Source organism: Bradyrhizobium sp. OK095 (assembly GCF_900109945.1).
In the GTDB taxonomy this organism is placed as follows: Bacteria; Pseudomonadota; Alphaproteobacteria; order Rhizobiales; family Xanthobacteraceae; genus Bradyrhizobium.
Genome location: NZ_FOBX01000014.1, coordinates 57,672 through 170,377, shown reverse-complemented (window position 1 = coordinate 170,377; position 112,706 = coordinate 57,672). Strand labels below are relative to the sequence as shown.

Below are 112,706 nucleotides of genomic sequence, written 5' to 3'. Positions count from 1 at the left end.
GCTATCGTCGCCGAACTCGACAAACTTTTGAGTATCCGATGCCCATTGCGGCCACGGTGTCGCGGGCGTGGCCGGATTTCCCGTGCGTGCAAAGGCGACGAGCGTGTCCATCATGCGCTCGGACAGCGCGCGGTCGAACTCGGTCCAGTTGCGTGTGGTGCGGAATTTGTTGAAGGCGTCCTGCGTTCCGAACCAGTAAGGCACATCAGAAGTGTGATAGGCGCCGATCTTCTGAGGGCTGTCGAAGAACTGCACGTCTTTCGCAAACGGGTGCACGCGCGAGAACATATACATGTAGAACGGGGCCTTGCCGTTCCTGGCTTGCGCGACGGCCCAGTTGCGCGTGCCGATCTCGACCAGCCCTTCGCGCGCGGCGAGCAGGCCCATCGCCTTCGCCTCGTCGTCGGTCTTGGCGGGATAAAGCGCGAGGAAGCGCTCGGCCTGGTCGCCATAGAGTTTTTTCGCAGCGGAAACATAGGCATCGAGCGTTCCCGCGGTACGCAGGTCGTTCGAGCTTTCGTCGCTGGTGAAGCCTGCGACGGTCGCGACATCGTTCTGCTTGCCGGTGGCAAAAATGTTCGGAACGGTGTCGGGCAGGACGTAGCCGTCGATATCGGGCGTCACCGCGATCGTCCCGGCGCAGCCGAGCTGGCAGTCCTTCTGAATGGCGAGAATCTTGTCCGACTGGATCAACCGCATCTCGGCGAGCGAGGACGCGCCGAGCGCCGCCTGCACCTCGAGGCCGATCTTTTCGGCCGCCGGCAGCGCCGGGAATTTGAAACGGTTGTCGAACATGCTCAGGCTCATCGCAAAACCGCGATGGAACAGGCCCTTCGCCAGCGGGCTCGCCTCCAGCGCGGATACCGACATGGCGCCGGCCGACTGCCCGGTGATGGTGACGTTGTCGGGGTCGCCGCCAAACACTGCGATGTTGCGCTTGACCCATTGCAGGGCCGCGACCTGGTCCATCAGGCCGTAATTGCCGGAGGCATGATGCGGCGATTCCGCGGTCAGCTCGGGATGGGCGAGATTGCCTAAAATGCCGACGCGGTAGTTGAAGCTGACGAAGATCGTGCCCTTCTTCGCAACGTTCTCGCCGTCATACATCGCCATGCCGCTGGAGCCGAGCGTAAAACCGCCGCCATAGATCCAGACCACCACCGGCAGCTTCGCCTCGGGTCTCGCATCGGAGCTGGCCCAGATGTTCAGATAGAGGCAGTTCTCGCTGGTCGCCTCTTCGCCAAAATAGTGATTGAGATTGTGCCGGCGCAGCACCTGGATGCACTCCGGTGCCAGCCGGTCGGCGTGATAGGTGCCCTTCCACGCCTCGACCCTCTCGGGCGCGCGCCAGCGGAGATCGCCGAGCGGCGGCGCGGCATAGGGGATGCCGAAATAGGCCTTCACGCCCGACGGCAGCACCTTGCCCGAGACGGCGCCGACGTCGATGCTGACGGGATCGCCGGGAACGGGTGTCGCGACGATCTGCGCCGGCGCGGGCAAGGCAGCCAGCAAAGAGAAGATTGAGGCTATCGCAAGAACCGCGCGCGAGAGCACGCGCCCACTATCTGAAACGCTCATCCGATCTCCCCTTTTTCTTTTCTTGTCAGGCGACGACTTCGGAACGGAACTGTTCGATCAACTCCGCCCACACGCGGAAGCGCGCGCCTTCATTGAGAGGCACAATATGGAACGGCTGGCCGAAGATTGCGAGCGGCTCCTTAACCAGCTCGAACCGCGGCCAGGCTTCCGCAATATCGGGAGCGCCTGTCGTGACGAACCGCAGCAAATTATCCTGAAACCGCGCGGCGACATCGATGTCGGCAGGCGTCATCGGCCCGCCCTTGCGCTTGAGGATCGGGCGATCGATGAAATTTGGCAGATGCGCCCAGAGGCACGCATTGTCGGCACCGTGCGTCGGCCCCTGCGACAGGAATGGTTCCAACGCAGGGCGATGGTCGAACCGGCTCAGCCACACCGCACCGCCGGCCGCAGCGTGTAGCCGCGCGAGATCAGCCATCGGGCGGTGCCAGAACGCATCCGACAGCAGCGCCTCGTAAGCGTCTTCGTCGGTGCGCGCCGTCGTGCGGTAGGACGCCAGCAGGCGTTCCCAGCCGGCATCACCGAATGCAGCGCGCACCTGCCGCTCGGTGGTGCGGATCATCGCGGCCGGCGGCGTGCTCCTCAGGAACATCGCCATCTCGTCGCGGCAGGAGCCGAGCCAGAGCGGAATGTCGCGCAAGCTTCCGTCGGCAAAGACATCGCGCGGCTCGCGCGGGATCACGGTACCGTCGAGCACCGGGCCGAACACGGTGCCTGATGCGGTCTCATCCGCGAGCTTGCGGCCGACCCGCTCCACCGCCGCAAAGAGTTTTGGCAGCGGCACCATTGCGATCGCGCTTGGCTCGTGTTCGCGTTCGAGTTCGCCCAGCACGCGGCGCGCGACATGGTCCGCATGGTCGGCGCTCATGATGTTGCGCCCGGGTGCACTCAGCGCCAGCGCGCGGGCGAACTTGCCCTTCGCCTGCGGCAAGGTTGCGAGTGCGATCACCATCGAAGCGCCGGCGGACTGGCCCGAGAGCGTCACCTGGTCCGGGTCACCGCCGAAATTGGCGATGTTGGCGTGCACCCAGTCGAGCGCGGCGAGCGTATCCTGGAGCGCGAGGTTGTTGGCCTCGCCCAATCCATGGCGATGCAATTGCAGGAATCCGAGCGGCCCAAGCCGGTAGTTGATGGTGACGATCACCGCCGGACCTTGTGCGGCGAGGAACGAGCCGTCGTAATCGGCGCCGCCGCCAGTGACGAAGGCGCCGCCATGGATGAAGAACTTGACCGGCAGCGGGCGATCGGCGCCGACCGGCGCCGAGATGTTCAGGCTGAGGCACGCCTCCTCCGCCTGATCGAGATGCCCGGGCTGTGGCGCATAAGCGCCGTAGTCCGTGCATTGGCGGGGTTCAGTCCATGCGGGCGGGAGCGTCGCTTTGGCAAACCGCCGCGCGGTCGCGAACGGCACGCCCTTGAAGGCACGGACGTGCCCTTGCTCGGCCCCAATGATCGGGCCGTGCGTGGTCGGAACAGCGTTGGTCAGCATGCGATCAGGTCCCGTCTTTCAATCACGCGCGCCGCTTGCCGAGATCGGCAATGTCGACCTTGTGGGTTTCGCGCGCGGTCGATGCGGCCAAGGCCGAGGCGACACAGCAACCGGCGACGAAGATCGCAACCGGGATCCAGCCGTTCGGTCCTTCGCCGACGAGGCTCGCGCTGATCAGCGGCGTGAAGCCGGCGGCCAGGAAGCCGAGCTGGGTGCCGATGGCGGTGCCGGAATAGCGCACGCGCGCCTCGAACATCTCCGCATAGAACGACGGCCAGATCGCGTTCGGCGCAGAGTAGATAAGGTAGAGCATCGCCGCGGCGGCGAAGATCGCGGTGGTGCTGCCCGACGTCACCAGCATGAAATAGGGGAACAGCAGCACGGCACAGCCGAGCACGCCGCCGATGAACACCGGCTTGCGGCCGATCTTGTCGGCGAGCAAGGCCCAGAGCGGCTGCGCGATCAGCGCGGTGACGTTACCGAGCACGCCGGCCCACAACATGGTCGGGCGCGCGACGCCGAATTTGCTCGTGGCATAGCCGAGTGCAAACACCGCGGTCAGCGTGCTCACCGTCGCAATCAGCGCACAGGCGATGACGCGCAGCACGTCCGGCCAATAGTCGCGCAGCAACGCGACGACGGGGAAGCGCGCCACCTGATCCTTGTTCTTGATGTCGGCGAAGACGGGCGTTTCCGGCATGGTCCGCCGCACCAGATAGGCAACCAGCAGCACCAGCGCGGAGAGCAGGAACGGAATGCGCCAGCCCCAGCTCAACAGCTGGTCCTCCGGCAGGCTCGACACCGGAATGAACACCAATGTCGCCAGGATCGCGCCGGCCTGGGTGCCGCTCAAGGTCCAGCTCGTGAAGAACGCACGGTTGGAATTGGCGGAATGCTCCAGCGTCAGCGAGTTCGCGCCGCTCTGCTCGCCGGCAGCCGACAGACCTTGCAACAGCCGCAAGAGCGTCAGGATGACAGGCGCGGCATTGCCGATCGCCTTGGCATCCGGCAACAAGCCGATCGCGAGCGTCGAGCAACCCATCAGGACCAGCGTGAACAGCAGCACCGTCTTGCGCCCGATGCGGTCGCCGAAATGGCCGAGGATGACAGCGCCGACGGGCCGGGCGATGTAACCGATGCCGAAGGAGAGCAGCGCGAGCAACGTCCCGGTCGCCGGGTCGACATTGGCGAAGAACACTTTTGGAAAGATCAGCGCGGCCGCCGTGCCGTAGATGAAGAAGTCGTAGTATTCCAGCATGCTGCCGACGAAGCTGACGAGCGCGGCGCGCTTGGGCAGCTTGTTTTGCGTAGCTTCCGCACTGGATGACGCGTGCAGTGATGCAGTTGACGTCAACGTCATTGAATTCTCCCCCCTGTGTCCGTCGCGGCTCGCGTCGGGCGATCGCGCCTTGCGAGCGTTTTCTGGTTTTTATTGCCGCAAACTTGGTTTGGATTTATAATGTACGAACTAGTACGTTTATGCAATACGCATTGGATCAGCGCCTGAACGTGCGAAATTTGCCTTCACCTTCAAGGCCATCCGTGGAAACTGGCGGGAGAAACAGCAATGCTCGAGCGCATGCCGCCCCCATTGAAGCGCACCAACGACCCCGAGCGCACCAAGCGCGACATCCTCGAAGTGGCGATGGCCGAATTCGCCTCGGAAGGCTATTCCGGCGCGCGTGTCGATGCGATCGCGGCGCGGACGCGCACGTCGAAGCGGATGATCTATTATTATTTCGGCGGCAAGGAGCAGCTCTACCTCGCGGTGCTGGAGGAGGCCTATCGCAGCATCCGCGCGCTGGAGGACCAGCTCGACATTGCAAGCTGCGACGCCCGCGAGGGACTGCGCCGGCTGATCGAGGCGACCTTCGACCATGACGAGCGCAATCCGAACTTCATCCGCCTCGTCTCGATCGAGAACATCCACCACGGCAAGCACCTGAAGCAGAATCTACAACTGCGTCAGCTGAACGCCAGCGTAATCGCAACCCTCGACGGCATCCTTACACGCGGCCGCGCCGAAGGCGTCTTCCGCGACGACGTCGACGCCATCGATTTGCATCTTGCCATCAGTTCCTACTGCTTCTTCCGCGTCGCCAACCGCCATACGTTCGGAGCGCTGTTCGATCGCGACCTCAGCGAAGCGAAAGTGCTGGCGAAGAGTCGAAGGCAGATCGTGGAGATGATTTTGGCGTGGTTGGCGGCGAAGCGGTGAACCGGAACGAACTACTTTAGGTTGGATTCGAGACCCCGGGGTCGCTAGGATGCCCTCGCAAATTCAGGCAAAGTCGTCTCGGGGCAAGCAACGTGCCGCAATTCGATCGACGTGCCACGTACGTCCTGGCGCTGTTGGGCGATACCTCCCACACGCCTTATCACGTGGGCGCGTACGAAGCCCTTGCCCAGACTCCGGCCCCACTCGAGCTGATGCCAGACTGGCTCTGCGGAAGTTCGGCCGGAGCCATCACCGCAGCGATTATTGCCGGCAATAAGCCCGACCGGCGCGGGCCAGCGCTGCACGAGTATCTCGAATTCTGTACGAGCGGGCCGCTGGCCGACGTCCCGTCACGGCGCTCACCATTCGACCGGGTGCGCCGGCAGCTTGGCCTCGCAAGCCAAATCGAACGCCGCCGATTCGAAACAACCAAGATGCTGCTGCGTCTGGTGGATTTCGACTTGATAAACCACGGACCAATGCGGTTGACGATGGTGGCGACCAACGCCGTGTCGGGACATTGGAGGATATTCGATAACCGACACGGCTGGATCTCTCCGGAACATGTGCTGGCAAGCGGTCTGGCTTCGCCTGAGAACGAGGGCGTCAGCATCGACGGCGAGCTCTACTGGAACGATGATCATCTGCCGTTCACCGCGCTCGAGACCCTGTTGCGCGGCGAGCCGGACGAACTAGTCGCCTTCGTCGTCGACCCCTGGAGCAGGGCGGCGCCGTCTCCCGTGACCCTCACTGAAAAGCGCTCACGTGCGAAGGAAGTCGCGAACGCAACGCGCCTGGTCAAGAACATCGATTCCGTCGCCAATCAGTTCTCGTTGCAAAATGCCGCGCGAGTCAGCGCGTTCCGGCCGCTCTCCGCTGCGACGGCCGAACCAGGCCGGCTTGATATCGTTCACGCCCTGATGGCACGCGACGTTTCGGCAGCACCGGATCCAGTTACACCTCACAAAGCCCGTCAAACAGCTTACGAGATGGTCAGCCGCGCAACACATGCCGCTCCCTGGAACCGGCCGAGGGACGCTTCCACGGCCGTGCACAAGATCGCCGCCGAGGGAGGAATTTCGACGAAGACCTATGAGACGATCGCTGCAGCGCCTGTCGCATCGCATCAGTCGCGAGTTGCCGAGGCACTTTCCAGTGAGGAATCGGATATCCTCAAGAAGCTGAGAAGCACATTGATTGCGGGCACGACCGCGTCGTACCTCGATGCTCTCTCCCCAGAGCCGCCGCGCTCCGACCGGAAACCGTCGCCGTTGCAGAGACCGAGCCTGAACTTCGCGCTGGAGGGAGCGCAGGCGTGGCAGGACGAGGTCGTCTGGGGAAGCCAGTTCGATCTGGTGGTCAACTATGGATTGGCTGGAGAGGCCGACCTCGGAGGCGTCCGCAGCCAACTCCTTGACACGCTGATCGACCGGCCTGCGCTCACGCTCGGCATCACGATCGTGCCGAAAGGACTGCTTCTGGTCGACGGCATCGCTGCACGCGACGCGCGGTTCGAGAATGGAGCGCTGACCGGAGACCGGCCGCGTTTCAAGCTTGCGGCCCCGCCTCGTGCCGAAACGTCCGATGAGGAGTCAGAGCCTCATGGCATTCATGTCGTTATCTCGGTCGGCGGCGCACTGATACACTCGTTCTTTCTGGAGATCCATCCCGTGGATGCTCTGGGGTCGGCGGCACACGCTCCCATCATGATCGACCTGGACCTTCAGGCCATAGCCGCCGCCAAGCCCGAAGAGCGGATCGCCGAGCTTTTCATCACCAGCAAGGGAGATTCGTGGCTGGTCTATTGGAACATCGACGGTGTACGCGGCGAGCCCGAGGTCACCTCGGTGGTAACGCCCTCGAAGCTGAAGGCCGCCTATGACTCGCTGATCGTCGATGACATCAGGAAGATCGCGAACAACGCGCTGTGGAAGACCATCGACGAGAAGCTGACCTTGCCTTCCGACGACACCGCGCGCGCGTTGGCGCAGGAGGCGATGCAGGCCGCCGTCACCGTGGGCTCGAAACTGTACCATCTGCTGTCGGAGGATCCCGTCTTTCAGAAAATGTTCGAGCGGATCGAGGAACTACCGTTCGGCGCCAGGATCGCCGTGATCACGGATTCCGTCGTCTTCCCCTGGGAGATGCTCTACCCACTCACCTACATCGACGGCTATCCGCCCGAAAATTACCAGCCGCCACGATTTTGGGGCAACCGCTTCGTCATCGAATCGCTGCTCATCGTGACGTCGACCGCGGAGAAACTGCCGTCGAACCGCCAGCAGGCCGGCCAGTTTCACGTGACCATGGGCTTGAACGACAGCATCGATCAGGAAAAGACGTGGCAAGGCCGCAACCTGCTTCCGGTGAAATTGCAGAAGGACTTTTTCGACCAGTCGCTTGCGCCCCGCGGCAAATATGCGGTCGGCTACGATCAGGTGGTCGCCGCGTTTCGCGACCAGGCAGCCAACCCGAGCCTGATCTATTTCTTCTGTCACGGCACCGCCGACATCCTCGAGTTCGAGAAGTCCAAGCAGTTCACGGCCTTCCACGTCACCGGCCCTCCATTTGCGAATTGGCCGTTGGTATTCGTCAACGCCTGCGACGCCGGAAACATCTCGCCCGTCTCCTTCCTTTCGTTCCGAAAGGAATTCCGCAAGCGACGATCCGCGGGTCTCGTGGCGCCGTCGTTTCCCGTGCCGACCTTGTTCGCTGCGGTGTTTGCGAGGACATTCATCGAACGCTACGCAGATCGGAAACCCGTCGGGCAGATCCTGTTCGATCTACGTCGCGACTTGCTCGCCGATAACAACCCGCTGGGCCTATGGTACTCACTGCAATGTCCGCTCGACCTGAAGGCACCGGTCTGATGGCGCAGAAACCCGTCACACTGATCGTGAGCGACCTCCACATGGGCGATGGAGGGCGCGGCGACGATTTTGTCGACGACAACAATCAGTTTGCGACTTTCGTCCGGCAGCAGGCGCAGACCGATCGAGGCCGGCGCGGCGAGATCGAGCTGATCATCAACGGCGATTTCCTCGAGTTCGTTCAGGTCCTCCCCGAACGATATACGCTGAACTCTCCCGACTACTGGTGCTCGGAAGAGGAATCGCTGGACAAGCTGGACTGCATCCTCGCCGGCCATCCGGAGGCGTTCAAGGCGCTGGTGGAGTTCCAGGCGCCCGGCAACATCGTGACGATCTTTCCCGGAAATCACGACATCGACCTGCATTGGACGGCGGTGCAAGACCGCCTCCGCAGCGTTGCCGGCAACGTCAACATCGAGCTCGGCGAGCACACCTACACGCGCTACGGCGGCAAGCTCCACATCAGCCACGGCCACCTGTTCCCGTCGATCGATCCCGTCAACGGCTTCAAGAACTGGCGCCATCCGATCCTGCGCCTACCGGACGACAACGCGCCGCCACGGCTGGAAATGTGCACCGGTACCCTGTTCGTGGTCCGCTTCGTGAACCCGCTCGAAGAGAAATATCCCTTCGTCGACAATGTGCATCCCCAGACCGAGCTGGTCCGGATCCTGCTGCGGGAAGACCGCTGGGGACTGCGGACGGTGGGATGGCTCGGCGCCAGGTTCATCCTCCAGCATTTCGGCGCATCGCTGTCGGCCGGGAGCAGAGACGACATCGGACCGGAGCTTCTGGGCGCCATACAAGGCGATCCATTTTTTCGCGAGAAGATCGCCGAACTCTGCCGCGACCTGCTTGGCCGGCCGGACATGACGGAAGCCAGCGTCAGCAAGCAGTTCGGCAGCGAAGAGCAGCTCGCCGAGCTTCTCGAAATGCTGCTGAAAGCCGACGGCAGCTTGACCCGATGGACCGACATCATTGAGATTGCCAAACCCGCGGTCAACGCGGCCGGAGGCGGCAGCGGGTCGACGCTGTCGTTACATGACGCCTCCCGGATCGACGTCCGGGCCGAATGCCTGACCATCGCCCGAAACATATGGAAGGTGCACGCCGACATCGTCGTGCTGGGCCACACCCACCTACACCAGGAGATCGAGGAGAACGGATGCCGATATTACAATCCGGGCTCGTGGACCCGTTACATCGAGGAGCCGTCAGATCTTACGCTGGCGGATCTCGAAGACGACAACAGCTATCCCTACGAGCTCAACTACGTCCAGATCGAGGATGACGGTGGCACGATTCGCAGCAAACTCGTCTGCTTCGATCGTCAGACGACGAGCGCAGCCGGCGCGGCGTGACGGACAACCCGGCCGCCTTGATGACCCGAGAGCCGAGCGACACCGCCCTCACCCGCTCCCCTTCTGCCGCGTGCTCGCCAGCAGCACCAGCATGAAGGACGCTGCCGTCATCAGCGTCGAGATCGCGGCAATCGTCGGGTCGATCTCGTCGCGCAGCGCGGTGAACATGCGCTTGGTGAGCGGCTGATACTGGCCGCCTGAGATGAACAGCGCGACAATGGTTTCGTCCATCGCCGAGATGAAGGCAAAGATGCCGCCCGCAATCACGCTGGACTTGATCTGCGGCAGCGTCACCGCGAAGAAGCTGCGCAGGCGATTCATGCCGAGGCTGCGCGCCACCATCTCCTGCGCGGGGTCGAAGCTCTGCATGCCCGCCAGCACCGAAATAACGACGTAAGGCAATCCCAGCATCACGTTCGCCAGCACGAGGCCGGGCATGGTCGCGACCAGTCCAACTTTTGCATAGACGAAGAAGATGCCGATCGCGGTAATGATGATCGGCACGACCAGCGGCAGCAGCAGCGCTATGTGGATCACCCGCATGATGCGCAGCTTCGACTGGCTGATGGCATAGGCGGCGGCGACGCCAAGCGGCGTTGCGATCACGACGGTCAGTAACGCGACCGTCAGCGTCACCCGCGTCGCCTGCATCCAGGCGGAGTTGGAGAAATACTGCTGATACCAGCGCGTGGAAAATGACGGCGGTGGGAAGGTCAGGAAGCGCGCGCTGGAGAACGAGATCGGCGCGATGATCAGCACCGGCAGGATCAGATAGACCAGCACCAGTGCGCTGATCACGTAGAGGGCAATCCGTGCGGGTGACAATCGCGTCATTTCTGCCCCAGGATGCGATCGAGCGAGATGACGCGGCTGACGACAAAGAAGATCAACAGCACGCTGGCCAGCAGCACCACCGCCACCGCGCTCGCGGCACCAAACTGGTTGTAGAGCTCGACATTGCGGCTCACCAGCATCGACACCATCACGGTGCGACCGCCGCCGAGCAGCTCCGGCGTGATGTAGAAGCCGAGGCAGAGCACGAACACCATGGTACAGCCGGCGAGCACGCCCGGCAGCGACAGCGGCAGGAAGACACGAACAAAGGTCAGCGACGGGCTCGCGCCCAGGCTGGCGCCGGCCAGCATGAGGTCGCCGGGGATCTTTTGCATGGTGGCGTAGAGCGGCAGCACCATGAACGGCAGCAGGATGTGCACGGTCGCCACCACCGTGCCGAAGGTGTTGTGGACCAGCGCGAGCGGCTCGCTGATCACGTCAAGATAGCGCAGGAATTGATTGATCACGCCGGTGCGCTGGAGCAGCGCCAGCCAGGCATAGGCACGCACCAGCACGCTGGTCCAGAACGGCAGCACCACCAGTGAGAGGATGAGGATGCTCCAGCCTTTCGGCAACGAATTGGCGAGATAAGCCACGGGATAACCGAGCAGCAGCGCAATGATTGTCACCGCGAGGCTGATCTCGAAGGTCAGCGCAAAGCTGCGCCAGTAGATGTCTTCGGTGAAGACCCGGCGATAATTCTCCAGCGTAAAACCGTCATGGTAGATCGACTGCCAGGCCAGCCAGCCGACCGGCAGCACGATCAGCAGGAGAATCACGAGCAGCGCCGGCGACACCAATGCCAGCATCAGGCCGTGCTCGCGGCGCTGATGCTTTTGCGATGGATCGGACATTGATGTCGTCAACGCTGCCTCGCTCACTTCTGCATGAAGGACGCCCAACGCTTCTCGGCGGCTTCGCCCGCGGGCGAGGACCACCAGGCGTAGGACATCAGCGCCTGCTTCGATGCGTTCGCGGGCTCGCTCGGCAATTGCGCGGCGCGCTCGGGCTTGATCACGCTGGTCTCGAACGCCTTGGGATTGCCCGGGCCGTAATCGATGTTGAGCGGCAGATTGGCCTGGTGCACGGGATCAACGGCCTCGTTGAGGAATTTCACGGCGGCGTCGAGATTCGGCGCGCCCTTGAGGATGCAGAGCGAGGTGCTCTGCAAGATGCCCTGGTTGTAGGTGAAGGCAACCTTGGCGCCTTCCTTGGCGACCGCGCTGACGCGGCCGTTCCAGGCCATCTCCATGTCAACCTCGCCGTCATTCAATAGCTGCGCCGACTGCGCGCCTGATGTCCACCACACCGTAATGCTCGGCTTGATCTCTTCCAGTTTCTTGAAGGCGCGGTCGACGTCGAGCGGATAGAGCTTGTCGGGCGCGACGCCGTCGGCCATCAATGCGGCCTCGAGCGTGGCGAACGGGTGGTTGCGCAGGGCGCGGCGGCCGGGGAATTTCTTCACGTCCCAGAAATCCGCCCAGCTGTTCGGCGCATCCTTCGGGAACGTCTTCTGGCTGTAGGACAGCACGCTGGAATAGAACTCGTAGGATACCGAATAGGGACTGCGATAGGCCTCCGGCATCGCCGCGCCGTTTGGAATCTTCGAGAAGTCGAGCTTCTCCATCAGCCCCTGCTCGCCGCCCCGCAGGCAGTTGCCGGTGGGCGTATCGACGACATCCCAGATCGGCTTGCCGCTGCCGACCTGGGTCTTGATCGCGGGCCAGGCGTCGGGAATGGAGTCCTGGTTGATGGTGATGCCGAGCTTCTTGGCGGAAGGATCGAGGATCGCCACCGTCTGCGCCGCCTGATAGGCGCCGCCTTGCGAGACGAAGGTGATCTGCTCGGCGGCGCCGGCCGCGGTGGTAAAACCGATTGCGCCCAGCAGCGCGCAGCCCAATCCAAAGTGCTGTCTCATCGTCATCCTCGCCTCCTCCAAGTAAATCACTGACCGATCGCATCGAGAAACTGGTACCAGCCGGCGACCATGCGCACGGCCGGCTCGCGCAGCGGATAGAATGGGATCGCCTTCATGCGCCTGATATCGAGCAGCCCGACATCGGGCATCTCGCCGCGCACGAAGGCGGCGAGATAGCGGCCCATCAGGCTCGACATCGCAACGCCGGCGCCGTTGTAGCCCATCGAGACTAGCGTGCGGTCGTCGAGCCGACCGATATGTGGTACCGAATCCAGCGTCATGCCGACCAGGCCCGACCATTTGTAGGCGAGCGGGACATCAGCGAGGTCCGGAAAGATGCCGACCATCGCCTTGCGCAACGCATCGAAGGCGGCTTGCGAATCCTGCTTGCCGAACGCGCCACGGCCGCCAAAGATCACGCGGTTGTCGACCATGCGGAACCAGCGCATCATGCGCTTGGTCTCGGTGTAGCTACGCCCCGTCGGCATCAGCTGTCCCGCGAGATTGCGCGGCAGCTGGTCGGTGGCGATGATGGCGCTGCGGAACGGGATCAGCGTGCGCTGCATCTGCGCGGTCGCATCGGTCAGATCGGAATAGCTGTTGGTAGCGATGATCGCCTGCTTGGCGCGCACCGCGCCTTGCGGCGTCTCCGCGACGATGCCGTCCTTTTCGCGCCGCAGCCTCACCACCGGCGACTCCTGAAAAATCGGAACGCCGCGGCGCGCCACGCCGTCGGCGAGGCCGCGCAGATAGTTGAGCGGATGGATGCCGCCCGAGCCGGGATTGAGCACGCCGCCGACGAAGATGTCGGAGCCGGTCTCGTCACGCACTTGCCCCTTGTCGAGGATGCGGACCTCCGCATCGCCCATCTCACGCTTCATCCAGCTCGCTTCGTCGATCGCGGCCTTCAGCGTCGTCTCGTTATGCGCGGCCTTGACCTGGCCGACGCGGGTCAACGCGGCGCTGGTGATGCCGAATTCGGAGACCAGTTCCTCGACGATGTCGGTCGATTCATGCGCGATCTCGTACATGCGCCGCGCCATGGCGCGGCCATGCGTAGCGTCGATCTCGCGAAACGAGAGGCGAAATTTTGCGGTGATCACGCCGCCATTGCGGCCGCTCGCGCCCCAGCCTGGGCGGTTGGCTTCGAGCACGATTGGCGCGAGCCCGCTCTTGGCGATGTGGTGCGCCGCGGACAGGCCCGTATAGCCCGCACCGATGATCACCACATCCGCCTGTTGCTCGCCCGACAGCACGGGAAAGTCGCGCGCCGGCTCGGCTGTGGCTTCCCACAGCGAGTTGGCCGATGGCAGCGCGCTCCAGTCCCGTGTCATACCGCCGCTCACAAACTTACGCCGCCGGGCCGATGGCCGCGTCGGCGAGCGCCTTCAGCGTCGGGAAATGGAAGTCCGGTTTTGTCAGCGTCTCGACCATCGGCGTGCCGCCAAAACCGGCGATGCCCTGGCGGCGCTCGATCCAGCACACCTTGTAGCCGAGTTTTCGTGCGATCCCGATGTCGTGGTACTGGCTCTGCGCGACGTGCAGGATGTCGGACTGCTTGTAGCCGAAGGCCGACTGGCGGCCCTTGTTGTAGGCGAAGAATTCCGGATTGGGTTTTGCCACGCCAGTATCGTCGGCGCAGACGGTGTCGTCGAAGGGATTGCCGAGCGCATGCGCATAGCAAGACAGCGCGACGCGATCGGCATTGGTCATCGCAACCAGGCGAAACTTCGTGCGCAGCCGCTTCAGCGCCTCGACAGAATCCGCAAAGGGCCCCCAGCGCAGCACGGCGAGCTGGAATACGTCGCAGGATGCATCGTCAGACGCCAGTCCGAGCTCCTTGGCGAGATAGCGATAGACGTGGAACATCACCTCGCTCGAGCGCTCGTAATGCGCGTCGCGGCCACGCTTGTAGGATTCAAAAATCTTGTCGTCGCTGAGCTCGGCCGGCGTCTTGCCCGAGATCCTGCGCACCGCGGAGAGCACGCCGGTCTCGAAATCGATCAAGGTGCCGACGACGTCGAAGGTGAGAACCTTGAAATTGCTGAACGAGGCTGCTGACGACATTTTTTCTTCTCTCGGTTTGGACAAGGCTGGAGGCTAGTCGCTGCCCCTGGGCACGACGATGGTGTCCTCGGGGTGAAGGGTGACGGTGAGGCTGCCGCCGAGCGGCGGGATACGCTGGTACGCCTGGTGATAGGCCGGCTGGCGCAGGCTGAGCGCGATGCCATCCGCAAGCGCCAGGAAAATGCGAAGGCTCTCGCCCTGATAGACGATGTCGGTGACCGTCCCGGTCAGCCGGTTGCAGGCGGCATCCTGCGCGCCGTCGTCGATCAAGAGTTTTTCGCTGTGCACGGCGAGCATCAGCGCATCGCCATCGGGAATGGCGCGGGCGCTGCGCAACAGGGCATTGCCAAGCGCGACGCTGGAGGCATCGACGCGGCGGACCGGCAACATCGTGGCTTCGCCAATAAAACTGGCGACAAAGGAGTCCGCGGGATGATCGTGCAGGCGCTCGGGCGCGTCGATCTGGATCAGGCGGCCGTCCTTCATCACGGCGACGCGGTCGCTCATGGTCAGCGCCTCGCGCTGGTCATGGGTGACGTAGATGATGGTGGCGCCGATGCGCCGGTGCAGCGCCCGCAGCTCGATCTGCATGGATTCGCGCAGCTGCTTGTCGAGCGCGGAGAGCGGCTCGTCCATCAGGATCAGGCGCGGCTCGAAGATCATGGCGCGCGCAAGAGCCACGCGCTGGCGCTGGCCGCCGGAGAGTTGCGCGATGCCGCGTTCCTCATAGCCGGCAAGCCCGACCATCGCCAGCGCGGCCCGCACCTTGTCGGGCCAGACAGCTTTCGGCAGGCGGCGCGCGCGCAAGGGAAAGGCAACGTTCTCGCCGACGCTCATATGCGGGAACAGCGCGTAGTTCTGGAACACGACGCCGATGTCGCGCTTGTGCGGCGGCATGTAAGTGACGTCGCGGCCGCCGAAGAGAATTGTGCCTGACGTCGGCAGAATGAAGCCGCCCAATATTCCGAGCAACGTGGTCTTGCCGGAGCCGGAGGGACCGAGCAGCGAGACGAACTCGCCGGCGCCGACATTGAGGGACACGTCGTCGAGGGCGCGAACGGCGCCGTAGGCCTTGCTGGCCGACCTGATCTCGACGCTTTCCGCTCGTTTGTCCAACGATCGACCCCGCCATGTCCTGGCGTGCCTCACTGCGCGCCATAAGCCTGCTTTATAGACAGGGTATTGAAGCATTCAGAGGTGCAGCGTGCGCCGCACCAAATCTTCGCTCGCAAGCCCTGCATTTAGGCTGTCATGCCAATGACACCAGACTTGGCAAAATCCGGCAATTGCCAAATTCTCACCGCGCCCATAACATGGCGTTATGCCTGAGCTGCGCCGGATGCTGCCCTCCAGTAACGCCCTGTTCGTCTTTGACGCAGCGGCGCGCAATGGCAGCTTCACCGCGGCCGCCGCCGAACTGAACGTCACGCAGCCGGCAGTGAGCCGGATGCTCGGCCAGTTCGAGGAGCATCTCGGCGTCCGCCTGTTCGATCGCAAGGCAGGCCGCGCGGTGCTCACCGAGGAAGGCGAATTGCTTTATCGCCGCGTGCTCGAAGGCTTTCGCAGCATCGAGAGTGGGCTCGTCGAGATCGAGCGGCGGCGCAAGGGCACCGAAACGGTGACGCTGTCGGTCTCCTCCGCCTTCACCACGCATTGGCTGATGCCGCGCATCGACAAGCTGCAGAAACAATTTCCGCAAGTCGATTTGCGCTTCCAGCTGATCTCCGGCGCGTTGCGCGGGCCGGTGGAGAATGTCGATCTCGGCATGCGTTTTCGCGATCGCGACGAGCCGTCGTCCGGCGGCACGCTGGTGATGAGGGAAGTGATGCTGCCGATGTGCAGCCCCGGCTATCTCGGCGCGACCGATCCCACTGAGAGCAACACCATCATCCGCCTGGCCGAGACGCCCGGCGACTGGGCCGCGGATTACGCATCGCTGCTCACCGGCCGCCGCGGCGCGGCAAAGGCGCTGAGCTTCACCGATTATGCCGTCGTGATGCAGGCAGCACTCCTCGGCCAGGGCATCGCGCTCGGCTGGCTGACGGTCGCCTCGCACTGGTTGCTGACAGGCGCGCTGGTGCCGGCCTCCGATACGTTCACCACCACGCGCCGCATCTGCGAATTCCTGCCGCCGCGCAACCGGCCGATGCGCCCGATCGCCACCGAGATCCGCGACTGGATCATCGCGCAGATGCGAAGCGAGATCGCCGCGATCGACAAGCTCTATCCGAAACTCGGCGCGATGGCCGCCTGCTATTGAGCGGGCGTCAGCGCGGCGCAGTAACGATCGGGCAGATGATCGCCGATCCCCGGCGGCAGGGCCACGGTAAGCGCGCCGAGCGTATCCTTCCGCGCATTCTGTGAGAAGCCGACGAAGAGGCCGCGGAGCTGCTCTCCCAATCCGGCCTCCGCCATCGGCTCGTCTGAACCGGGGGCCGGCGGTGTCGCGCCGAATTTCGCACCTGAAGCGCAGCCGAGATAGCCGCCGACATGATGAAATCCGAGCAGTGGCGGCGGCACCGTGGGGACGATGTCGGCACCGTGCACCAAACGATAGGTGGTCGCTCCGAACGTGATGTTGTAAGGCGCGACGAAGTCGGCCCGGCCGACGCGCGGGCAGCCGAACAGATAGATCTGCGCGTTGCCCAGTTTAAGCTCCTGGCGCGCGAGATCCGCGATAACCACCGCGATGGCTGCGCCCAAACTGTGCCCGGTGATGAAGATCGGCGAGCCGTTGTCCCGCGCGGCCGCGAGCGCCACCTTCACGTCATTCCACACCGCCGCCGCCGCGTCGCGGAATCCTTGGTGCACGGCTTCCTGCGGCCGGCCGAGCGTGAAGTCGCTGACCCAGTTCAGAAGATGAAGCGGATCTGTGCCCGCGAAGGCGACAATGGTCGCATCATCCCGTTTGGCGATGACGCCTCGGGTGTCCGTCATCGGCAGCGACGATTTGGCGGGCTTGCTCAACACTGTTACGCCGGAGAGCTGCAAGAGCTTGGAAACAGCGTCGATGGTCGCGGGGACGTGCGTCTCGTAGGCGAGCTGCGACATCCACATCATCGCGCGCGCGGTACCGAGGTTGAAAGTGCTGGATGTATTGAAACCGGAGAAGGCGGCCCGATCATATTGCTCGGGCGGACGTTCGACCAGGAAGCTCATGTTCGGCTCCTATAAATGGCCTGTGGCTGCAATGCGTCAGTCAAAATGCAATGCAGCCACTCTGGCACACACAGGAACCCAAGACAATCTCTGCGAGCAACGGCCAGGGCCCTCGCAGCTTTAGGGAGGCCCTGCTGCCCTATCGATGCTCGATCGCCCTGATCGCACCTCGCAGCTCGGCGAGACCGCGGAGGCGGCCGATCGCGGTGTAGCCGGGATTGGTGCGCTTGGTGGCGGCGAGATCGTCCAGCATGCGGTGGCCGTGGTCGGGGCGGAACACGATCTGCTTGTCGGGCGAGCGCCGCGCGTTCTCCTTGAGCAGCGCCTTGAGCACCGCGATCATGTCGACGTCGCCATCGAGATGATCGGACTCGTAGAACGACAAGCTGCCCGCCTCGCGCTTGGTCGCGCGCAGATGGGCAAACCCAATGCGCGGGCCGAAGCGCTCGGCCATCTCGGGCAGATTGTTCTCCGCGCGTGCGCCGAGCGAACCTGTGCACAGGCAGATACCGTTGGCCTTTGACGGCACCGCATCGAACAGCGCCTGATAGTCGTCGGCGGTCGAGGCAATGCGCGGCAGGCCGAACAGCGCGCGCGGCGGATCGTCCGGATGCAGCGTCAGCGAGACGCCGAGCTGCTCGGCGATCGGCGCGACGCGGCCCAGAAATTCGGCGAGATGCTGCCGCAGGATTTTTGGCGTGATATCGCGATAGGTCTCCAACCGGTCCCGGAATTGCGGGATCGTCATCGGCTCGGTGGTCGAGCCCGGCAACGCGCTGGCGATCACCATGATGAGATAGTCGATGTCCGCCTGGCTCATCTGATCGAACAGCTTTTTCGCGTGCGCCTGCTGCTCGGGTGAATATTCCTGCACGGCGGCGGGGCGCTTCAGGATGTGCAGCTCGAACGCCGCAAAGCGATCCTGGTCGAAGCGCATCGCGCGGGCGCCGTTCGGCAACTCCCATTCGAGATCGGTGCGGCACCAGTCCACCACCGGCATGAAATTGTAGCAGATGATCTTGATGCCGGAAGCCGCGACCGCCTCCAGGCTCGCGATCCAGGCATCGATGGACTTCGTCGCCTTGCCCCCGAGACGCTTGACGTCGTCGGGGATCGGAATCGATTCCACCACCGACCAGGTCAGTTGCGAACGGCCGGGCTGGCCGTTCTCGATGAAATTCTTGCGCTCCTCGACGTCCTTGCGCGTCCAGGCTTCGCCGATCGGCACCTGATGTAGCGCCGAGACGATATCGGTCGCGCCGGCCTGCCTGACATCGTCGAGCGAGACCGGATCATCCGGCCCGTACCAGCGCCATCCTTCCAGCATCATGGGCATTCTCTCCAATCAGTTCGCGGTCAACACGACCTTGACGCTCTGCGAGCGGTCGAGCGCCAGCCGCAATGCGTCCGGCGCGGTCGAGAGCGGCCGCTCCGCCGTGACCAAAGACAGCACGTCGATGCTGCCGTTACCGATCAGCTCCACCGCGGTCATGAACTCGAAGCCGAAGCGGAACGAGCCACGCAGGTCGATCTCCTTGGCCATCACCGCATTCGCCGGTGTCGGAATCTGGCCTCCCGGCAAATTGCCGATCTGCACCACCACGCCACCGCGCCTGACGATGCCGATGGCGCTCGCAAGGCCCGCGGCCGTGCCCGAAACCTCGAATGCGACGTCATAGGGCCGCGCAGCCGCCTGCGCTTTCAAGCCTTCCTCACCGCCCACGACGTTCTCGACATGCGAGGCGCCGAGCCGGGTCGCAAAAGCGAGCGGAGCCGATGCGATGTCGGCTACCGTGACATCAGCCATGCCGGCGCGGCGCGCGGCGAGCATGGTCAGCAGGCCGATCGGGCCGGCGCCGAAGATGATGCCGCGCTTGCCTTCGATATTACCGGCGCGCGCGACCGCGTGCAGGCAGACGGAGAGCGGCTCGGCCAGCGCCGCGGCCTGATAAGATACGTGGTCCGGAATCTTCACGCATTGTGCCAGGATCGCGTCGAAATAATTGGCGAAGCCGCCCTGCATGTGCGGTGTCTTCGACGCCGATCCCATGAAGTAGATGTTTTCACAGAGGTTCGGCCGGCCCTCGCGGCAGGCGACGCAATGGCCACACCAGCGCGAGGGATTGACGGCGACGCGATCACCGACCTTCAGATTCGCTGCCGAGCCCGCGATCTCCACGACCTCGCCCGAGATCTCGTGGCCGAGCACCAGCGGCGACTTCACCACGAAATCGCCGGTGCGGGCATGACGGAAGTAGTGCATGTCCGAGCCGCAGATGCCGCCGGCGCCGAAGCGGATGCGCACCATGCCGGAGGCCAACTTCTCGAGCGGATGCTCGACCATGCGGAGATCTTCGGGGCCGAACAGGGTTGCGGCGAGAGCAGTGGAGGTCATTTGGAAAGTCCCATGTATTTTGGCAGCCAGAGGGTGAGTTCGGGAATGTAAGTGATCGCGATCAGCGCCAGCATCAGCGGCACCAGCCAGGGCAGGATCGCGACCGTCGTGCGCTCGACCGAAAGTTTTGCCACGCGGGCGAGTACGAACAGCACCATACCGAGCGGCGGATGCAACAGGCCGATCATCAGGTTCAGGGTCATGATCAGACCGAAATGGATCGGATCTATGCCGAGCTTGAGCACGATCGGCAGCAGGATCGGCACCAGAATGGTAATCGCCGCGGTGGTGTCGATGAAGCAGCCGACGAACAGGATCAGAACGTTGGCGAGCGCCAAAAACACCCATTTGTTGTGGGTTATGCTGAGCATCCAGTCCGAGAGCAGCTGGGCTGCCTGCGACACCGTGAGGAGCCAGGCGAAGATCGAGGCCGCGGTGACGATGAACAGCACCGAGGCCGTGGTCTCGATGGTGTCGAAGGTCGCCTTCGCCACCGTCTTCAGCGTCATGGTGCGGTAGCGGACGAGACCGAGGAACAGCGACCAGATCACGGCTGCGACGGCCGCTTCCGTCGGCGTGAACCAGCCGAGCGTCATGCCGCCGATCAGGATCACCGGCGCCATCAGCGCCATCACCGCCGAGAAGTCGAAATACCAGTCGATCGCGAGCAGCGCACTGAGCCCGATGACCACAGCCATGTTGGTCGACATGCCCGCAAGCGTCATCAGCCAGATCGCGAGCGGGAACGAGAGCACGACGGCGATCTCGAGTCCGGCCGAGCCGAGCTGCGGCCAGGAGAACGGCGTATCGCTGCCCCATTTGTTCTTGTAGGCGAAGTAGGTGACCGTCGCCATCATCAGCAGCGTCAGGACCACGCCGGGAATGACGCCTCCGAGGAACAGCGCGCCGATCGAGACGTTCGCCATCATGCCGTAGATCACGAAGGGCAGCGACGGCGGAATGATCGGGCCGAGCGTGGCCGAGGCCGCGGTGACGCCGACCGAAAACTCGGTGGAGTAGCCGTGGTCCTTCATCGCCTTGATCTCGATGGTGCCGAGGCCGGCCGCATCCGCGATCGCGGTGCCGGACATGCCGGAGAAGATCACCGAGCCGATGATGTTGACGTGGCCGAGGCCACCGCGCATCCAGCCAACCAGCGCGACGGCGAATTTGTAGATGCGGCCGGTGACGCCGGCGATGTTCATCAGATTGCCGGCCAGGATGAAGAACGGCACCGCAAGCAGCGGAAAGCTCTCGACGCCGGCGATCATGCGCTGCGCCAGCGTGACGTCGGGCGTCACGCCGCTGACCAGGATGTAGAGCAGCGACGACGACGCCATGGCAATCGCCACGGGAACGCCGAGCAGCATCAGGATGAGAAAGCCTCCAAGCAACAGCAGCATGATCTTATCCTTCAAAACCGTCGTAGGCGCCGGGACGTTCGAGGATCGAGTAGCCCTGTCGCAAATGTTGCACCGCTACCTGCACCGAGCGCACGAACATCAGCACGAAGCCGAGCAGCACGGCGTAGTAGACGTAGTCCTTAGGCAAATTGATCGTCGTCATCGACTCGTCGCCGATGATCCGGATGTAGACCCAGACCAGCTTGACGGCGTAACCGAAGAAGGCGATCCGGATCAGGTCGATCACCGTCGACAGCACGCGTGCCACGCGATGCGGCAAATAACGGTAGATGAGGTCGACCTGGATATGCCGCGACAGCCGCACGCACATCGACGAACCGATGAAGACCACGCCGATCAGGCAGTAGGTCGCGATCTCCTCGGTCCAGGCGTAGCTGTCGTTGAGCACGTAGCGGGTGAAGAACTGGAGGAAGACGGCGAGCGCCATCACCCAGAAGATCGCCAGTGCGACCCAGTCCTCGAAAGCGTAGACGCCGAGATCGACCTTCGGTGTCGCCTCCTCCTCGAAGGTATGGGCGATCTCGTCCCCGGTGATCTGCCGGTGCACTTCGGCGGTCGACATATGGTTACTCCCCAAACGACTTGAACGTCTTTCCGGGGCGGCTCGAAGAGCCGAACCCGGAATCTCGAATTGGTTTTACTGCCTTGGACTCGCTCCGCTCCTCATCCTGAGGAGCTTGCGAAGCAAGCGTCTCGAAGGATGGCCCGGGCGACACCTAAGCGACACCCGGGCCTTCATGGTTCGAGACGCGCTTCGCGCTCCTCACCATGAGGGTCGTGCAGCAAGGTTGGCGCCGTTTATTTCACCGCCTGAATCCGTTCCCAGTCGGCCTTGCGATAACCAAAGGTCTCGAACGGAACGTTCTTCAACACGGTGTCGCGGAACTCGTTCTTGTCGACCTCGGTCACGGTCAGGCCCTTCTCCTTGAAGAAGGCAACCAGCTTGGCTTCGTTCTGCTTGATCTCGTCGGTCGCCTTTGCGGCGGCTTCCTGCGCGACGTCGGTGAAGATCTTCTTGTCTTCGTCGCTGAGCTTCTTCCAGAGCGCGCCCGCCACCACCGTATTGAGGTGGTCGACGATGTGGCCGGTCAGCACGATGTGCTTCTGCACTTCGTAGAACTTCTTGGCCTCGATCGTGGTCAGCGGGTTCTCCTGCGCCTCAACCGTGCCGTTCTGGAGCGCGAGATAGACTTCGGCGAAGGCGATCGGCGCTGTGTTGGCGCCGCAGGCACGCGGCATCGCCAGATAGGCCGGAACGTCGGGCACGCGCATCTTCAGGCCCTTCAGGTCCGCACAGGTCTTGATCGGCTTGTTCGACGAAGTCTGGCGCACGCCGTAATAGGTCACCGCGACGATGTGGTGGCCGCTCTTGTCCTCATAGCCCTTGGCGAGCTCCTTGAAGATATCGCTCTTGGTGTAGGCGAGCAGATGATCGGCGTCGCGGAAGGTGTACGGATAATAGGTCACGCCGATCGGCGGAAAACTCTTGGCCGCGAAGCTCGAGCCGGAGATGATGATGTCGACCGAGCCGAGCGAGAGGCCCTGATTGATGTCGGCTTCCTTGCCGAGCTGCGAGGCCGGATAGACGTCGACCGTATAGCGCCCGTTGGTGCGCTTGCCGATCTCCTGCGCAGCCCACACCGAGGCGGTGTGGAACGGCTCCGAGGTTTCGTAGACGTGGGCCCATTTGAGCTTGGTCTGCGCCATGCCGACCTGGGTCGTGGCAATCATTGCTGCGGCCGAGACCGCCAGCACCATTGTCATTTTCTTCAACACTGACTTTTCCTCCATCTTCTAAGTCTGCTTCTTGTTCGCCCACCCCTAAGCGGAGGCGGGCCGCCCAAACTCATCGTCGCCGTGCGCTGCCGCTTTTGGCCGGCTTCTTCGGCGCTCTCTTTGGTTTTGCCGGCTTGGCCGCGGCTCGCGCGGGCCGAGCTCGCCCGGCAGGTGCCCCCGCCACGCCCTCGGCGCCGAAATTCTGCGCAAAGCGCTCCTGAGAGCGCGCCAGATGTTTTCGCATGGCATCGCGAGCGGCATCGGGATCATGTGCCGCAATCGCATCACGCACGGCACGGTGCTCGTCGAGCGCGGTGCGCCAGGTGCCCGGGCTCTCGAAATAATGTGCAAGCTGCGCGAAATAGGGATTGAGGCGCTGATCGAACAGCTCGCCGACCACGCGCACCAGAACGGCATTGCCGAGGCTGCCGGCGATCGCGACGTGGAAGGCGCGGTCGTGCACCATCGAGGCTTCGCCGGGATGTTCGACATTCTCCATCGCGACGAGCGACGCGTCGATGCGAGCGATATCGTCCTTGGTCGCCACGCGCGCGGCTTGCTCGGCGATGGCACCTTCGAGGAATTCGCGGGCGCGCAGCAGCTCGAACGGGCCCTCGATGCCGGCAGCCGGCAGCGCGGGCGCAGCATCCGCGGGCTCGGTCACATAGATGCCTGAACCGACGCGGATGCGGACGCGGCCCTCGACCTCGAGCGCGATCAGGGCTTCGCGCACCGTCGGCCTGGAGATCTTCAGCTGCTCGGCAAGCTCACGCTCGGTCGGCAAGCGGCTGCCGACCGCGTACTCGCCGCTGTCGATCAGGCTTCGCAATTGATCGGCGACCTGGCGATAAAGCCGTCTCGCCTCCACAGCTTCCAGCGGCACGCTGGTCCTCCCGAAGGGGTCGCACGGGTGGTTCACACCCGCGGCCCGCCAATTTTGGATAATTGGCCTTACCAATTGACCGGAGCATTGACCTGATACGGGCGCCATGTCAAGCAGCGGCAAAGCAAAGGGGAGACGTCCATGCGCCTTGGCCGCGCCAATCTCGACCGGCTGGCACCGTCCATCCGCCGCCCGGCCTATGACCGTTCGCGCGTCACGCCCGGTATCGTGCATCTTGGTCTCGGCGCCTTTCATCGCGCCCATCAAGCCGTCGTCATCGACGATTGCCTTGCCACTGGGGCCACATCGTGGGGCATCATCGGCGCAAGCCTGCGCAGCCCGGATACGCGCGACGCCCTCGCCCCGCAGGATCATCTCTACACTGTCGCCGTGCGCGCCGCCGAAGGCACCGAGCATCGCGTGATCGGCGCGCTGCTCGACAGCGTCGTCGCGCGCGAGAAGCCGGCAGCGCTGATCGAGCGGATGGCCGATCCCGCCATTCGCATCGTCTCGCTCACCGTCACGGAAAAAGGCTATTGCCACACGCCGCAGACCGGCGATCTCGACGAACGGCATCCTGATGTCGTGCACGATCTCAACAATTTTGATGCGCCGCGCTCGGCCCCGGGCTTCATCGTGGCGGCTCTTGCGCGCCGGCGCGCGCAGGGGCTTGCACCCTTCACCGTGCTGTGTTGCGACAATCTCGCCGCCAATGGTCACACCGTGCAGCGGATCGTGACACAGTTCGCCGCGCTACGGTCGAAGGACCTCGGCAAGTGGATTGCGGATGCGGCCGCGTTCCCCTGCACCATGGTCGATCGCATCGTGCCGGAAACGACTGATGCTGACCGCGATGCGGTCGCCTCGGCGCTCGGCATGCGCGACGCCTGGCCGGTCATGACCGAGCCATTCACGCAATGGGTGGTCGAGGATCGCTTTGCCGCAGGCCGGCCCGATCTTGCCGCAGCCGGCGTCGAGCTCGTCACCGACGTCAAGCCGTTCGAGCTGATGAAGCTGCGCCTTCTCAACGCCAGCCATTCGGCGCTGGCCTATCTCGGCTATCTCGCGGGTTACGAGACCATTGCCGACACCATGCAGGATCCGCATTTCGCGCGCCTTGCCGCGCAGGTGATGGAAGAAGCCGCGGTGACGCTGACGATGCCTGTTGGCACGGATCTCACCGCCTATCGCGCTTCGCTGCTGAAGCGCTTCGCCAATCCGGCGCTGCATCACCGCACCTGGCAGATCGCGATGGACGGCTCGCAGAAGCTGCCGCAGCGCCTGCTGAGCGCGATGCGGGATCGCCTCGCCAAGAACCTGCCGATCGCAACGCATGCACTCGCGGTCGCCGGCTGGATGCGCTACGTCACCGCGCTTGACGAGCAGGGCCGCGCCATCGACGTGCGCGATCCGCTTGCCGCCGAATTCGCCGCGCTGGCGCGTGAGGCGGGTCTCGTGGCTGACAAGCTCGCACCCGCATTGCTCGGCGTTGGAAAAGTGTTCGGGGCGCTGGGTGCCGAGCCGCGCCTGCGCGAGGCCGTGACCTCAGCGCTCGGCCGTCTTTATCAGGACGGTGCGCGGCGGGCGGTGGAGACGTTAGTCTCGGCGTGATCACAAAGCGGGCAATGCTGCACTGCGGTCAAAATCGAACGCAAAATCGAACGGAAGTCGCGCTTGATTTTTGCCTGCCATTGCCGCACCCGAGAGGCATGGCAAAGGACAGCAAGATCATCGCCGCCAACGCGGCCTTCTACGACGCCTTCTCAACCGGCGATTTCGACGGAATGGAGCGGATGTGGGCGGATGACGACGCCATTTCCTGCATCCATCCGGGCTGGCCGGCGATCGTCGGACGCGCCACTGTAATCGGAAGCTGGCGCGACATCCTGCAAAATCCTGAACGGCCGCAGATCGTCTGCGCCGAACCGCAGGCGATTGTCGATGGCGACAGTGCGCGCGTGCTCTGCATCGAGATCGTCGACGGCACTGCTTTGGCCGCGGCCAACCATTTTCGTCGTGTCGGCGACGGCTGGCGCCTGGTCCACCATCAGTCGAGCCCCATTGCGCAAATTGTCGAGCAGGCCGAAGACGATAGAGCGAGCCACCGGGTGCACTGACGATGGCCCTCACGCCGGCGTGATCTGCTGTGCATGGGGTTGTTTTTCACATTTTTTATTTTGAGCCCCCGAGTTCCGACAAATCGTCCAGCACAGCTCGCGCTTCGCTGAAATCATCGTCTCCAAAAAACATGCTTTTGGTGATGAGGACGGGGATGCCGGCACGCGAAGCCGCGATCAATCCATTGCCGGAATCCTCGATCGCAACGCACTCGGAGCCGTGCAGTCCCAGTCGGGCCAGAACTTCGAGATAGACATCCGGCGCGGGCTTCTTGTGCCTGACGTCATCGCCGGCAACGACCGCATCAAAATCCGCCGCCCAGCGTGTGCCCAGCGCCTGCGACAGCAGCGCATCGATATTGCCATGTGACGTGGTGGTCGCGATCGCAAGCCGCTGCCCGCGCATCCCGGCCGCAACAAGCAGCTCCGCCACGCCGGGCCTTAAGGGACAGCAGCCGGTTTCGATCAGGCCGGCATAATGCGCGGTCTTGATGCGGTGAAGCTCGGCGATATCAGCGTCCGACAATGGCGGAGCGATCTCCAACTGCGCGTGGTAAGCGCGCATGCGCTCCTTGCCGCCCGTCACCCGCAGCAGGTCCTTGTAGACGGCACGGTCCCATTGCCAGTCGAGACCGGCCCGAGCGAAGGCATGGTTGAAGGCCTGCCGGTGCAGTTCCTCGGTCTCGGCCAGGGTGCCGTCGACATCGAAGATCAGCGCCGCCGCGTGGCGGATCAGCTCTGCCGCGCCGGATGGCGCTATGGTGCCCGCTTCTGCCTGCATGCGCGACCATCGCCCGCACTTGCAGGCGAGTAAAATCGCAATATCTTTTACCGGACCCAAAAATCTCTTATGAGCGGGGTGCGCACTGGCGCGAACGGGAACTCCGGCCTGCACGGGAGATTCATGCGGCTCTTCATCCTTGGCCTCGGCTACAGTGCTGGGCATTTCGTCCGCCAATACGGCGGCAGCTTCTCGCATATCGCCGGCACCGTGCGCGATCCCGGAAAGCGGGACGACCTCGCTGGCATCGAGGTGCACGCATTTTCCGGTAACAGTCCCGCGCGCAAAACCGTCGAGCTGGTCCGCGATGCCGATGTCCTTCTCGTATCGATCCCGCCCGGCAGCGCCGGCGATCCCGCACTCGCGGCCTTCGGCGATGTGCTGGCGGTGGGCCACCGCCGGAAGGTGATCTATCTCGCCACCATCGGCGTGTATGGCGACCACGGCGGCGCATGGGTCGATGAGAGCACACCGCCAATCGCCACCTTCGATCGCACCCGGCAGCGGCTCGCGGCGGAGCAGGCCTGGACGGAAACCGCACATGGCGATGTCGTAATCCTGCGACTTGCAGGCATCTACGGCCCCGGCCGCAACGCGCTGGTGACACTGCGCGCGGGCACCGCTCGACGCATCATTAAGCCCGGACAGGTCTTCAACCGCATCCACGTCGACGATATCGCAAGTGCGATCATGGCCGCGCTTCGTCATCAGGGAGGCGGCATCTTTAACGTCTGCGACGACGAGCCCGCGCCGCCGCAGGACGTGATTGCCTATGCCGCGGAACTCATGGGCGTGGCACCGCCGCCGGAAGAACCGTTCGCGACGGCCGAGATGTCGGCGATGGCGCGCAGCTTCTATGCCAGCAGCGCCCGTGTCTCCAATGCGAAACTGAAGCGCGAGCTCGGCATCACGCTGGCGTATCCGACCTACCGCCACGCCCTGGATGCTTTGTGGCGCGCGGGGGAAGGACGATAGGATTCCCGCGCCTCCCTGACATGCCCGGCCCGCGCTTGACTTCGACCCGGTGCGGTCGTGATCTAGGCGCTCGGCGAGCCACTGCATAACGAGCTCGCCTTGGGAGGATATAATGAAAAAGACGATCGCCATGATCGCGGCGGCCGCTGCCGTCATTACGTTCGGTGCCGCGCGCGCCGCACCGCTGCCCGAAGCCAACCCTGATGACACCGGTTTCTCGAAGCAGGGGCTTGCGCGGCTCGACAGTTTCTTCGCCCGCGAGATCGCCGCCAAGCGCGTACCCGGCGCAGTCGTGGCGGTGGCACGGGACGGCAAGCTCGTGCACTACAAGGCCTACGGCATGCTCGACCCGGACAAGGGCACGCCGATGCCGGTCGATGCGATCTTCGCGCTGGCCTCGATGACCAAGCCGATGGCGGCGGTCGCAGGCCTGACGCTGATGGAGAAAGGCCAGTTGCCGCTCCAGGCCAAGCTGTCCGATTACTATCCCGGCTTTGCCGACATGAAGGTCGGCGCGACCGAGGCCAACGGCTCGCTCAAGCTCGAGCCGCAGGCGTCGCCGATCTTCATCCACGATCTCTACCGGCATACGTCCGGATTGATGTATGGCGGCCGCCCGGACAGTTCGAGCGCGGTGGCACGGCTTTACCCTGACGGCGTCGCGCCGGCGATCGAGGGCGACACCCAGGCCTTCATCGATCGCATCACGAAACTGCCGCTGGCGCATCAGCCATCGACCGAGTTCGAATACGGCTTTTCGATCGATGTGCTCGGCGCCGTCGTCGAGAAGGTGAGCGAGCAGAAGCTCGGCGATTATCTCGCCACCAATGTCTGGCAGCCGCTCGGCATGAAGGACGCGACCTTCCACCCGACCGACGCACAGCGCCCGCGCCTCGCCCGCCCGTTTGCCAACGATCCGCTGACCGGCAAGCCGCAGACCATCAAGCTTCTGGACACGCCGACCCAGTTCGATTGCGGCGGCGCCTGCTCGTTCGCGACGGTCGGCGACTACATCCGCTTCGGGCAGATGCTGCTCAACGGCGGCGAGCTCGACGGCCAGCGCATCCTCTCCCCGAAAACCGTGCACCACATGACGACCAACCACCTCGGCCCCGAGATCAAGAACAACGTGGCGAATATCGAGCCGCATCGCGCCGGCTTCGGCTTTGGCCTCGCGGTCGCGGTCCGCACCAGCGAAGGCCTGTCGTCGGTCCCCGGCAATCCCGGCGAGTTCACCTGGAATGGTGCGTTCGGGACGCAGTTCTTCTGCGATCCGAAGGAGCGTCTCGTCGTGGTGGTGGGAACCGCGGCGCCGGGCGAGCTGCGCAAATACTATCGCGAGCAGGTCCAGGACATCGTCTATGGCGCGATGACGAAGTGAGACTGCGCCTTGATACAAGGAGGGCGGCCGATTGGGCCGCCCTCCACAAGTCCGCTATCAGCTCAACACGCCGTATTTCTTGAACCAGGCCTCAGCCTGCTTCCAGGCATCCTCCGCCGCATCCTTGCGGTAGCTGCCGCGGTAATCGGCATGAAAGCCGTGCGGCGCTTCGGGATAGATCTTGAATTCGGCCGTCTTCTTGTTCTCCGCGAGCGCGGCCTTCATCTGCTCGACCTGGGCGACGGAGATGCCGGTATCGGCGCCGCCATAGAGGCCAAGCACCGGCGCCTTCATCTCCGGGGCGAGCTGCATCGGGCTCTTCGGCCACAGCGGATTGGCGGGATCGACCACCGTGCCGTAGAAGGCAACGCCGGCCTTGAGGCTGCCGCTGTGGGCCGCATATTCCCAGACCGTGCGCCCGCCGCGGCAGAAGCCGATGATGCCGAGCTTGGCGATGTCGCCGCCCTGCGATCCCGCCCATGCCACCACCGCGTCGAGGTCGGACAGCAGTTCGGCGTCCGGCTTGGAATTGACGACCGGCAGCAGGTCCTTGATCTCGGCGATCTTGGTCAGATCAGTGCCCTTACGGAAGTAATAGTCGGGCGCGATGGCGAAGGCACCGAGCTTGGCGAGGCGCCGCGTCACGTCCTTGATGTATTCGTGCAGGCCGAAGATCTCCATTGCCACGATGATCACCGGCGCCTTGGTGTTGCCGGCGGGGCGGGCGAAATAGGCAGGCATCTCCTCGGAACCGACCTTGATCTTGGCCTCGCCGGCCTGAAGGCCGCCGGTGTCGGTCGTGATGGCCTCGGCACGGACTGGACCGGCCGCGAGCGTATAGCCGGCAGCGACGGCCGCGGTGGCGCTCATGAATCCGCGGCGCGAGACCGGGGCGACCTTGGTCAGCCCGACGACATCGGATGTCATGGTGGTTTCGAAGCTCATCGGCCTATCCCTTCCGGCTGCCTATAATGATACCCCCCAGGGGCGACGCATTCGCCAATAGTTGCCGGGGAAACGCAAATCACCAGCCTGCGAGCATGGTGCCGTCAGTCTCATCCCTTCGTCGGCACGAACGGACCAGCCGCGCCAGTTGCCCGGATTTGAACATGTGCTGGATTTAACCGCGTAGCCGCGCTGCGACGCAACATCCATTAACTGAAAATTGCAGTTCTCCCGCCGCCCCAATCCGGTCAGAAGTTGCAGACACGCCGCCTCTTCGCGCAATTCGAAACGCTCCGCCGCAACAAATAGGCTGCGCAGTGGCCGCAACGACACATCATGTTGCACGGATGCTTCGCGCTATCGGAATCCGGCACGCGAACCGCAGTCATTTGACTGAAATTTTCGGAAGAGTTGAGCCGTGCAGTTTACTCGAACTTTCTTTGTGACGCTCTAGTTGCACGGCCAGAAGTTCCATCTCCGGAAACGGAGAGACATCTTCCCTCCGTCGCGCGCTCCGCCGTCAATCTCGGACGAAGGATCGCTCGAGAGCTCATTGTCGTCCACCAGATTGCGCTACCCAAGGCTCAATTGAATAAAGCTTTATCCGACCTGGAATTAAAATGAGTTTGCCCCGCGAATCGATTGAACTGATGGAGCAGGTTGCGCGAATCCTGTGGTTCGAAGGCACCAAGCACGGCTTGCGCGACCGCGAGTGGATGGCGCTGCGTTTTCTCTCTCGCGCCAACCGGTTTTCCCGCACGCCCTCGGCGCTCGCGAGTTACGTCGGCACCACGCGCGGCACCGCCTCGTTCATCATCAGCGAGCTCGAGCGGCTCGGCTATATCGAGCGAAAGCGGTCGGCCAAGGACAAACGGTCGGTAATGCTCACCGTCACGCAGCAGGGCAAGAAGTTCCTGGCGCGCGATCCCGTCAACGTTCTCGTCGAGGCGATTGCCGTTCTCGACGACGAGGCCAAGATTCATTTCCGCGACGCGCTCCGCCACGTGCTCGATCAGTCGGATGCCGCCGAGCAGCGTCACCATACCGACGTCTGCAAGCGCTGCATCTTCCTCCGGGAGGACCGCACCACCGCGGACGGCAAGACCACGGTCGAGTTCAGCTGCCGCCTGTTCCGCGCACCGATCGCAGAGCCGGAAATCGAGCTGCTATGCACCAGCTTCGAGCATCACCGTCAATAGAAGGCGTCGTCGATCAGGGCGTCGCCTTGCGTGACGAATAGATGACGCCGCCGCTGGACTCCACCACCAAGCGCCCGTTCTCGTTCCTGATCTCCTCGATACGACCCAGGCCGGGCACCTGCTGTCCCAACACCGCCTCGATGACACCGTTCGGGCTCTGCAGGATCGCGATCCCCTCATAGGCCTGGCGGACCGACCAGCCCTTGACCACTTTTCGCGGTGCTGACGGAGGTACCGAGCCCGTGATCTCGGGCGATGCGAGCGACGCCATCATCGGTGCAGCCTGTGTCGGCTGCGATTGCACCGCTGCCGGCGCCGGAACCTGCGCGAGGGCGAGCTTGTCGAGCTTCGCGGTCGAGGACGAGCTGACCCGCTCGATTCGGTCGAGATTCTCGCCGAACCTGCCGAAACGATCATTGGTCGCCTTGCTCGATTGATCGACCGCGGTGCGCAGGCCGTCGAGATTTTCGGACACGCCAGACACCTGCTTGCGCAGCTGCGCGACGGTCTCGCGCAGATTCCTGATCTCCGTATTGGCCGCAACGCTGTTCTGGGCGGGCTGCGTGGTGGTGAGATATGCGATCACGCCGGTGCAGGCGCAGACCACCAAGACGGCGGCGACCGCCAATGTCGCGAGCGGCGCCACCCATGTCGGGCGTGGCGGCGGCGGCTTGGCCACGATCACGGCCGGCTTCATCACGACCGGCGCGGGCTTGGGTATCGCCATCTTGTCGAGGCGCGCCTTGGCGCGAATGCGCTTCAACCCCTCGAGCGCTTCTTTCGCGAGAGTTTCGTCGCTCGACGCAGCCGACATACGTTTTGCACTTGCCGCGGGCTGTGCCGCCTGCGTCGTGTTTGTATTGCGCGCTTCGGGAGCCGGCTTCGCCGCCGCGGAAATATCGGCGGTCGCGCCGGGACGAGCTTGTCCATCGGACAACATGTGAAAATGCTCCGTTCGCTTCGATCTTTCGAACGATGAATTTATTCGTCGAAGCTTGTCTGAAACGTGCGCATCGAAAACTTTTCATCGCGCGCGATGCGACGTCAAATGAGTCAAACGCGTCACGCACGTGGCGAGAGTGCGACTCGAAAGACACACCCTCGCCAAGATTTCGCCAAGCTGGAGTCTCCTCGCCATACATGAGTCGAATTGTCGCATGTGGAAACACGGTGGACAGAGTCAATCCGGGGTTGAAAACCCTCCCCTGCGCGTGCCTCGCAGCACTACCCAAAATAGCTGTGATTATACGGGGATGCGGAACTATAGAACCGTCACGGTGCAAAACTAGTTCGAAATCCAAATCAACTGATGCGATTGAATATATCAAGAAACAACTGGAAACAAACAAACAGCAGCAAGAACACATAGCAATCGCTTCGTTGCGCGCGCTTGATCGGAAATCGGCAATTGTTACGGTCCTACTCAAGTGATTCTCGCCAGTTGGCGAGGAGATCGACTGGGTTCAGTAGCGTTCGGACGCGATAGGCAACTTGGCGCAACTGTTCTAGGTCGCTGTCTCAATCCGCTCCGCGAGGTGATCCGTAAGACACCCGCCGAGCCTCACGCAGTAAGCGTTCAGTATCGAGTCGAAGTAACAGGCCCGCGAAAAGCGCAGGCACTGAATGCGTAGGGCTGCCCGCGAATATCAAACCGTAATAAGGGTTCGCGGGATGGGAAATATCGTCAAACAGCATGGTCGCCGAGCCGGGCATCACAACAACCACCGGCCGCGACAAATGCGAAACAGGGGCGAAAGACTGATGTATATTATCGTTGATGATCGCGAGAGCGTCACGAACAGCTACGTTGGAGGGCTCGTTCGCGAAGGTGTATCGTCGATCGGTTTCTCCTCCGGAGAATTCTGGGAGTGGCTGCAATCTGCGAGTGAATCGGATCTGGCGGCGGTCGACGCCTTCCTTCTCGGGGATTGCGATGCCCGCGGAAGCCTGCCGCGGGCAATGCGCAAGCGCTCCGCGGCACCCATCATCGCCATGAGCGGCCAGAAGATGCTCAAGAACACGCTGGAGCTGTTCGAATCGGGCGTCGACGACGTCGTGCATGTACCGATCCACCTGCGCGAGATCCTCGCCCGAACGGCCGCGATCGCGCGCCGCCGGGTGGGCGACCTGCCGAAACCCTGTGAGACCAGGATCCAGGTCTTCTTCAACGGGCGAGACCCCGAGATCGCGGGCCACGCCCTCACCCTGCCCCGCCGCGAACTGCGCATTCTCGAATATATGGTCAGCAACCACGGCAAGTGGATCACCAAGACGCAGATCTTCAACGCGGTCTACGGCATCTTTGAGTCCACTTTCGACGAGAGCGTAATCGAGAGCCACGTCAGCAAGCTGCGCAAGAAGCTCCGCGACCGCCTCGGCTTCGATGCGGTCGTGGCAAGGCGCTACGTCGGATACCGCCTCAACATCCCGGCTGGCGAGACCATCGACGTGCCGATGCAGGAGCTCGACGAGGTCGGCATCCTCCTCAACAGGGCGCATACCGCCCCGGCGGCGTATCCGGCCGGAAACTAACGGACAGGGCACCGCCACGAAACAGACAATGGCCTCTGCGGAGCACTTTCGCAGAGGCCGTTGCATTTTCAGGGACTGAGACCGCGGGAGGCAGGCCTCGCGGCGCGCGCAGCTGCGGCAAGGCACGACCGGACGACGATCGCGCCTCAGACTTCAGACATGATCATTCCGGAAAGCTGCATCACGCTTGCGCGGTGATGCCTACGGCTTCGACTGGAATTCTTCCCTCGAGACGTAGTTGAAGTCCTCGACCAGGACGTCCTGGACGACTTCGGCCTGCATCCGCTCGTTGACGTGCTGCTTGATGGCCGTGGTGAGGATCGAGAGGTCGTAACGGGCGAGCTTCCTGAAATCGAGGCGATCGTCGGCATAGATCCTGCGGAAGGCCTCGTCGACGACGAACGGCTCCGGCGGCACGTTGAGCTGGTGCAAGGTCCGCCCCTCCACGGTGTAGACGAAGCGCGCGACGATGTAGCCCTGCACACTGCCGTTCTCGACCATGGGCACGCTCAGCGCCCGCGTCTTCTGGTATTGCAGCCCGTCGAGATACGCGTCCTTGGCCGGCAGCAGGCTGCCGTTCTCCTTCCAATAGGCCACGCCGTAGCTCGTGCCTGCCGTAAGGATACAGACCCAGAGCCCGGCCAGAACGAGTCTGATCATTTTCCGCCCTGCGTTGTGCGACCGGTATAGGTGCCGTCCGACTCGGCATCCTTGATCGCCTTGACGATGATGGACGCGACCTCGCGCACCGCGTCGTAATGCATCTCGAGGAGGGAACGATTGCGCTCGAGCTTCTCGCGCAAGCGCTGGATCTCCTCGGTGACCTCGACCTCGGCGCCGAGATGCATCCGCACCCGCATCAGGCGGACGAATTCGAGCATACTTCTGCTCTTCCGGGCGCTGAAATCGTCGAAATCGATCTTCTGGCCCGTCCCGAGCGCGGCCGTCTCCTCCTCAACGATGCCTTCGAGCCGGCGGATCGCCGCCAGCAGGCCGCGCACCTCCTCCGACTTCTCCGCTTCCGTGGTGTTGACCACCGCCTCGCCGCCGGCATTCGGCAGCAGCACCGGCAACAGCGCATCGCTCGATGCCGCTTCCATCGTCATCGCCTCGGTGTCGACCACCGGCTGCTCCATCACCAGGGCCGCCGCGCCTTCTTGTGCCTGCATAGGAAATTCACCCCTCAACGTCTGTCACCCATTCCCTGATCATGATCCAACCTTCGCCGTAACGTCCGGCCCCGGCGGATGTGCGGCAGCAAGCTGCTTGGCAATGCCAATGCCCTTGCCCTTTGCCAGTTGGCTACCGAGCTGCTCCGCCAGCATCGACTTCCAGACGCCGCCGGCAGTCCCCTTGCCGAACACCTGCTCCGAGTCCTTCGGCAGCATCGTCTCCACGAAGGTCTGGAGGATGAAAGCCTCGAACTTCCGGTAGACCTCGCCGGATGCCGGCGCCTTGATCACATGCACCGGCGGCCCGTTCACGGCAGTCGACTGCGTTTCCACTAGCTTCGCCGCTGACTGATCGGCAGTTGCGGCCCTCGCCTTGCCGACCTCCGCATCCATTGTGGCGGCAAAATCGGTATCCGATGATTTCAGCGCATCGAGCTTCGCGGCCGCGGCGCGCTGGGTTACGGGGTCTGCGGCATCGAGGACGTCGAGAACGAGGTCGGAGGTCGCTGTCACGATCATATCTTGTTCCGGCTGGCTGGCCGTGGCGTCCACTCGCGCACGGTAAGGCTTGTTCCCGTTATCTCCTCGAGCGAGCGCTTTTCCGCATCGCGAAGCTTGTCCGCAAGCGCCGCCTTGGCGACCTCCTGGAGCTGCTTCACGCGGCGGGTCTCGATGCGAACCTGGTCGAGCTGCCGCGAAGCCTGCTCCTTCACCGCGCGCGCGCCGACGCTCGTCCTGTTGAGACGCCGCGCGATCGATTCGCTCGACGACCCCGCCGGCGGCTTGCCCTCGTTCAGGGTTCCGACCAGCCATTCCTGCTCGTCCTGCAAGCTTCTCTCCTGCTGCTGCAAATGAACGAGCTGCCATTCGGCCAGCCGGAGCTGGAGCTTCACCAGCGAGACCATCCGACCGAGCTTGTCCGCGCGCCCCTTCATGGCCGTCATTCCACCAGCCACGACGAGACGCCGAGCATGAATTGCGTCAGCAGCTCGTCGCTGGTGAGATAGAGCAGCAGGAAGCCTCCGAACAGCACGAACGGCACCGAGACGAAGTAGACGGGAATCGCCGGCGTCAGCTTGTTGATCAGGCCGACCGCCAGGTTGACGATGACGGAATAGACGATGAAAGGGCTCGCGATCCGCAGCGTCAGCACGAACGCCTCCGAGAGGCGAGCGACGAGCTGGTCGAGCGGCATGCTGTCGCCGAGCCTGCTGCCGGGCTGCCAGACGTCGTAGGAATTCATCAGCCCGCGCAGCACCTGCCAGTGCTGGTCAGTCACGAAGAACAGCGTGGTGACCGACGCCATGATCAACGGCACCAGGGCAGGCGCCGGATCGGTATCGGCGATCGGTGTACCCGGAATGTTGCTCAGCCCGATCGCACTCGCCATCACGGTGGCCATGGTCTGGAGGGCCAGGAAGAACACGCGCCCGCCGAGGCCGATGACGCTGCCGACCAGGGTTTCGGAGCCGATCAGGAGTGCCAGCGTCAGCGGCGCCGCGTTCTCCGTCACAGGTTTCAGGACCGCGATCAGGATCGGCGTCAGAGCAAACGTCGTAACGAGCGCGATGAACAGACGGATCTGAGGCGGGACAATGCCGCTGGAATAGCCGGGCACGAACATCAGGCAGCCGCCGATGCGGCAGAACACGATGAACGTCACCAGCACGCTGTCGGTGAGGCTGCTGGTGAGGCTGCTGATCACGAGATGGCTCCGAGCGCCCTGATCTCGGTACTGCGCGCGACCTCGACATGCGACAGGATCGGCAATGTCGGGAACACCCGCTCCAGGATCATCCGGACATAGGGACGGGATTCCGGGGTCACCGCCAGCACCACACTGGTGCCGTTCTCGGTGAACTTGCGGATCGCCGCACTGGCCTCCGTCGCAAACTGCTCGATCAGGCGCGGATCGGCGTCGAACTCGACGACGTCGCCCTTGGCGTCGCGCTTCAGACTCTGGTGGAACGCGAGGTCCCAGCGATTGCCGAGGCGGATCACGTTGAGCACGCCGTTGTCGGAGAGATCGCCGCATATCTGCTGGGCAAGACGCGTGCGCACATGCTCTGCAACCTGCTCGGAGCGCCGCACATGAGGCGCGATCTCGGCGATCGCCTCCAGAATCAGATGGAGGTTGCGGATCGACACGCGCTCGGCCAGCAGGATCTTCAGGATCGCCAGCAGGCCGGAGTAGGAAATCTGCGACGGGCAGAGATCCTCGACCAGGCGCTTGTATTCGGGATCGAGCCGATCGAGCAGTCCGCGCATGTCCTTGTAGGACAGGAGCTGGGCGAGATTGGCCCGGATCACTTCGCTCAAATGCGTGAGCAGCACCGACAAATTGTCGACCGGCTTGCAGCCCTGACGCTTGACCTCGTCGGTGAAGGCTTCCGTCACCCACAGCGCCTTCATGCCGAAGGCGGGCTCGATCACCTCTTCGCCGGGCACATCGGGCTTGCCGTCCTTATCGACCAGCACCAGCACCTCGCCGAGCCGTAACTCGCCATTGGCGACACGCGTGTCGTGAATCCGGATCTGGTATCCCTTCGGATCGATCGACAGATTGTCGGTGAGCTTGATCTCGGGAACGACGAAGCCGTACTGCTTGGCGAACTTCTTGCGGATCTTGGCCACGCGGTGGCCAAGCTCGGTGCGCGAGCCCAGCATATGCACCGACAGGTGGCCGCCGAGCGACAGCTCGATCTCCGCGGTCCTGAGCGATTCCTTGACGGAGTCCTTGGCCTCGACCTGCGCGCGCGCCTCGGCCTTGCTGGCGTCTTCCTTCTGTTTCAGGGCCGCCTGCCGCCTCGGCAGCGAGTAGCCGACGAAGGCCATGACGCCGCCCAGCAGCAGGAACGGCGGCATCGGCAGTCCCGGCATCAGGGCGAGCACGAACATCATCAGCGCGGCGGCCGACACGGCGCGCGGATAGCCGCCGAGCTGCCGCAGCACGGCCTGCTCTGCCGAGCCTCTGGTGCCGCCCTTGGAGACCAGGAGGCCCGCCGACAGCGACACGATCAGTGCCGGCATCTGCGTGACCAGACCATCGCCGACGGAGAGCTTTGTGTAGACGTCGGCGGCGCGCGACAGCGTCAGACCGTGATGGGTGACGCCGATGACGATGCCGCCGAAGATGTTGATCGCGGTGATGATCAGGCCGGCGACGGCATCGCCGCGGACGAATTTCGAGGCACCGTCCATCGCACCGAAGAACGCACTCTCTTCCTCGAGCTCGCGGCGCCGGCGCTGGGCTTCCTTGTCGTCGATCAGGCCCGCCGACAGATCGGCGTCGATCGCCATCTGCTTGCCGGGGATGGCGTCCAGAGTGAAGCGGGCGCCGACTTCGGCGATACGCGTTGCACCTTTGGTGATCACGACGAAATTCACCGTGACCAGGATGGCGAAGATGATCAGGCCGATGACGAAGTCGCCGCCCATGACGAATTTCGAGAAGCCGGCAACGACATGGCCCGCGGCGTCTTCCCCCTCCCCGCCGCGCGAAAGGATCAGGCGTGTCGTCGCGACGTTCAGCGCAAGCCGCAGGATCGTGGCGATGAGCAGCACGGTCGGGAAAGCGGAGAAGTCGAGCGGCCGCTGGATCCACAGCGAGACCATCAGGATCAGCGCCGACAGCGCGATCGAGAAGGCCAGGCCGAGATCGATCAGGATCGGCGGGATCGGCAGGAACAGGATCGTGAGCATTGCCACGATACCGCCTGCGAAGAAGGCATCCGCCCCTAAACGGCGGGGGGTGGGTAGGCTAGCAGTTAACGTATCGGCCATGGGTCACCGGCAGAGGGTCCGCCCCGCAATCTGCCGTGTAAAGCTTACGCGAGGGTGGTGGCCGACAGAGCAGCGGCTCAGAAGCCGCGCTCGATATGCGAATAGACCATCTCGGTGAAGGTGGAGAGATGGGCACCCATGAAGGAGCCGGAGACGGCCACGACCACGAGAATGACGATGATCTTCGGAACGAAGGTCAACGTCATTTCCTGGATCTGGGTCAGCGCCTGCATCAACGCGATGAGCGTGCCGACCAGCATTGCCGCACCGACGGCTGGTCCGCAGGCAATGATGATGGTCCAGATCGCCGCCTGGACGATGTCGAGGGCGTCCCGCTCGTTCATGACTGGCTGATCGTGATGCCGGGTCCGACGGCGACTTTCGTACCGTCCTCGAGGGTCGCGACGGAGCCGTCGCTGTTGATGGAGATCGACGTGACCTTGCCGCTGAAGGTCGCTCCGGTCGAGTCGGTGAAGCTGACGGTTTTCCCGATCAGTCCGTCAGCCTGCGACAGCGACTGGGAGGAGAGCAGCGAATCCAGCTTGGTATTGGTCTGCATCGCCTGCTCGACCGACGACATCTGCGCAAACTGGCTCATGTATTGCGAGGTATCCATCGGATTGGTCGGGTCCTGGTTCTTCATCTCGGCGATGAGAAGCTTAAGAAACGTGTTGTAGTCGACGCCCGTGCTCAACGGGGCCGTGGTGGAGCTTGTCGAACTGGACGACTGGCTGGTGCTATCGGTCGCGCTGGTGACGTTCATTTTTACCTCTCCGCTGTCAGGCAGCCTCGAATGGGGCGGCGGCGCCGGCCAGGATGGCCTGCTCCACCGGGAACAGCGCCCGGATACGCTTGAGCGCCTCGAAATAACGGGTCGTCTCGACCAACTCGTCGACCGCGGCAAGCCCCGCCAGCATCTCGCGGCTTTCGCACACCGCGACCAGGGCCGAGTGGTGCTGGGCGTAGAGCGCCGAAGCATCCCGGATGTCGGTCGGGTTCATCAGCATGAGCTGGACGATGAAATAGAGCTGCCGCAGCGCCGTGGTGGCCTCGGACGCCTGCATGACCTGCCCTTCGAGCAGGAACATCACGTCGTTGACGAGCTCGAGCGAGACCTTGCGGTCCACGCGCAGCACCGCGCCGTTGATGTAGACCCGTTCGCCCGCGCGCAAGGAGATCTTCATCAGAGAGCATCTCGGATCATGCGGTTGATTTCGATCAGCTGCACCACGTCGCTCGACCGTTCTTCGCGAAGGCGATCGGCTTCCTTGACCACCCACAGGCCGATCGAGATGATGTCGGCCCGCAGCTTCTCGGGAAGCCCGTTATCCGGATGCACGAGATCCTCGATGAAGATGGTCCACAGCCGCCGGACGTAGAGCAGGCTCTGGACCTGATCCTCCACGCTGAAGCGTCCGTTCTGGAGCCGCTCCAGCCGGTCGATGCCGAGGCTGAGCGCCTGGCGCTCGCGCCCCCGCGCCTCGGAGCCGCTGTCTTCAACGAACGTTTCGTAGGCTTCAAAAGTCATCCAGACAACTCTGCGCAGAAGTTTCAATGAAAAAGCGACGAGCGACCGGGCTCAGAGATAGTTGATCAGGCTGATCTTCTGGAGCTGCGACGTCAGCGCGAGCGCCGTCTGGATCTGGGTTTGCAGCACATTGACGCGCACCGACGCTTCCGCCGGATCGACCTTCTCGATACCGACGATCTGATTGTTCAGAATGTCCTGCTGCGCCTTCAGCTTGTCGGTCGAGGAGGTGAGCCGCTGCTGGACCGTGCCGACGTTGCCGCCGAGCGTAGCAAGGTCTGTGATGGCGTTCCCGACGAGGCCGATGGCCTTGTCCACGACGACCTGGAACGTCGCCTGGTCCAGGTTCGTATTCCCGAGATCGGCCATCATGGTGTAGGCCTCGGCGAGCTTGCGGAAGCCGGTCTGGTTGGCGCTGACGGACGTATCGGCGATCTCGGTCGTGGAGATACGGCTTTGCATGACCGCGTCGGTGGCCGTCGACCAATTGGTGTTCCAGGCCGGGCTCGCGAACTCGGCATCGAAGCTGGTGTTGAGGAAGCTCTGCATTTGGGTCGGGGTAATGCTGCTCACGCTGGGCGATGATTGCGAGAAGCCGAAGGTCGCAAGGAAATCGGCGTCGACCTGGTTCTTGCTGGCCGAGCCCGCGGTATAAGCCGTGATCGGCGTATTCTGCGTGTTGATGCCCGAGAAGAGGTATGAGCCGTTATAGGAGACGTTCAGCGCGCCGATCAGGTCCTGGAGGTTGGAGGACGCAGGCGGCAGGATGATCCGCCCACCGCCGTCGGTACTGCGGGCCGCGATCAAATCCTTGAGGAAGTCCGTTGCGGTCGTGCCGAGCTGGGTGATCCGGCTCTGCGTTATATCAAGGCGTCCCGAGACGAGCCCGTTGGTGTCGACGAGCTGATCGGCGAAGCTCCAGTCCGCTCGCAAGGTGACGTCGCTTCCCGTCGTGGCACCGAGTTCGAGGCCGACATCGGCGAAACGGCCGGTGGTCGCCTCCGTCGACGCCTTGCTCAGCAGAGCCTGGTTGTTCGTAATCGAGGACCTCAACGACGAGGACAGCATCAGGGTCGAGATGTAGTTCGCGCTCATCATGGCTTAATTCCCCACGGCAGCCAGCAGGCTCTGCAGCATTTGGTCGACGGTCGAGATGATCTTCGACGATGCCGAATAGGTGCGCTCGACCTGGAGCATCAGCGACATCTCGTCGTCCATGTTGACGCCGCTGACGTTGGACAGCGCCGCCGTGCTGCGATCGAGCAGCGTTTTCTGGTAGGTGACGTTGGAGTCCGCAGTCTTGCGCTGGTTTTCGATCCAGCTCGTCGAGGACGACGCGAAGTCGATCAGGCTGCCGTTCGGCTTGCCTTGCGTGGTCGCATCGAACGGCTGCGACGCATCCATGCCGCCGATGAGCTGCTGCAGCCGGGCCGAGTAGCCGCCGTTGCCGGCGGTGTTGTATTGATATGCGACGCTGCCGCTGATCGCGCCGTCGCGCAGCAGATTTGGGTTGCCGCCCTGGGCCGGATCAACCGACGCCGCGACACTGATCAGGCCGGCGAGGCCCACCGAGACGGTGGCGCTCGCGGGCATTGCCGGCGAGCCCGGATAGGTGAAGAGACCGGGAACGTCAGGAAGCGCCGCGCCCGATTGATCGCTTTCCCTGAAAGTATTGATCAGACCGCGCGCGACTTCGTCGAGCTGGCTCTGATAGGTGACGGTGCTCTGGTCGCGCAACTGAGCGAGGCCCGCGAGTTTGCCCGACTTCAGCGGCATCACCGAATTGGCGCCGGTCACCGGCACGCCGTCGACATAGACCGCATTGCCCGTAGTGCCGGCCGTATAGGCGGTGGTGGGCGTGAAACTCACCGCGCGGGCCGTCTTGTCGAACAGGACGGCGCCGCTGTCGGTGTAGAGCGCCGCGTCTCCGTTGGTGCGGATCGACATCGTAACGCCGAGTTCCTGCGACATCTGGGAGACGATGCTGTCGCGCTGGTCGAGGTAGTCGGTGATGTCGTCACCGGAGATCGTGCCTTTCACGATCGCCGTATTGACGGTCTGGAACTGGGAGAGCAATCGGTTGATGTTCTGAACCGACGTTTTCATGTCGGCATCCGCGCCCGAACGGACCGACTGTACGGTCTGGGTCGCCTGGTTGAGCGCGGTCGCCATATCCTTGGCGGACGTGACGGCCGCCTGCGCCAGCGTCGTGTTGTCCGGGGCGTTGGCATATTGCTGCAGCGCCTGCTTCAGCGCACTGAGCTGCGCCGTCGGCGACTGGTTGAGCTGCGGATCGTCCACCGTGGCAGCTGCGATCTTCTGGAGGCCGTCATAGATCGCGCTCTGCTGGGCCGACGACGAGGTCGCGATCAGGACGTTGTTGTAGAGGCCGGAGCTGGCGGCGCGCTGGATCGCCGCCACATAGACGCCGGTCCCGGGCAGGTTGTCCAGCACGGCAATCTTGCGCGAATAGCCGGTGGCGCTGGCCCCGGCGATGTTGCGCGAGATGACCGACGACTGGATGCCCGACGCCATGAGTGAGGAGCGGGCGGATTCGAGAGCGGCGGTTAGGTTCATGATCTGCTCTTGCCGGCGACGAGCGCTGTTGGAATCAGCGCTTCAGGTTGACGACCACGTCCAGCAAGTCGGCGCCGGTCTGGAACGATTTCGAGTTTGCGGTGAAGCCGCGCTGCGCCTCGATCATCGAGGTCAGCTCGTCGGCGAGATCGACGTTCGAGTCTTCCAGCGCACCCGACTTGATGGTGCCGAGACCGCCCTGGCCGGCGAGGCCGACCTGCACGTTGCCGGAATCCAGGTTCGGTGAATAGACGTTGCCGACTTCGGGCGTCAGATGGTCCGGGCTCGGCACGTTGGCCAGCGCGATCTGGAAGCTCGGAAGCTCGGTGCCGTTCTTGAGGACCGCGGTAACCACGCCCTTGTCGTCGATGTTCACCTTCTCCACGGCGGACGGAGCGTTGCCGTCGACCGTCGCCTTGAAGTCGAAGGCCGAGGCGACCTGCGTCATGGCCGACATATCGATGTTGAAGGCGCCAGAGCCGCCGGGGATCGCGACCGAGAGCGACGTCGGGCTGGTCGCGGCCAGCGCACCCTTGCCCACCGCGGTCACATCGAAGGTGAACGTGGTCGCGGGGCCGCTCGTCGTCAGCGCGGTTGCGCCGTTGTAAACCTCGATATCCCAGGTATTCGCGCCCGTCTTCGAGGCGTAGACGTCGAGCGTCACGGCATTGCCGATGTTGTCGTAGGTCACCATCGACGTCTTCGACGTGTAGCTGCCCGGACCGGCCGGTCCGGCGATCGCGGTCGCACTCGGATCGAGATTGGCGGCCACGGTCGCCTTGGTCGAAGGCGCAGCCTGCAGCGCCAGCTGGTTGACGTTGATGACCTGGAGGCCGCCGAAGCCGTTGGCGGCGACGGTGGGCGTGGCACCGTTCGCGATGTTATAGCCCATCAACTGGAAGCCGGAGGTATTGACGAGATTGCCCGTGCTGTCCGGCACGAACGCGCCGGCGCGCGTCAGAAAATTGTTGCCATTCGCATCCTGCACGACGAAGAAGCCGTTGCCCTGGACCGCGAGGTCCGTCGCCGAAGTCGTGAACTGGTAGTTGCCGGCATCCGAAATGGCGTAGCGCACTGTGGTCTCGACGGCGCCGGAGTCGTAATTGCCGGAGCCGCTCTTCAGGATCAGCGACGAGAATTCCGTCGAAGCCCGCTTGTAGCCGGTCGTGTTGACGTTCGCGATGTTGTCCGAAACAGTCGACAGCTTGTTCGACTGCGCATTCATTCCGGAAACGCCGGTGCGCATAACACCATACAGGCTCATGAATTAGGCTCCTTTGGCAGGTTGTAGCTACAATGCGGGTTCTTGCTTGCGCGGGGCTGATGGTAGGGAACCATGCACAACTTTCGGGTTGTCCTGGTCATGTCGTCTTCTCAGTCGTCTTGGGTTGACAGAGTGAGCGCGCCTTGTCGGTCCACGCGCCGAAGCCGCTGGAGACGAGATGAGCGACGATGTGGCAGACGTAGCGCTTTTGCGCCGGCTGGTTGTTGGGGCCGGCATTGTAGCGGGCGACCGCCATGGTCCAGCTGCCCTCGCGCTGCTTCAACTCCTTGAGGAAGCGCGCGGCATATTCGACGTTCTTCGCGGGGTCGAACATCGCCTGCACCGAGGTGAACTTGTCGCCGTGATAGTAATGGTTGATCTGCATGCAGCCGAGATCGATCAGCTTGATGCCCTTGGCTCGCATCGCCTCGAAATTCGCGATCGCATCATTCATGTCCTTGGCGAACACGGTCTGGCCGTCGGCACCGAGCGCGTAAGGATAGAGCGCGCCGCGCCGCCCTGTCTCGGTGAGCCCGACGGCGTAGAGAATGCCGAGCGGAATGCCGTGCTGCTGGGACGCACGCGCCATCTCGCGCTCGCAGGGACGCGAATTGTCGGTCGCCGCTGCCGCAGCGCCCGCATTACAGATAAACAGGGCCGCGACGAGTCTGCGGGCCCACGTCCTGGTCATGACGCGTCTCCTGGTTGGACTGGCGCTCCTGGCGAGCCTGCTTCGCGCCGCCGTCCGATTGCCCCGACGAATTGCTGGTGCCGTCGAACGTGCCTTGCTGCGACTGGGACGATGGCTGTTGCTGGCCCGCGAGCTGCGCTTGCGCTTGCGACTGCGACTGCGACTGGCCGGAGCCGCTCTGGAATCCGTCCAGCGAGCCGTGCTGAACCGGCGCGACGTCGGCGACGTAGCCCGCGGACTGCATCAAGTCGCGGATCGAGTCGCGTTGCTGGTCCAGCATCTGGCTCGTATCCCTGCGTTCGGCGGCAAGCTGCACCGACACCTCAGTGCCGACGAGACGAAGGCGAACGGTGACGTTGCCGAGCGTCGGCGGCTCGAGATTGATGGTGAGGATCCTGAGCGGCTGATCCGGCGCGTTGCCTTGCGACGTCGCGAGATCGGCGGCGGCAGACGCCGCCGGTGTCTCCTTCAACTCGGCGACGACCGCATTGGCGACCTGTTGCGGGGCGTTGAATTGCGCCGGCGGCAGATGGGTCTCCTGCTGAACCACGGTGACCTTGGTCGTCTCGGGCAATGCATCCCGGGCCGAGGCCTTGACCGCACGTTCGACATTGGCCGTAACGGCCTCGAAACCGGATGACGCGGGCATTGCTCTTGGCGCAGCTTCATCGCCTTGCATTGCCTGCGGCGATGTCGCCACTTGCGACGCCGGGCCCTGCGCGCGCGTATTGGCTGGAGCGGCAGCGATTGGTGCGGGATCGGCCGTGGCGGCCTTCGTCATGCCGACGCTTTGAACGTCGCGCTTCGTGGCGGACGATCGTTCGTCGCGCGCGGACGCGTCCTTCCGGTCGGCCGCCGCCGATTGGGCCTGCGGCTGAATTTGCGGCTTCATGGCCGACACCGCTGCCAGATCCTGCCCGACAATCGCGGGAATGCTCGATCGGCTCTGGACGTCCGCCTTCATCACCTGATCGATCGGTGCGTGTTTGTCCGACGGCGCGTCAGCCGATTTGTCGGAGGCCTTGTCGGACTTGTCGGCCGATTTGGGCTCATCGGTCGCATCGGTGCTATCCTGCACCGTCTCGTCCGTCTTGTCCTTGTTGGCCGGATGCGCCAGGCGCGTCCGCAGCGTTCCGGCATTCACGCTCGTATCGCTGCCCTCACCGTTCAGCGCCCGCTTCGCCATGTTCGAGACGGTGTGGAGCAGATCGTTGAACGACGAATCCGCCTGGGACTTCGTCGCGGCGCCCTTGGCCGATCGCGACGTCCCGCGCATGTTGAGGCTCTCGGCGAGACCGGAGAAGAGCTGCCCGGAGGTTCCGCTGAGCTTGGTCATGGACGACGATCCCTGGTGAGGAGTTCGAGCTCTCCGAGATGCTTTTGCGCGCGTGCGAGGGTTGCGGTCGATGATGCGAGATCGACACGCGCCGGCGTCACCGGAGGTTTTTCGGCCGCGGCGGCCGATCCGCCCGCGAACGGTTTGCGGACATCGAGCGCGAGCTGAACCGTTGCATTGAGGAGCAGAACGTCGCGCTCGGGCAGCTTGGACCGGTCGAGCGCCTTCAGCTCGGCGAGACCGCCGTCATATTCGTCGGTGAGCGCCCGCGAGACACCACGAAAGAAATGCGCTCGCTCGCGCTCGGCCGAGGCATCGGCGCTGAGCGTCAGCGCCCGCTCGCTGGCGAGCCGGGTCACGGCCATCCGTCCACGCACCATCGCACTGCGCGCGATGACGAGATAGAGCTTGAGGCGGCTCGCGCGGTCGATCTGCTCCAGCAAAGTGGCGATCCGCGCAAAGCGGTTCTCGTCGAACGCGAGGCTCGATTGCGTCAGGCCCGTAGAGAAGCGCTGCCAGAAATCGCCGGCATAGATCGAGTTGCGGTAATGACGGATATAGGCCAGCGTCAGGAACTCGAACTTGTCGAACTCCTCCGCCTGCCCGACCAGCAGGATCTCGCGCCGCAGTGCCGCCTCCTCGACGAGCGTGCCGGGCAGGAGCAGGCGCGCGTCGTCCAGGCGCTCGATCGCGAACGATGCCTCGGCACGCGCGAACAGCGCGCCCTGGACCAGCGCGACTTGCCCGCCCAGGCCTGACGGAATCGTCCGCGGCTTGACGTCCTTGAGCAGCTCGCGCGCTTCGTCCTGACGGCCCTCGACATAGGCGAGCGCGCCATCGAACAGCCGTCCGTCGACATTGATCTTGTCGCGCGGCAGCTTGCGCACCACTTGCGGCGCACCACCGCTGAGCAGGTAGATGACGACGGCCTGGCCGTTCTGCGGATTGCTCCACACATTCGCATCGGCGGCGAGAAATTTCTCGCCGATCTGCCGGATCAGCGCGATGTGGCTGCCATGCGCCGCGGTGTCGCCGCTGGCGATGCCGTCCTGCACCGCCTGCAATCCGCGCACGAGCTCATAGGGTTCACTCGATGTCGACGCCGGAGCTGGTGCCGCAGCCAACGCTGCGGCTGGGGCCGATGCCGGTGCAGGATCGGCCAATACGCGTGCGGCCGTCAGCGGCAACGCCATCAGCAACACTGCGCGGAGGAGCAGCCTGATCAAGGGCGCTTCTCCCGGATCAAGATCTCGATCCGGCGGTTCTGCGCGGCCGCCGGATCATTCTGAAGTTTCGGCCGACGATCGGCGTAGCCTTCGACGTGCTCGATCCGCTGCGCATCGATGCCGGAGCGGACCAGCATGTAATAGGCCATCTGCGCACGGGCCGTCGACAGCCGCCAATTGTCGTAGGTCTCCGACTTGTACGGCCGATTGTCGGTGTGGCCGCGAACGATGATCATGCCGGGGCGCTTTGCCAGCAGCGGCCCGATCTTGTCGATCACGCGGATGAGCTCGGGTCGCGGCTCGGCCGAGCCGACCGCGAACATGCCGAAGCTCGCATCATCGGTCAGGCTGACCAAGAGGCCTTCCTCGACCTGACGCACCTCGGCCACCGGTCCCGCGCCGGCCTTGATGTCCGACAGTGCATCGGCGATCGCGGACTGAAGCTGCTTGACGGCTTGCTGTTGTGTTTGCGCGGCGTCGCGCGGTTCAGAATTCTTCGCTTGATCGCCGGAGCGCGACTGTACGGCGGCATTGGCTTGAACGCCTGGTTGCGTATTCACCTGGGCACTGCCATCGCGTTGGGCCTGCGACGGCGCGGGCCCCGGCGGCAACAGTGGCGACAGGCTTGCGGACGACGCGTCCGCATTCGGAGCGATGCTTCCGCCGGCATCGTCCTGCGTGGCACGGCGCGGTTGCGGCTCGCCCTGCCCCGTTCCAGACGCATTGTCGCGCGCTGACGCATTCGGCTTTGGCTCGCTGTCGACGAAGCGATCCAAATCCTTGGACGACTGCGGTGTCAGCTTCCAATAGCCGGGATCGAAGGGATCTCGGTAGGCGTCACCGCCCTTGAGGCCGTCCTCCTCGGCGGAGGTCAGCGCGCCGGCGCGGCGCTGGCCCGTGGCCTGGTTCGCACTGTTCGCAATCTCGGAGAGCGTCGCATAGGGATCTCGGAACAGAATCTTCTCTTCATAGGAAGCCGGCTTCTCTGCTGTCGGTGAGTCGCCGCGACGTTCTTCGTTTGGCCCGGCCGGCTGACGCCTGCCGTCTTGTCCCTCCAACGTCGTAGGCTCCTTCTTGGGGAGATCCTTGAGACCCTTGGGAGCGGGCGCGTTCTCGGCGAGCTTGATCGGGTTGAAATAGCTCGCGACAACCTGCTTCTGGTCCTGGTTGAGCGCGTTGAGCAGCCACATGACCAGGAAGAACGCCATCATCGCGGTCATGAAATCCGCATAGGCGATCTTCCATACGCCACCGTGATGCGCCTCCTCGGCGAAGGCGCTGCGCCGGCGGACGATGACGATCTCCTGCTTGACCTCTTCCATGGCGTCTACCGGCGCGCTTCTTTCAGGCGTTCGCTCCAGGTCGTGATCTGGGTCTCGATCACGGTCTGGTCGGCGACGACGCGAACCTCGAGAGTCTCGGCGGCCTCGTACTGGATCCCCGTGCGCCTGGAAGCCTCGAGCTGCGTCCTCACGAGGTCAAGCAGCTCGCTTGGGCCGGTGACCTTGAACACCGGTACCGGCGAATTGCCGGTCAGCGCCGCAATCTGTTCGACCAGCGATCCGATCGCCTTGTCGCGAACCGCATCGGCGAGGAAAGGCAGCAGGATTCGCGCGACCGAGCTCGCGATGTTGGTCTCGATCTCGCGGCAGGCCGACTCGAAGCCGCTCACGATCGCGATCGCCTGCTGGTCCGACCATTTGGCCCGCTCCTCGCCGAGCCGGATCGCGCTGCGGACGCGCTCCTCGGCAACCCTGCCGTCGGCCTCCGCAACGCCAGCGGCATGACCGCGACGATAGGCGTCGTCGAGGAGGTTGACCGACGGAGCTTCCGGCTCGGGCGCCGGTGACGGCGACTGAAACTGCGGCTGCGATTGAGGCTGACGCTGCGGCTGGGCCTGCGGCTCGCGCCGGGCCTCCTTCGGCCTCGTCAGCACGTCCTGGATCTTGGGCGGTGGAGGCAGCGGCGGCGACTTGGTCCGGCCGTTTGCGTCGAATTGCGTCAGGAGTTTTCCGATAGCCGCGTTCATGCTGCCTCCTCGCGTCGCATCCAGTCTTTAAGGATCGCTGCTGCCTGCATCTGATCGAGCCGGACAATCTGCTCGAGCCGCTTTTGCGGCGTTCGCTGCATCTTGCCTTCGAGGTCTTCGACGAGGTTGAGCTCGGGATCCTGACTCTCGGCCAATGCAAGGGCCGCGGCAGTTTCGAGCTCGGCGGCCTCGGCCGCCTCGGTCTGCTCCTGCGCCGCGCGATGGGTCAGAATACCGTTGACCGCGGGCCGAAGACCGAACCAGACCAGCATCGAAGCAACGGCAAGGATCGTCACCGCATTGATGACGCTGCCGAGCTGCTTGTTGATCATTTCGACGAAGCTGATCGGCGGCACCGGCGCGAGCTCGCGCGAACCTTCGATGAAGTCCACGGCCGTCACCTGGATCTGGTCGCCGCGTGCCTTGTCCAGCCCGCCGGCGGTCGCCGCGAGCTGGCTGATCTCGGCGAGCTTGCTGTCGACAATGGCCTGGTTGCTCTTGTCGCCGAGATCGGCAACGAGCCGCGCGCGGTTGATCAGCACGGCGATGAAGAGCTTCTTGACCGAATAGCCATCGCTCACCGTCGTCGTCGTCTTGGACGACACCTCGAAATTGCTGACGTCCTCGCGGCGGGTCTTGTCCTCGCTGGAATTCTTGGTGCCGCCGGCGTTGACCTGCTGGTCGGGAAGATTCTGCTGCACCGTGGTCGGCGTCGACCGATCCGCGTTCTGCGACTTCTCGTTTTCACGCACGTTCCGCACTGAACGTTCCGCGCGGCTCTCCGGATCGTAGACGGTCTCGTTGATCTGCCGCTTGTCGGTGGAGAGCTGCGGGGCGACGCTCACCTCGAAATTGTCCAGGCCCAGATACGGCGTCAGCGCCTTGCGGATGTTCTCCTGCACCATGCCGCCGACCGTCTTCTGCAGGCTTGCCATCTTGGTCGGCGCGGCGCTCGCCTCGTCCTCTTCGGCCAGCAGCATCGAGCCGTCGGCGTCCAGCACGGTCACCTTCTCTTTGCTCATGCCCGGGATGGCTGCAGCAACGAGATGGCGGATCGACTGCGCCGTGCGCGCATCGAGCGCGCCGTCGGTGCGCAGCACCACCGAAGCCGAAGGCGGTTGCTGCGTCGCGCGGAACGAGCCGCGCACCGGCAGCACGATATGCACCCGCGCCGCCTTCACACCCTTCATCAACTGCACTGTGCGCGCGATTTCGCCTTCAAGCGCCCGGAGCTTGGTGACCTCCTGCATGAACGAGGTCAGGCCGAGCGAGCCGATCTTGTCGAACAGCTCGTAGCCGGAATTGGCGCTGGTCGGCAGCCCCTTCTCGGCGAGCAGCATTCGCGCCTGCATGGTCTGGCTCGGGCGCACCGAGACCGCGTCGCCGGCTGTATTGACGTCGAAGGCGATGTTCTGCTCGCGCAGCGCGGTGCCCATGCGCGCAACGTCTTCGCGGTTAAGGCCGGTATAGAGCGTCTCGAATTCAGGCCGGCTCAGATAATAGGCGCCGCCGACGACGGTGACGAGAACGGCAAAGCCGATCAGTCCCAGGGCCATCAGGCGTCGCGGCCCAAGCTCCAGCAGATTGTTGAGCAGTTGCTGTATTTGCGCACGACTGAACAGCATATGACCTCGTACCAATGCGAACCTGTGGGACACTCCGCTGCCAACCTTGTCTGAAGGTTGCGCAAGGACACGAATGTGTCAGTTCGCAGGCGAGACGTTGCAATTTTACAAGGGATCGAGTGACGCGATCAGTCCAGCGGCAACGACCGGGCGATGGCACGCATGGCAGCGCGATCGGCTGCGGCGCGTTACATCGATGCTGGCATCAGGAGATCGATTGCGGGCACATCATGTGCCGTCATATCCGCCGTTCACGACGGGACCGTGCTCCCATAGGGAGCACGGTCGTTTCCAAAGCCGAAGCTTACTTAAACAGCGAGAGGATGCTCTGGCTGTTCTGGTTGGCGATCGAGAGCGCCTGGACGCCGAGCTGCTGCTGGGTCTGGAGGGCCGCCAAGCGGGTCGATTCCGCGTTCATGTCGGCGTCGACGAGCTGGCCGACACCACGATCCACCGAGTCCATCAAGGTCTTGACGAAGTCCGTGTTGGTCGAGATGCGGTTCTTGACGGCGCCGAGGTCGGCGGCGGCCGAGGCCACCGAGTTGATCGCTGCCGTGACCTTCGTGATGTAGCCATCGAGCGTGGTCTGGTCAGCCGTCGAGTCGGTCAGCGTGGCGATGCTGAGCGTGTCGACCGAGGCACCGCCGCTGACGGTGTCCAGAATGCCGGCCGTGGTCGACGTATAGAGCGAATAGTTGGAGATCGTCAGGGTAATGGACCCGATCGTGGGCGTGCCGCCGACGCGCGAGAACGACGACACCAGATTAAAGGTCGCCGGCGTGGTCGCGGTCGCGCTCAGCCAGTTCACGCCGTTGAAGGTCGCCGCATTGGCGGTGCCCTTCATCTGCTGCTGGATCTGGGTGATGTCAGCCTGGATCTTGGTACGGTCGATACCGGCGGTCTTGGCTTCGACCAGCAGCGCCTGGAGCTTGGTCAGGCCGCCGGTTTTATCGCCCACAACAGCGGTCAGAGCGGTATATTCGGTGTCGACGGTCGCAGCCGACAGTCCGAGCGAGTCGGAGACGGCGGAGAGCGCGGCGTTGTCGGCACGCATGGAGGTCGCGATCGACCAGTAGGCGGCGTTGTCCGAAGCGGTGGACACGCGCATGCCGGTCGAGATCCGGTTCTGCGTGGTTGAGAGTTGCGAGCTGATGTTCCGCAAGGTCTGAAGCGCGGTCATTGCGGAGGAGTTGGTAAGCAGACTTGAACTCATTTTTTGACGTCCCTTTGAAACGGATTGAATTTTGCGGGACATACCGGGCTTGCACCGGTACGGCAGGGCGGCATCATGCCTTTGGGCTGCGGAAAAGCGCGCTCAACCTGACCGTAACGGCGGCAATAGCACGCGAAGTTTGTGCGAGGCTTGTGGCTCCGTGACCGGACCGCGACAGGGAGAGCCAAATCGACGCGAAAAGTCGACGCGCCAAGGTCATGGGGCGACCGGCGCACGCTAAAATGAAAAGGGCCGCGCTTCGCGAGAAGCGCGGCCCTCCTCAGATGGCTTTGAAGCTTAGCGGAACAGCGAGAGGATGCTCTGGCTGTTCTGGTTGGCGATCGAGAGCGCCTGGACGCCGAGCTGCTGCTGGGTCTGGAGGGCCGCCAGGCGGGTCGATTCCGCGTTCATATCGGCGTCGACGAGCTGGCCGACACCACGATCCACCGAGTCCATCAAGGTCTTGACGAAGTCCGTGTTGGTCGAGATGCGGTTCTTGACGGCGCCGAGGTCGGCGGCGGCCGAGGCCACCGAGTTGATCGCTGCCGTGACCTTTGCGATGTAGCCATCGAGCGTGGTCTGGTCAGTCGTCGAGTCGGTCAGCGTGGCGATGCTGAGCGTGTCGACCGAGGCACCGCCGCTGACGGTGTCCAGAATGCCCGCCGTGGTCGACGTATAGAGCGAATAGCTGGAGATCGTCAGGGTAATGGACCCGATCGTCGGCGTGCCGCCGACGCGCGAGAACGACGACACCAGATTGAAGGTCGCCGGCGTGGTCGCGGTCGCGCTCAGCCAGTTCACGCCGTTGAAGGTCGCCGCATTGGCGGTGCCCTTCATCTGCTGCTGAATCTGGGTGATGTCGGCCTGGATCTTGGTACGGTCGATACCGGCGGTCTTGGCTTCGACCAGCAGCGCCTGGAGCTTGGTCAGGCCGCCGGTTTTATCGCCCACAACAGCGGTCAGAGCGGTATATTCGGTGTCGACGGTCGCAGCCGACAGTCCGAGCGAGTCGGAGACGGCGGAGAGCGCGGCGTTGTCGGCACGCATGGAGGTCGCGATCGACCAGTAGGCGGCGTTGTCCGAAGCGGTGGACACGCGCATGCCGGTCGAGATCCGGTTCTGCGTGGTTGAGAGTTGCGAGCTGATGTTCCGCAAGGTCTGAAGCGCGGTCATTGCGGAGGAGTTGGTAAGCAGACTTGAACCCATTTTGATGTCCCTTTGGAGATTGGATTGAATTTGGGGACATACCGGGCTTGCACCGGTACGACAAAGCGGCGTCATGCCTTTGGGCCGCGGAAAAGCGGGTGAAGGGCCCAATGTGTCGTAGCGGAGAGGTTAGCCCGCGAAGCTTGTGCGGGGCTTGTGGCTCTGTGGCTCGGCCGCAACAGGGCAGCCGAAATCACGGCGTGCGGATGGCGTCACGCCAAAATGAAAAGGGCCACGCTTCGCGAGAAGCGCGGCCCTCCTCAAATCGTTTAAGGCTTAGCGGAACAGCGAGAGGATGCTCTGGCTGCTGTTGTTGGCGATCGAGAGCGCCTGCACGCCGAGCTGCTGCTGGACCTGGAGGGCCGCCAGGCGGGTGGACTCCTGGTTCATGTCGGCGTCGACGAGCTGGCCGATACCACGATCCACCGAGTCCATCAGCGACTTCACGAAGTCCGTGTTGGTCGAGATGCGGTTCTTGACGGCGCCGAGATTGGCGGCGGCCGAGGCCACCGAATTGATCGCGCTGGTGACCTGCGCGATGTAGCCATCGAGCGTGGTCTGGTCAGCAGCCGAGTCGGTCAGCGTGGCGATGCTGATCGTGTCGACCGACGCACCGCCGCTGACGGTATCCAGAATGCCGCTCTGGGTGCTGGTGTAGAGCGAGTAGTTCGAGACAGTCAGGGCGATGGAGCCGGTGGTCGGCGTGCCGCCGACGCGAGAGTACGACGACACCAGGTTGACGGTCGCCGGCGTGGTCGCGGTCGTGCTCAGCCAGTTCACCCCGTTGAAGGTCGCCGCGCTGGCGGTACCCTTCATCTGCTGTTGAATCTGGGTGACGTCCGCCTGGATCTTGGTGCGGTCGATACCGGCAGTCTTGGCTTCGACCAGCAGCGACTGGAGCTTGGTCAGGCCGCCGGTGCTGTCGCCGATGGTGGAGGTCAGTGCGGTATATTCGGTGTCGACGGTCGCGGCAGACAGACCGAGCGAGTCGGAGACGGCGGAGAGCGCGGCGTTATCGGCACGCATCGAGGTTGCGATCGACCAATAGGCGGCGTTGTCCGAGGCGGTCGAGACGCGCTGGCCGGTCGAGATCCGGTTCTGCGTGGTGGAGAGCTGCGAGCTGACAGACCGCAAGGTCTGGAGCGCGGTCATGGCGGTCGAGTTCGTAAGCAGGCTTGACATTGCGTATGTCCCTTTGATGTACGCGTTACATTTTCACGAGGGGACATACCGGGCTTTCACCGGTACGGAGGGGCGGCATCATGCCTTTGGACTGATGTGGGTGGGGTCCAACCCGCCGTGACGCATTGCTAGCACGCCGAATCTTGCGCGCAGATTAAGATCACCTTGAATTTCGCAGCAATATCAGATGGTTAATGGTACCCTCTGCTAACCATAGAAGGGTACTTCTCGCTAACCATAACCAGCCGCCCGGCGATGGCGGCTGTTACGAGAACGACCGCACCAAGCCCGAGGCCAAGAGGTTCCAGCCGTCAATCAGCACGAAGAACAGCATCTTGAACGGCAGTGCGAGGATCGTCGGCGGCAGCATCATCATGCCCATCGACATGGTCAGTGTCGCCACGATCATGTCGATGACGAGGAACGGCAGCATGATCAGGAATCCGATCTCGAACGAACGCCTGAGCTCGGAGATCATGAAGGCCGGAATGATCACGCGCAGATCGACGCGCTTGTCGTCGAACTTCTTGCGGAAGCTCTCGGCCGCCAGCGACTCGAAGGTCTGCAGATCCTTGTCGCGGACATGCGCCAGCATGAACTCGCGGAACGGATCGGTGATCTTCAGATAGGCCTCTTCCTCCGAGATCTCGTTCTTCATGAGAGGTTGGACGCCGGTCTCCCAGGCGCGGTCGAAGGTCGGTGCCATCACGTAGAACGTCATGAACAGCGCAAGGCTGACCAGCACCAGATTGGCCGGCGTGGTCTGAAGGCCGAGACCGGAGCGCAGGAACGACAGCGCCACCGCAAATCGCGTGAAGCTCGTCATCATGATGAGCAGTCCGGGCGCCACCGACAGCACCGTGATCAGCGCCATCAGCTGAATGATGCGGCCGCTGGTCGAGCCGTTGCCCGGCGGCAGCAGCGAGTTGAGGTCCGGAATCTGGGCCAGCGCCACCTCGGGCAGCACGACCAGAACCAACGCGAGCAGCAGGACTTTCACTCTCACTGGATCACCAACGTCTCAATGATCAATTCGCGGATCTTGCCCGACGAGCGGATGTTGGCGCGCTCGGTCAGGTCGTCGCGCAGATGCTGGAGCCCGCGCGATCCCTCGAACTGCGCCACCGAGGCGGACCGCAGATAGGTCACGATGTCCTCGCTGACATGGGCGGCCAGGATGCCGGCATCCTCGTCGCTCATGCTCTCGGTCACCATGGAGGCCTCGACGCGAGCCCAGTTGTTGGCGGGCGCGGCGAGATTGGTCACGATCGGGGACAGTTTTCGGAGCCGCGCGCTGCCGGCGTAACTCGACGCAATCGGCGGCGGCGTGGCGCTCTTCTTCGCGTCGGCGACACGCTCGGCAGCCGCAAACAGATTCAGGCCGGCAAGCGCGCCCGCGCCGATCGCCACAAGTGTCAGCACCAGGATGGCCGCAATCAGGCGCATCACGTCCCCTGCCCCTGCGAAGCGGCCCGGCGGCTGCGAATCTCAGAATGGTGCCACGGCGTCATAGATCCGATGTCCCCATCCAGGTTGCTGCACGTCAGACAAATTTCCGCGACCACCATAGGCTACCCGCGCCTCCGCGATCTTTTCGTAGGAGATCGTGTTGGTCCGCGAGATGTCACGCGGGCGCACGATGCCGCCGACGTTGAGTACGCGCATCTCGGTATTGACCTTGAATTCCTGCGAGCCGCTGATCATCATATTGCCGTTCGGCAACACGTCGGTGACGATGGCGGCGATGGACAGCTTGATGTCCTCGGTGCGATCGATTTGGCCGTTGCCCTTGATCTGGGTGTTGGTGCTGAGGTTGGCGGTGGTTTGGCCCTTGTCCTGCCATCCGGCGACGTCCATCAGCCAGTCGAGGCCGAACTTGATCTGCGAATCGCGCGACCGGTCGGTCTTGTTGTCGAGCTTGGCCTTGTCCTGCATCGAGATGATGATCGTGACCACATCGCCGGTCCGCCGGGCACGGGGATCGCGGTAGAGATCGGTGCCGTCGTCCCAGGTGGAGCGATAGCTGACGGGCGTGCGCATGCGGGGCGTCACCGGGATCGGATCGGCCTGCGTCCTCAGGCCGCTGCCCACAGGTGACAGTTTCGGGCCGGTCAGGATCTCGGCCGGGTCATGGGAACACCCGGCAAGCAATAGCAGCGACAGGATGAGGATCGGCAGCTTCATCTATTTGGTCTTTCCGTCATCCACACGACGCATTCCGCCAAGCAAATCGGCAAGGTGCGCGGCGCGCGCCGTATCCATCTCGTTGAAGATCGCGCTCGAGCTCCTCGGGCTGAGCTTGGCGAGCACGGCGGCCGCGGTCTCGTCTGCCATGCCGGCGATCTGGGTCGCCGCGGCGTCCGGCTTCATGCGCGAATAGATCTCGACGACCTGCGCCTCGGCCTTCTTCAGGAAATCGTCCCGCAGCGCCATCCACTTCTCGTATTCGACGCGCTTGGCCTCGACCTCGGCGATCCGCTCGCGGAGCAGGCCCTCGGCCTTCTCCAGCTCCTTGAGCTGCCAGGCGAGCCTCGCATCGACGGCGGGATCAGTCACGTTGCTGCAGAACAGGGCGACCTCGCTGTCCGCGGACACGGCGGCCTGCGGCGGGGCAGCCTTCGGCGGCGCCGTGACGCTGCCGGGCTTGGCAGGCCGAACCGGCGCGGCTGCGGGTGCCGGCGCTCGTGCCGGTGTGGGTGCAGGCGCATCGGACGCCGGCACCGCGCCGGTGGTTGCCGGCCCGGAATCTTCGGCCACCCACGCCGTCGCCCGCATCGAAGCGTTGTCGCCTGGAATCGGCGAAGCAGGCAGCGACGGCTTTTGCGATCCGGGCGCTCGCGCCCGCGCAAAGGACAGCAGGTTGAGCGGCTTCGACGGCTTGGCCTCGTCCAGAGCAAGCACGGGCGAGGCGCTCATGAGCGCGGAGGTCGCGATCAGGAGGAGGAGCTTGGCTTTGTGATTCAGTTTCAGCATCGGGCCGCGTGCGATTCTCGGTCGAGACCAGAGCATTGAGCGACCAAGCTTGCACGACGCTTGTGCATCATTGCACGATGACGTCGGCCTGGAGCGCGCCAGCCGTCTTGATCGCCTGGAGGATCGCGATGATGCCCGATGGCTTGAGGCCGATCTGGTTCAATCCGCGCACCAGGCGCTGGAGATCGACGCCGCTCAGGATCGCGACCTGCGATCCGGCCTCGTTGGCCTCGACGATGGTCTGGGGCACGACCACGGTCTGACCTTGCGAGAACGGCGCCGGCTGCGACACCACGGGAAGCTCGGTGACACGAACCGTCAGATTGCCGTGCGTCACCGCGACGGTCGATATCCGGACGTCACGTCCGATCACGACCGTGCCGGTGCGCTCGTTGATGACCACCCGCGCCGGCGTATCCGGCTCGACCGTCAGCTCGCCGACTTCCGCGAGGAAGCGGACCGGTCCGACGTTGCGCGGTTTCGACAGCACGATGGTGCGGTAGTCGCGCTCGAAGGCGATCTGCGCGCGATAGCGGCCGCCGGCATAGCGGTTGATGGCGTCGAGGATGCGGGTTGCGGTGACAAAATCGGGGTTCTTGAGCTCGAGCACCAGGTACTCCATCTCGTGGAGGCTTCCCTGCACCTCGCGCTCAACCAGCGCGCCATTCGGAATGCGGCCCGCGGTGGGCGTGCCCTGGCTGACGCTCTGGGCCTGCCCGCCCACGCTGTAACCGGCGACCGTGACCGCGCCCTGCGCCACCGCATAGACCGCGCCGTCCGCCGCGCGCATCGACGTCATCACCAGCGTACCGCCGAGCAGCGACGTCGCGTCGCCGAGCGACGACACCGTGACGTCCATACGCTCGCCCGCCCCGATCGAGGGCGTCAGGTCCGCGGTCACCATCACGGCTGCGACGTTGCGCGTACGCAGTGTCGTCGGACGCGTCGGGTTGGTGGTGCTCGTGGTCTCGTTCCTGACATTGATGCCCATGTTCTCGAGCATCGATTGCAGGGATTGCTCCGTGAACGGCGCATTCCGAAGCGTGTCGCCGGTGCCGTTCAGGCCGATGACGAGGCCATAGCCGACGATCTGGTTTTCGCGCAGGCCCTTGATGTCCGCGATATCCTTGATGCGGACGGCGGCCTGGGCGCTGGCGGCGGAAAGAATGAGGACGAGTGCGATTAGAAGTCTGGTCATGATCCGTCCGCGACCTTGACGGTGCCGTCCGGCTGGACGATCGCCCTGATGATCACGCCGGTGTCGGTGTTTCGTACGGTAATGAGCGAGCCCGGCGTGCCGGATTGCATGGCGGCACCGTAGGTCACGATCGACAGGCCGGAGTCCTCGACCACGACCTTGACCATGGCGCCGCGGGCGATGGTGAAGGGATCTTCCACCGAATTGGTCGGGATCGGTTGGCCCGGCAGCAGCGCCCGCCGCGCCATGCGGCCGACGAGCACCTGACGCCCCTCAATGAACAGGGCGACCCCGAGCACGTTCGGCGCGAAGGTTCGCTCGGTGATCATGTCTTCCCTGATCAGCTCGCCGGCGCGGATCGAGACGGCCGGCACGGGAAGCCGCTTCTCCTCGGCCGCAGCGACGCGCGCCGAGACGAGAACCAGCAGCGCGGCGGCCAACCCGCGCACGATCAGGCCCACCCTGTTCAACATCGATACACCGGAACTAGCGAAGGCCCTTCGACACGGTCGAGGCCATTTCATCCGAGGCTTGGATGACCTTGGCGTTCATCTCATAGGCGCGCTGCGCCGAGATCAACTCGGTGATTTCCTTGACCGGATCGACGTTCGAGGCTTCGAGGTATTGCTGATTGATCTTGCCGTAACCGGCATCGCCCGGCAGCCCGACGACCGGCGTGCCGGAAGCAGTGGTCTCACGATAGAGATTGCTGCCCAGCGGTTCGAGACCCGCTTCATTGGCGAAATTGGCGAGGTTGAGCTGGCCGATCTGCTGCGGGTTAACTACCGTATCCAGCTTGGCAAACACCTGTCCGGTCTGGTTGATCGTCACCTGCACCGTGTTCTGGGGCACCGTGATGGAGGGATCCAGCAGGTAGCCGTCCATCGTGACGAGCTGGCCGGTGGCATTGGTGTTGAACGAGCCAGCGCGGGTATATTGCACCTCGTTGTTGGGTCCCAACACCTGAAACCAGCCCCGACCGTTGATCGCCACGTCGTAGGGATTGCCGGTCTGCGTCAGCGCGCCCTGGATGTGCAGCTTGCGGATGGCCGCCGATTTGACGCCGAGACCGAGATTGGCGCCTTCCGGGATCGGCGAGGAGCCGTTGACGTTCGCGACGCCCTGCATTCGGTCCATCTGGTAGAACAGATCGGTGAATTCCGCGCGCGCCCGCTTGTACGAGGTCGTGTTGATGTTGGCGATATTGTTCGCGATGACTTCGATATTGGTCTGCTGGGCATTCATGCCCGTGGCCGCGATGGCGAGCGATTTCACAATGTCATTCCTTCAGATCAAATCGACATACGAACGACTTCTTGGTAGGCCTGCACGACCTTGTCGCGAACCGCGACCGCCGTCTGCAAGGCCTGCTCGGCCGACATCAGCGCCTCGACGACCTTCCGCGTCGATTCTTTGCCCTGCATCGCCGAGATCGACGCCGCCTCGCCCGCTTTCAGCGTGCCGATCGCGTCGGTCGTCACCTGCTTCATCACCGAATCGAATCCGACGTTATCGGTCGACTGGATCGCGGTCGGTGCCGCGGGTGAGATGGCCTGTGTTTCCGTGGCCCGGCTCGCCGCCTGGCCGGCAGAAATCGCCGTGGATGAAATCGCCTCAAGCATTGTCAGCTCCTCAGAAGGTCGATGGTCATGCCCAGCATCGACCTCACCTGTTTCACCACTTGGAGATTGGCTTCATAAGACCGGTTGACTTCCCGCATGTCCGCCATCTCGATCATCATGTTGACGTTCGGCATCTTGACGTAGCCGGCCTTGTCGGCGGCGGGGTGTCCCGGCTCGTATTCGACGCGGTACGGCGAGGTATCGACCCCGACCTCCTTGACCTTCGCGAGCTGCGCGCCGGAGGCACGGTCCAATGCGGCATCGAAGGTGATGGTCTTGCGCTGATACGGATCAGCACCGGCGGTTCGCCCGGTCGATGTCGCGTTGGCGAGGTTTTCGGAAACGATGCGCATGCGCGTCGACTGCGCTTCGAGCCCGGAGCTCGCAACTGTCAGGGAAGCGCTCAGTGAGTCCAGCATGTCAATTCACCTCAGGTCTTTGCGCTCGACAGGACCATGCGGTGGAACGATCGCACGATCGCCGCATTCATCGAGTAGTCGCGACTGACGTCGCTGCCCTTGATCATTTCCTGTTCGAGGCTGACGGAGTTGCCGGAGTGGACCACATCCCAGCTGTCCTTCTTGGCGGTCGCGCGCGTATCGGTCTCGGTCGCGGACAGCTGCATGTGCGACGGCGATGTCGTCGCAAGCCTGACCGGCATCGCGTCGAGCACTTTGTTGAACGGCTCGACATCGCGCGCCTTGAAGCCCGGCGTGTTGGCGTTGGCAACGTTGGTGGCAATGGTCGACTGGCGGAGTTCGAGGTAGCGCGCCTGCGACGATGCGAGTTCGAAGAGATAAAGCGGTCCCACAACAGCCCCATTCTGGTCCATTCGAAAGAACCCTAGGGCGTTAAGCTTTCGTCAAGCTGTTGCGCGAAGCAGCATCCTCGAAAATCTACTGGACCTTCTCGGGTCGCGGCGCTTGCTTCGACTGGAGGAAGTAGATGATCTCGGCGACGGGCCGGAAGAACTCCGCCGGAATCACCTGATCGACCTGAACGGCCTCATAGAGTGCGCGCGCCAGCGCCTTGTTCTCGATCACCGGAATGCGGTTCTGCTCGGCCACTTCGCGGATCTTCAGTGCGATCACGTCCATGCCCTTGGCCACCACGAGCGGCGCAGGGTTTTCCTCGCGATTGTAACGCAGCGCGATGGCGAAGTGCGTCGGGTTCGCGATCACCAGCGTCGCACGCGCAGCCGAGGTGATCATCCGCTGCCGCGAGCGGTCGCGTGCCAGCGAGCGCAGGCGCGCCTTGATCACCGGATCGCCCTCGGCCTGCTTGTGCTCGTCCTTGATCTCCTGCTTGGTCATGCGCAGCTCGCGCCGCCAATGGAAGCGCGACCAGGCGAGATCGATCGCGACCAGGACGATGGTGGCGATGCAGATCGCCGAGACGATCCGCATCGCGATACTGAGAATCATCTCCGGCAGCGCGACCGGATCGGTGTACATCGCCTCGAACGCCTTCGCCTCTGACGAGCGCAGCACGACGACGACGACGACAGACACCGAGGCGAGCTTGAACAACGACTTGCCGAATTCGACGAGGCCCTGCGATCCGAACAGCCGGCTCCAGCCGCCGATGGGGGAGATTCGCGAAAGGTCCGGCATGATGCGTTCCAGCACCAGGCTCGGTGCGTTTTGCAGCAGCGAGGAGGCGAGGCCGAACACCGTAATGATGACGACCGGCGGAACCAGGAATCGTAACGCCTGGAGGCCCACCACATTGAGCAGGTTTTGCACGTCCGCGCCGTTGCTGAGTGGGAAGCCGCCGGGATCGTCGAGCAAGCTCGTCAGCGTCGGCGTCAATTGCAGCACGCCCGGGCCGATCAGAAACGACAGGATCACCAGCAGCGCAGCCAGCGACGCGAAAATGGAAGCCTCCCGAGAGACCGGGATTTGGCCCTGTTCGAGCGCATCGCGGACTTTCTTCTCGGTCGGCTCTTCTGTCTTGCTCTCCTGATCGGATTTGTCTGCCATGCCTGTTCAGCGGTCAGCGGAAGACCAGCTCATCCTCCTGGTCGGGGTTGAGCTCGATTTCACCCTTCTCGGCGAGGTCGAGTGCGAGGTCGGTGATGACGCGGCGCGCCTCCAGCACGTCGCGCTGGTTCGACGGCTCGCCGATCGCGAGTTCGTGCTCGACGACGCGGCGGACACGCGAGGCGACGGCGGACAGGATCAGCTCGCGGAAATGCTTGTCGGTGCCCTTCAGCGCGACGACGATGCGATCGGTCGGCACCTGGTCGAAGATCATGGTGCGCGCCTTCGGCGCCAGGTTGATCACGTCGTCGAAGGTAAACAACAGCTCCTTCAGCACTTCGGCCGACTTCGGCCGCTTCTCCGACAGGCTCTTCAGCATGTCCTCGATATGGCCGCGCTCCATCTTGTTGATGATGTCGGCGACGCGCGCGTAAGTATCGGCGCCGAGGTTACGGGCGAAGTTCAGTGTCAGGTCCTCGTGCAGCGTCTTTTCGAGGACCTTCATCGCGTCCTCGACGATCGGCTTGAGGCTGAGCACGCGCCGCATCAGTTCGTTGCGCAGGCTCGACGGCAACTGGCTCATCACCTTGGCGGCGCAGGACGGCTTGACCTTGGACAGGATCAGCGCCGCGGTCTGCGGATGCTCCTTGGAGAGGTAGGTCGCCAGCGAGTTCTCCGACACCGACGAGACGCGGTCCCACACCGACCGGCTCGAATTGCCGAGCAGGTCCGACATGATCGCCGAGACCTGGTCGGCCGGGAGCACGTCGCCGAGCACGGCTTCCAGGCCACCGATGGTGCCGAGGATGTTGGCGCCCATCGAGAATTGCTGGGCGAACTCCTCGACGATCGCCTCGAGTTCCTGCGCAGTGATCGGCCGCAGCTCCGCCGCGGCCTTGGTGACGATGCGGATATCCTGCGGCTCGAACTGCGAGAGCACGCTCGCAGCCGCCTGCCGACCCATGGCGAGCAGGAGTGCCGCGACCTTTTCCGTTCCACCCAGCGTGGCAACGCCTCGCTGCTTGATGGGAGCGATGCCGACCTGTGCCGCCATGGTCAGGTATCACCCTGCCCCAGCGGCCCGACGATCTCCGTAAGCGAGACGCCGAAGCGGGAATTGTCCTCTTCCACGACGACCACCTCGCCGCGGGCGACGATGCGGCCGTTGACGACGACGTCGACGGGTTCGCCAACCCGGTGATCGAGCGGAACCACCGCGCCGCGGCCGAGCTTCATCAGGTTCGCAACCGGGATGGTCGCCGAACCGAGCACCACTTGCATGGTGACGGGAATGCGCAGGATCGCGTCGACATTGGCGAACTTTCCGGTCTCTTCCGCCGTGCGCGCGGCGATCTCCGCCAGCCGCTCCAGCGGAGATGCCTCGGCCTCTCCCGATGCAGATGCAGAATCATATTCGAAGGGTTGCGCCATTTGGTATCGCCTCTTGGTATTTCCGCTCCCGGAACGCCGCGGCGCTCCGATCGTAATTGTTCTGCCGGTTCGGCTTTAATGCTTGTTCACGTCGGCGCCGCCTGCGGTGGCAGCGGATGCGAGCCCGCTTCTGGCATCGAGCGCCGCGATCGCCTCGTGAGCCTGATCGATCTTGGTGTTGAGCACATTGGCGAGCCGCCCCAGATTTGCAGTGGAATCATGCGCGGCGGTGATGACCGTATCGAAGGCGCCGGCGGTCTCGTGGACGATGGTCGAGAACTCGCCCTGGTAGCTGCGCAAGCGCGCCAGCTCGCGGTGCATCCGGGTCACCCGCATGCTGGTGAAGGCGAGCGCGATCAGCAGGACGGCATCAACGAGATAGGATATCATCGACGAACTCCCGTTTCTGATCGACGGGATCTGCCACCTGCATGGCGTAATAGCCATCAAGCTGGCCGATCTGACACCAGAACAGCACCTGGTTGTTGCTTTCAAGACGAGCCAGCGTGCGCGGCGTGGCTTCGAGCTCGAGCACCTGCCCGACCTGGAACTTCACGACATCGCCGAGAGTCACCATCTTCTCGTCGAGCACTGCGCTCAACGTCACCTCGGTCCGGTGGACCTCGCTCTCCATCTGCTCGCGCCAGCGCGGATCTGACGCGCGGCCGTCGCTGACGACGACATGGGCGAGCTTCTGGCGCAGCGGATTGAGCGCGGAGTGCGGGACGATGAGGAACATCTGGCCGCCGCGGAACAACGCCTGCAACATGATGTTCGCGCAGATCGACATGTTGCCGCCACGCCCGATCGCCAGCGAGGCCATCGCGGTCTCGACCCGCTCGACACGGAAGGTGACGTTGGACGTCCCGGCGAAAGCGGCCTGCAGCGCCTTGGCGAACCGTTCGAACAGCGCCTGGACCAGGCGGATCTCGATGTTCGAGAAGGTGCGCTCGACGTCGAGCGGTGGTTCGGCGCCGTCGGAGCCGAACATCGCCTCAACCATGGTGAACACGAAATCGCGGTCGAGCATGATGATGACGCGGGAGTCCCACTGCTCGGCATAGAGCACGGCGGCGACCGCGTTACTCTCGTAGTCCTTGATGATGTCGCCGACGCGGTCATTGGTGATGCCGTTGACCGAGAAGTAGCAGGGCGTTCCGGCCATCGGCTGGAGGCTATCGGTGCAGGACGCCGCCATGCGATCGAAGATCACATTGAGCATCGGCATGCGCTCGATCGAGATACCCGCTGCATCGAGCAGGTAGTTCGGCAGTTGCTTGCGCTGATCGACCTCGACGTCTTCCATCATCGTCATGCGCGGGCAGCTTTCGGTTCAGCGTCGGTCACGACGGCCTTGGGACCGGCGATCGTCTCGTTCTCGACGACGTCGATCGAGGGACGCTCATTGCTCGAGATCATCTTGCGACCGTGTTCGACCGCGATCTGCGGCATGGCACCGTTCATGAAGGCCAGCAGCGTCTGCTTGACGATGATGTAGGGCCGGCACTTCTTCTCGCGAGTCATCTTGATCTTGATCGCGAAGGGCGAAATGATGCCGTAGGACAGGAAGATGCCGGCGAAGGTGCCGACCAGGGCCGCGCCGATGAAGCCGCCGAGCAGCTTCGGCGACTGGTCGAGCGCACCCATCGCCTTGATGACACCGAGCACCGCTGCGACGATGCCGAGCGCCGGCAGCGCCTCGGACACCGTCACCAGCGAATGGTAGGGCGCCAGCTTGCTCTTCACGATGGTGTGGATCTCTTCGTCCATCAGCGCTTCGATCTCGTGCGTGCGTGCGTTGCCCATGATGATGAGACGGACATAATCGCAGATGAACTGGAGCAGCGACGGGTCACCGAGCACACTCGGAAACGCCTTGAATATCTCGGATGACGAGGGATCGTCGATATGCGCCTCAACCTCGTTGCGGCCCTTGCCCCTGAGCTCGCGCATCAGGGCATGCAGAGCCCCGAGCAGGTCGAGATAATAGCGCTGTCCCGGCACCGCGCCGGTGATAGCCTGCATGCAGGCAAGCCCGGAGTCGACGACCGTCTTCCACGGATTGGCCACGAGGAAGGTGCCGACCGCAGTGCCCAGGATGATCACGAATTCCCACGGCTGCATGAGCACGGCCAGATGCCCGCCCATAGCGGCAAACCCGCCAAGCAGCGCCGCGACCGTGATGAAAATCCCCACGAAACTGAGCAACGCGCCACTCCATCGCCGATCCCACCGGGAATCTTTAATCGGCGAGCCTTGCGCGAAGCTGGCTTCCCGATCGCCAGCCTCACGCAAGCAATTCGCTGCAGCTTGGGACGGCGTCGCAATGGCGGCAAGAGGGGCACGAGTCATGCTATCCACGATCGCGGACTACACCAGATTGACCAAGGATCTGGGCAAGTCGATGACGCAGGTCGCGACGCAGCCGGATGTCAGCCGCGATACCGATTACTTCCTCAGCCATATCGGCAACGTGAAGACGATCGACGACTTCCTGAAGGATTATCGCCTCTATTCCTATGCCATGAAGGCCTATGGCCTCAGCGACATGACCTACGCCAAGGCGTTCATGCGCAAGGTGCTGACCGAGGGGGTCTCGGACACGAACGCCTTCGCCAACAAGCTCTCCGACACCCGTTACCGGGAATTCGCCACCGCCTTCAATTTCGCCGCCAACGGCGACCAGGCGACCTCGACCACCGCAGCCACGACCGGCACGGCGACCCAATACGTCACGCAGACGATGGAGCAGAACGCCGGCGACCAGAACGAGGGCCTGCGGCTCGCGCTCTATTTCACCCGCAAGGCCTCCACGATCACGAGCCCCTTTCAGATTCTCGCCGACCAGGCGCTGACCCAGGTGGTCCAGACCGCAATGGGCTGGCCGTCGACGATCAGCTCGTCTGACATCGATGCCCAGGCCAAGATGATCACGAACAAGATCGACCTCACCGACTTCCAGGACCCGGCCAAGGTCACCAAATTCGTGCAGCGCTTCGCGGCGATGTGGGATGCGACCCAGGCCCAGAGCGACACCTCGACCAATCCCGCGCTGGTGCTGATCGCCGGCGCGTCGACGTCGGTCAGCCTGGATACCAACATGCTCACGACGCTTCAGAACATCCGATTCAACAGGTAAATCATGCAATCGGCACTCTATGTCGGCTTGTCGGCGCAGATCGCGCTCGAGAAGCGCCTCCAGACGATCGCCAACAACGTCGCCAACGTCAACACGGCGGCATTCCGCACCGACGTCGTGAAATTCGAGACCGTGCTCTCCAAGGCCGGCGCGAACCCGGTCGCCTTCTCCTCGCCCGGCGATAACATCATCTCGCGCGAGCAGGGCAGCATCACCGAGAGCGGCAACCCGCTCGACGTCGCCGTGGTCGGACAGGGCTGGATGGCCTTCGCCGGCCCGAACGGCACGGTCTATACCCGCGATGGCCGCCTCCAGCTCGCCGCCAACGGCGATCTCCAGACCGTGTCCGGCTTCCCCGTCGTCGATGCCGGCGGCGCGCAGATCACGCTCGACCCGAACGGCGGGCCGGTTGCGATCTCGCGCAGCGGCGCGATCACCCAGGACAACAACGAGATCGGCACCATCGGCCTGTTCAACATTCCAGCTGACGCCAATCTCGATCGCTACGGCAATTCCGGCGTGACGCCGGACCGGCCTGCGACCGCCATCGCCGATTTCTCCCGCGACGGCTTCAAGCAGGGCTATGTCGAGGGCTCCGGCGCCAATCCGATGATGGAATTGACGAAGCTGATCGCGGCTTCGCGCGCCTTCGACGGCACCAATTCGATGATCGAGGGCACCGAGAGCTCGCTCCAGAATGCAATCCGGACGCTGGGCGAGCCCGGCAAGTAGGCTTGGGTCAAGTAAGATTTGCGCCTCGCGCGCATTGAAGGTGGACGGTTTCCTTGAACGCTCTTCGGCAACTTGAGTGGGCGCTGCTGGAGCTTCAGCAGAGCACTCCCCTGGCCAGCGTCAGCGGCGCGATCTCCGAGATCGCGCCGACGCATTTCCGTGTCTCCGGCCTGTCGCGCTTCGTCAGGCTCGGTGAACTCATCGGCGTCAACACCGGCGGCAAGCCGCAGATCGGCGAGGTGATACGGATCGACAGCGACGGCATCATCGCCAAGCCGTTCGACCGGGTGTTCTCGGGTGGCCTCGGATCTGTCGCCTACCGGATGCCGCCACTGTCGTTCGCGCCCGATCCGAGCTGGAAGGGCCGCGTCATCAACGCACTCGGGGCCCCGCTGGACGGGCAGGGTCCTCTCACACCGGGATCGCGGGCGGTCTCGGCGGAGGCCGAGGCACCGGCGGCGATGAAGCGCGCGCGCGTTCACAAGCCGCTGCGCACCGGCGTGCGCGTCATCGACCTGTTCGCCCCGATCTGCGCGGGCCAGCGCGTCGGCATTTTTGCCGGCTCCGGCGTCGGCAAATCGACGCTGCTCGCAATGCTCGCCCGCAGCCAGGGCTTTGACACCGTCGTGCTGGCCCTGGTCGGCGAGCGCGGCCGCGAGGTGCGCGAATTCATCGAGGACGTGCTGGGCCCCGACCGTCATCGTGCCGTCACCATCGTATCGACGGGAGACGAAAGCCCGATGATGCGGCGGCTGGCGCCGAAGACAGCCATGGCTGTCGCCGAATATTTCCGCGACCGGGGCGAATCGGTCCTGCTCATGGTCGATTCGATCACCCGCTTCGCCCACGCGGCCCGCGAGGTCGCCCTTGCCGCGGGCGAGCCCGCGGTCGCGCGCGGCTACGCTCCGACGGTCTTCACCGACCTGCCGCGCCTGCTGGAGCGCGCCGGCCCGGGCGAAGAGGGATCCGGGACGATCACCGGGATTTTCTCCGTGCTGGTCGACGGCGACGATCACAACGAGCCGATCGCCGACACTATCCGCAGCACACTCGATGGGCACATCGTGCTGTCCAGGCACATCGCCGACCAGGCACGCTATCCGGCCGTGGACGTTCTGGCCTCGGTCTCCCGCCTCGCCCACAACGTCTGGGACCCCGAGGAGCGCGAACTGGTGAGCAAGCTGCGCACCATGATGGCCAAATACGAGGACACACGGGACCTTCGCCTGATGGGCGGATACCAGCAGGGGCGTGATTCGGGCCTCGACCAGGCGGTCGACATGGTTCCGAGAATCTACAACGCGATGCGGCAAGACACCTCGGCTCCGCCGAGCGCCGAGCCGTTCCGCGAGCTGCGGGACATGCTCAGGGGCGAGTAGCAGGTCAGACCGCACGCAATGCGCGTCCTCGGTCTCGCCCTGCTCATTGTTTCGACAGCCGATCGTGCATGCCGTCGTGCGTCCGGCGCATGCATAGGCGTCGCCACCACCGCTTTCCGTCGCGAGCCGCCAACCGTTCGGATGAGACATCGGACGATCGCGACGAAAGCGACCGAACGGACGATTCCGCGACCGCGGCCATGACAACCGCCGCGTGCATTCTGTACGAGTTCCCCTGGCGATTCTCCGACACCACGCACAAGTTGTGGATGACTCATTGATGCGGAACACCTTTGTCCTGCACAAGCATCGATCAACTGCATCAACGACAGACAGCAACATGCCGTGCAATCAAACCGTCGCATAGTTGCGTGCATGTTGCTTGCAACACAGCGTATTGCGTTCACTATCATGTGTCCCAAACAGCGCGATTGTCTTGAACTTTACATTCGCCTGCAACGACATCGGGACTGCGAGAGTGTCTCTACTTGATTTTGTTGAGAAGCTCATTCATCGTTTCGACGGAATATAAGAAACGTCTGCTTGTGACTTGAACTTCAGGGGCTGCGGTTGAACACCTCCGATCTATCGTCCGCCAGTGACGGCAACTTGGACTTTCGTTCGACCACGCCACGATTGGCATACCATCAGCAACACAGCTTCTCGCGCCGTACCCTGCAGTGCCCGTTAGTCCAAGTCGGGCGCCGGGCCGTCCGCGCTTTCGCGCGGGAGCAAGGCGCGGCGTACGTGTCGGACGTTGCTGGGCATACGGCCTCTCGCGAAGGATTCGTGCACGACGGCGGAAGGCGGCTCCGGGGCGCCGCAGACGAGATTCCCGGGGCAAGGTAGGAATTTATGCCGTTGGCACGCGAGGCAGTCGAGCTGCTTGTTCAGGCGGCCAGAGCCTGGTATTTCGAGGGCAACCAGAACGGGTTGCGCGATCGGGAGTGGATGGCGCTGCGCTTTCTCGGCCGCGCCAACAGGTTTTCGCGCACGCCGTCCGCGCTCGCCGGCTTCATCGGCGCCACAAGGGCAACTGCATCGCAGATCGTGAAGACGCTCGAGAGCAAGTCCTTCCTGGTGCGGAAGCCGTCGCATGAGGACAAGCGCTCGGTCGTACTCCACGTCACCGCCCAGGGCGAAAAATGCCTGAGCCAGCACGACCCGATCAACCACGTGGTGAACGCGGTCACGGCGCTCGGGACCGACGAGTGTGTCAAGCTGCGCGACTCGCTGCGGGAGATCCTCAATCACCTCGACGCGGCCCATCAGCGGCTCGACGCCAGCATTTGCCGCGACTGCATGTTTCTGGCCGAACGCGGCCCCGGCATCGGCCCGGCCGCCGGAAAGGGACGCGCGGCCGCCGAGTTCATGTGCCGGCTGTATCGCGCCCCTGTTTCCCTCGAGGAGACGGAACTGCTTTGCACCAGTTTCGAGCGCACCCGCGACCGCCCGAAGATCGAAGGGCATCTCGACCGCGCGCGTGTGGCGAGCCAGGGATGAAGCAGGGACAAGGTAACGGGCTCCGCAGCCTGACCGCGCAAGCAACTTCCGCACGGATGCCGCGGCCGAAGCTTGCGTAAAATTTCGCGGCGATATCATTCTTTGAAACGCATCCGGCCGATTATCGCACCTTGGGGCGGATGATAGAGGGTTCGCGGCTTCCACCGTCGTCATTGCAATTCTCCAACGTGTATTTCGAATCACAGACGCACCTTCGCGGCCTCGCGGCGCATTCCGCCCGAGCTTTGCTTCATCGCTTTACCCTCTTGCCAAGAGGGCGCAGGGAAGGCCGGGTGCCGGCTGGCACCCGAAGGTCCGCTGTGCGCGGGTATCGCAAAAGAGATGCACAGCGGCAGACAGGTGAAGCCCAACACACGGCCTTCCCTGCGCAGTGGTTGGACGGCTTATGCCGTGCTCTCCCGGGAGCCGAGTTCCTTCTGGCCTCCCTCGCCTTCGCGAAATTCGCCGACAGCGCGCCGGTTGACGCGCATGCCGCCTCCGCAAAGGCTTGGCCGTAGCAACGACGGCCAGGACCACACGGTTTTGCCGTACGCGCGGCTCGCCATTTCGCCGCAGTTTTTCCAGCCCTGTCGACGGAGCCAGAAACTTACAGACGAGACAAACCTGACAGCGCCGCTCATCCGCACGAAGTCTCGGGCTCACGGAGAGCAATCCGCCCTGCCCTTGGCCTCTCGTGCCGACGCTGCCGCGTCCACCGCAACCCGGCTCTCGACAGTGACGACACAAGATCGCCCCTCTTGGTGAGCCGGGATGGCCGACACATACGACAAATCCGAATTTCGGTAAAGTGGAATATATTTGCGCAAGCGGATTGACAGAGCCGCAGCTGTTTTGCCCGTCGGGCAAAGCAAGGTCCTGTCGTCCGGATGAGCAAGCGACATCCGGGATCTCTGCGGGCGGATTCCCGGGTGTCGCTGCGCTCAATCGGGCTACAGGCCTCCGGCCCCGGCCTTGTATGCATTATCCCAGTTGCCATCCCCACACGCTTCGCCTTACATGCCGCCAACCCGCCCTCGGGCCGCGGCCGGGGCGCAAAAATCACACAACATTTCCAGGGGACGGAACATGGCGCGTAACATATTGATTCTAGGGGCTTCCTACGGCTCCCTGCTGGGCACGAAGCTGCTGATGGCGGGGCACAACGTGACCCTGGTCTGCCGCGCCAAGACCGCCGAGCTGATCAATCGCGACGGGACCGAGGTGCGCATCAAATTGCGCGACGAGGCGGTGCACCGCGCAATCTTCTCGCGCGACCTTCCCGGCAAGCTCGACGCCGTGACGCCGGCCAATGTCGACCTGTCGCGCTACGACATGGTCGGCCTTGCGATGCAGGAGCCGCAATACACCAACCACACGGTGCGCGTTCTCATGGTCAGGATCGCCGCGGCGAAGCTGCCGTGTCTGTCGATCATGAACATGCCGCCATTGCCTTATCTCAAGCGCATCCCGGCGCTGGCCGACATGGATCTCGAGGAGGCCTACACCAATGCGCAGGTGTGGGAGCGCTTCGAGCCGGGCCTCGTGACGCTGTGCTCGCCCGACCCGCAGGCCTTCCGTCCGCCGGAAGAAGCCGCGAACGTGCTGCATGTCGGCCTGCCCACCAACTTCAAGGCATCGGTCTTCGCCGACGACAAGCACAACAAGGTGCTGCGCGAGCTCGAAGCCGATATCGACGCGGTGACGCTCGACGGCAAGGACGTGCCGGTGAAGCTGAAAGTGTTCTCGTCCCTGTTCGTGCCGCTGGCGAAATGGTCGATGCTGCTCACCGGCAATTACCGCTGTATCACGCCGCACGAGCCGCAATCGATCCGCGACGCCGTGCATGGCGACCTCGCACGCTCGCAGACGATCTACGACCATGTCGACGCGATCGCCCGCCGGCTCGGCGCCGACCCTGAGGATCAGGTGCCGTTCGCGAAATATGCCAAGGCCGCCGAGAGCCTGCTCAAGCCGTCATCGGCCGCGCGCGCGGTCGCCAGCGGCGCGCCCTTCATCGAGCGCGTCGACCTCCTGGTGAAGCTGATCTCGCATCAGCTCGGCGTGCCCAATCCCGAGATCGACCGCACGGTCGAGACCGTGGACCTGAAGCTGAACGAGAAGATCGTGCAGGGCGGCTCGGGCGCGCAATAGCGGCGGTGCCATCTGAACGCTAATCCCACCGAAGTTCCCCGGTGATGCTGAACTCCGCCGTGGGCAACACGGCATGATTCGGCCCATGCCGCTCGACGTGCCCCGGCCGGATTGATAAGCCCCAGTCCGCGAATGATGGGACTTGAGTCGGGCATGACGGTTGCAATCGAGATGGGGCAGACCACGGCGGGCGCCGTGGCCGGCATGGACCTCGAGGAACTGCTGGCGACCCGTCTCCTGGTGCAGGGCAATTCGGGTTCCGGCAAGTCGCATCTGCTGCGGCGGCTGCTGGAACAGAGCGCGCCCTGGGTGCAGCAGGCCATCATCGACCCCGAAGGCGATTTCGTCACGCTGGCCGAGCGTTTCGGCCATCTGGTGATCGAGGCCGAGGATCACACCGAGCGCGGCCTTCAGGTCGCCGGCGAGCGCGCCCGGCTGCATCGCGTCTCCACCGTGCTCAATCTCGAAGGGCTGGACGCCGAGAACCAGATGCGGCGCGCCGCGGCCTTCCTCGGCGGACTGTTCGATGTGGATCGGGATCATTGGTATCCGATGCTGGTCGTCGTCGACGAGGCGCAGTTGTTCGCGCCGGCCGTGGCTGGCGAAGTCTCGGACGAAGCGCGAAAACTCTCGCTCAGTGCGATGACCAATCTGATGTGCCGCGGCCGCAAGCGCGGGCTTGCCGGCGTCATCGCGACGCAACGTTTGGCAAAGCTCGCCAAGAACGTCGCGGCGGAAGCCTCGAACTTCCTGATGGGCCGCACCTTCCTCGACATCGACATGGCACGCGCCGCTGATCTGCTCGGCATGGAGCGGCGGCAGGCCGAAGCCTTTCGCGATCTCGAGCGCGGACAGTTCATGGCGCTGGGACCGGCGCTGTCGCGACGCCCATTGCGCTTGAACATCGGCCCGACCGACACCAGCCCGCGCAATTCGACGCCGCGGCTGATGCCGATGCCGGAAGCCGCACTTGAGGATATGCGCGCCGTGATCCTGGCCGCGCCGCCGCCTGATGCCAGCCGACCGCAGCGCCGTCCGGCGCCTGATTTGCTCGAACAGCTCCGCGCCGCGAAGGCCGCTGCCACGCCGGAGATCCGGCCCGAAGTGATCGAGATGCCGGTCAGCGCCGAAGAGCTCGCCGAGCGGCGCGAGCGCGTCGATCGCACCCTTCGCGCCGTGCTCGCCGCGCCCGATGCCGGTTTCCGCGCCATCGGCGTGCTCTACCAGGAATTCGTGGTCCGCTGCCGCATCGAGGGTCTCGGCGCGGCTGTGCCCGACCTCGGCGAATTCCGCCGCATGCTGACGCATGCGCGCGCAGGCCTCGGCACGGATATCGCCGAAGACGATGCCTGGCAGGAGGTGACGCTGCGCGCCTCGATCCTGCCCGACGACATGCAGGGCGTGTTCATGATGATCGCGCGCGCCGCCAAGGAAGGCTGGCCCTGCCCCGGCGATGCCGCGATCGCCCGCGCCTATGGCTCGCATTCGCTGCGCCGCGCCCAGCGCCTGCTCGGCTACATGGAGGAGCAGGGCCTGATCGTCGTCCAGCTCGACGGCGGCGGGCGCAGGTTCGTGACGCTGGTGGAATTGGCCTGGGCGACGGCACCGGGCGACCCCAATGGCGATGACAAGCCGGCAGAGCCGGCGCAGAGCGCGGCTTCGGCCTGATCAGACGGTTTCAGAGCGCGCTCCCTGCTCACGCCGACTTGGCCGCATCTGCGCATTCGAGGACGTTCGGCGCGGCGAACATGCGGCGATAGAGCACGACCGAGACGAGCCAGGCGACCGCGAACAGCGCGATCACGGCGAAGCCGACATTCGCAAGCGATTCGTTGAGGCCGTCGACCAGCGTCCACACGCCGCCCGTGAGGCCGAGCCGGTCGGCGATCAGACCGAGCGCCTCGATGCCGCCGATGAACAGCGCGACCGCAACGGAGGCCCCTGTGATGGTGAGGTTGTACCAGAGCTTGCGCATGGGATCGACGAAGGCCCAGCGATAGGCGCTCACCATCAGCGCCGAGTCCGCAGTGTCGACCAGTGCCATGCCTGCTGCGAACAAGGCGGGGAAGATGAGAACGTCGGCGAGCGAGGCGCCGCGCGCGGCTTCGCTCGCGGAAATGCTGAGCAGGCCGACCTCGGTTGCGGTGTCGAAGCCGAGGCCGAACAGGAAGCCGAGCGGATACATATGCCAGGGCTTTGTCACCAGGCGGAACATCGGACCGAGCAGCCGCGCCAGGACGCCACGATTGGCGAGCAGCTTGTCGAGGCCTTCGGCATCGTGAACGCCCTGCTCGCGCGCCGCGCGGAAGGTCCGCCACAGGCCCGCGAAGATCACAAGGTTGATCGCTGCGATCACCAGCAGGAACAGCGCCGACACCGACGTGCCGATGAAGCCGCCGATCTCCCTGAGCAGGCTGTCGCCGCCAAGGCCGACCACGCCGAGCGCCAACAGCATGGTCGCGACCACGACGATGGTGGAATGGCCGAGCGCGAAATAGAGGCCGACGCTGCGCGGCGCACCGCCCGCCTGCATCAGCTTGCGCACGACGTTGTCGATCGCGGCGATGTGGTCGGCATCGACGGCATGGCGAAGGCCAAACACCCAGGCAAGCAGCGCGGTCGCCATGATTGTCGGCCGGTCGCCGAACGCCGCGAAGGCCCAGGCCCATGCAGCGATGTTGGCGGCGAGAAGCCCACCGAACAGCAGCACCAATCCGGGCTCGACCGCCCGCAAGGACCATCTCGTCACGACAATCATTCCGTCCGCTGCACGCCCCATCGCGGCAGCGGTATGATATTTTCATAGAATGATCACACGAGCCAGTGCAATTCCGGCGAGCCGCTTTGCAGTCATGCTTGCGGCCGTCCTTCGAGACGCCCGCTTCCGCGGGCCCTCAGGATGAGGTCTTGTTTCGCGGCGATATGCCAGACCCTCATGGTGAGGAGCCCGCCAACGGCGGGCGTCTCGAACCATAAGGCTGAGATCAAGCTACGCCGCCTCGGAGCCGCCGAGATAGGCATCCCGCACGCGCGGGTCGTCCTTCAGCGCCCGCGCGGGACCTGACAGCACGATCTTGCCGGTCTGCAGCACATAGGCCTCGTGCGCGATCTCGAGCGCAAGGCTGGCGTTCTGCTCGACCATGAACACCGAGACACCCTCTTGGTTGATGGTGCGGATCAGCTCCAGCACGCGATCGACATAGAGCGGCGACAGGCCCATGGTCGGCTCGTCCATCACGATCATCCTGGGACGGCTCATCAGCGCACGCGCCATCGCCACCATCTGCTGCTCGCCGCCGGAGAGCGAGCCGGCCCGCTGCGACAGCCGCTGGCCGAGCTTTGGAAACAGCGTGAGCATCTTGTCGAGATCCTGCGCCACCGCGTCGCGGTCGTTGCGCACGAAGGCGCCCATCAGGATGTTTTCGCGGACGCTCATGTCGGCGAACAGCCGCCGTGCCTCCGGCACCGAGGCGATGCCGCGGCGGACGATCTGCGGCGTGGTCAGATCGATCAGCGAGGCGCCATCGAAGGTCACGTCACCCGAGCGTGGTTTCACGAGGCCCAAAATGATCTTCATCGTCGTCGACTTGCCGCTGGCATTGCCGCCGAGCAGGCAGACGATGTGCCCACGCGCGACCGTGATCGAGAGATCAAAATGCACCTGGGCCTGACCGTAGAAGGTGTTGACATCAGACAGCGTCAGCAGCGGTTCGGGTGCGCTCGTCGTCATGCCGCGCTCTCCTGCTCCGCCGCTCCCGACAGACCGTGGCCGAGATAAGCCTCGATGACCTTGGGATCGCCACGCACCTGTTCACCCGGACCTTCCGCGATCTTTTTGCCCTCGTCCATAACGATGACGCGGTTGGAGAGACGCATCACCATCTCCAGCTTGTGCTCGATCAGGAGGATCGTCAGCCCTTCCGCCTTCAACTCGGCGACGAGGCCCTGCATCTCCGCGGTTTCGGTCGGGTTCATGCCGGCGGTCGGCTCGTCCAGCAGCAGCAGGCGCGGCCTCAAGGCGAGCGCACGCGCGATCTCGACACGGCGGCGGTTGGCGTAGGACAGGCTATAGGCGGGCTGGTCGATCCGCGGCAGCAGCCGCTCGCCGAAGCGGGCGAGGATGGCCTTCACCTCTTCACGCAGCCGCTCCTCCTCGTCCCTGACGCTCGAAGGGCGCAGCAACGCCAGTCCCAGTTCGAGCAGTGGGCCGATCACCGGCACCGCCGGCTTCACGGCGCGCAGCCGCGTATGCGCGCCGATCAGGACGTTGTCCATGACGCTGAGATTGCCGAACACGCGACCGAGCTGGAAGGTGCGCGCGATACCCTGGCCTGCCAGCCGCTCCGGCGAGAGACCCGTGATGTCCTGCCCTTCGAAGCTGACATTCCCGGCATCGGGACGATCGAGCCCGGTCACGAGATTGAACAGCGTCGTCTTGCCGGCGCCGTTCGGGCCGATGATGCTGATCAGCTCGCCCTTGGCGAGATCGAGATCGATGGCGTCCACTGCAGTGAGGCCGCCGAAGCGGCGCGTCAGCCCGCGCAGCGACAGCATGATGTGCTGCTCCGCCATCACATCGTCCCCAGCAGGCCCTGCGGCCTGAACCGCACCAGCAGCAGCAGCACGATGCCGTAGATCAGGATGCGATACTCCGCCGCGATCCTGAAGACTTCGGGCAGGCCGACCAGCGCGACCGCTCCGACGATGGCCCCGACGACATTGCCGAGGCCGCCGAGGATGACGACCGTCAGCGCCAAAATGGATTGCTGCGTGTTGAAGGTCTCGTGGTTGATGTAGGAATAGAGATGCGCGGCGATGCCGCCGCTGATGCCGGCCGCGAAGCCGCCGAAGATGAAGGCCAGCGATTTGTAGCGGTTCAGGCTGAGGCCGTAGGCGCGCGCGGCAATGTCGTCGTCGCGGATAGCGCGAAAGCTGCGGCCGAGATGCGAGCCGAGCAGGCGCGCCTGCAACAGCGCCAGCACGACCATCACGATAAAGCTGAACCAGTAGATCGATGTCGGGCTGACCAACTCATAGCCAAACAGCGACAGCGGCGGGATACCTGAAATACCAATGGGGCCGCGCGTAACGCTTTCCCAGTTCAAAATCACCAGCGACACGATCTCGCCAATCGCGAGCGTCGCGATCGACACATAGTGTCCGCGCAGGCGGAACGACGGCGAGATCAGCGCGGTGCCGAGCGCCGCGCTCATCAGGCCGCCGCCGATGATGGCGAGGCCGACGGGAATAGCAAAGGTTAGTGACAGCAGCGCGGAGGTATAGGCACCGATCGCCAGCAGCGCCGCATGTCCGAGCGAGACCTGCCCGATGGTGCCGGCAACCAGCGTGAGGCTGAGCGCGAGCATGCCGAGCAGCCAGGCATTGATGAGCGTCTGGAGAACGTAGAAGGACACGGGGAAGAACGGCAGGATCGCGAAGATCGCAGCCGCGACCAGCAACGCCCAACGCGGGATACGCACGGGACGGCTCGGCGCAATGAAAGTGCCTGTGAGCGGCTCGGGAGGGGCCTGCCTGGCGCTTGCGAACAGGCCGTTCGGACGCAGCACCAGCACGACGACCAACAGCAGGAACGCGAACAGATTGCGGTAGCTGGTGCCGAACACGGCGACGCCGTAGCTCTCGACCAATCCGAGCAGCAGGCTGCCGATCACCGCGCCGGGCACATTACCGGCACCGCCGACGACTTCGGCGACGACACCTTTGAGCGTCGCCTGAAGGCTCATCGCGGTGTCGATCTGGTTGTAGTACATGCCGACCAGCAGCCCGGAGACGCCACCGAGCGCAGCCGCGATGCCGAACACGGCTTGATTGACGCGGTTGACGTCGACGCCCATCTGCATCGCGGCGTCGCGGTCCTGCGCGGTGGCGCGGATGGCCCAGCCGAGCTTGCTGTAGCGCAGGAACACGAACAGCAACAATGCGCTGGTGAGGCCAACGCCGGCGATGAGCAGATCGAGCGGACCGATGGTGCCGCCACCGACCTGGAAGCGGACATCAGGCAGCTGGCTCGGCAGCGCGCGCGGGTTGGGCGAGAAGGTCAGCATCACCAGCTGATCGAGCACGAAGCTGATGCCGATGGTCGCGAGCAGCGGCGCGATGCGCACCGAGTTCTGCAGCGGACGCAGGCCGAACCGTTCGATAATCAACCCGACCAGCGCCGAGGCTGCCGCAACGATGATGATCGTCAGGGGGAGCGGCGTATGCAGCTGCACCACCGCGACCCAGCCGATATAGGCCCCAACGAGGTAGATCGACCCTTGCGCAAAGTTGATCAGCCGGCTGACGCCAAAGATCAGCGCGAGCCCGACAGCAACGAGGGCGTAGACATTGCCGACGATCAGCCCGTTGATCGTGTAGTCGAGCCAGGAAGACATCATGTCAGGTCGGCTTGCCGTCCCAGAGCGCGAACTGGCCCTTGCGCACGACGAGCTCAGCGTTCATGGCGCCCTTGACGCGGCGGCTCGCGACGTCGAACGTCGCGGCGCCGAAGATCACGCTCGGGACATCCTTTACTTTCATGAAGGCGTCGCGGACGGCACGGCGATCGGTGCCGCCGATCTTGACCACGGCGGCCGCCATGTTCATCGCGTCATAGGCGTAGGCGTTGAAAGCATCGGGCTCCAGCCCATTGTACTTCTTCTTGAAGCCCGCGATGAATTTCTGCACCTCGGGCCGCGGGTCTTCCGGGAAGTAGCGCGTGCCGACGTGGACGTCCTCGACAGCCTCGCCGCCAAGCTCCAGGAATTTTGGCGAGTAGACCGAGCTTGCCGCGCAGATCACCTGCTTGAGCCCGACCTGGCGCGCCTGACGCGCGATCAGCGCGCCGTCGGAATAGTAGGAGATCAGGATCAGCCCGTCCGGATTGGCGTCACGCACGCGCACCAGCGTGGAACGGAAGTCGCGCTCCTCGGCGATATAGCCTTCGGTGATCGCGATCTCCGCGCCATATTCCTTCGCGGCGTTGACGAAATAATCGCGGCTGGTGCGGCCCCAATCGGTGTTGAGATGCAGCACCGCGAGCTTCTTCAGGCCAAGCTTCTTCACGGCATAGGCCGCCAGCAGCGGCTGTTCGTCGGCCTGGCTGACCGACGTGCTCCACATGAAGTCACCGCCCTTGGTGAAATCAGGATGCGAATTGGTGAAGCCGAACTGCACGAGGCCCGCACGCTGATAGATCGGGGAGGCCGCCATCGAGGCGGGACTGGAGAAGTCGCCGAGCTCCAGCACGATGCGGGGATCGGAGACGAATTTCTGCGCGATCGCCACCGACTGGCGGGGGTCGCTCTGGCTGTCTTCAAAACTGTAGGCGAGCTTGCGGCCGTTGATACCGCCACCGGCCAGGATGTCGTCGAGCGCGAGATCGAAGCCCTGCTTCCATTGCGTGCCATATTGGGCATTCGGCCCCGTGAGGGGACCGCTGACGCCGAGCAGGATCGGCTCGGAGGTGTCAGCGAAGGCAGCACGCGAGAGTGCTGTTCCCGCTATTGCGGCGGCAAGCGAGCCCTTGACCAGGGTACGGCGATCGATGTTGCTCATGAAAGGCTCCATCCACTCAGGTGTTGAAACAAAGCAGCAATTCTTGTGCCGATGAGATTGCCTATTTCGAGGGCTCGCCGAGCGACAGCATCAGCCGGTTCGCCCAGTTGAAGAACGAGGCGCCGTTGATGACGTCGACGATCTCGGAATCGTCGAGACCGGCACGGCGCAGCTCCGCGATATTGTCGGGACCGAACGCGACCGGCGTCGCGGCCAGTGCCACCGAGGCCTTGACCACGGCGTTCCAGCGCTCGCCGAGATCGGCCTTGACCCCCTCGTCGAGCAGCCGCTGCACGTCGTCGCGGCGCTTGGAATAGGTGCTGGCGAAACGCGCATGCACCGAGGCGCAATAGATGCAGCCATTGTAGCGCGAGGTCGCGGCGGCCGCGAGCTCACGCTCAGCGCGCGGCAGGCCGTCGGCGACGTTGTAGAAGATGTCCTTGTCGGTCTTGGTGCGGGCTTCCAGCACCTCGGGATCGCGCACCAGCAGGCGGAAATATTCCGACTTGGCACGCGAGCGATCGACGAGGCCGGCGAAATGCCGCTCGGTCAGCTCGGTCTCGGGCAGCGGCTCGATCCACGACACCCAGCCGAGCTCATCCTGGGTGAAAACGACGGGCGGATTGACGGCGGCGCTCATGATGCAGCCTCCTCTTATGCGTTCACGGCGGCGAGCGTGCGCAAGCCGCTGACGACCCGCACCTGAAACGACAGGAACGCGACGAGTTGGGAGAATGTGACGATGCCGGTGTTCGACCAGCCGGCGGCAAGCAGCGTCTTCATATCGGTCGATGCCGCATCGCGCGGCCGGAACACCAGCAGATGCGCATGCTCGAGCGCCGCGACGAGCCGGGCGCCGAGAGCGGATCTGCGCTCCGCACTGACGCGAAAAATAAGACCGGCCGTGTTCTCGACCGACAGCGGACCGGCGGGAAAGGAGCCATACGGACCCGAGGTCTTGCCCCGCGCGATCTCAACCTCAATCGCCTCGGCCAGACGTGCGCCATCCGCAGTCGCCGCAAGCTTCTCGCGATAGAAGACGGCAACGGGCGACTCGCCATGAAGCCCGGTCACGAAGGCCGCGACCGCGGCGCGTTCGAGCAGCGAAAAATCGCCGGCGTCGATCGGCTCGAACAGTGAGAGATAGCTCTTCTGCGCGCTCTCGCGCGCTTGCAGGCGCTTTGCGCGAATGGCGTCCAGAGCCGATCCCGGCTTGATTCCAACAAGCGTGTCGATGATGTCAGGCGTACTCATCATAAGGCCTCGTACAATCTATAAAATCCCGATCAGCCCGCCAGGGCCACTTCGGGCGCTGTCTTGGTCCAGCCCAGCGCCGGCGCGACCTTGTCCGCGACGAGCTCGATCGAGCGCAGGACGTAAGGGTGCGGCGCATCGACCGAATGGACCTGGAAGACCAGATCAGTCACCCGATCGAGCGTGGCATCCGTGCGCAGCGAGGCAACGACCTCGTCAGCGCCGCCGACATGGGTGTCGAAGGACTTGATCATCTCCTCCAGCGTCTCGCCGGGAGGAAGGTGACCGCCCTTCATGAATTGCGGCAGCGCGCGGCGCAACCCGATGTCTGCGAGACGCATCGCCTCACGATGATCGTCGGCAACGAACACGCTGCGCGACGCCATGATCCGCGGTTCAGCGCCTGGCGGCAGCGCTTCGAGATAGGCGTCGATGATCGGGTTCTGGATCTCGGCGAGCGTGGCCCTTGGCGCGTCCTTGGCCCGCGGCTGGGTGCGCGAGAGCAAGAGGCCATCGCCAGCCTTGCCGGCGCGCGCGCCGCCCGTCACCGAGAATGTCGCCTGCCAGATGCGCTTGTCCAATTGCGGCCGCTGCGGATAGAGCGTGTCGCCACCGTCGAGCGGCTTGCCGGTCAGCGCCGCGCGGACGACCTCCAGATTGCGGGCAAAGATCTCATTGCGCTGGGTGCCGTCGAGGCCGAAGGCGGCAAAGGCCGACGGGTTGCCGCCGGTGCCGACGCCGAGCTCGAAGCGGCCGTCGCAGAGGAGATCGAGCACCGCGGCGTCTTCCGCGACCCGCACCGCATTCTCGAGCGGCAGCGTGACGATGCCAGTACCGAGGCGGATGCGCGAGGTTTGGGCTGCGACATAACCGAGGAACGTGAAGGGCGACGGCAGGCCACCCTCACGCTCGTGAAAATGATGCTGCGCAATCCACGCGGAATCGAGGCCGGCCTTCTCGGCGCGGACGATCTGCTCGGCCGCGAAGCGATATCGCTCGGCGGCCGGGGCTTCATCAAGAAGCCGCGTGAAAAACCCCAGGCGTTTCAGGTTTGCAAAGCGTTTCATACGACCCCTGTCGGGCGAGGATTGCCATGGCGGCGATGATGTCGGTTGCTTGAGCCCGACACAAGCGGGCAATGCGCAAGGCTGCCCGCCGGGATCGCCCTGCGCTGGAGCTGGGCAGATTGCCTACCAGCTCGGCAGCACCGCGCCCTTGAACTTGGTCAGGACGAACTCTCTCACCTCAGGCGTGTGATAGCTGTCCACCAACACCTTGACCCAAGGCTTGTCCCTGTCGGCGGTGCGAACCGCGATCAGGTTGACATAGGGGCCCTTCGGGTCCTCGCGCAGGATCGGATCCTTGACGGGATCGAGGCCGGCCTGCGTCGCATAATTGGTGTTGATCGCGGCGGCATCGACGTCGTCGAGCGCGCGCGGCGCCTGCGCGGCATCGACCTCGATGAACTTCAGCTTCTTGGGATTTTCGGCGATGTCGAGCACCGTCGGCTTGAAGCCGATGCCGTCCTTCAGCTTGATCACGCCCTTGTCGCGCAGCAGCAGCAGCACGCGGCCGCCATTGGTCGGATCATTCGGGATCGAGATCTTGCCGCCCTCGGGGATATCCGCGAAGGCCTTGTGCTTCTTCGAATAGACACCGATCGGGAAGTTCACGGTCAGGCCTGCGGCTTCGATCTTGTAGCCGCGATCGGCCTTCTGGTTGTCCAGATAAGGCTGGTTCTGGAACGAATTGGCCTGGATCTCGCCCGCATCGAGCGCGGCGTTCGGCACGACATAGTCGGAGAATTCGATGAGCTGGATGTCGAGGCCCTGCTTGGCGGCGACCGGCTTCACCGCCTCGAGGATCTGCGCGTGCGGACCCGGCGTCACGCCGATCTTGATGGTCTCTGCGGATGCCGCGGCCGACCAGACGGCGAGCAGGGTCGAGAGGATCAGGGGGAGGCGAAACGACATCCAGGTCTCCACAGGTCTGCAGCAATGATTGGAACCGTATTCGCTTCTCCGCCGCGCGAAATCAATGAAATGGAAATCCAAATTGGCTGCCGGGGCGGGCGAGGCTTTCTCCATTCGGCGTGAAACGGGAAACGAATTCTCGGCGACAGCGGCACTTTGTGCAAGCGTGACGCGTATCACGGCATGGCGGCGCGCGCAGAGCGACATTGGCGAAAGACCAGCCAGGAGAGCAGCCATGACCGCCCTCGCCACCCCAAAGCTCACCAACCGTGACCATTTCGAATGTTTTGCGCTGTACGCCCTGCTCCAGGGCGTGCCGTTCTATTCCGCCGTCGCATTGACGATGAAGCTGATCAATGCGTCCGAATTCGTCGGCGAGCCCTTTGGTGCCGCGAATTTCATTGCGATGGCGTCAACTCTTCACGCGCTGGTGACGCCGTGGCTCGGGCCGAAATTTCCGCATTTCTTCAGACACTGCTTTGAGCCGCTGTTCGCCGATCCCGCGCTGTCCTTCTCCGAAAAGGTCACGCGTTGGCTGGCGCAGCCAAACACGCCGCTCAAGTTGCTGAGCAATTTGCTGCTGCTGTCGGCGCTGGCCGTCGGCGTTGCCGGCATGCAGTGAGCCTGTCTACTCGGTCCGCCACGTTGCGGGCGACAGCATGATCAGGACGCAGATCAGGGCATAGGCGGCGAGCGACACCGCGACCATGGTGGCGAGCCCCGCCATGCCCGCGCCAAAGCTTGCCACCGCGATCCAGCCGCCTCCGGCCGCGATCAGGATGCGTGCGACCGAAGAGGCGAGCGGGCCGACGGCGCGACCGGTGCCTTGGACCGCGAAGGACGTCACGAAACCGAAGCCGAGCGCGGCATAGGCCGGCGCGACGATGCGCAAATAAGCCATGCCCTCGCTCACCACCTCCGCATCGTGGCTGAAGAGATTGAGCCAGGCCGTCGGAAAGATTGCGACCAGCAAGCCGATCGCGCCAGTCATGGCCATGCCGACCACGCCGCTGATCCAGCCGATCTTCCGGGCCCGCGCCGTCTGCCCGGCTCCCATGTTGACGCCGACCATGGTCAGCGTCGCCGTGCTGATGCCGAACAGCAGCGGGATCATGATGTAGTCGAGCCGTGAGGCGATGCCGTAGCCGGCGAGCGCAGACGTGCCGAACAGGCCGACCGCGCCGGTGACAAGGATGACGGTGAGATTGGTGAACACCGCGTTGAGCGCGGTGGGAATGCCGACCTTCAGCATGTCGCCAAAGATCTTTGCACGCAAGGGCACGACATGCAGTCGCAGGCCGGTCGCGCCCGAGGCCATGTAGCGCAGCAGGAACAGCATCGCCGCGCCGTAATAGAGGCCGAAGGCGACCCCGGCACCGCCGATGCCGAGCCGCGGGATCGGCCCGAAGCCGAAGATCAGCGCCGGCGAGACCGGAATGGTCACGATCGCGCCGACCAGCGTCACCAGCGCGGGCACCCTGACATTGCCGGAGCCGCGCAGCGCCGCCGCCTGGAGATTGACGATCCACACCGGAATGGCGCCGGCAAACAGATAATTGGAATAGGTGGTGGCCGCAGCGAGTGCATCGCCCGCGCCGCCGAGAGTGCGATAGAGCCATGGGCCGCCGAGGATCACGCCCAGCGTGAACACGCCGCCGGCAATGATCGCGAGCACCACAGCATGAAACAGCGCCGCCTCGGCGTCATCACGACGGCCCGCACCGACCGCGCGCGCCACCGAAGATGCAACGCCGGAGCCGAACCCGCCGTTCGACATCATGGTCATCAGCATGAAGATCGGGAACACCAGCGCGGCGCCCGCCAGCGCATCGGTGCCGAGGAAGCCGACATAATAGGCCTCGGCGATGTTCACCGCGGTCTGGGCGACGAGGACGGTGACGGTCGGCAGCGCGAGCTTGAGCAATGTGGGGAGGATCGGCGCATGCAGCAGCGCGGCGCGTCGTTGCTCGGCTGCGCCTGGAGCCGCCGGTGCGGCTGCCTGGCGAAGCGGGGCCGCGGTGTGGGCCGCGAATGGCGTGGCGGACGGGGCCGGCGCGGCGACATCCTCAACTGACATGGGTTCGGTCCTGTGAATCCGTCGGACCGCCCCATCGGCCGTCCATTGAATTATGATCATAATGTATTATTATGATCGTAATGCAATAGGTTCCGCTGTATAATTTGTGGCGGGGGCCGGAAGCCGGGTCGCGGGAGGCGGAATTGGCGCGCTACGACAAGGGACAGCGGGACGCGACGCGACGGCACATTCTCGATGTCGCCTCGGCGCAGTTCCGCGAGAGCGGCATCGCCGCGGTCGGCCTCGCCGGCATCATGGCGGAGGCGGGCCTCACCAACGGCGCCTTCTACACGCACTTCGAGTCCAAGGAAGATTTGGTGCGTGCGGTGCTGTGTGACGCGCTGGAGCGGCGCGAGCAGCGGCACAAGGACAATCTCGAAAACGGCGTTCCGGTCGAGACCACGATCCGCGACTACCTCTCCCCCAGGCATCGCGACCATGCAGCGACCGGTTGCCCGACCGCCGCGCTGGTCTCCGAGATCGCTCGGCATCCGAAGACGACGCGCGATGCCTTCACCGGAAAGATGTCGGACATCATCGCACTGATGGCGGCGCAGATGCCGGATGGTTCGGCGGCGGAGCGGCGGCGGCGCGCGATCTCGGTCTATGCGACCATGGTCGGCGCGCTGCAATTGTCGCGCGCGGTGAACGACAGGAAATTGTCGGAGGAGATTCTGGAGAATGCGGTTGAGGCTGCGCTCACGCTTGCGAACAGACCGTGATGGATTCGAGATCGACCGCCACCCGGAAATCTTGCGGCCGCTCAAGTGTGGCCATTTCCAGGCCGCTGCAATGAATCTCTTGCCGGAGCAACACTACGAAACTTGATGCGATTGCGCCGGCCGGGTTAGCGTTGCTGGCGGCCTTACAACTTCCCCAAGTTCGTTTAGCTCGCACCGGATCGCCGCCTGGATGTTTCAGGCGGCGATCCGGCACTGCCGCCGCGCAACGTCGCTAGATAATTTCGTTTTGCCGAAGTACCTCGATCGCCGCTGCGTCATAGCCGAGTTCGGCGAGGACACGATCGGTATGCTCGCCGAGAGTCGGCGGGCGGCTCACGATCTCACCCGGCGTTTCCGACAGACGTACAGCGGCTCGCACCACCGGCGCGGGTTTCGGCAGGCCCGGATAGTCGACGTCCTGCATGAAGCCGGCGGCACGAATGTGCGGATGATCGAGCGCCTGCTGCGGGCTCAGCACCGGCCCGGTCGGAATCATCGCCTTGCCCAGCGTGTCGACCGCTTCCTGCGTGGTACGCTCGGCGCACCAGCGTGCCATCCGCTCGCTGATGACGGGGCCGTTGTTGCCGCGGCTGATATCGTCGGCAAAGCGCGGATCGTTCAACCACTGGTCTTCCTCACCCATCAGCTTGGCCCAGCGCTTGAACAACGGATGGCCCGTGACCTGGCACAGCACCCAGCCGTCTTTGGTGCGGTAGATGTCGGCCGGCGCGGCGGTCTGGCCGAGATTACCGGTCGGAACGCGATTGACGTTGATGACGGCCTGCTCGATCAGCGTGGCATTGGTGAAGGACAGAGCGGTCGCAAGCAACGCGCCCTCGACGATCTGCCCGCGCCCGGATTTCGCGCGTTCCATCAGCGCCGCGAGCGTGCCGAACGCACAGTGCAGCGCAGTGCCGAAATCGACCCAGTTCACCGCGGCACGGTAGGGCGGATCGCCGGCACCGGTCATGTACACCGACCCCGACATGACCTGGCCGACACCGTCGAAGCCGACGCGGTCGGACCAGGGCCCCGGCCCGCCGAACGCGGTGGCCGTCGTCAGGATAATGTCGGGCTTGATCGCCTTCAGCGAGTCGTAATCGAGCTTCATCGCGCGCAGGGTCTGCGGCGGCAGATTGGCGACGACCACGTCCGCGGTCGCAATCAGGCGGCGCATCACTTCCTGCCCCTCCGGCTTCATCGGATCGAGCGTGATGCACTTCTTGTTGCGGTTGACCTGGAGGAACAGCGCGCCTTCGCCGCCTTCACCGACCGGCGCCACGAAGCGATCCTCGCTGCCATCGCGCTTTTCCACGCGGATGACCTCGGCCCCGAATTCGGCCAGCAAGGTCGCGCAATAGGGACCCGCGATATAGCGCCCGAAATCCAGGACGCGCACGCCTTCCAGAACTCCCCCCATCGATCCCTTCCCTTATGTCTTTCGCCCAGATTACAGGGACTGACTACCACGGCAAGGCGGCAACGGGCATGACGCCCCGGCCCTCGAGATGTGATCGGCGAACAGTTTCGGCTGGCGGAAATTCTGCTCTAGTATGACCAATCCGTCCCTTAAGCCGGAGCGCATAGCCATGCCGCAACAATTCGATCGATCCGCAGAAGATCTCGGCAACGCCGTCCATTTCGAGCACGTCAACATCCAGGTGCCGGATCAGCGCCTGGCGACCTTATTCTATGTCACGGGACTTGGGCTCACACGCGATCCCTATCTGATGGTGTCCGACACCAACATGTGGATCAACGCCGGACGGAGCCAGTTTCATCTGCCAAGCGGGAGGCCGCAGGTGCTGCGCGGCCATACTGGCCTCGTCATCGAGGGCCGCGAGGCACTCCTTGCACGACTGGCATCGGTCGCAAAGAAGCTCGAGGGGACGACGTTCGCCTTCACCGAACACAACGACCATGTCGAGGCCATCTGTCCGTGGGGCAACCGCATGCGCGTCCATGAGCCGGACGCGGCGCGCTTTGGGCGCATCACGCTCGGCATTCCCTATGTCGAGTTCGATGTGCCGGTCGGAACGGCGCCGGCGATCTCCACCTTCTATCCTGACATCATGGGCATGCCGGCGACTTTGCGGAATGGCGACGGCGCGGTTGCGGCGGTGAAGACGGGCCGCGACCAGCATCTCTTGTTTCGCGAGACCGATCGGCCGCAGGGCGACTATGACGGGCACCATGTGCAGATGTACATCACCGACTTCTCGGGTCCCTACCGCAAGCTGCTCGCACGCAAGCTGATCTCCCGCGAGGACAACCAATACCAGTACCGGTTCTGCGACATCGTCGATCTCGACAGCGGCAAGGCGCTGTTCACGGTCGAGCACGAGGTGCGCAGCGCGACTCACCCGATGTTCATGCGGCCGATGGTCAATCGCAATCCTGGGGTCACCAATCGCAATTACGCGTTCGGCCACGACCAGACGTCATGGGCGATGGGGCCGGACATCTACGAAGGATAGCGGCGGCACCGTGCTGCCGCATGCGACTGTCGCGCCGACGGATCGACACGACAAAAGAAAAGCCCCGGCGGTTTCCCGCCGGGGCTAAAGTCAGGTCGTTAGACCGATCTTACCAGTTGCGCTGAGCGCGGAGGATCATGGCGATCGAGTCCTGGTCCTTCAGCTCGTAAACCGCAGTCGGCTTGGCGGTGTTGACGTTCGGGACGAGGCCAACCGTACCGGAGTACTTCTGGTCGAGGTGGGTCCAGGACACGTCAGCCGAGAACGTCAGGTTCTTGACCGGGGTCCAGCGGGTGACGATACCGAGCTGGCCGATCGCGAAGTCCGGGTTACAGCCGGTGACACCAGCCAGGCCGCCGAACACGCCGCCAGCACCGCCGGCGCCGCAGAGGGTGGTCTTGGCCAGCGTACCGAACTGAGCCTGAGCGTAGGCACCGTAGAGCGCCGAGTTCCAGTACGCATCCCAGTTGTGGGTGTAAGCGCCGCGGAAGCCCCAGGTCTTGACGGTTTCCTGCGAGCCGCCGGTCACGTACACCGTGTCGGGAGCGCTGGCGAAGCCAAGGCTGCCGTAAGCGCCAGCAGCGCTCGAGTTGCCGTACAGCGCGTAGGAGCTGCCCGACAGGTTCTGGAAGTTGTAGCGGGTCGCGCCGTCGGTGTAGACGCCCTGGATGTTGATCGTGTCACCCGCGCCAGTCGGGATGTTCTTGATCGACAGAGCGAGCTGCACAGCCCAACCCCACTTGTCGTCGGGGTGGCCGGTGGTCTCGCTGGCGCCGTAATAGCCAACGTGGTTGTCATGCGCAGCAACCGACGCCTGGAACAGGCCCCAGGCCTGGTCGACACGCACCTGAGCAACGAGGTTCGGCGAACGGGTGCCGCCGATGGCGTTGGTGCCGTACGAGCCGCCGATCATGCCGCCCGCGGTCGCGCCGGTCATGTTGATGTTGCCGGCCTGATAGTAGGCCGAGACGTCTTCAGCCGAGAACGACGCCGTGATGCCCTGACCAAAGTCAGCGGTGTAGGTGAACTGGTTGACACCAGTGACCGTGCCGCTGCCGCCGACGAGGTTGTCGGTGATGTTGCCGGGATAGTTGGTCCAGGGCGCGTCGAACTGCGACACGGCCTTACCCATGGTGAAGCCGGCGAACTGGATGAAGGCATAGTACACGCCGAGCGCACCGCCCGAGGTGTTGCCGTCGGTGCCGTTGACGCTGCCGCTGCCATTCGAACCGACGAGGGCGGTGCCCGCAGCGTTCAGACCGAGCGAACCGCTGTACTGGGTTCCACCCGTTCCCGAACCGGTCGGGGTATAGTTGCCGCTCGTCCAGGTGAAGACACCGTCGAAGAAGGTGCGGACCACGCCGTACTCGGTCGCGGTGCGGGTGTCGATGTTGAGGTCTTCACGAGCGCGCATCGTGTAGTAGTTCATCATGCGGTTGCGAGCACCGGCAGTGCCGCTCTGGTTCGGATTGAAGTCCGAGTTGGTACCGAGGTTCAAATCGGCACGCACGTAGCCACCGAGCTTGATGCAGGTGTCGCTGCCCGGGATGTAGTAGAAGCCGGCGCCGTACAGCGAGCAGACCTTCACGTATTCGACCGCTTTGGCCTTCACGGGAAGATCGGCGGCGAACGCACCGGAAGCGGCCATCAGGCCGGCAGCCGTGCCGAGAAGAAGCGTCTTCGTAAACTTCATTAGTAAACCTCCAGGTCGGTTCAGGGGGCCCGGCTCCTGGACGGAGGCCGCTCTACCCTCTTTAATTTCCGTTCAATTCAGATCCGCACTGAGGGTCCGGACTGAAACGACAGCGAGGTGCCCCCCCTCCGTCGTGGCTTCACATATAGTTTATAAAAACAACTGCCTCAATTTATTGATTTGGTGAATCACAAGTTCGAGGGGCGATGTTGCTTGCGGGCAACAGGAGGCTGGCGCGGCAGCTACAAGCCCTTGTATCTCAAAAGAAAAAGCCCTCAGGGGGCATCCCGAGGGCTTTCTTGGAGGTCTCGCATCGCTGTCCGTCGACATGGTCAAGAGCAGCAAGATTGAGTATGACGAGGCGTAATTTACTTAATTGTTTTTTGCAAGCATTTAATCGCCAGACGATTTCACCCTTTCGGTGTCTAAAACTATCGTCGATGCGCGATCTTAGAGACGCCTCCCCAATATCCCATTAAAAGACAGTGATAAGACAAGGGGGGGAAAAGCCACATGATCGAGAAGAAACTCGACAGGGCGATTACGGACTTCATCTGGAACGTCGTCGAGATTAACTCTCAGCTGGAGGATATCCATAGCAGCTGGGCCGGACTGCTGGGCATTACCGAGCCACAGTGGTTGATCTTGATGGCCATCACTGAACTGGACGAGGGACAGGGCGTCGCTGGAATCGACATTGCGAACAAGCTGCGCGTTCACCCGGCCTTTGTGACCAACCAGACCAAGACCCTCGAAAAGAATGGCTTCCTGTCGCGGCGTCCCGGAGCGGACGATGCACGCTTCGTCCTGATGTCGCTGACGGCAAAGGCGACGACAGACATCGAGAAGCTCTCCAAGCGAAAGCTCGCCCTGAACTCGACCATGTTCAACGATCTCGACGAGAAGACGTTGGCTACCCTGAACACTGCGCTCGCAACGATCGCCAAGAACGCCCGACTGGCGGCGCGATTGCTGGCCATCGACGTCTCGTAGCTCGAGCTGCCGCGAACGCTCTCGGCTAGAGATAGGCAACAGGATCGAGCTGACGGGCAGGCCCGAACTTGTCGTCGAACCAATCGAAAACGAAATCGTCCACGGCAACGAAATTCTCGATCTCTCCCAGTGGGCTCCGGATCGCGTTCGGGATGACGACCGAGCAATGCGCCCCGGACTCGCGGTAGGCTGCTTGCAGTTCGAGTGCGTCCTCCTCCCGCACCATCGAGCGCCGCCCCACCGCCACGAGAATCGGACAGGGCACGCGACGCGCCGTCGGCAGGGACCGCGTCGGGCCGCCGCCGCCGACCTCATGCCAGACACCGGTTATCCAGCGAACCGACGCGCGAAGTCGGTGCGAGGCCCAAAAGCCCCCGTCACACACCGCAGCGGCGATCCTGCGATCCGAACAGGCCAGGCGTGAAGCGTGGCTGGCGCCTGCTCCTTCGCCATAAACAGCGATCCGGTTCGAATCGACGTCCGCTCGACCGTCCAGATAGTCGAGCCAGCAACCAAGAGCATGCTCGGGCCGGCGTGAGCGAGAAACAGATGCATTGCGCCCGTCGACGATCAGCAACGACACTCTTCGGCCAAGCAAGGCCGGGAGCAGCCGGGCCAGCATCGCGCTCAGATCGGCTTCCTCGTCGCCGACACAGATGACCGCGGGTGCGGAAGCGCCATCGCAAGCCGCCGAGACGAAGAAGCCCTCGAGCGTCCCTTGATCAAGATAGTCGATTTCCACGCGCTCAATCCGCTCGGCCCAGCGATCTCCAAGCTTGCCGAGGCTAAGGCCGATCTTGTCCGCGAGAACGATGCCTGCCGCATCTTCGGAGGAGGACAGACTTCTTGCGACTTCGTGGGCCGTCATCGCACACAGATAGGATTCACTGACAAATCGGGACGGACCTGCTTCGCCCGCGGATTCGGCGAGCACGAGGTAGTCGTCACCTACTCTCGCCCAATCCGATACCCATCTTCGCCTCTGCGCGTCACGCGCGAGTTCGGCGACCGGCAGCCTTTCGAAAAACGCGGAGGCGCGTTCGCGTAGATGTGCCAGGCTGCCAGAGGCGCCGTCACAGAAGCTGTGGGGCGGATGATCCCCGTCCATCTCTCGTCTCCCGAGCGGCGCTGTTAGCGGCTACTCGGGCTCGCCGGATTCGCGTCGTTCACTGGTGTATTCTTGCACTGCAATATCATCACAGCAATTCCGATGCCACATCTCGTCGGCTCACGCAGGGGCGGCATGCGCTGGGCGCGAAGACTGCTACATGATGACGCACCAACAAACGTCGCCACCTCGTTTTGCTGTCGCGCTCGAAATGTTCTGCCGCGACAAGCGAAAAAACAGAACGATGTTGCGTGAGACGGCGCGACTGCAACATTCGAACGTCGCAATTTAATATGGCCGCGCGCTGGCGCACTCTTTCCGCTGCGCCTTGCGTATCATGACACCGAATAATCCAACGCGACGCGGTTGATTCATGAGCACGCTGCCCAAAGAACAAGCCAGCGCCGAGTCCACCGAATTCCGAGCGCAAACCCGCGCTGATCTGACACCGTACATCCCGTAAACAACCCTCGCGTTCAGTGTAGCGCTCCGCTCGCGCACACGGTGCGTTCGGGGGCCCGCTCGATCGCGTCCATCGAGAATCGCATTCAGCCGCACACAGGCGTCGTCACGACGTACCTTGTCGAACCTGACGCTGTCGCCGACGACGGACACGACGAGATCTGCGATTGCAGCTCGTTGATCGCCAGCAACCAGCGGCGCGCGACCTCGCCCTTGCCCGGATTCGTGCATTTCGCCGCAGGGCTTCCCGGCAATGCCGGCATTGCTGCCTTGCCCGCGATGAAACATGATGGGTTGCCGGTGATGAATTGTCTTCGAGGTGGATCCGATGAACGAAAACGAAATCCGCAGGCACATCGCTGAGGTGAAGCAAGGCACGCTGACGCGGCGCTCGTTCATCCAGACCATGGCTGCGGTCGGGATCGCGGCGCCCGTCGCGAGCCAGATCCTGCTCTGGAACGACGTGGCGATGGCGGATGCCACGCTTCCCTACAAGCCGACCAAGGCTGGCGGCGGCGGCCCGCTGAAAATCTTGATCTGGCAGGCCCCGACCCTGCTCAATCCGCATTTCGCGCTCGGCACCAAGGACCAAGTCGCCTCGCGCATCTTCTTCGAGCCACTCGCCGGTTGGGACAAGGAGGGCAACCTCGTCCCATGCCTCGCCGCCGAGATCCCGACCAAGGCGAACAGCGGCCTCTCGGCAGACGGCACGACCGTGACCTGGAAACTGAAGCAGGGCGTGAAGTGGCATGACGGCAAGCCCTTCACCGCCGACGACGTCGTCTTTACTTGGGCATACGCGGCGGATCTCGCGACCGCGGCGTACACCACGGGATCCTACCAGAATATCAAGGTCGAGAAGATCGACGATTACACCGTCAAGGTGATCTTCAAGGCTCCGACGCCGTTCTGGGCCGACCCCTTCGTCGGCTCGGTCGGCCAGATCCTGCCAAAGCATCATTTCGGCGACTATGCCGGCGCAAAATCGCGCGACGCGCCGGGCAATCTGAAGCCGGTCGGCACCGGCCCGTACAAATTCGTCGAGTTCAAGCCGGGCGACCTGCTCACGGCCGAACGCAATCCCGACTATCACATCAAGAACCAGCCGCATTTCGACACGCTCGAGCTCAAGGGCGGCGGCGACGCCGTCTCCGCGGCGCGCGCGGTACTGCAAACCGCTGAGTACGACTATGCCTGGAACCTGCTGGTGGAGGATGAGATCCTCAAGCGCATGGAGGCCAGCGGAAAGGGCAAGGTGGAGTTCACCCTCTCCGGCGGCGTCGAGTTCATCGTCCTCAACACCACGGACCCGTGGACCGAGGTCGACGGCGAGCGGTCCAGCGCCAAGACCAAACACCCGACGCTGTCCGATCCGGCCGTTCGAAAGGCATTCAACCTGCTGATCGATCGTGAGGCGATCCAGAAATTCATCTACGGCCGCGCGGCCGTCGCAACGGCGAGCTTCGTCAACCAGCCCAGCCAGTTCAAGTCGGGCAAGCTGACCTATGCGTTCGACGTCGAGAAGGCGAACAAGATCCTGGACGAGGCCGGCTGGAAGAAGGGCGCGGACGGCATCCGCGAGAAGGACGGCAAGAAGCTCAAATACGTCTTCCAGACTTCGATCAACGCCCCGCGCCAGAAGACGCAGGCCATCATCAAACAGGCCTGCCAGAAGGCCGGCATCGACATCGAGCTCAAATCGGTCACCGCATCGGTGTTCTTCTCGTCGGATGTCGGCAACCCCGACACCTACTCCAAGCTCTACGCCGACATGGAGATGTACAACACGACGCAGCCGCAGCCCGATCCGGAGCGGTTTTTGAACCAGTGCGTCTCCTGGGAGATCTCGACCAAGGACAACAAATGGCTCGGCCGCAACGTCTCGCGCTGGTCGGATCCCGAGGCTGACAAGGCCTACAAGGCCGCGCAGAACGAGCTCGATCCGGTCAAGCGCGCCGCGCTGCTGATCAAGGTCAACGAGATCTTCTGCGAGGCCAACGTGCTGGTGCCGCTGCTCTCGCGCAACATCGTCGGCGGCTCCGTCAACAACCTCATGGCAGATATCTCGGGGTGGGACGTCACGACCTGGAATCTCGGGAGCTGGTATCGGAGCGCGTAGCTCACCGCGCAACCCACGCTACGGCGCTGCGACAGAAGTTGAAGGCGAAGCGTCCGTACAGAAGGCTACTCCCCGGTTCTGACGCAGCCAGACGATATGAGCTGCCGAGAGCGCGGACAAACTCGATCATCCCCATGAGCTCATGATGCGTCAGCATTAAATGAATGCCCGCGAGCGGCAGCAGCAGGGCTTGAATGCCGATGTTGCTCATGACGGCCCCGCTCCTGCACGCGGCAGCGGCATGAATTGCGCGAGATAGGCGCTCCTCCATTGATACGGCGTATCGCCGACAAACCGCTTGAACACCGTGGTGAAATGCGCCTGCGTCTGAAAGCCTACGGTCAAGGCGATATCGACGAGAGCAATTTCGGCCTGCTTGAGCAGCTCCTGGGCGCGCTCGATGCGGCGCCTCAGCAGATATTCATGAGGCCGAACGCCGATGGCTGTGCGGAACTGCGCCGCGAAATGCATCCTGCTCAGGCCGGCAACGGCCGCCATGTCCTGTAGCGTTATCTTGGCGGTCAGATTCTTGTCGACATATTGCAGGACGCGCTTGAGGCGCCAATTCTGCAGCGACCGTACGGTGCGGCCCGCATCATCCTCTTGAACGCCGCCGGCCGGGTCGAGCTCCGCCCGTGCACCAGAGGCTTGGCGGCTGAACGTCCGGGTGAGGATCGCAAGCCGCAGCGCGTCGGCCATGATCGCGGAGTGGGCATCGTGCGTGGCTTCGGTTGCCGCGAGCGCATCCGACAGGCGCCGCATCACCGGATCGGTGAATTCTCCCGCTGCAAACGCAGGCTCGCTCTCGGCAGACGGCCCCGCAAGGAGTTTTGCGGAGACCCTGAAACCGGATCCGCGAGCGGCAGATCGTTCGACGTTCGCCGCCTGCGTCTCGACCGCCAGATCCAGATGGACGAAAGACAGCATCGTTCCGTCTTCGTCGAAGCGGTCGGGAAGTTTCGACAGCCCGAGCCGATGCCGATCGATCGCCGAGATATCGATCGCGCGAACGTCATGATCCCTAGCCGGCTGTGAGCGTGACATTTGCAGCGACATCGTCGAATCTCCTTGTCCCGTTTTGGATCCGGCCTGGCCTGACTGGCTTGTCCGAATGTCATGGCGGCAGAGTAATTCGGCGGTCCGCGCGATCCATTCTACGCGCGGGTGCATCGATAGGTTCTCGGGTTGACCGCGTCATACCTAGGTATGATCGCCTCACCGGCATCGCGGAACCGACAGGACTCACGGCGCGACGCGTCTGCGGTAAGTTGACGCGCTTTTGCCCGCCATCCACCTGCAGAATCGCGGGAGTTCCCCGGTTTTTCCGGGGAATGCCATCCGCCGGCGCTTTCGCCCGGTTGAGCGGCGTGGAAGCTCTTCCACGAGAGCACGAAAATCGCGCCGCGGGATGTTGTGGACGCGATCAAATCGCGGCATCACCGCTGATATGAGACAAACGACTGCCAGCGACGATGACGATTCATGATCGGGCTACGGGTTCATCCATGAGCCGCGCCGGCTTGCGGTTATGGTCCGCCGTCCTCGCCGTCGCGGTTTTCCTGGTTGACGTGCTGACGCCGCTCGAGGGGGCGGTCGCGGTTCTCTATGTCGTGGCTATCCTGCTCGTGGCAAAGACCAACCGGCGCGACGACACCATCATGGCCGCCGCTGGCTGCGTCATCCTGACGATATCAGCCTATCTGCTGTCGCACGGTCTGGAGACGATCGCCTCACCCGCCCTTCGCGTGCTGGTGAGCCTCGCGGCAATCGGGATCACGACGCTGCTGGCGCTGCAAAATCACGCGGCAACGAAGCGCCTCGCGGCGCAGGCGCGCCTGCTCAATCTCTCGCATGACATGATCTTCGTCAGGGATCGCGGCGGCGTGATCACCTTCTGGAACAAAACCGCCGAGCAGATCTATGGCTGGTCGGCCGACGACGCGCTCGGGCAGCTCGCCGACGAGCTTCTGCAAACCCAATACCCCGACCGGCGCGAAATCATCGAGGCCGGCCTGCTCGACATCGGTCGGTGGGAAGGCCGCGTGCAGCAGCGAACGAAAGACGGCGCCGCGCTCACCGTCGATGCCCGATGGGCCTTGCAGCACGACCGTCTCGGCAAGCCCGTCGGGGTTCTTGAAACGCACACCGACGTCACCGACCGCGTCGCCGCACACAGCGCGCTGGTGCAGAGCGAGCAGCGATACCGCCGGATGTTCGACGCAAGCCGGATCGGGGTGGTCGAAGAGGACTGGAGCGAACTCCGAACCGCGCTGCAATCGCTGGAGATCGCGGGAACCGGCCTGCGCGATCATCTGGCGCAACACCCCGATTTCGTCCGGCATGCCCGCCGGCTCGCTGGAATCACCGACGTCAATCCGGCCCTCCAGGCGATGGCAGGAGCAGACGGCGCCTCTGCCTTCATCGAGAATGTGGAGCGGCTTCTCGGCGCGGACGACCGCAGTTTCCTCGGCGCGTTGGTCGCGTTCGCCGAAGGGGAGCCGTTCTACGAAGGAGAGACCGAGCTCGTCAGGCTCGACGGACGCAAGGTTCCCGTGCTGTTCACGATCACCTTTCCTCCCGAACCCGACGGCGATCGCAACGTGCTCGCCTTCGTGGTCGACATTACCGAACGCAAACAGGCGCAGGATGCGTTGCTCGCGGCGCAGGCGGAGCTCGCTCATGCCGCGCGCCTCGCCACCCTCGGCGAGCTCAGCGCCTCCATCGCCCACGAGGTCAATCAACCGCTGGCGGCGATCGTCACCAGCGGCGAGGCCGGCTTGCGCTGGCTGCGACGCGACGTGCCAGATCTGAAGGAGGTTGCGACGACGATCGGTCACGTCGTCGCTCAAGGCCGCCGGGCCAGCGAGATCGTCACCCGCGTCCGTGCCTTCCTGAAGAAGGCTCCGGCCCAGCGGGACCTGCTTGAGATCGGCGAGATCGTCGAGGAAGCGGCGCTCCTCGTCGCGCGCGAGCTCGCCAATGACGACGTCGTCCTCACCGTCGAGACGGAGCAAGGCCTGAGGCCAATTCGCGGCGACCGGATCGAGCTTCAGCAGGTCCTGGTCAATCTCCTGATCAATGCCGGCCAGGCCATGTCAGGCCAGCCCGGATCCCGCAGCATCGCGCTGCGCGCCGGCACTGTCGACGGCGAGCGCCTCGCCATCACGGTGCAGGACAGCGGCCCCGGCATCCGGCCTGACGACCTGCCGCGCCTGTTCGATCCGTTCTTCACGACGAAGCGCGGCGGCATGGGCATGGGACTTGCGATCTGCCGAACGACGGTGGAAGCTCACGGCGGCCAGTTGGCGGCCGAGAGCACGCCCGGTGCGGGAGCGACATTCCGCCTGACACTGCCATACAGCCAAGAACACCCCCGACCATGACACGACCAGATCAAGCCAAACCGCCGGCCCAATCCCTCAACTCGGTCGTCATCATCGTTGATGACGACGCAGGCATCCGCGCCTCACTCGACAGCCTGTTCCGGTCCGTCGGCCTCGAGACGCGCCTGTTCGGCTCGCCGGCCGAACTGCTCGGCGGGTCGCTGCCCGACGGCCCCGGCTGCATCGTGCTGGACGTCCGCCTTCCCGGCGTGAGCGGGCTCGATCTGCAGAGCCAGCTCGTCCGGCAGAGCATCAGCTATCCAATCATCTTCATGACCGGCCATGGCGACATTCCGATGTCGGTGCGCGCCATGAAAGCCGGCGCGGTCGATTTCCTCGCCAAGCCGTTTCGCGACCAGGACATGCTCGATGCCGTGACGACGGCGCTCGAGCGCGATGCCCAGCACCGTGTCGAAGCCGCGACCAGGGACGATATCCGCGCCCAGTACGAGACCCTGACGGCGCGCGAGCGCGAGGTGATGGGCCATGTCACCGGCGGCCTGATGAACAAGCAGGTCGCCGCCCTGATCGGCCTCAGCGAGATCACGGTCAAGATCCACCGCGGCAATGTCATGCGCAAGATGGGGGTCCGGTCGCTGGCCGATCTGGTCCGCAAAGCCGAGGCGCTCGGGGTTTCCCAGACCCGCAGGACTACGGACCAAACCTGAGTATAATTCCGGTGGGACTGCCCCGGGTGCATAAGGCGCCATCGGCTGCGCAAAGGGAGATGCCCTCCTTGCGGAACACCGCGGTCAGGATTGTGCGCCCATGGCCAAAACCCCGGTGATTGCGATCGTGGACGACGACGACGGCGTTCGCGCGTCGCTTGCGAGCCTCGTGCGTTCGATCGGCTACGAGGCCCAGGCCTACGAGTCCGGCATGGATTTCCTGCGGCATGCGCCGGGAGACGATCCGGCATGCATGATCGCCGATGTCCAGATGCCTGTCATCACCGGCGACGAGTTACAGGCCCGGCTGATCGCCGCCGGGCGTCACTTCCCGATCATCTTCATGACGGCGTTTCCGAGCGAAACCGTGCGCCAGCGCGTGATGGCCGCGGGCGCGCATTGCTATCTCGGCAAGCCCTCCAGCGGTGACGAGATCATCCGCTGCCTCGAAGAGGCGCTGGCAGGCCACGCGCCATAGTTCGCAAGACGGCCTTCGACCTGAGCCCAGCGTGCTTTCCGACAACTCGGTTGACGGAGCGGAAATACCGGCAAGCCCGGCAAACCTCATATTCGGCGTCGATTTCGCGAGATCGGCCGAGCCGCGGGCTCTGCCGGAAACGGATAAGGCACGATGCCAGTGAACGCCACCGCCGCCGCGCCGCGTCCGCTGGTCTTTGCCGGCTTTCCAGCAAGCTCCTGGGTCTTCGCGCTGCGAGCCTGGCTGGCCATGCTCCTCGCGCTCTATGTGAGCTTTTGGCTCGAGCTCGAATCCCCATCGTCGGCAGCGCTGACCGTTGCCGTGCTGGCGCTGCCGACACGCGGTCAGGGTATGGAAAAGGCCGGCTACCGGCTGCTCGCAACCGCCATCGGCGTGATTGCCGCGATTGCGATCGCGGGCATATTTTCCCAGACCGATGGCCTCCTGCTCGCGGTATTGGCCATCTGGGTCGGACTTTGCACCTATGTGGCCGGCATGCTCGACGGCAATCGCGCCTATGCGGCTGCGCTCTCCTGCATCACGGTCGCCCTGATCGTCGTCGAGCAGATCGACACGCCGCTGCAGGTGTTTCCGACCGGCGTCGCACGTGGTGCGGCCATCGGCATCGGGGTCCTTGCGGTCGCACTCGTGAATGAGGTTCTGGCCGCACCGGACTATCATCCGGTTCTGGCGAGCCGTCTCGAGGCGCTGCAATTCCGGGTATCGGACTTCGCGCAGAACGCCATCCACGGCGAGGCTACGTCCGCAATGGTTGCCGCGGACATGTTGCGCGACATCGCGTCCCTGCATCCGGAGATCGCAAGTCTCACCACTGAATCGAGCAGCGGCACCGCGAGAAGTGCGGCTGCACGCGCTGCAATGGTTGATCTCGTGACCGGGGTGTCGCTCGCCCGCGCACTGGCGGTGCTGCCGCGTCCCGTCGCGGCGGCGCAGGACGGCCGGAACGACCGCAAAGCCAGCCTGACAACGATCTGCCGGGACGTCTTGCTCCGCGAGATCGCCAACAGCAGCGCAGACATTCGCAGCAGCCTCGAAGCGCTGCAGACCGGAACGCATCCTCGCCAGCAATGGCGCGCCCCGCTGTACCGTTCACGACGCATCGCAACGGAGGGCGGTGTCAGGGCAGCGATTCACTTCATGCTCATCGCAATGATCTTCGTGATGGCGGGATGGCCGAGCACCGCGCTTTGTCTCACCCTGGTCGCCGTCATCATCAGCCTGAGCTCGACGGCTCCCGACCCCCGCGGCTTCACGATGCTGGCAGTCTTTGCCATGCCGATCGCATGCGTGCTGGCCGGTATCCTGAAGTACCTCGTCTTCAACGGCGTATCCGAGTTCCAGTTGCTGGCGATCGGCCTTGCGCCCGTCGTGACGGGCGCGGCGCTGCTGATCACGCTGCCAAGCCGCGTGCTGTCGCCGATCGGCCGGCTGGTCCTCGTATTCATGCTGGTCGTCCTCGCGCCGAGCAATCCGCAAAGTTACGATCCGCAGGCATTTGTGGTGACGTGTCTGTTTCTCCTGCTTTCCGCGGTGCTGGTTTTTACGGTCCAGCTGCTGCTACCCTCTCTGTCGGGCGACAAGCGGATCCGCTTGCTGGTCGGCGAGGCCCATCGCGACCTCGACCGTCTCGATTCCCGACACACCCCGAAACTCGCGCCCGGGGAAGCCGCATTTCGCGATGCGGCGCGAATCGAGCAGATCATGACGGCCAACGGTGAGCCGGCGACCAAGCATCAGGCCGTAGCCGACATCATGCGCTGGTTCGATCAGGCGGCGACCCTGCGCCGATGCGCCGCCGAGTTGGACCAATTGGCCGCAAGCCCGCTCAAGGAGGCGGCGTCCGCCGCCCGAGCCGCGCTTACCTTGCGAGATGATAACGCAATCATGGCGGCCGCCGAGGCACTGCGCCTGATCGCAGCCGAGCACAACATCTCCGCCGATCAGGCGCTCGCCGCGCTCGTCACGGCGGGCGTCGCATTCCAACCCTCGCAGCTTCCCACCGATTTCAGTCAAGGGAAACGGCCATGACGAACACCTATCGGGAGCTCGTGATCGGCGGCGTTCTCATTGCTCCCATCGTCTCCTATGCGGCCATTGCGCTGCTCGCGTTCCTGATGCTCCGACCGCTGCTGCGCTTCGTCGAGTTCGCGAGAGTCTTCAGCAACCCCTCACTGGCCGAGCTCTGCCTCTACGTGGCGATATTCGGCATGCTCGCACTGTTCTTCTAGGGAGACGATTCATGGAAGCACAGGCGACGCCCTCCGCAACGCCGTTGCGCAAGGCTTTCGGCCGTTTCATGCTCAGCGCCGGCAAGCATCTGGCGACCCTCGGCATCGCGCTGGTCGCCATCTTGATATCGGTTGCGACATGGCAGCACTACGTCACGGCGCCCTGGACGCGGAACGGCAGCGTGCGCGTCCAGGTCGCCAATGTCGCGCCGCAAATTCCGGGCAAGATCGTGGAGCTGCTTGTGGGCGACAACCAGTTCGTCCACAAGGGCGACGTCCTCTACGTCATCGATCCCTTCGACTTCGAAGTGGCCGTCCGTGTCGGCAAGGCGCTCGTCGACCAGCGGGCGGCGGATCTTGAAGTGAAGCAGGCCGAATTCGACCGCCGCCAGCATCTGTCCAACCTTGCGACAACACCCGAAGAGCAGCAGATCTTTGCCGGCAACGCGGCGCAGGCGAAGGCCGCCTATGCGGCGGCGGTGCACCAGCTTGCCCAGGCAGAACTGAACCTGAAACGGACCAATGTGGCCAGTCCCGTCGATGGCTACGTCACCAATCTCCTGCTGCGCGCAGGCGACTATGCCGTCACCGGAATCAGCAACATTTCGGTGATCGATTCCAACAGTTTCTGGATCGACGGCTATTTCGAGGAGACCAAGATGGCCGGTGTCTGCATCGGCGATCGCGCCGAAGCGCAGCTGGTTGGTTACGCCAAGCCGATTCTCGGGCATGTGAAGACCGTGACACGCGGCATCAGCGTGTCGAACGCCGCCGTGGGCACGCAGGGCCTGCCCAATGTCGACCCGATCTACACCTGGGTGCGGCTTGCGCAGCGCGTGCCGGTTCGCGTCGCCATCGACACGGTGCCGCCGGATGTGCCGCTGGTCTCCGGCATGACGGCGACGGTGACGATCCGTGAGCCCTCCGCGAGCGATCGCCAAACCCGGCTCGACCTGTTCCGCACGAGCTTCGTCGATCCCGTCACTGATCTGTTCGGCGCAGGACGTCCACCGCGCCCGAACTGCCTCCAGGCCACATCCCAGCAGCGCCCGGACGTGGAAGCGATTCCGTATTCGCGCGAACCCGCGGTTCCCCCGGCACAGACGATCGCGCCCGGCCTCACACCCGGCATCGACGCGTCACCACGCCTGCCCTGAATCAGGCGTGCGTCTCTCGTCGCTCGAACCTCACACGCCGCGGCAGGGGCGCTCGATCCATTTGATTTAATTTAGCTTTTTGCAACACACAGCCGCACCTATCGCATTTGCAAAATCTAATACCGCTTAAGCATCCTTAACGAGCCCCGCGGTGATATCGCACCTATCGTTCGAGCATGAACCAATTGCATTCGGCAGCCGTCACGTCGGCCGCCGAATCCAAAAGACGGGGACAAGCAATGCTCAACGATATGCAAGCGGCCGGAGCTGGGTTGACGTATCGACCCAGCCGTCGCGACTCTGATTCCCTGCGAGAGACCCGGGCATTTCCTCTCGAACGAAGGTGGCGCCAGCCCCTCCAGCGTGCCGGGAACGCGCCCGAGGACATCACGATCTCGCGCTGGACCTGTGCGCCAACAGGCATAAGGCACGAAGACGCGACGACGCCCACCGACCGATACTTCTTCGCCATCGCCTTGACGACGACCCGCCTCAAGCTGACCAGAGGCCGTCACACCATCTTCGACGGCGTCATGCCGGCCGGCACGCTCTATATCGGCGCACCGTCGCAGCAGCTCAGTGCGCAATTCTACGCGCCGTGCGATTTCCTGCACTTCCACGTCTCTGCCAGCAGTTATTTTCCGCCCCTCAGGCCTGGAGCAGGACCTGCCTCGGCAGAGAGCCTCAACGACCTCGTCCTGCTCCGCGACCCCTTCGCCGAGCAGCTCGCAAAAGCGCTGACCGAACGCGGCCATTCGGCCGACCGGGAATTCGCGCGCTGCATCGGCCAGACACTGGCCATGCACCTGGCCCGGCGCGAGCTGCCGCACGCGAAAGTCAATGCCTTGCCGAAATGGCGGCTGCGGCGGGTCGAGGACTATGTCGGGACGCATTTCGACCACTGCATCAGTCTGTCCGAGCTTGCCAAGGTCGCGGGACTGTCACGGATGCATTTCGCGGCCCAGTTTCGCGTCGCGACGGGATACCGGCCGCGGGAATACCTGCTGCATCAGCGCATCGAGCGCGCGAAATCGCTGCTGTTGAATTCCGACACGGCCCTGGCCGAGGTGGCGCTGACCGTCGGCTTCTGCACGCAGGCACATTTCTCGACCGTCTTCAAACGGATCACGAGTGACACGCCGGCGCGCTGGCGATGCGCCAGCCGGAACGCGCTGGCTTCGTCCAGGCTCTCCGGCGGCGATCCGGAGTCGACACGCAAGGCCGTGTCTTACGTGCTGCCCGCGGACCTCTCGTGAATCATGCGAAATGAGAAACCACGGGAGTTCGTGAAATACTTCGGCTGCGGGATCGGCGATGCTGTGGATGTTAGGTGACTAAGACCCCCCAAGTCACCGCTCGAGCCTCTCTCCTCCCTGGGCAGACGAGCATTTTGGGGCCGTCCTCCCCCACGGACGGCCCCTTTTTTTCAACAGCGCAGCACGATCCAAGGCGTCGTCCGTTCGGCAACTCGCCGGCGCTAACCGCTCGAGTGACGCGCAACCCAGGCGCGGACGCCCTGAAGGCTCCTGAAATCATCCAGCGAACGCGCCGGAACTCCGGGCGCGATGTCCGCAGCCATGCCGCTCAGCGCGTGCCCCGGACCGAGCTCGAGAAAGCCCGTCGCGCCCGCTTCGACACAGGCTTGCAGGCAATCGGCCCATTGCACGGTGTGTGAGATCTGCGCGGCAAGCTTGTCGAGACCTGTCTTGAGCGAGACGACAGGAGCGGCATCTATTCCGCTCAGAACGCGCGCGCCGGTTCTCGGCGGAAACACCGCCGGCGCCAGGCGCAAGGTCTCACGAAATGCGGCAGACGCTGCGGCGAGCCGTTTGGTGTGAGAGGCAACCTCAACCGGTAACGCGACGATCCTTGGCGCGTGCATCGCCCGCGCGTCTGCGGCAATTTTGCTCAGCGCCTCACGGCCGCCGCCGATGACAAAGGCATCGCCGGGATTGACGATGGCGATCGCTGCGCCGTGACGCTCGCAAAGGCGACTGACCTCGTCTGGCGAAAGACCGCGGACGAAGATCAGCCCGTCGCCGGCGCGCGTGGCCGCATCCATCGCTTCCGCGCGGCGCGCCACGAGATCGAGTGTGGCGGTCGCATCGAACAAGCCGCCGACGCCCCAGGCCGCGACCTCGCCGACACTATAGCCGGCAATGATGACGCCGCGTGAAACGGTATCTCCAAGCGCGCACGCCGCGGCGAGCGGCTGCAAGGTGCAGAGAATCTGGCCGGCATCGTTGCGGTGCAGTACCTCATCGGGTTCATCGCGCACAAAATCGCGTGGATCCTTGCCACGAAGCAATGTCGCCGCGTGGGCGAACAGGTGCTCGGCTTCCGGCGCATCGCCCGTGAGAGCGAACATCTCCCGGTGCTGCCTGCCTTGCCCCGAACACAGGATCGCGAGCGTCATGGTCGCGGCCTAATGGGGAAAGAATATTGCGATCGCAATCGCCAAGGTGACGGCGCTGAATCCCGTGCTGGCGATGACCATGGACCCTGCCGTTGCGGAATCCAGCCGGTAGTTGACCGCGAACAAGATTCCGAAAAAGCCCGAGGGGACTGCGGCGAGCAGAATAGCCGTTTTCGCCGCATCCTGCGGGATCGGTATGACGCGAATGACCGCGACAGCCAACAGCGGGCGGACGATGTCCGAGGCCACCGTTGCAGCGGTGACCTTCCAATCCAGCCGAAACGATTGCGCCGACAGAATGGCCCCGGTGAGGAACAGGGCGACGCCGGCGGCCGACTTTCCGATCAGCGCGAGGCTCGCATGGGCCAGCGCGTCGAGGCTCACATCCGACAACGAGAACAGAATGCCAAGCGCGGGCGCGAGCACCACCGGCTTGGTGATCGCACGCCGGACCGCTGTCAGGACCTGCCGCGCCGCCATTTGCTCGCCGCGCGCCTCCGTGGCGCCCATTTCCGCGATAATCAGGGTCAGCGGACTGATGAGGATCGAGCCCGCCGCCAATGCAACGGCAACCGGGACGGTGCCGGCCGGCCCCACGACCGACGTCATGATCGGAAGACCCACGCCGGCGAGATTCGGAAAGCCAATCGTCAACGCCTGTAACGACGCCTCCGACCGGGAGACCTTGGAGAACCTGCGGGCGGCAAGATACCACGCGAGATAGAGCAGCAGCATCGTCACGCCGAGCACCAGGAAGAGCGGGACCTGGTCGATCATCTCACGGCGCGGCGCCGAGGCGGTCGCCGCGAACAGAGAGGCCGGCAGCGCAAAATCCATCACGAGTGCATTGAGAGCATCGACGTGGAGATTGTCGACGACATGAAACTTGCCGGCGGCGTATCCCAACAGCAGAACGAAGAAGACCGGCACCAGCGCCATCAATATTGCATTGGACGTCATGTGCTCAGCCTCTCATGAGCTTCGACGAAGAGCGTCATTGCAAGCAGGTCGGCCGATCCGCCCGGGCTGAGACGACGTGCAACGAAGCTTTCGTGGATCGATTGCGCCCGTGCACGCCAGCCGGGCGCGCAGACACCGCCTGAAGCGATGAAGCGACGCGCCGCGTCATGCGCAAAGCGAAGGCCGTCGAGCCCGCCCCGATGCAGGAGGTTGGTGTCTTCGACGGACGCGATCAGGGCAAAGCACGCCTCGACCCGGGCGGCTTGCATATTCTCCGGCAAGACAGGCACGGCTCTCCGCAAGGCCGGCAAGCCGATTCCGTAGACGCTGGGAAATCCCATCGCGGCCTCGATGCGCGCACCGCCCGCGCGAAAGCGGCGGCGGGCCACGCTGCCATGGCTGTGCAGCAGCACCGGACCATCGAGGATGCTGTCGCCCCACAGCCGCGCCACGACATCGCCGAGCGGAAGGGCGGGATCGACCAACCCGCCGGCCTTCGCGCCGGCCGCCGCGCACAGCAGTCCGAGTCCGAAGATCGCGCCACGGTGCGTGTTGATCCCCGCAGTCGCCGCGAACATGGCGCGCTCCGCCTCCAGGCCGATGATCCGCAGCCGCCCCATGCCGCAGCCAAGCGCGCCGGCATCGGCCAGACGTTGCAGATAGGGCCTGATAGCCGCAGCGCTGCGACGAAACGTGCCCGCGTCCATATCGTCGTGACTGCCATTGTCGACATGGCTCACGAGCCCCGGCTTCGGCCAGGTTTCGAGCTCCTCGACGAGGCAATCGGCGGCGACGGCGCCGATCGCAGAGACATCGGGCGTCATCCGCGCCGGGCGCAGAATCGGCCGTTCCACGCCTCTCGCAGCCGTAGTGATCATGATCCCATAGCTCCCGACATGAATTGATGCCTGCCGAGCAGGACGGCGCTCTCGATACGCTTGACCAGAAGCTCGCTCGCGCCGCCGTGGAATTCGCGCCAGTTCACCGCAGCGCCGTCGGCACCCATCAGCTCGCCATCAAGCCGCATCGGCGCATCGGTTTCGATCGCGGCGACATCGGCGACGAAACGATCGATGTCGGTCTCGCGGCGAAATTCGTAGAGGACATCGAGGTCGGAACTCGTGGTCACGTAGTCGAGCCCGGTCAGCGATTGCCAGGCCAAGCTGCCGAAGACGCGCGCCTCCACCCCATGGCGAAGCGCCAGGGCGTCGAGCCGGTCGAGCGCCTGCCACCAGTTGCGCGGCGCGTAAGCCCGCGCCTGGCGTAGCAATGGCGGCCTCGCGACCGAGGCGACGTGGTCGATATCAACCAGAAGGGAGATGCGCTTCTTGCCGGCCGAGGGCGGCAAGGGCAGGCCCAAAGCGAGGCCGCTTGCCTCGCCTGGCAATGCGCGCCGCCTGATCGTCGGCCATCCCATTCTAGGCCAGCGCGCGACAAGGGGCTCGCCTGCGAGATCACCGCGGGCATCCAGTATCTCGCGCCAGCCTGCCGGGCTGACGAAGACGAGGTCATGACGACCGGGGGAACGCTCAGCGCACTTGCAGGGCGAGGTCACGAACGCGCTCCGCGATCTCGGCGGCCTTCAGCCGGCCGCCACGTTCCTTGCCGAACGCATCCCGCCGATCCTGCGCGGTCGGCATGTCGGCCAGCAACGCCTCTAACTGGTCGGCGAGCGAAGCGGCATTGCTCCATGTCATGTGAACGGCGCCCATCTGAGCGAGATTGGACAGGCCCGGAGCGAACACCGGCGTCGACTTCGCCTTCTCCTGGAGCGCCTCCATCGACAGCTTGGTGACCTTCGCCATCGACGGCAAGTCCATCACCGCGGGATCGGCCCCGGGCAGTCCGATCAGCACGCGCGTCGCAAGGCCCGTCGCAAGCAGGGCGCCCGCCGCCGAGTGACCGTACAGCAGGCCGATGGTCGGGTGACCATTGATGTCTGCATGGATCAGCGCTTTCGCCAGGTGCGCGAGGAATTCATTCAACCCGAGCAGCTCGTCGCGCTTGCTCATGCGCTGGCTGTCGCTGTCGACGAGCACCAGGATCGCCCCGGAGTCCCGGCCGATCGAGTCCAGCAGATGGCCGGAAAGCCTGATCGCCTCGTCAACGCCCAGTGCAGTCCGATCCGCAATGCCAAGGACGAGCATCCGGCCGCCGGATCGCAGCGTCGCCGAACCGTGAATGACGCCCTTGTCGCACCTGACGTCATGTCCGTCGGGAAAGAGCGAGGCAATGATTTCATCGAGCATCACGGCTGGTCCTCCCGATCCGGTTGGCAAGTGCAATGAACTGGTCGGCCGGCATTTCGGGAACGGCTTGAGCGTCGGCGATGCCTTCCGCCGTCCAGATATCGACGGCATCCCCGCAAGCCCCGAAGCTGCGCAGCCGGCCGGCAAGCCGCTCCTGCTCGGCCTTCAACCTGTCGAGACCGAACGGTCCGACCAGGCCGAGCAGCTCGAGCGCGGCCTCGCGAAAATCCTGTACATCGTCGTCCGCGAAGACATCGGCGGCGCCGAGCAGGCGGCGATGCTTGCCGCCCATGGTCCGCCAGACCAGGGCCCGGTCGCGGGAGTCGAATTCCTCGACGCCGCGATTGGTCTCGATGACTTCGGGCCCTGACACCGCGATGCGCCCCGGTTCCGAGACGGCGAGCGCGGAGCAACAGCCCGCGATCAGGCCGCCGCCGCCATAGCATCCGGACCTGCCACCGATCAGACCGATGACCTTCACGCCGGCGGTGCGCGCTTCCATCACCGCGCGCATGATCTCAGCGATGGCAAGCTCGCCGGCATTGGCTTCCTGTAACCGGACGCCGCCGGTATCAAACAGGATCAGGACGGGTATCGAGCCGATCTCGCGCGCGGCGCGAAGCAGCCCCGTCAGCTTGGCGCCGTGCACCTCGCCGAAGGCGCCGCCCATGAAGCGGCCCTCCTGCGCAGCGACGAACACAGGTGAGCCGTCAAGGCGGCCGTGACCGACGACGATGCCGTCGTCGAACTGCTCGGGAAGATCGAATATCTTTAAGTGAGGACTGACCTCGCGCTGCTCCGGCCCGATGAACTCAATGAGGCTGCCGGCATCGAGCAGCAGCTCCAGCCGCGTCCGGGCCGATGCCTCGTAGAAGCTGGTGCTGCGGGCCCGTTCGGCCGGGGTGACGTCCTTGAGCGGCGCGGTCATTGGCCGTTCTCCGCGATCAATCGCACCGCCTGCGCCAGCCGAAGCGAGACCGTATCGGGGCGCGCGCCGCCGTCATTGATCGAGAATTTCAGTCCACCGGGTGAATAACGCTCGACGAAATCGCCGATCACGGCGCTCCAGACCTCGCCGAAGCCAACCGCCGCGGTCTTGATGTCGACCGCGCATTCCGCATCCGGCAGCACACGCTCCACCAGCACTTCCAGATTGCCCGAGGCGACGACGCCGACGATCGCACTCTGTCTGGCACCACTCGCCCGGGCGCGAATCGGATGTCGAAAGCGGAGATCTTCCATGGCGTGTCCTCACCAGTTCCTGAATTTCGACGGGGGTGCGTACAGGCCGCCCGACCAGCGCACGAGATCCTTGATCGAGCGCGCCGCCAGCAGGCTGCGATCGGCATCGAGCGGATTGATGCCGAGATCCTCCGGCCGGCGGATCACGCCGCGCTCGCGCAAGCGCGCGACCATGCCGCGGTCCCGCCGACGGCCGACATCGGTGTAGCCGGCAACGCCGCGGATGGCATGCTCGCGCTCCTGCGCGGTGCGGCACAGCAAGAGGTTCGCCACGCCCTCCTCGGTGACGATGTGCGTGACGTCGTCGCCATAGATCATGACCGGCGCCAGCTCGAGCTTCAGCCTCTCCGCGAGTTCGATCGCATCGAGCTTCTCGACGAATAGCGGCACGTTCTTGTCCCCGAAGGTCTCGCCGATCTGCACGACCAGCTTGCGGCCACGGCGTAGCGGCGCCGGACTGTCAGGATCAGCCTCCGCTCCGGCCTTCAGCCATGGCTCGCTCGGATGACGCCGCCCGCGGGCATCCGCCCCCATGTTCGGCGCGCCACCGAATCCTGCAATGCGCGAGGTGGTGACGGTCGACGAATTTCCCTGGAGATCGATCTGCAACGTGGAGCCGATGAACATGTCGCAGGCATAGAGCCCGGCGACCTGACAGAAGGCGCGGTTAGAGCGCAACGAGCCGTCGGGACCGGTGAAATAGACGTCGGATCTGGCGCGGATATAGTCGTCCATGCCGACCTCCGAGCCGAACGAATGGATCTGCCGCACCCAGCCGGACTCGATCGCGGGAATCAGCGCGGGATGCGGATTCAGCGCGAAGTGGGTCGCGATCCTGCCCTTGAGCCCCAGCCTCTCGCCGAAGGTCGGCAGCAGGAGCTCGATCGCGGCCGTGCTGAAGCCGATGCCGTGATTGAGCCGCTGCACGCCATAGGGCGCATAGATGCCCTTGATCGCGAGCATCGCGGTCAGGATTTGGCCTTCCGTGATCGCGGCAGGATCGCGCGTGAACAGCGGCTCGACGAAGAACGGCTTGTCGGCCTTGACGATGAAGTGGACACGGTCCGCCGGGATGTCGACCCGCGGAACGGTCTCGACGATCTCGTTGACCTGGGCGATCACGACGCCGTCCTTGAACGCCGTCGCCTCGACCACGGTCGGGGTGTCCTCGGTGTTCGGGCCGGTGTAGAGATTGCCCGCGCGATCGGCGCTGACGGCGGCGATCAGCGCGACGTGCGGCGTAAGGTCGATGAAATAGCGGGCGAACAGTTCGAGATAGGTGTGAACCGCGCCCAGCTCGATCTTGCCGCCGAACAGCATACGCGCAATGCGCGCCGATTGCGGCCCGGAATAGGCATAGTCGAGCCGCTTCGCGACGCCGCGGTCGAACAGGTCCAGATGTTCGGGAAGAACGACGCCCGACTGCACCATGTGCAGATCGTTGACCCTGGAGAGATCGACCGCCAGCAGCGCGCGGCTCAAGAGATCCGCCTGCTTCTGGTTGTCGCCTTCGAGGCAGACCCGGTCGCCCGGCCGGATCACGGCCTCCAGCAGCCGCGTGACGTCCTGTGCTTCGACGATCTTGCCGCGGGCGAGGCCTGCTCCCGCCGCGATGCGGGCATCACGTGCGGCGCGGTTGTTCTGCCAGCTCGTCATGACGTTGGCCCCTTTGCGGCGTTGGCGCCGCTCCAGAGCGATCCCGGGTTGGCACGGTCGGGATGGAGCGCGAGCATCGCCTCATAGAGCTCGCGCGGCGATGTCGTGGCTTGGTCGAGGCGGTTGAAATCGAGCAGATATTGCCTTGTGTCCGCGATGTTGCGCGGATCGTCGTCATTGTCCGGCTTCTTGTGCCCGGCCACCACGAAGCGCGGCTGCAACGCCGCGAGCCGTTCGAGCGCGGCGACCCATTCCAGTCGGCTCTGCGTGTTGGTTTCGGCGAGATAGGGATGAATGCCGTTGTAGACGGTGTCGCCGGCGACGATCAGGTCGAGCGATGGAACGTGAAGGGCGGTGGAACGTGCCGTATCGGTTCGTCCCATGTCGATGACGACGAGCTTGTGTCCCTCGAGCGTGAGCTCGCCTTCGAGCGGCTCCGCCGCGACCAGGCGCTCTGCGATCTCACCCGGAAAGCGCTTGCGCCAGAAGCCATCGAGCGATGCCGGCGCAAGCTGTGCCTTCATCTCGGCGACGACCTCGGGAACGGCAACAGCTTTGGCTCGCGGAAAGCGATCGAGCAACGGCGCGAGGCCAAAGAAGTGGTCTCCGTGCCCGTGCGTGACATAGATGGTGGTCAGATTTCGCTCGCGCGACACGACCCAGTCCAGCAGCATCTTCGACTGCCCGGCGGTGAGGAATGTGTCGACGAGGACCGCATCCCGTTCGCCGTAGATCAGCGTCGACGAATTCGCGACCCACATCAGCTCCGGATCGCCGGACGGCAAGTCGCGGCTCAGTCCGGCCCGCCTCACCGTCGTCACTTTCCAGCTCAGGGCGGTGCCGGTCGTCTCGATCACGTTCATGGACATTCTCCGGATGGGGCGGTCGGGCCGGCGGGAGTGCAGAGTCTCCCGCCGTCCTTCCTTCTGCCGGTCGTGCGTCAGGACC

109 protein-coding genes (1 of these 109 only partly in view) are annotated in these 112,706 nt (G+C 64.0%); 28 read left to right on the top strand and 81 right to left on the bottom strand.

The genetic code is table 11. The features are described from left to right. The 3 genes in view from BMW89_RS30610 to BMW89_RS30600 are tightly spaced (at most 25 nt apart) and all read right to left on the bottom strand, a layout consistent with a single transcriptional unit that may run on beyond the window. Window positions 1-1,578: the 5' portion of a carboxylesterase/lipase family protein gene (locus BMW89_RS30610; RefSeq protein ID WP_092032927.1), read on the bottom strand. 87 nt of this gene lie to the left of the window's left edge; the window shows 1,578 of its 1,665 coding nt (coding positions 1-1,578); its start codon is at window positions 1,576-1,578; its stop codon lies off the left edge, out of view. Between the two features lie 25 nt (window positions 1,579-1,603). Then, window positions 1,604-3,088, bottom strand: coding sequence for a carboxylesterase/lipase family protein (locus BMW89_RS30605; RefSeq protein ID WP_092032924.1), 1,485 nt, complete (start codon window positions 3,086-3,088; stop codon window positions 1,604-1,606). A gap of 22 nt (window positions 3,089-3,110) precedes the next feature. After that, entirely contained in the window at window positions 3,111-4,448 is a 1,338-nt protein-coding gene (locus tag BMW89_RS30600; protein WP_092032921.1) for an MFS transporter, read from the bottom strand. A 207-nt stretch (window positions 4,449-4,655) separates the two neighbouring features. Here BMW89_RS30600 and BMW89_RS30595 point away from each other — a divergent pair, with 207 nt between their 5' ends. The 3 genes from BMW89_RS30595 to BMW89_RS30585 all read left to right on the top strand — a co-directional run bounded on the left by BMW89_RS30595 (window position 4,656) and on the right by BMW89_RS30585 (window position 9,537). Then, complete coding sequence (locus BMW89_RS30595; protein ID WP_092032918.1) at window positions 4,656-5,306, top strand: TetR/AcrR family transcriptional regulator; 651 nt, start codon at window positions 4,656-4,658, stop codon at window positions 5,304-5,306. Between the two features lie 92 nt (window positions 5,307-5,398). Continuing rightward, window positions 5,399-8,176, top strand: coding sequence for a patatin-like phospholipase family protein (locus BMW89_RS30590; RefSeq protein WP_092032915.1), 2,778 nt, complete (start codon window positions 5,399-5,401; stop codon window positions 8,174-8,176). After that, window positions 8,176-9,537 (top strand): metallophosphoesterase family protein, encoded by a 1,362-nt coding sequence (locus BMW89_RS30585; RefSeq protein WP_092032910.1) that lies wholly within the window; start codon window positions 8,176-8,178, stop codon window positions 9,535-9,537. The genes BMW89_RS30590 and BMW89_RS30585 overlap by 1 nt, the downstream gene beginning before the upstream one ends. Before the next feature lie 48 nt (window positions 9,538-9,585). Here the strand turns inward: BMW89_RS30585 and BMW89_RS30580 are convergent, their stop codons facing one another. From BMW89_RS30580 to BMW89_RS30555, 6 genes are read right to left on the bottom strand one after another with little or no spacing between them, the layout of a single operon-like run. Beyond that, window positions 9,586-10,371: an ABC transporter permease gene (locus tag BMW89_RS30580; protein WP_092032906.1), complete on the bottom strand. Its 786-nt coding sequence runs from the start codon at window positions 10,369-10,371 to the stop codon at window positions 9,586-9,588. Then, complete coding sequence (locus BMW89_RS30575; RefSeq protein WP_244547732.1) at window positions 10,368-11,225, bottom strand: ABC transporter permease; 858 nt, start codon at window positions 11,223-11,225, stop codon at window positions 10,368-10,370. Before BMW89_RS30575 ends, BMW89_RS30580 begins: the two co-directional genes overlap by 4 nt. Window positions 11,226-11,248: 23 nt before the next feature. Further along, complete coding sequence (locus tag BMW89_RS30570) at window positions 11,249-12,295, bottom strand: ABC transporter substrate-binding protein (RefSeq protein ID WP_092032898.1); 1,047 nt, start codon at window positions 12,293-12,295, stop codon at window positions 11,249-11,251. A 20-nt stretch (window positions 12,296-12,315) separates the two neighbouring features. Beyond that, on the bottom strand, window positions 12,316-13,623 hold the full coding sequence (locus BMW89_RS30565) for an NAD(P)/FAD-dependent oxidoreductase (RefSeq protein WP_177196436.1): 1,308 nt from the start codon (window positions 13,621-13,623) through the stop codon (window positions 12,316-12,318). A 16-nt stretch (window positions 13,624-13,639) separates the two neighbouring features. Then, a complete protein-coding gene (locus BMW89_RS30560; RefSeq protein WP_092032888.1) occupies window positions 13,640-14,356 on the bottom strand; it encodes an HAD family hydrolase in 717 nt (238 codons plus the stop codon). 33 nt (window positions 14,357-14,389) lie between these two features. After that, complete coding sequence (locus BMW89_RS30555; RefSeq protein ID WP_092032885.1) at window positions 14,390-15,472, bottom strand: ABC transporter ATP-binding protein; 1,083 nt, start codon at window positions 15,470-15,472, stop codon at window positions 14,390-14,392. Between the two features lie 205 nt (window positions 15,473-15,677). Between BMW89_RS30555 and BMW89_RS30550 the strand changes: the two genes are divergently transcribed. Then, a complete protein-coding gene (locus BMW89_RS30550) occupies window positions 15,678-16,616 on the top strand; it encodes a LysR family transcriptional regulator (RefSeq protein ID WP_092032882.1) in 939 nt (312 codons plus the stop codon). On the opposite strand, the gene BMW89_RS30545 is transcribed toward BMW89_RS30550, so the two are convergent. The 7 genes from BMW89_RS30545 to BMW89_RS30515 all read right to left on the bottom strand — a co-directional run bounded on the left by BMW89_RS30545 (window position 16,610) and on the right by BMW89_RS30515 (window position 23,993). After that, window positions 16,610-17,407 carry a lipase family protein gene (locus BMW89_RS30545; RefSeq protein WP_244547731.1) on the bottom strand — a complete coding sequence of 266 codons (798 nt, stop codon included), beginning with the start codon at window positions 17,405-17,407 and terminating at the stop codon, window positions 16,610-16,612. The two genes, BMW89_RS30550 and BMW89_RS30545, sit on opposite strands and share 7 nt — an antisense overlap. 247 nt (window positions 17,408-17,654) lie before the next feature. Then, window positions 17,655-18,845 (bottom strand): mannonate dehydratase, encoded by a 1,191-nt coding sequence (gene uxuA / locus BMW89_RS30540; protein WP_092032875.1) that lies wholly within the window; start codon window positions 18,843-18,845, stop codon window positions 17,655-17,657. A gap of 15 nt (window positions 18,846-18,860) precedes the next feature. After that, on the bottom strand, window positions 18,861-19,910 hold the full coding sequence (locus BMW89_RS30535; protein WP_092032872.1) for an L-idonate 5-dehydrogenase: 1,050 nt from the start codon (window positions 19,908-19,910) through the stop codon (window positions 18,861-18,863). Beyond that, window positions 19,907-21,313, bottom strand: coding sequence for a TRAP transporter large permease (locus tag BMW89_RS30530; RefSeq protein ID WP_092033116.1), 1,407 nt, complete (start codon window positions 21,311-21,313; stop codon window positions 19,907-19,909). Before BMW89_RS30530 ends, BMW89_RS30535 begins: the two co-directional genes overlap by 4 nt. A 4-nt stretch (window positions 21,314-21,317) precedes the next feature. Then, on the bottom strand, window positions 21,318-21,896 hold the full coding sequence (locus tag BMW89_RS30525) for a TRAP transporter small permease (RefSeq protein WP_092032869.1): 579 nt from the start codon (window positions 21,894-21,896) through the stop codon (window positions 21,318-21,320). 236 nt (window positions 21,897-22,132) lie between these two features. Then, on the bottom strand, window positions 22,133-23,092 hold the full coding sequence (locus BMW89_RS30520) for a sialic acid TRAP transporter substrate-binding protein SiaP (protein ID WP_177196441.1): 960 nt from the start codon (window positions 23,090-23,092) through the stop codon (window positions 22,133-22,135). 88 nt (window positions 23,093-23,180) lie between these two features. After that, window positions 23,181-23,993 carry a FadR/GntR family transcriptional regulator gene (locus tag BMW89_RS30515; RefSeq protein ID WP_092032862.1) on the bottom strand — a complete coding sequence of 271 codons (813 nt, stop codon included), beginning with the start codon at window positions 23,991-23,993 and terminating at the stop codon, window positions 23,181-23,183. A gap of 141 nt (window positions 23,994-24,134) precedes the next feature. Here BMW89_RS30515 and BMW89_RS30510 point away from each other — a divergent pair, with 141 nt between their 5' ends. Both BMW89_RS30510 and BMW89_RS30505 read left to right on the top strand, forming a co-directional pair. Continuing rightward, window positions 24,135-25,604 (top strand): mannitol dehydrogenase family protein, encoded by a 1,470-nt coding sequence (locus tag BMW89_RS30510; RefSeq protein WP_092032859.1) that lies wholly within the window; start codon window positions 24,135-24,137, stop codon window positions 25,602-25,604. 98 nt (window positions 25,605-25,702) lie between these two features. Then, window positions 25,703-26,110 (top strand): nuclear transport factor 2 family protein, encoded by a 408-nt coding sequence (locus BMW89_RS30505; RefSeq protein ID WP_092032856.1) that lies wholly within the window; start codon window positions 25,703-25,705, stop codon window positions 26,108-26,110. Window positions 26,111-26,165: 55 nt separating this feature from the next. Here BMW89_RS30505 and BMW89_RS30500 read toward each other — a convergent pair whose 3' ends face one another. Next, window positions 26,166-26,891 carry an HAD family hydrolase gene (locus tag BMW89_RS30500; protein WP_177196435.1) on the bottom strand — a complete coding sequence of 242 codons (726 nt, stop codon included), beginning with the start codon at window positions 26,889-26,891 and terminating at the stop codon, window positions 26,166-26,168. Between the two features lie 123 nt (window positions 26,892-27,014). On the opposite strand from BMW89_RS30500, the gene BMW89_RS30495 reads away from it, so the two are divergent. Further along, window positions 27,015-27,866: an SDR family oxidoreductase gene (locus BMW89_RS30495; protein WP_092032853.1), complete on the top strand. Its 852-nt coding sequence runs from the start codon at window positions 27,015-27,017 to the stop codon at window positions 27,864-27,866. 112 nt (window positions 27,867-27,978) lie between these two features. Further along, a complete protein-coding gene (locus BMW89_RS30490) occupies window positions 27,979-29,247 on the top strand; it encodes a serine hydrolase domain-containing protein (RefSeq protein WP_092032850.1) in 1,269 nt (422 codons plus the stop codon). 57 nt (window positions 29,248-29,304) lie between these two features. Here BMW89_RS30490 and BMW89_RS30485 read toward each other — a convergent pair whose 3' ends face one another. Continuing rightward, window positions 29,305-30,192, bottom strand: a complete 888-nt coding sequence (locus BMW89_RS30485; RefSeq protein ID WP_092032846.1) for a dienelactone hydrolase family protein — start codon at window positions 30,190-30,192, stop codon at window positions 29,305-29,307. Between the two features lie 620 nt (window positions 30,193-30,812). Here BMW89_RS30485 and BMW89_RS30475 point away from each other — a divergent pair. Next, window positions 30,813-31,391: a MarR family winged helix-turn-helix transcriptional regulator gene (locus BMW89_RS30475; protein ID WP_092032842.1), complete on the top strand. Its 579-nt coding sequence runs from the start codon at window positions 30,813-30,815 to the stop codon at window positions 31,389-31,391. 13 nt (window positions 31,392-31,404) lie between these two features. On the opposite strand, the gene BMW89_RS30470 is transcribed toward BMW89_RS30475, so the two are convergent. Then, on the bottom strand, window positions 31,405-32,331 hold the full coding sequence (locus BMW89_RS30470; protein ID WP_092032838.1) for a hypothetical protein: 927 nt from the start codon (window positions 32,329-32,331) through the stop codon (window positions 31,405-31,407). A gap of 821 nt (window positions 32,332-33,152) precedes the next feature. On the opposite strand from BMW89_RS30470, the gene BMW89_RS30460 reads away from it, so the two are divergent. Continuing rightward, entirely contained in the window at window positions 33,153-33,923 is a 771-nt protein-coding gene (locus BMW89_RS30460; RefSeq protein WP_177196440.1) for a response regulator transcription factor, read from the top strand. A 201-nt stretch (window positions 33,924-34,124) separates the two neighbouring features. On the opposite strand, the gene BMW89_RS30455 is transcribed toward BMW89_RS30460, so the two are convergent. From BMW89_RS30455 to motA, 38 genes are all read right to left on the bottom strand, one after another. After that, entirely contained in the window at window positions 34,125-34,583 is a 459-nt protein-coding gene (locus BMW89_RS30455; protein ID WP_092032827.1) for a hypothetical protein, read from the bottom strand. Further along, a complete protein-coding gene (locus BMW89_RS30450; RefSeq protein WP_092032823.1) occupies window positions 34,580-35,092 on the bottom strand; it encodes a flagellar biosynthesis protein FlgN in 513 nt (170 codons plus the stop codon). The genes BMW89_RS30455 and BMW89_RS30450 overlap by 4 nt, the downstream gene beginning before the upstream one ends. A gap of 39 nt (window positions 35,093-35,131) precedes the next feature. Further along, a complete protein-coding gene (locus tag BMW89_RS30445) occupies window positions 35,132-35,614 on the bottom strand; it encodes a rod-binding protein (RefSeq protein ID WP_177196434.1) in 483 nt (160 codons plus the stop codon). Next, a complete protein-coding gene (locus tag BMW89_RS30440; RefSeq protein ID WP_092033108.1) occupies window positions 35,611-36,030 on the bottom strand; it encodes a hypothetical protein in 420 nt (139 codons plus the stop codon). The genes BMW89_RS30445 and BMW89_RS30440 overlap by 4 nt, the downstream gene beginning before the upstream one ends. Before the next feature lie 5 nt (window positions 36,031-36,035). Then, window positions 36,036-36,800, bottom strand: coding sequence for a flagellar biosynthesis protein FliR (fliR, locus tag BMW89_RS30435; RefSeq protein WP_244547729.1), 765 nt, complete (start codon window positions 36,798-36,800; stop codon window positions 36,036-36,038). Continuing rightward, window positions 36,797-38,878, bottom strand: coding sequence for a flagellar biosynthesis protein FlhA (flhA, locus tag BMW89_RS30430; protein ID WP_092032815.1), 2,082 nt, complete (start codon window positions 38,876-38,878; stop codon window positions 36,797-36,799). The genes fliR and flhA overlap by 4 nt, the downstream gene beginning before the upstream one ends. 77 nt (window positions 38,879-38,955) lie before the next feature. Beyond that, window positions 38,956-39,222: a flagellar biosynthesis protein FliQ gene (gene fliQ / locus BMW89_RS30425; RefSeq protein WP_092032811.1), complete on the bottom strand. Its 267-nt coding sequence runs from the start codon at window positions 39,220-39,222 to the stop codon at window positions 38,956-38,958. Next, the gene (gene flgD / locus BMW89_RS30420; protein WP_092032808.1) at window positions 39,219-39,641 is read right to left on the bottom strand and encodes a flagellar hook assembly protein FlgD; all 423 of its coding nucleotides are present in this window, start codon (window positions 39,639-39,641) and stop codon (window positions 39,219-39,221) included. The genes fliQ and flgD overlap by 4 nt, the downstream gene beginning before the upstream one ends. A 16-nt stretch (window positions 39,642-39,657) precedes the next feature. Next, window positions 39,658-40,062 carry a flagellar biosynthesis repressor FlbT gene (gene flbT, locus BMW89_RS30415; protein WP_092032805.1) on the bottom strand — a complete coding sequence of 135 codons (405 nt, stop codon included), beginning with the start codon at window positions 40,060-40,062 and terminating at the stop codon, window positions 39,658-39,660. Further along, on the bottom strand, window positions 40,062-40,406 hold the full coding sequence (gene flaF / locus BMW89_RS30410) for a flagellar biosynthesis regulator FlaF (protein WP_092032802.1): 345 nt from the start codon (window positions 40,404-40,406) through the stop codon (window positions 40,062-40,064). The genes flbT and flaF overlap by 1 nt, the downstream gene beginning before the upstream one ends. A gap of 51 nt (window positions 40,407-40,457) precedes the next feature. Continuing rightward, window positions 40,458-41,504 (bottom strand): flagellar hook-associated family protein, encoded by a 1,047-nt coding sequence (locus BMW89_RS30405; RefSeq protein ID WP_092032799.1) that lies wholly within the window; start codon window positions 41,502-41,504, stop codon window positions 40,458-40,460. 3 nt (window positions 41,505-41,507) lie between these two features. Beyond that, a complete protein-coding gene (gene flgK / locus BMW89_RS30400; RefSeq protein ID WP_092032795.1) occupies window positions 41,508-42,983 on the bottom strand; it encodes a flagellar hook-associated protein FlgK in 1,476 nt (491 codons plus the stop codon). Window positions 42,984-43,017: 34 nt separating this feature from the next. Next, the gene (locus BMW89_RS30395; protein WP_092032792.1) at window positions 43,018-44,247 is read right to left on the bottom strand and encodes a flagellar hook protein FlgE; all 1,230 of its coding nucleotides are present in this window, start codon (window positions 44,245-44,247) and stop codon (window positions 43,018-43,020) included. 97 nt (window positions 44,248-44,344) lie between these two features. Further along, window positions 44,345-44,938, bottom strand: coding sequence for a transglycosylase SLT domain-containing protein (locus BMW89_RS30390; protein WP_092032788.1), 594 nt, complete (start codon window positions 44,936-44,938; stop codon window positions 44,345-44,347). Beyond that, window positions 44,889-46,274 carry a flagellar hook-length control protein FliK gene (gene fliK, locus BMW89_RS30385; protein ID WP_092032783.1) on the bottom strand — a complete coding sequence of 462 codons (1,386 nt, stop codon included), beginning with the start codon at window positions 46,272-46,274 and terminating at the stop codon, window positions 44,889-44,891. Before fliK ends, BMW89_RS30390 begins: the two co-directional genes overlap by 50 nt. Further along, window positions 46,271-47,500, bottom strand: a complete 1,230-nt coding sequence (locus BMW89_RS30380) for a chemotaxis protein (RefSeq protein WP_092032779.1) — start codon at window positions 47,498-47,500, stop codon at window positions 46,271-46,273. The genes fliK and BMW89_RS30380 overlap by 4 nt, the downstream gene beginning before the upstream one ends. Then, on the bottom strand, window positions 47,497-48,822 hold the full coding sequence (locus BMW89_RS30375) for a MotB family protein (RefSeq protein ID WP_092032775.1): 1,326 nt from the start codon (window positions 48,820-48,822) through the stop codon (window positions 47,497-47,499). The genes BMW89_RS30380 and BMW89_RS30375 overlap by 4 nt, the downstream gene beginning before the upstream one ends. A gap of 5 nt (window positions 48,823-48,827) precedes the next feature. Beyond that, window positions 48,828-49,529 (bottom strand): hypothetical protein, encoded by a 702-nt coding sequence (locus BMW89_RS30370; RefSeq protein WP_092032772.1) that lies wholly within the window; start codon window positions 49,527-49,529, stop codon window positions 48,828-48,830. Then, window positions 49,526-51,154: a flagellar basal-body MS-ring/collar protein FliF gene (fliF, locus tag BMW89_RS30365; protein ID WP_177196433.1), complete on the bottom strand. Its 1,629-nt coding sequence runs from the start codon at window positions 51,152-51,154 to the stop codon at window positions 49,526-49,528. Before fliF ends, BMW89_RS30370 begins: the two co-directional genes overlap by 4 nt. Before the next feature lie 304 nt (window positions 51,155-51,458). Beyond that, window positions 51,459-52,367: a flagellin N-terminal helical domain-containing protein gene (locus BMW89_RS30360; protein WP_092032765.1), complete on the bottom strand. Its 909-nt coding sequence runs from the start codon at window positions 52,365-52,367 to the stop codon at window positions 51,459-51,461. 297 nt (window positions 52,368-52,664) lie between these two features. After that, window positions 52,665-53,573: a flagellin N-terminal helical domain-containing protein gene (locus BMW89_RS30355; RefSeq protein ID WP_092032761.1), complete on the bottom strand. Its 909-nt coding sequence runs from the start codon at window positions 53,571-53,573 to the stop codon at window positions 52,665-52,667. A gap of 276 nt (window positions 53,574-53,849) precedes the next feature. Next, window positions 53,850-54,755, bottom strand: coding sequence for a flagellin N-terminal helical domain-containing protein (locus BMW89_RS30350; RefSeq protein WP_092032757.1), 906 nt, complete (start codon window positions 54,753-54,755; stop codon window positions 53,850-53,852). Between the two features lie 265 nt (window positions 54,756-55,020). Then, window positions 55,021-55,761 (bottom strand): flagellar type III secretion system pore protein FliP, encoded by a 741-nt coding sequence (gene fliP / locus BMW89_RS30345; protein WP_092032753.1) that lies wholly within the window; start codon window positions 55,759-55,761, stop codon window positions 55,021-55,023. Next, complete coding sequence (locus tag BMW89_RS30340; RefSeq protein ID WP_177196432.1) at window positions 55,758-56,201, bottom strand: flagellar basal body-associated FliL family protein; 444 nt, start codon at window positions 56,199-56,201, stop codon at window positions 55,758-55,760. Before BMW89_RS30340 ends, fliP begins: the two co-directional genes overlap by 4 nt. A 42-nt stretch (window positions 56,202-56,243) precedes the next feature. Beyond that, window positions 56,244-56,939, bottom strand: a complete 696-nt coding sequence (gene flgH, locus BMW89_RS30335) for a flagellar basal body L-ring protein FlgH (RefSeq protein WP_092032747.1) — start codon at window positions 56,937-56,939, stop codon at window positions 56,244-56,246. After that, a complete protein-coding gene (locus BMW89_RS30330) occupies window positions 56,940-57,728 on the bottom strand; it encodes a MotE family protein (RefSeq protein ID WP_177196431.1) in 789 nt (262 codons plus the stop codon). It abuts the gene before it with no gap. A gap of 67 nt (window positions 57,729-57,795) precedes the next feature. Beyond that, complete coding sequence (gene flgI, locus BMW89_RS30325; protein ID WP_092032741.1) at window positions 57,796-58,926, bottom strand: flagellar basal body P-ring protein FlgI; 1,131 nt, start codon at window positions 58,924-58,926, stop codon at window positions 57,796-57,798. Beyond that, window positions 58,923-59,399 carry a flagellar basal body P-ring formation chaperone FlgA gene (gene flgA / locus BMW89_RS30320; RefSeq protein WP_177196430.1) on the bottom strand — a complete coding sequence of 159 codons (477 nt, stop codon included), beginning with the start codon at window positions 59,397-59,399 and terminating at the stop codon, window positions 58,923-58,925. The genes flgI and flgA overlap by 4 nt, the downstream gene beginning before the upstream one ends. A gap of 13 nt (window positions 59,400-59,412) precedes the next feature. Next, window positions 59,413-60,201, bottom strand: coding sequence for a flagellar basal-body rod protein FlgG (flgG, locus tag BMW89_RS30315; protein ID WP_092032734.1), 789 nt, complete (start codon window positions 60,199-60,201; stop codon window positions 59,413-59,415). Between the two features lie 17 nt (window positions 60,202-60,218). Further along, complete coding sequence (fliE, locus tag BMW89_RS30310; RefSeq protein ID WP_092032731.1) at window positions 60,219-60,548, bottom strand: flagellar hook-basal body complex protein FliE; 330 nt, start codon at window positions 60,546-60,548, stop codon at window positions 60,219-60,221. A 2-nt stretch (window positions 60,549-60,550) separates the two neighbouring features. Next, window positions 60,551-60,967: a flagellar basal body rod protein FlgC gene (gene flgC, locus BMW89_RS30305; protein ID WP_092032728.1), complete on the bottom strand. Its 417-nt coding sequence runs from the start codon at window positions 60,965-60,967 to the stop codon at window positions 60,551-60,553. An 11-nt stretch (window positions 60,968-60,978) separates the two neighbouring features. Then, window positions 60,979-61,380, bottom strand: a complete 402-nt coding sequence (flgB, locus tag BMW89_RS30300) for a flagellar basal body rod protein FlgB (RefSeq protein ID WP_092032725.1) — start codon at window positions 61,378-61,380, stop codon at window positions 60,979-60,981. Window positions 61,381-61,444: 64 nt separating this feature from the next. Beyond that, the gene (gene flhB, locus BMW89_RS30295) at window positions 61,445-62,530 is read right to left on the bottom strand and encodes a flagellar biosynthesis protein FlhB (protein WP_092032721.1); all 1,086 of its coding nucleotides are present in this window, start codon (window positions 62,528-62,530) and stop codon (window positions 61,445-61,447) included. Window positions 62,531-62,543: 13 nt separating this feature from the next. Beyond that, entirely contained in the window at window positions 62,544-63,584 is a 1,041-nt protein-coding gene (locus tag BMW89_RS30290) for a flagellar motor switch protein FliG (RefSeq protein ID WP_092032717.1), read from the bottom strand. Window positions 63,585-63,586: 2 nt separating this feature from the next. Then, window positions 63,587-63,961: a flagellar motor switch protein FliN gene (fliN, locus tag BMW89_RS30285; RefSeq protein WP_092032712.1), complete on the bottom strand. Its 375-nt coding sequence runs from the start codon at window positions 63,959-63,961 to the stop codon at window positions 63,587-63,589. A gap of 75 nt (window positions 63,962-64,036) precedes the next feature. Then, complete coding sequence (locus tag BMW89_RS30280; protein WP_092032708.1) at window positions 64,037-64,351, bottom strand: hypothetical protein; 315 nt, start codon at window positions 64,349-64,351, stop codon at window positions 64,037-64,039. Beyond that, entirely contained in the window at window positions 64,332-65,270 is a 939-nt protein-coding gene (locus tag BMW89_RS30275; protein ID WP_502686408.1) for a flagellar motor switch protein FliM, read from the bottom strand. Before BMW89_RS30275 ends, BMW89_RS30280 begins: the two co-directional genes overlap by 20 nt. Window positions 65,271-65,272: 2 nt before the next feature. Next, entirely contained in the window at window positions 65,273-66,169 is an 897-nt protein-coding gene (gene motA, locus BMW89_RS30270) for a flagellar motor stator protein MotA (RefSeq protein ID WP_177196429.1), read from the bottom strand. Window positions 66,170-66,311: 142 nt separating this feature from the next. Here motA and BMW89_RS30265 point away from each other — a divergent pair, with 142 nt between their 5' ends. The 6 genes from BMW89_RS30265 to BMW89_RS30230 all read left to right on the top strand — a co-directional run bounded on the left by BMW89_RS30265 (window position 66,312) and on the right by BMW89_RS30230 (window position 74,533). Then, a complete protein-coding gene (locus BMW89_RS30265; RefSeq protein WP_177196428.1) occupies window positions 66,312-67,100 on the top strand; it encodes a DUF1217 domain-containing protein in 789 nt (262 codons plus the stop codon). Between the two features lie 3 nt (window positions 67,101-67,103). After that, the gene (gene flgF / locus BMW89_RS30260) at window positions 67,104-67,832 is read left to right on the top strand and encodes a flagellar basal-body rod protein FlgF (protein WP_092032696.1); all 729 of its coding nucleotides are present in this window, start codon (window positions 67,104-67,106) and stop codon (window positions 67,830-67,832) included. Window positions 67,833-67,885: 53 nt separating this feature from the next. Next, a complete protein-coding gene (fliI, locus tag BMW89_RS30255) occupies window positions 67,886-69,211 on the top strand; it encodes a flagellar protein export ATPase FliI (protein WP_092032691.1) in 1,326 nt (441 codons plus the stop codon). 855 nt (window positions 69,212-70,066) lie between these two features. Further along, the gene (locus BMW89_RS30250) at window positions 70,067-70,714 is read left to right on the top strand and encodes a MarR family winged helix-turn-helix transcriptional regulator (RefSeq protein WP_092032687.1); all 648 of its coding nucleotides are present in this window, start codon (window positions 70,067-70,069) and stop codon (window positions 70,712-70,714) included. 1,086 nt (window positions 70,715-71,800) lie between these two features. Beyond that, window positions 71,801-72,865 (top strand): ketopantoate reductase family protein, encoded by a 1,065-nt coding sequence (locus BMW89_RS30235; RefSeq protein WP_092032683.1) that lies wholly within the window; start codon window positions 71,801-71,803, stop codon window positions 72,863-72,865. 153 nt (window positions 72,866-73,018) lie between these two features. Beyond that, window positions 73,019-74,533, top strand: a complete 1,515-nt coding sequence (locus BMW89_RS30230; protein ID WP_092033095.1) for a helicase HerA domain-containing protein — start codon at window positions 73,019-73,021, stop codon at window positions 74,531-74,533. Between the two features lie 28 nt (window positions 74,534-74,561). On the opposite strand, the gene BMW89_RS30225 is transcribed toward BMW89_RS30230, so the two are convergent. The 9 genes from BMW89_RS30225 to BMW89_RS30185 all read right to left on the bottom strand — a co-directional run bounded on the left by BMW89_RS30225 (window position 74,562) and on the right by BMW89_RS30185 (window position 83,649). Further along, window positions 74,562-75,623 carry a HoxN/HupN/NixA family nickel/cobalt transporter gene (locus BMW89_RS30225; RefSeq protein ID WP_092032679.1) on the bottom strand — a complete coding sequence of 354 codons (1,062 nt, stop codon included), beginning with the start codon at window positions 75,621-75,623 and terminating at the stop codon, window positions 74,562-74,564. 231 nt (window positions 75,624-75,854) lie between these two features. Further along, window positions 75,855-76,595, bottom strand: a complete 741-nt coding sequence (locus tag BMW89_RS30220; RefSeq protein ID WP_092032675.1) for an ABC transporter ATP-binding protein — start codon at window positions 76,593-76,595, stop codon at window positions 75,855-75,857. Continuing rightward, window positions 76,592-77,437, bottom strand: a complete 846-nt coding sequence (locus BMW89_RS30215) for an ABC transporter ATP-binding protein (protein ID WP_177196427.1) — start codon at window positions 77,435-77,437, stop codon at window positions 76,592-76,594. The genes BMW89_RS30220 and BMW89_RS30215 overlap by 4 nt, the downstream gene beginning before the upstream one ends. Further along, the gene (locus BMW89_RS30210; RefSeq protein ID WP_092033091.1) at window positions 77,437-79,260 is read right to left on the bottom strand and encodes an ABC transporter permease; all 1,824 of its coding nucleotides are present in this window, start codon (window positions 79,258-79,260) and stop codon (window positions 77,437-77,439) included. Before BMW89_RS30210 ends, BMW89_RS30215 begins: the two co-directional genes overlap by 1 nt. Before the next feature lie 4 nt (window positions 79,261-79,264). Then, complete coding sequence (locus tag BMW89_RS30205; RefSeq protein ID WP_092033087.1) at window positions 79,265-80,422, bottom strand: ABC transporter substrate-binding protein; 1,158 nt, start codon at window positions 80,420-80,422, stop codon at window positions 79,265-79,267. A 61-nt stretch (window positions 80,423-80,483) separates the two neighbouring features. Next, the gene (locus BMW89_RS30200; protein ID WP_092032667.1) at window positions 80,484-81,062 is read right to left on the bottom strand and encodes an alkylhydroperoxidase domain protein; all 579 of its coding nucleotides are present in this window, start codon (window positions 81,060-81,062) and stop codon (window positions 80,484-80,486) included. 14 nt (window positions 81,063-81,076) lie between these two features. After that, on the bottom strand, window positions 81,077-81,676 hold the full coding sequence (locus tag BMW89_RS30195) for a CMD domain protein (RefSeq protein WP_177196426.1): 600 nt from the start codon (window positions 81,674-81,676) through the stop codon (window positions 81,077-81,079). Between the two features lie 32 nt (window positions 81,677-81,708). Further along, on the bottom strand, window positions 81,709-82,743 hold the full coding sequence (locus BMW89_RS30190; RefSeq protein WP_092032659.1) for a putative FMN-dependent luciferase-like monooxygenase: 1,035 nt from the start codon (window positions 82,741-82,743) through the stop codon (window positions 81,709-81,711). 123 nt (window positions 82,744-82,866) lie between these two features. Then, window positions 82,867-83,649 carry a MetQ/NlpA family ABC transporter substrate-binding protein gene (locus BMW89_RS30185; protein ID WP_177196425.1) on the bottom strand — a complete coding sequence of 261 codons (783 nt, stop codon included), beginning with the start codon at window positions 83,647-83,649 and terminating at the stop codon, window positions 82,867-82,869. Window positions 83,650-83,677: 28 nt separating this feature from the next. Here BMW89_RS30185 and BMW89_RS30180 point away from each other — a divergent pair, with 28 nt between their 5' ends. Beyond that, window positions 83,678-84,271: a hypothetical protein gene (locus BMW89_RS30180; protein ID WP_244547727.1), complete on the top strand. Its 594-nt coding sequence runs from the start codon at window positions 83,678-83,680 to the stop codon at window positions 84,269-84,271. A 6-nt stretch (window positions 84,272-84,277) separates the two neighbouring features. Here the strand turns inward: BMW89_RS30180 and BMW89_RS30175 are convergent, their stop codons facing one another. After that, on the bottom strand, window positions 84,278-85,726 hold the full coding sequence (locus BMW89_RS30175) for an MATE family efflux transporter (RefSeq protein ID WP_177196424.1): 1,449 nt from the start codon (window positions 85,724-85,726) through the stop codon (window positions 84,278-84,280). Between the two features lie 143 nt (window positions 85,727-85,869). Between BMW89_RS30175 and BMW89_RS30170 the strand changes: the two genes are divergently transcribed. Further along, a complete protein-coding gene (locus BMW89_RS30170; RefSeq protein ID WP_092033080.1) occupies window positions 85,870-86,448 on the top strand; it encodes a TetR/AcrR family transcriptional regulator in 579 nt (192 codons plus the stop codon). A 232-nt stretch (window positions 86,449-86,680) separates the two neighbouring features. Here BMW89_RS30170 and BMW89_RS30165 read toward each other — a convergent pair whose 3' ends face one another. Further along, the gene (locus tag BMW89_RS30165; RefSeq protein ID WP_092032645.1) at window positions 86,681-87,868 is read right to left on the bottom strand and encodes a CaiB/BaiF CoA transferase family protein; all 1,188 of its coding nucleotides are present in this window, start codon (window positions 87,866-87,868) and stop codon (window positions 86,681-86,683) included. Between the two features lie 169 nt (window positions 87,869-88,037). On the opposite strand from BMW89_RS30165, the gene BMW89_RS30160 reads away from it, so the two are divergent. Next, entirely contained in the window at window positions 88,038-88,925 is an 888-nt protein-coding gene (locus BMW89_RS30160; protein ID WP_092032642.1) for a VOC family protein, read from the top strand. A 109-nt stretch (window positions 88,926-89,034) separates the two neighbouring features. On the opposite strand, the gene BMW89_RS30155 is transcribed toward BMW89_RS30160, so the two are convergent. Continuing rightward, window positions 89,035-90,618: a porin gene (locus BMW89_RS30155; RefSeq protein WP_092032639.1), complete on the bottom strand. Its 1,584-nt coding sequence runs from the start codon at window positions 90,616-90,618 to the stop codon at window positions 89,035-89,037. A 513-nt stretch (window positions 90,619-91,131) separates the two neighbouring features. On the opposite strand from BMW89_RS30155, the gene BMW89_RS30150 reads away from it, so the two are divergent. Further along, window positions 91,132-91,611 (top strand): MarR family winged helix-turn-helix transcriptional regulator, encoded by a 480-nt coding sequence (locus tag BMW89_RS30150; RefSeq protein ID WP_092032635.1) that lies wholly within the window; start codon window positions 91,132-91,134, stop codon window positions 91,609-91,611. 25 nt (window positions 91,612-91,636) lie between these two features. On the opposite strand, the gene BMW89_RS30145 is transcribed toward BMW89_RS30150, so the two are convergent. Then, on the bottom strand, window positions 91,637-92,719 hold the full coding sequence (locus BMW89_RS30145) for a dienelactone hydrolase family protein (RefSeq protein ID WP_092032631.1): 1,083 nt from the start codon (window positions 92,717-92,719) through the stop codon (window positions 91,637-91,639). Window positions 92,720-93,509: 790 nt separating this feature from the next. Here BMW89_RS30145 and BMW89_RS30135 point away from each other — a divergent pair. After that, a complete protein-coding gene (locus BMW89_RS30135; RefSeq protein ID WP_092032625.1) occupies window positions 93,510-95,300 on the top strand; it encodes a peptide ABC transporter substrate-binding protein in 1,791 nt (596 codons plus the stop codon). Between the two features lies 1 nt (window position 95,301). Here BMW89_RS30135 and BMW89_RS30130 read toward each other — a convergent pair whose 3' ends face one another. Together BMW89_RS30130 and BMW89_RS30125 are read right to left on the bottom strand one after the other, a co-directional pair. Further along, on the bottom strand, window positions 95,302-95,511 hold the full coding sequence (locus BMW89_RS30130; protein WP_092032622.1) for a hypothetical protein: 210 nt from the start codon (window positions 95,509-95,511) through the stop codon (window positions 95,302-95,304). Next, entirely contained in the window at window positions 95,508-96,062 is a 555-nt protein-coding gene (locus tag BMW89_RS30125; protein WP_244547726.1) for a helix-turn-helix domain-containing protein, read from the bottom strand. Before BMW89_RS30125 ends, BMW89_RS30130 begins: the two co-directional genes overlap by 4 nt. A 743-nt stretch (window positions 96,063-96,805) precedes the next feature. On the opposite strand from BMW89_RS30125, the gene BMW89_RS30120 reads away from it, so the two are divergent. The 7 genes from BMW89_RS30120 (at window position 96,806) to BMW89_RS30090 (ending at window position 104,491) form a co-directional block, all read left to right on the top strand. After that, window positions 96,806-98,683, top strand: a complete 1,878-nt coding sequence (locus tag BMW89_RS30120) for a PAS domain-containing sensor histidine kinase (protein WP_244547725.1) — start codon at window positions 96,806-96,808, stop codon at window positions 98,681-98,683. After that, window positions 98,680-99,351 carry a response regulator transcription factor gene (locus BMW89_RS30115; RefSeq protein WP_092032611.1) on the top strand — a complete coding sequence of 224 codons (672 nt, stop codon included), beginning with the start codon at window positions 98,680-98,682 and terminating at the stop codon, window positions 99,349-99,351. Before BMW89_RS30120 ends, BMW89_RS30115 begins: the two co-directional genes overlap by 4 nt. Before the next feature lie 100 nt (window positions 99,352-99,451). After that, on the top strand, window positions 99,452-99,829 hold the full coding sequence (locus tag BMW89_RS30110) for a response regulator transcription factor (RefSeq protein ID WP_092032608.1): 378 nt from the start codon (window positions 99,452-99,454) through the stop codon (window positions 99,827-99,829). A gap of 153 nt (window positions 99,830-99,982) precedes the next feature. Next, window positions 99,983-101,878 (top strand): FUSC family protein, encoded by a 1,896-nt coding sequence (locus BMW89_RS30105; RefSeq protein WP_092032605.1) that lies wholly within the window; start codon window positions 99,983-99,985, stop codon window positions 101,876-101,878. Continuing rightward, a complete protein-coding gene (locus BMW89_RS30100; protein WP_092032602.1) occupies window positions 101,875-102,078 on the top strand; it encodes a DUF1656 domain-containing protein in 204 nt (67 codons plus the stop codon). Before BMW89_RS30105 ends, BMW89_RS30100 begins: the two co-directional genes overlap by 4 nt. Before the next feature lie 11 nt (window positions 102,079-102,089). Further along, window positions 102,090-103,235, top strand: coding sequence for an HlyD family secretion protein (locus tag BMW89_RS30095; protein ID WP_092032597.1), 1,146 nt, complete (start codon window positions 102,090-102,092; stop codon window positions 103,233-103,235). A gap of 239 nt (window positions 103,236-103,474) precedes the next feature. Next, a complete protein-coding gene (locus BMW89_RS30090) occupies window positions 103,475-104,491 on the top strand; it encodes a helix-turn-helix domain-containing protein (protein WP_177196423.1) in 1,017 nt (338 codons plus the stop codon). Window positions 104,492-104,712: 221 nt separating this feature from the next. Here the strand turns inward: BMW89_RS30090 and BMW89_RS30085 are convergent, their stop codons facing one another. Genes BMW89_RS30085 through BMW89_RS30045 form a run of 9 tightly spaced genes read right to left on the bottom strand, consistent with a single transcriptional unit; the run spans window position 104,713 to window position 112,621 of the window. Next, window positions 104,713-105,651, bottom strand: coding sequence for an ACP S-malonyltransferase (locus tag BMW89_RS30085; RefSeq protein WP_092032588.1), 939 nt, complete (start codon window positions 105,649-105,651; stop codon window positions 104,713-104,715). Between the two features lie 9 nt (window positions 105,652-105,660). Next, window positions 105,661-106,611: an AEC family transporter gene (locus BMW89_RS30080; RefSeq protein ID WP_092032586.1), complete on the bottom strand. Its 951-nt coding sequence runs from the start codon at window positions 106,609-106,611 to the stop codon at window positions 105,661-105,663. Then, on the bottom strand, window positions 106,608-107,489 hold the full coding sequence (mdcB, locus tag BMW89_RS30075) for a triphosphoribosyl-dephospho-CoA synthase MdcB (RefSeq protein ID WP_092032582.1): 882 nt from the start codon (window positions 107,487-107,489) through the stop codon (window positions 106,608-106,610). The genes BMW89_RS30080 and mdcB overlap by 4 nt, the downstream gene beginning before the upstream one ends. Then, on the bottom strand, window positions 107,486-108,166 hold the full coding sequence (gene mdcG / locus BMW89_RS30070; RefSeq protein ID WP_092032579.1) for a malonate decarboxylase holo-[acyl-carrier-protein] synthase: 681 nt from the start codon (window positions 108,164-108,166) through the stop codon (window positions 107,486-107,488). Before mdcG ends, mdcB begins: the two co-directional genes overlap by 4 nt. After that, window positions 108,141-108,863 carry a biotin-independent malonate decarboxylase subunit gamma gene (gene mdcE, locus BMW89_RS30065; RefSeq protein ID WP_092032575.1) on the bottom strand — a complete coding sequence of 241 codons (723 nt, stop codon included), beginning with the start codon at window positions 108,861-108,863 and terminating at the stop codon, window positions 108,141-108,143. The genes mdcG and mdcE overlap by 26 nt, the downstream gene beginning before the upstream one ends. Further along, on the bottom strand, window positions 108,850-109,788 hold the full coding sequence (locus BMW89_RS30060) for a biotin-independent malonate decarboxylase subunit beta (RefSeq protein WP_092032571.1): 939 nt from the start codon (window positions 109,786-109,788) through the stop codon (window positions 108,850-108,852). The genes mdcE and BMW89_RS30060 overlap by 14 nt, the downstream gene beginning before the upstream one ends. Next, the gene (gene mdcC, locus BMW89_RS30055) at window positions 109,785-110,102 is read right to left on the bottom strand and encodes a malonate decarboxylase acyl carrier protein (RefSeq protein ID WP_092032568.1); all 318 of its coding nucleotides are present in this window, start codon (window positions 110,100-110,102) and stop codon (window positions 109,785-109,787) included. The genes BMW89_RS30060 and mdcC overlap by 4 nt, the downstream gene beginning before the upstream one ends. Before the next feature lie 9 nt (window positions 110,103-110,111). Then, complete coding sequence (gene mdcA / locus BMW89_RS30050) at window positions 110,112-111,758, bottom strand: malonate decarboxylase subunit alpha (RefSeq protein ID WP_092032564.1); 1,647 nt, start codon at window positions 111,756-111,758, stop codon at window positions 110,112-110,114. Next, window positions 111,755-112,621 carry an MBL fold metallo-hydrolase gene (locus tag BMW89_RS30045; protein ID WP_092032561.1) on the bottom strand — a complete coding sequence of 289 codons (867 nt, stop codon included), beginning with the start codon at window positions 112,619-112,621 and terminating at the stop codon, window positions 111,755-111,757. The genes mdcA and BMW89_RS30045 overlap by 4 nt, the downstream gene beginning before the upstream one ends. Between the last annotated feature and the right edge of the window lie 85 nt (window positions 112,622-112,706).

What these genes read in the sequence shown, in the direction of transcription:
- BMW89_RS30605 (WP_092032924.1), bottom strand. Translation starts at nt 3,088, where the DNA reads ATGCTGACCAACGCTGTTCCGACCACGCACGGCCCGATCATTGGGGCC.
- BMW89_RS30600 (WP_092032921.1), bottom strand. Translation starts at nt 4,448, where the DNA reads ATGACGTTGACGTCAACTGCATCACTGCACGCGTCATCCAGTGCGGAA.
- BMW89_RS30595 (WP_092032918.1), top strand. Translation starts at nt 4,656, where the DNA reads ATGCTCGAGCGCATGCCGCCCCCATTGAAGCGCACCAACGACCCCGAG.
- BMW89_RS30585 (WP_092032910.1), top strand. Translation starts at nt 8,176, where the DNA reads ATGGCGCAGAAACCCGTCACACTGATCGTGAGCGACCTCCACATGGGC.
- BMW89_RS30580 (WP_092032906.1), bottom strand. Translation starts at nt 10,371, where the DNA reads ATGACGCGATTGTCACCCGCACGGATTGCCCTCTACGTGATCAGCGCA.
- BMW89_RS30575 (WP_244547732.1), bottom strand. Translation starts at nt 11,225, where the DNA reads ATGTCCGATCCATCGCAAAAGCATCAGCGCCGCGAGCACGGCCTGATG.
- BMW89_RS30570 (WP_092032898.1), bottom strand. Translation starts at nt 12,295, where the DNA reads ATGACGATGAGACAGCACTTTGGATTGGGCTGCGCGCTGCTGGGCGCA.
- BMW89_RS30565 (WP_177196436.1), bottom strand. Translation starts at nt 13,623, where the DNA reads ATGACACGGGACTGGAGCGCGCTGCCATCGGCCAACTCGCTGTGGGAA.
- BMW89_RS30560 (WP_092032888.1), bottom strand. Translation starts at nt 14,356, where the DNA reads ATGTCGTCAGCAGCCTCGTTCAGCAATTTCAAGGTTCTCACCTTCGAC.
- BMW89_RS30550 (WP_092032882.1), top strand. Translation starts at nt 15,678, where the DNA reads ATGCCTGAGCTGCGCCGGATGCTGCCCTCCAGTAACGCCCTGTTCGTC.
- BMW89_RS30545 (WP_244547731.1), bottom strand. Translation starts at nt 17,407, where the DNA reads ATGTCGCAGCTCGCCTACGAGACGCACGTCCCCGCGACCATCGACGCT.
- uxuA (WP_092032875.1), bottom strand. Translation starts at nt 18,845, where the DNA reads ATGATGCTGGAAGGATGGCGCTGGTACGGGCCGGATGATCCGGTCTCG.
- BMW89_RS30535 (WP_092032872.1), bottom strand. Translation starts at nt 19,910, where the DNA reads ATGACCTCCACTGCTCTCGCCGCAACCCTGTTCGGCCCCGAAGATCTC.
- BMW89_RS30530 (WP_092033116.1), bottom strand. Translation starts at nt 21,313, where the DNA reads ATGCTGCTGTTGCTTGGAGGCTTTCTCATCCTGATGCTGCTCGGCGTT.
- BMW89_RS30525 (WP_092032869.1), bottom strand. Translation starts at nt 21,896, where the DNA reads ATGTCGACCGCCGAAGTGCACCGGCAGATCACCGGGGACGAGATCGCC.
- BMW89_RS30520 (WP_177196441.1), bottom strand. Translation starts at nt 23,092, where the DNA reads ATGGTGCTGGCGGTCTCGGCCGCAGCAATGATTGCCACGACCCAGGTC.
- BMW89_RS30510 (WP_092032859.1), top strand. Translation starts at nt 24,135, where the DNA reads ATGCGCCTTGGCCGCGCCAATCTCGACCGGCTGGCACCGTCCATCCGC.
- BMW89_RS30505 (WP_092032856.1), top strand. Translation starts at nt 25,703, where the DNA reads ATGGCAAAGGACAGCAAGATCATCGCCGCCAACGCGGCCTTCTACGAC.
- BMW89_RS30500 (WP_177196435.1), bottom strand. Translation starts at nt 26,891, where the DNA reads ATGCAGGCAGAAGCGGGCACCATAGCGCCATCCGGCGCGGCAGAGCTG.
- BMW89_RS30495 (WP_092032853.1), top strand. Translation starts at nt 27,015, where the DNA reads ATGCGGCTCTTCATCCTTGGCCTCGGCTACAGTGCTGGGCATTTCGTC.
- BMW89_RS30490 (WP_092032850.1), top strand. Translation starts at nt 27,979, where the DNA reads ATGAAAAAGACGATCGCCATGATCGCGGCGGCCGCTGCCGTCATTACG.
- BMW89_RS30485 (WP_092032846.1), bottom strand. Translation starts at nt 30,192, where the DNA reads ATGAGCTTCGAAACCACCATGACATCCGATGTCGTCGGGCTGACCAAG.
- BMW89_RS30475 (WP_092032842.1), top strand. Translation starts at nt 30,813, where the DNA reads ATGAGTTTGCCCCGCGAATCGATTGAACTGATGGAGCAGGTTGCGCGA.
- BMW89_RS30470 (WP_092032838.1), bottom strand. Translation starts at nt 32,331, where the DNA reads ATGTTGTCCGATGGACAAGCTCGTCCCGGCGCGACCGCCGATATTTCC.
- BMW89_RS30460 (WP_177196440.1), top strand. Translation starts at nt 33,153, where the DNA reads ATGTATATTATCGTTGATGATCGCGAGAGCGTCACGAACAGCTACGTT.
- BMW89_RS30455 (WP_092032827.1), bottom strand. Translation starts at nt 34,583, where the DNA reads ATGATCAGACTCGTTCTGGCCGGGCTCTGGGTCTGTATCCTTACGGCA.
- BMW89_RS30450 (WP_092032823.1), bottom strand. Translation starts at nt 35,092, where the DNA reads ATGCAGGCACAAGAAGGCGCGGCGGCCCTGGTGATGGAGCAGCCGGTG.
- BMW89_RS30445 (WP_177196434.1), bottom strand. Translation starts at nt 35,614, where the DNA reads ATGATCGTGACAGCGACCTCCGACCTCGTTCTCGACGTCCTCGATGCC.
- BMW89_RS30440 (WP_092033108.1), bottom strand. Translation starts at nt 36,030, where the DNA reads ATGAAGGGGCGCGCGGACAAGCTCGGTCGGATGGTCTCGCTGGTGAAG.
- flhA (WP_092032815.1), bottom strand. Translation starts at nt 38,878, where the DNA reads ATGGCCGATACGTTAACTGCTAGCCTACCCACCCCCCGCCGTTTAGGG.
- fliQ (WP_092032811.1), bottom strand. Translation starts at nt 39,222, where the DNA reads ATGAACGAGCGGGACGCCCTCGACATCGTCCAGGCGGCGATCTGGACC.
- flgD (WP_092032808.1), bottom strand. Translation starts at nt 39,641, where the DNA reads ATGAACGTCACCAGCGCGACCGATAGCACCAGCCAGTCGTCCAGTTCG.
- flbT (WP_092032805.1), bottom strand. Translation starts at nt 40,062, where the DNA reads ATGAAGATCTCCTTGCGCGCGGGCGAACGGGTCTACATCAACGGCGCG.
- flaF (WP_092032802.1), bottom strand. Translation starts at nt 40,406, where the DNA reads ATGACTTTTGAAGCCTACGAAACGTTCGTTGAAGACAGCGGCTCCGAG.
- BMW89_RS30405 (WP_092032799.1), bottom strand. Translation starts at nt 41,504, where the DNA reads ATGATGAGCGCGAACTACATCTCGACCCTGATGCTGTCCTCGTCGTTG.
- flgK (WP_092032795.1), bottom strand. Translation starts at nt 42,983, where the DNA reads ATGAACCTAACCGCCGCTCTCGAATCCGCCCGCTCCTCACTCATGGCG.
- BMW89_RS30395 (WP_092032792.1), bottom strand. Translation starts at nt 44,247, where the DNA reads ATGAGCCTGTATGGTGTTATGCGCACCGGCGTTTCCGGAATGAATGCG.
- BMW89_RS30390 (WP_092032788.1), bottom strand. Translation starts at nt 44,938, where the DNA reads ATGACCAGGACGTGGGCCCGCAGACTCGTCGCGGCCCTGTTTATCTGT.
- fliK (WP_092032783.1), bottom strand. Translation starts at nt 46,274, where the DNA reads ATGACCAAGCTCAGCGGAACCTCCGGGCAGCTCTTCTCCGGTCTCGCC.
- BMW89_RS30375 (WP_092032775.1), bottom strand. Translation starts at nt 48,822, where the DNA reads ATGGAAGAGGTCAAGCAGGAGATCGTCATCGTCCGCCGGCGCAGCGCC.
- BMW89_RS30370 (WP_092032772.1), bottom strand. Translation starts at nt 49,529, where the DNA reads ATGAACGCGGCTATCGGAAAACTCCTGACGCAATTCGACGCAAACGGC.
- fliF (WP_177196433.1), bottom strand. Translation starts at nt 51,154, where the DNA reads ATGCTGTTCAGTCGTGCGCAAATACAGCAACTGCTCAACAATCTGCTG.
- BMW89_RS30360 (WP_092032765.1), bottom strand. Translation starts at nt 52,367, where the DNA reads ATGAGTTCAAGTCTGCTTACCAACTCCTCCGCAATGACCGCGCTTCAG.
- BMW89_RS30355 (WP_092032761.1), bottom strand. Translation starts at nt 53,573, where the DNA reads ATGGGTTCAAGTCTGCTTACCAACTCCTCCGCAATGACCGCGCTTCAG.
- BMW89_RS30350 (WP_092032757.1), bottom strand. Translation starts at nt 54,755, where the DNA reads ATGTCAAGCCTGCTTACGAACTCGACCGCCATGACCGCGCTCCAGACC.
- BMW89_RS30340 (WP_177196432.1), bottom strand. Translation starts at nt 56,201, where the DNA reads ATGCGCCTGATTGCGGCCATCCTGGTGCTGACACTTGTGGCGATCGGC.
- flgH (WP_092032747.1), bottom strand. Translation starts at nt 56,939, where the DNA reads ATGAAGCTGCCGATCCTCATCCTGTCGCTGCTATTGCTTGCCGGGTGT.
- BMW89_RS30330 (WP_177196431.1), bottom strand. Translation starts at nt 57,728, where the DNA reads ATGCTGAAACTGAATCACAAAGCCAAGCTCCTCCTCCTGATCGCGACC.
- flgI (WP_092032741.1), bottom strand. Translation starts at nt 58,926, where the DNA reads ATGACCAGACTTCTAATCGCACTCGTCCTCATTCTTTCCGCCGCCAGC.
- flgA (WP_177196430.1), bottom strand. Translation starts at nt 59,399, where the DNA reads ATGTTGAACAGGGTGGGCCTGATCGTGCGCGGGTTGGCCGCCGCGCTG.
- fliE (WP_092032731.1), bottom strand. Translation starts at nt 60,548, where the DNA reads ATGCTTGAGGCGATTTCATCCACGGCGATTTCTGCCGGCCAGGCGGCG.
- flgC (WP_092032728.1), bottom strand. Translation starts at nt 60,967, where the DNA reads ATGCTGGACTCACTGAGCGCTTCCCTGACAGTTGCGAGCTCCGGGCTC.
- flgB (WP_092032725.1), bottom strand. Translation starts at nt 61,380, where the DNA reads ATGGACCAGAATGGGGCTGTTGTGGGACCGCTTTATCTCTTCGAACTC.
- flhB (WP_092032721.1), bottom strand. Translation starts at nt 62,530, where the DNA reads ATGGCAGACAAATCCGATCAGGAGAGCAAGACAGAAGAGCCGACCGAG.
- BMW89_RS30290 (WP_092032717.1), bottom strand. Translation starts at nt 63,584, where the DNA reads ATGGCGGCACAGGTCGGCATCGCTCCCATCAAGCAGCGAGGCGTTGCC.
- fliN (WP_092032712.1), bottom strand. Translation starts at nt 63,961, where the DNA reads ATGGCGCAACCCTTCGAATATGATTCTGCATCTGCATCGGGAGAGGCC.
- BMW89_RS30280 (WP_092032708.1), bottom strand. Translation starts at nt 64,351, where the DNA reads ATGATATCCTATCTCGTTGATGCCGTCCTGCTGATCGCGCTCGCCTTC.
- BMW89_RS30275 (WP_502686408.1), bottom strand. Translation starts at nt 65,270, where the DNA reads ATGATGGAAGACGTCGAGGTCGATCAGCGCAAGCAACTGCCGAACTAC.
- BMW89_RS30265 (WP_177196428.1), top strand. Translation starts at nt 66,312, where the DNA reads ATGCTATCCACGATCGCGGACTACACCAGATTGACCAAGGATCTGGGC.
- flgF (WP_092032696.1), top strand. Translation starts at nt 67,104, where the DNA reads ATGCAATCGGCACTCTATGTCGGCTTGTCGGCGCAGATCGCGCTCGAG.
- BMW89_RS30250 (WP_092032687.1), top strand. Translation starts at nt 70,067, where the DNA reads ATGCCGTTGGCACGCGAGGCAGTCGAGCTGCTTGTTCAGGCGGCCAGA.
- BMW89_RS30235 (WP_092032683.1), top strand. Translation starts at nt 71,801, where the DNA reads ATGGCGCGTAACATATTGATTCTAGGGGCTTCCTACGGCTCCCTGCTG.
- BMW89_RS30230 (WP_092033095.1), top strand. Translation starts at nt 73,019, where the DNA reads ATGACGGTTGCAATCGAGATGGGGCAGACCACGGCGGGCGCCGTGGCC.
- BMW89_RS30225 (WP_092032679.1), bottom strand. Translation starts at nt 75,623, where the DNA reads ATGATTGTCGTGACGAGATGGTCCTTGCGGGCGGTCGAGCCCGGATTG.
- BMW89_RS30220 (WP_092032675.1), bottom strand. Translation starts at nt 76,595, where the DNA reads ATGACGACGAGCGCACCCGAACCGCTGCTGACGCTGTCTGATGTCAAC.
- BMW89_RS30215 (WP_177196427.1), bottom strand. Translation starts at nt 77,437, where the DNA reads ATGGCGGAGCAGCACATCATGCTGTCGCTGCGCGGGCTGACGCGCCGC.
- BMW89_RS30210 (WP_092033091.1), bottom strand. Translation starts at nt 79,260, where the DNA reads ATGTCTTCCTGGCTCGACTACACGATCAACGGGCTGATCGTCGGCAAT.
- BMW89_RS30205 (WP_092033087.1), bottom strand. Translation starts at nt 80,422, where the DNA reads ATGAGCAACATCGATCGCCGTACCCTGGTCAAGGGCTCGCTTGCCGCC.
- BMW89_RS30200 (WP_092032667.1), bottom strand. Translation starts at nt 81,062, where the DNA reads ATGAGCGCCGCCGTCAATCCGCCCGTCGTTTTCACCCAGGATGAGCTC.
- BMW89_RS30195 (WP_177196426.1), bottom strand. Translation starts at nt 81,676, where the DNA reads ATGAGTACGCCTGACATCATCGACACGCTTGTTGGAATCAAGCCGGGA.
- BMW89_RS30190 (WP_092032659.1), bottom strand. Translation starts at nt 82,743, where the DNA reads ATGAAACGCTTTGCAAACCTGAAACGCCTGGGGTTTTTCACGCGGCTT.
- BMW89_RS30185 (WP_177196425.1), bottom strand. Translation starts at nt 83,649, where the DNA reads ATGTCGTTTCGCCTCCCCCTGATCCTCTCGACCCTGCTCGCCGTCTGG.
- BMW89_RS30175 (WP_177196424.1), bottom strand. Translation starts at nt 85,726, where the DNA reads ATGTCAGTTGAGGATGTCGCCGCGCCGGCCCCGTCCGCCACGCCATTC.
- BMW89_RS30165 (WP_092032645.1), bottom strand. Translation starts at nt 87,868, where the DNA reads ATGGGGGGAGTTCTGGAAGGCGTGCGCGTCCTGGATTTCGGGCGCTAT.
- BMW89_RS30160 (WP_092032642.1), top strand. Translation starts at nt 88,038, where the DNA reads ATGCCGCAACAATTCGATCGATCCGCAGAAGATCTCGGCAACGCCGTC.
- BMW89_RS30155 (WP_092032639.1), bottom strand. Translation starts at nt 90,618, where the DNA reads ATGAAGTTTACGAAGACGCTTCTTCTCGGCACGGCTGCCGGCCTGATG.
- BMW89_RS30150 (WP_092032635.1), top strand. Translation starts at nt 91,132, where the DNA reads ATGATCGAGAAGAAACTCGACAGGGCGATTACGGACTTCATCTGGAAC.
- BMW89_RS30145 (WP_092032631.1), bottom strand. Translation starts at nt 92,719, where the DNA reads ATGGACGGGGATCATCCGCCCCACAGCTTCTGTGACGGCGCCTCTGGC.
- BMW89_RS30135 (WP_092032625.1), top strand. Translation starts at nt 93,510, where the DNA reads ATGAACGAAAACGAAATCCGCAGGCACATCGCTGAGGTGAAGCAAGGC.
- BMW89_RS30130 (WP_092032622.1), bottom strand. Translation starts at nt 95,511, where the DNA reads ATGAGCAACATCGGCATTCAAGCCCTGCTGCTGCCGCTCGCGGGCATT.
- BMW89_RS30125 (WP_244547726.1), bottom strand. Translation starts at nt 96,062, where the DNA reads ATGCGGCGCCTGTCGGATGCGCTCGCGGCAACCGAAGCCACGCACGAT.
- BMW89_RS30120 (WP_244547725.1), top strand. Translation starts at nt 96,806, where the DNA reads ATGAGCCGCGCCGGCTTGCGGTTATGGTCCGCCGTCCTCGCCGTCGCG.
- BMW89_RS30115 (WP_092032611.1), top strand. Translation starts at nt 98,680, where the DNA reads ATGACACGACCAGATCAAGCCAAACCGCCGGCCCAATCCCTCAACTCG.
- BMW89_RS30110 (WP_092032608.1), top strand. Translation starts at nt 99,452, where the DNA reads ATGGCCAAAACCCCGGTGATTGCGATCGTGGACGACGACGACGGCGTT.
- BMW89_RS30105 (WP_092032605.1), top strand. Translation starts at nt 99,983, where the DNA reads ATGCCAGTGAACGCCACCGCCGCCGCGCCGCGTCCGCTGGTCTTTGCC.
- BMW89_RS30100 (WP_092032602.1), top strand. Translation starts at nt 101,875, where the DNA reads ATGACGAACACCTATCGGGAGCTCGTGATCGGCGGCGTTCTCATTGCT.
- BMW89_RS30095 (WP_092032597.1), top strand. Translation starts at nt 102,090, where the DNA reads ATGGAAGCACAGGCGACGCCCTCCGCAACGCCGTTGCGCAAGGCTTTC.
- BMW89_RS30090 (WP_177196423.1), top strand. Translation starts at nt 103,475, where the DNA reads ATGCTCAACGATATGCAAGCGGCCGGAGCTGGGTTGACGTATCGACCC.
- BMW89_RS30085 (WP_092032588.1), bottom strand. Translation starts at nt 105,651, where the DNA reads ATGACGCTCGCGATCCTGTGTTCGGGGCAAGGCAGGCAGCACCGGGAG.
- BMW89_RS30080 (WP_092032586.1), bottom strand. Translation starts at nt 106,611, where the DNA reads ATGACGTCCAATGCAATATTGATGGCGCTGGTGCCGGTCTTCTTCGTT.
- mdcB (WP_092032582.1), bottom strand. Translation starts at nt 107,489, where the DNA reads ATGATCACTACGGCTGCGAGAGGCGTGGAACGGCCGATTCTGCGCCCG.
- BMW89_RS30060 (WP_092032571.1), bottom strand. Translation starts at nt 109,788, where the DNA reads ATGACCGCGCCGCTCAAGGACGTCACCCCGGCCGAACGGGCCCGCAGC.
- mdcC (WP_092032568.1), bottom strand. Translation starts at nt 110,102, where the DNA reads ATGGAAGATCTCCGCTTTCGACATCCGATTCGCGCCCGGGCGAGTGGT.
- mdcA (WP_092032564.1), bottom strand. Translation starts at nt 111,758, where the DNA reads ATGACGAGCTGGCAGAACAACCGCGCCGCACGTGATGCCCGCATCGCG.
- BMW89_RS30045 (WP_092032561.1), bottom strand. Translation starts at nt 112,621, where the DNA reads ATGAACGTGATCGAGACGACCGGCACCGCCCTGAGCTGGAAAGTGACG.